107 protein-coding genes (2 of these 107 only partly in view) are annotated in these 110,893 nt (G+C 73.7%); 57 read left to right on the top strand and 50 right to left on the bottom strand.

The window, feature by feature from the left end:
* The 4 genes in view from AC0B9F_RS26250 to AC0B9F_RS26235 are tightly spaced (at most 56 nt apart) and all read left to right on the top strand, a layout consistent with a single transcriptional unit that may run on beyond the window.
* A protein-coding gene (locus AC0B9F_RS26250) for a SpoIIE family protein phosphatase (RefSeq protein ID WP_472006661.1) crosses the window boundary here: on the top strand, positions 1-829 show its 3' end. The gene continues 1,259 nt to the left of window position 1, outside the view; only the last 829 of its 2,088 coding nucleotides appear in the window; the start codon falls outside the window, past its left edge; the stop codon is at positions 827-829.
* Positions 830-860: 31 nt separating this feature from the next.
* Complete coding sequence (locus AC0B9F_RS26245) at positions 861-1,724, top strand: Fpg/Nei family DNA glycosylase (RefSeq protein WP_472006659.1); 864 nt, start codon at positions 861-863, stop codon at positions 1,722-1,724.
* Positions 1,725-1,780: 56 nt separating this feature from the next.
* On the top strand, positions 1,781-3,037 hold the full coding sequence (locus tag AC0B9F_RS26240) for an SLC13 family permease (protein WP_472006757.1): 1,257 nt from the start codon (positions 1,781-1,783) through the stop codon (positions 3,035-3,037).
* 16 nt (positions 3,038-3,053) lie between these two features.
* The gene (locus AC0B9F_RS26235) at positions 3,054-3,491 is read left to right on the top strand and encodes a universal stress protein (RefSeq protein ID WP_472006657.1); all 438 of its coding nucleotides are present in this window, start codon (positions 3,054-3,056) and stop codon (positions 3,489-3,491) included.
* On the opposite strand, the gene AC0B9F_RS26230 is transcribed toward AC0B9F_RS26235, so the two are convergent.
* From AC0B9F_RS26230 to AC0B9F_RS26220, 3 genes are all read right to left on the bottom strand, one after another.
* Entirely contained in the window at positions 3,488-4,144 is a 657-nt protein-coding gene (locus AC0B9F_RS26230) for an anti-sigma factor family protein (protein ID WP_472006655.1), read from the bottom strand. The two genes, AC0B9F_RS26235 and AC0B9F_RS26230, sit on opposite strands and share 4 nt — an antisense overlap.
* Positions 4,145-4,950: 806 nt before the next feature.
* On the bottom strand, positions 4,951-5,454 hold the full coding sequence (locus AC0B9F_RS26225; protein ID WP_472006653.1) for a hypothetical protein: 504 nt from the start codon (positions 5,452-5,454) through the stop codon (positions 4,951-4,953).
* 132 nt (positions 5,455-5,586) lie between these two features.
* A complete protein-coding gene (locus AC0B9F_RS26220) occupies positions 5,587-6,141 on the bottom strand; it encodes a sigma-70 family RNA polymerase sigma factor (protein ID WP_472006651.1) in 555 nt (184 codons plus the stop codon).
* 211 nt (positions 6,142-6,352) lie between these two features.
* Here AC0B9F_RS26220 and AC0B9F_RS26215 point away from each other — a divergent pair, with 211 nt between their 5' ends.
* A complete protein-coding gene (locus AC0B9F_RS26215; RefSeq protein ID WP_472006649.1) occupies positions 6,353-7,510 on the top strand; it encodes a CapA family protein in 1,158 nt (385 codons plus the stop codon).
* 322 nt (positions 7,511-7,832) lie between these two features.
* Positions 7,833-8,009, top strand: a complete 177-nt coding sequence (locus AC0B9F_RS26210; RefSeq protein WP_472006647.1) for a hypothetical protein — start codon at positions 7,833-7,835, stop codon at positions 8,007-8,009.
* Here the strand turns inward: AC0B9F_RS26210 and AC0B9F_RS26205 are convergent.
* Positions 7,984-9,426 (bottom strand): amino acid permease, encoded by a 1,443-nt coding sequence (locus AC0B9F_RS26205; RefSeq protein ID WP_472006645.1) that lies wholly within the window; start codon positions 9,424-9,426, stop codon positions 7,984-7,986. The genes AC0B9F_RS26210 and AC0B9F_RS26205 overlap by 26 nt on opposite strands.
* Before the next feature lie 309 nt (positions 9,427-9,735).
* Here AC0B9F_RS26205 and AC0B9F_RS26200 point away from each other — a divergent pair, with 309 nt between their 5' ends.
* Both AC0B9F_RS26200 and AC0B9F_RS26195 read left to right on the top strand, forming a co-directional pair.
* Positions 9,736-10,308, top strand: coding sequence for a GlcG/HbpS family heme-binding protein (locus tag AC0B9F_RS26200; RefSeq protein WP_472006755.1), 573 nt, complete (start codon positions 9,736-9,738; stop codon positions 10,306-10,308).
* A gap of 149 nt (positions 10,309-10,457) precedes the next feature.
* On the top strand, positions 10,458-11,093 hold the full coding sequence (locus AC0B9F_RS26195) for an ankyrin repeat domain-containing protein (protein WP_472006752.1): 636 nt from the start codon (positions 10,458-10,460) through the stop codon (positions 11,091-11,093).
* 284 nt (positions 11,094-11,377) lie between these two features.
* On the opposite strand, the gene AC0B9F_RS26190 is transcribed toward AC0B9F_RS26195, so the two are convergent.
* Positions 11,378-11,854: a universal stress protein gene (locus tag AC0B9F_RS26190; protein ID WP_472006643.1), complete on the bottom strand. Its 477-nt coding sequence runs from the start codon at positions 11,852-11,854 to the stop codon at positions 11,378-11,380.
* Positions 11,855-12,031: 177 nt separating this feature from the next.
* Here AC0B9F_RS26190 and lysX point away from each other — a divergent pair, with 177 nt between their 5' ends.
* Positions 12,032-15,313 carry a bifunctional lysylphosphatidylglycerol synthetase/lysine--tRNA ligase LysX gene (gene lysX / locus AC0B9F_RS26185; protein ID WP_472006641.1) on the top strand — a complete coding sequence of 1,094 codons (3,282 nt, stop codon included), beginning with the start codon at positions 12,032-12,034 and terminating at the stop codon, positions 15,311-15,313.
* A 402-nt stretch (positions 15,314-15,715) separates the two neighbouring features.
* Positions 15,716-16,555 (top strand): polysaccharide deacetylase family protein, encoded by an 840-nt coding sequence (locus AC0B9F_RS26180; RefSeq protein WP_472006639.1) that lies wholly within the window; start codon positions 15,716-15,718, stop codon positions 16,553-16,555.
* Positions 16,556-16,592: 37 nt separating this feature from the next.
* On the opposite strand, the gene AC0B9F_RS26175 is transcribed toward AC0B9F_RS26180, so the two are convergent.
* Complete coding sequence (locus AC0B9F_RS26175) at positions 16,593-17,264, bottom strand: class F sortase (RefSeq protein ID WP_472006637.1); 672 nt, start codon at positions 17,262-17,264, stop codon at positions 16,593-16,595.
* A 333-nt stretch (positions 17,265-17,597) separates the two neighbouring features.
* Between AC0B9F_RS26175 and AC0B9F_RS26170 the strand changes: the two genes are divergently transcribed.
* Complete coding sequence (locus tag AC0B9F_RS26170) at positions 17,598-18,095, top strand: hypothetical protein (RefSeq protein ID WP_472006635.1); 498 nt, start codon at positions 17,598-17,600, stop codon at positions 18,093-18,095.
* A 103-nt stretch (positions 18,096-18,198) separates the two neighbouring features.
* On the opposite strand, the gene AC0B9F_RS26165 is transcribed toward AC0B9F_RS26170, so the two are convergent.
* The 3 genes from AC0B9F_RS26165 to AC0B9F_RS26155 form a co-directional block, all read right to left on the bottom strand.
* Complete coding sequence (locus AC0B9F_RS26165) at positions 18,199-18,729, bottom strand: hypothetical protein (protein WP_472006633.1); 531 nt, start codon at positions 18,727-18,729, stop codon at positions 18,199-18,201.
* 301 nt (positions 18,730-19,030) lie between these two features.
* Positions 19,031-19,795 carry a bestrophin-like domain gene (locus AC0B9F_RS26160; protein WP_472006631.1) on the bottom strand — a complete coding sequence of 255 codons (765 nt, stop codon included), beginning with the start codon at positions 19,793-19,795 and terminating at the stop codon, positions 19,031-19,033.
* A gap of 18 nt (positions 19,796-19,813) precedes the next feature.
* The gene (locus tag AC0B9F_RS26155) at positions 19,814-19,942 is read right to left on the bottom strand and encodes a hypothetical protein (protein ID WP_472006629.1); all 129 of its coding nucleotides are present in this window, start codon (positions 19,940-19,942) and stop codon (positions 19,814-19,816) included.
* A 748-nt stretch (positions 19,943-20,690) separates the two neighbouring features.
* Here AC0B9F_RS26155 and AC0B9F_RS26150 point away from each other — a divergent pair.
* The 4 genes from AC0B9F_RS26150 (at position 20,691) to AC0B9F_RS26135 (ending at position 25,574) form a co-directional block, all read left to right on the top strand.
* Positions 20,691-21,638 carry an SCO0930 family lipoprotein gene (locus AC0B9F_RS26150; protein ID WP_472006627.1) on the top strand — a complete coding sequence of 316 codons (948 nt, stop codon included), beginning with the start codon at positions 20,691-20,693 and terminating at the stop codon, positions 21,636-21,638.
* 290 nt (positions 21,639-21,928) lie between these two features.
* Positions 21,929-22,741 (top strand): SAM-dependent methyltransferase, encoded by an 813-nt coding sequence (locus AC0B9F_RS26145; RefSeq protein WP_472006626.1) that lies wholly within the window; start codon positions 21,929-21,931, stop codon positions 22,739-22,741.
* Positions 22,738-24,873: a putative bifunctional diguanylate cyclase/phosphodiesterase gene (locus AC0B9F_RS26140; RefSeq protein ID WP_472006624.1), complete on the top strand. Its 2,136-nt coding sequence runs from the start codon at positions 22,738-22,740 to the stop codon at positions 24,871-24,873. The genes AC0B9F_RS26145 and AC0B9F_RS26140 overlap by 4 nt, the downstream gene beginning before the upstream one ends.
* A gap of 5 nt (positions 24,874-24,878) precedes the next feature.
* Positions 24,879-25,574: an N-acyl homoserine lactonase family protein gene (locus AC0B9F_RS26135; RefSeq protein WP_472006622.1), complete on the top strand. Its 696-nt coding sequence runs from the start codon at positions 24,879-24,881 to the stop codon at positions 25,572-25,574.
* A gap of 184 nt (positions 25,575-25,758) precedes the next feature.
* On the opposite strand, the gene AC0B9F_RS26130 is transcribed toward AC0B9F_RS26135, so the two are convergent.
* Positions 25,759-26,643 carry a LysR family transcriptional regulator gene (locus AC0B9F_RS26130; RefSeq protein WP_472006620.1) on the bottom strand — a complete coding sequence of 295 codons (885 nt, stop codon included), beginning with the start codon at positions 26,641-26,643 and terminating at the stop codon, positions 25,759-25,761.
* 119 nt (positions 26,644-26,762) lie between these two features.
* On the opposite strand from AC0B9F_RS26130, the gene AC0B9F_RS26125 reads away from it, so the two are divergent.
* From AC0B9F_RS26125 to AC0B9F_RS26100, 6 genes are all read left to right on the top strand, one after another.
* Complete coding sequence (locus AC0B9F_RS26125) at positions 26,763-27,434, top strand: succinate dehydrogenase (protein WP_472006750.1); 672 nt, start codon at positions 26,763-26,765, stop codon at positions 27,432-27,434.
* Between the two features lies 1 nt (position 27,435).
* The gene (locus AC0B9F_RS26120) at positions 27,436-29,385 is read left to right on the top strand and encodes a fumarate reductase/succinate dehydrogenase flavoprotein subunit (protein WP_472006618.1); all 1,950 of its coding nucleotides are present in this window, start codon (positions 27,436-27,438) and stop codon (positions 29,383-29,385) included.
* The gene (locus tag AC0B9F_RS26115; RefSeq protein WP_472006616.1) at positions 29,382-30,131 is read left to right on the top strand and encodes a succinate dehydrogenase/fumarate reductase iron-sulfur subunit; all 750 of its coding nucleotides are present in this window, start codon (positions 29,382-29,384) and stop codon (positions 30,129-30,131) included. The genes AC0B9F_RS26120 and AC0B9F_RS26115 overlap by 4 nt, the downstream gene beginning before the upstream one ends.
* A 194-nt stretch (positions 30,132-30,325) precedes the next feature.
* Entirely contained in the window at positions 30,326-31,099 is a 774-nt protein-coding gene (locus AC0B9F_RS26110) for a GNAT family N-acetyltransferase (RefSeq protein WP_472006615.1), read from the top strand.
* Positions 31,099-31,980, top strand: coding sequence for a lysophospholipid acyltransferase family protein (locus AC0B9F_RS26105; protein WP_472006613.1), 882 nt, complete (start codon positions 31,099-31,101; stop codon positions 31,978-31,980). The genes AC0B9F_RS26110 and AC0B9F_RS26105 overlap by 1 nt, the downstream gene beginning before the upstream one ends.
* Positions 31,981-31,998: 18 nt before the next feature.
* Positions 31,999-32,541 carry a DUF1707 SHOCT-like domain-containing protein gene (locus AC0B9F_RS26100; protein ID WP_472006612.1) on the top strand — a complete coding sequence of 181 codons (543 nt, stop codon included), beginning with the start codon at positions 31,999-32,001 and terminating at the stop codon, positions 32,539-32,541.
* Between the two features lie 84 nt (positions 32,542-32,625).
* On the opposite strand, the gene AC0B9F_RS26095 is transcribed toward AC0B9F_RS26100, so the two are convergent.
* A complete protein-coding gene (locus tag AC0B9F_RS26095) occupies positions 32,626-34,962 on the bottom strand; it encodes an ATP-binding cassette domain-containing protein (RefSeq protein WP_472006610.1) in 2,337 nt (778 codons plus the stop codon).
* Between the two features lie 43 nt (positions 34,963-35,005).
* Positions 35,006-36,001: an LLM class flavin-dependent oxidoreductase gene (locus AC0B9F_RS26090; protein ID WP_472006608.1), complete on the bottom strand. Its 996-nt coding sequence runs from the start codon at positions 35,999-36,001 to the stop codon at positions 35,006-35,008.
* Between the two features lie 169 nt (positions 36,002-36,170).
* Between AC0B9F_RS26090 and AC0B9F_RS26085 the strand changes: the two genes are divergently transcribed.
* Positions 36,171-36,911, top strand: a complete 741-nt coding sequence (locus AC0B9F_RS26085; protein ID WP_472006607.1) for a chaplin — start codon at positions 36,171-36,173, stop codon at positions 36,909-36,911.
* Positions 36,912-36,917: 6 nt separating this feature from the next.
* Here AC0B9F_RS26085 and AC0B9F_RS26080 read toward each other — a convergent pair whose 3' ends face one another.
* Positions 36,918-37,337, bottom strand: a complete 420-nt coding sequence (locus AC0B9F_RS26080) for a (2Fe-2S) ferredoxin domain-containing protein (RefSeq protein ID WP_472006605.1) — start codon at positions 37,335-37,337, stop codon at positions 36,918-36,920.
* A gap of 41 nt (positions 37,338-37,378) precedes the next feature.
* Here AC0B9F_RS26080 and AC0B9F_RS26075 point away from each other — a divergent pair, with 41 nt between their 5' ends.
* Positions 37,379-37,894, top strand: coding sequence for a phosphatase domain-containing protein (locus tag AC0B9F_RS26075; protein ID WP_472006603.1), 516 nt, complete (start codon positions 37,379-37,381; stop codon positions 37,892-37,894).
* A 19-nt stretch (positions 37,895-37,913) separates the two neighbouring features.
* Here AC0B9F_RS26075 and AC0B9F_RS26070 read toward each other — a convergent pair whose 3' ends face one another.
* The gene (locus AC0B9F_RS26070; protein WP_472006601.1) at positions 37,914-38,129 is read right to left on the bottom strand and encodes a dodecin; all 216 of its coding nucleotides are present in this window, start codon (positions 38,127-38,129) and stop codon (positions 37,914-37,916) included.
* A gap of 240 nt (positions 38,130-38,369) precedes the next feature.
* Here AC0B9F_RS26070 and AC0B9F_RS26065 point away from each other — a divergent pair, with 240 nt between their 5' ends.
* Positions 38,370-39,629, top strand: coding sequence for an extracellular solute-binding protein (locus AC0B9F_RS26065; RefSeq protein WP_472006599.1), 1,260 nt, complete (start codon positions 38,370-38,372; stop codon positions 39,627-39,629).
* Between the two features lie 7 nt (positions 39,630-39,636).
* Here AC0B9F_RS26065 and egtD read toward each other — a convergent pair whose 3' ends face one another.
* Genes egtD through egtA form a run of 4 tightly spaced genes read right to left on the bottom strand, consistent with a single transcriptional unit; the run spans position 39,637 to position 44,016 of the window.
* Positions 39,637-40,599: an L-histidine N(alpha)-methyltransferase gene (gene egtD, locus AC0B9F_RS26060; protein ID WP_472006598.1), complete on the bottom strand. Its 963-nt coding sequence runs from the start codon at positions 40,597-40,599 to the stop codon at positions 39,637-39,639.
* Positions 40,596-41,378, bottom strand: coding sequence for an ergothioneine biosynthesis protein EgtC (egtC, locus tag AC0B9F_RS26055; RefSeq protein ID WP_472006596.1), 783 nt, complete (start codon positions 41,376-41,378; stop codon positions 40,596-40,598). The genes egtD and egtC overlap by 4 nt, the downstream gene beginning before the upstream one ends.
* Positions 41,378-42,697: an ergothioneine biosynthesis protein EgtB gene (gene egtB / locus AC0B9F_RS26050; protein WP_472006594.1), complete on the bottom strand. Its 1,320-nt coding sequence runs from the start codon at positions 42,695-42,697 to the stop codon at positions 41,378-41,380. Before egtB ends, egtC begins: the two co-directional genes overlap by 1 nt.
* Entirely contained in the window at positions 42,694-44,016 is a 1,323-nt protein-coding gene (egtA, locus tag AC0B9F_RS26045) for an ergothioneine biosynthesis glutamate--cysteine ligase EgtA (protein ID WP_472006592.1), read from the bottom strand. The genes egtB and egtA overlap by 4 nt, the downstream gene beginning before the upstream one ends.
* Positions 44,017-44,286: 270 nt before the next feature.
* On the opposite strand from egtA, the gene AC0B9F_RS26040 reads away from it, so the two are divergent.
* Positions 44,287-45,114 carry a TIGR02452 family protein gene (locus tag AC0B9F_RS26040; protein ID WP_472006591.1) on the top strand — a complete coding sequence of 276 codons (828 nt, stop codon included), beginning with the start codon at positions 44,287-44,289 and terminating at the stop codon, positions 45,112-45,114.
* Here the strand turns inward: AC0B9F_RS26040 and AC0B9F_RS26035 are convergent.
* The 4 genes from AC0B9F_RS26035 to AC0B9F_RS26020 form a co-directional block, all read right to left on the bottom strand.
* Entirely contained in the window at positions 45,099-45,545 is a 447-nt protein-coding gene (locus AC0B9F_RS26035; protein ID WP_472006589.1) for a type II toxin-antitoxin system PemK/MazF family toxin, read from the bottom strand. The two genes, AC0B9F_RS26040 and AC0B9F_RS26035, sit on opposite strands and share 16 nt — an antisense overlap.
* A 44-nt stretch (positions 45,546-45,589) precedes the next feature.
* Positions 45,590-47,068, bottom strand: a complete 1,479-nt coding sequence (locus AC0B9F_RS26030) for an SPFH domain-containing protein (protein ID WP_472006587.1) — start codon at positions 47,066-47,068, stop codon at positions 45,590-45,592.
* A gap of 132 nt (positions 47,069-47,200) precedes the next feature.
* Positions 47,201-47,419, bottom strand: coding sequence for a hypothetical protein (locus AC0B9F_RS26025; protein ID WP_472006585.1), 219 nt, complete (start codon positions 47,417-47,419; stop codon positions 47,201-47,203).
* 33 nt (positions 47,420-47,452) lie between these two features.
* Positions 47,453-48,853: an amidase gene (locus tag AC0B9F_RS26020; RefSeq protein ID WP_472006584.1), complete on the bottom strand. Its 1,401-nt coding sequence runs from the start codon at positions 48,851-48,853 to the stop codon at positions 47,453-47,455.
* Between the two features lie 305 nt (positions 48,854-49,158).
* Here AC0B9F_RS26020 and AC0B9F_RS26015 point away from each other — a divergent pair, with 305 nt between their 5' ends.
* The gene (locus AC0B9F_RS26015) at positions 49,159-49,869 is read left to right on the top strand and encodes a hypothetical protein (RefSeq protein ID WP_472006748.1); all 711 of its coding nucleotides are present in this window, start codon (positions 49,159-49,161) and stop codon (positions 49,867-49,869) included.
* Here the strand turns inward: AC0B9F_RS26015 and AC0B9F_RS26010 are convergent.
* Positions 49,793-50,620, bottom strand: a complete 828-nt coding sequence (locus AC0B9F_RS26010) for an MIP/aquaporin family protein (protein WP_472006582.1) — start codon at positions 50,618-50,620, stop codon at positions 49,793-49,795. The two genes, AC0B9F_RS26015 and AC0B9F_RS26010, sit on opposite strands and share 77 nt — an antisense overlap.
* A 173-nt stretch (positions 50,621-50,793) precedes the next feature.
* On the opposite strand from AC0B9F_RS26010, the gene AC0B9F_RS26005 reads away from it, so the two are divergent.
* Positions 50,794-51,666: a fructosamine kinase family protein gene (locus AC0B9F_RS26005; RefSeq protein WP_472006580.1), complete on the top strand. Its 873-nt coding sequence runs from the start codon at positions 50,794-50,796 to the stop codon at positions 51,664-51,666.
* A 331-nt stretch (positions 51,667-51,997) separates the two neighbouring features.
* On the opposite strand, the gene AC0B9F_RS26000 is transcribed toward AC0B9F_RS26005, so the two are convergent.
* Together AC0B9F_RS26000 and AC0B9F_RS25995 are read right to left on the bottom strand one after the other, a co-directional pair.
* Complete coding sequence (locus AC0B9F_RS26000; RefSeq protein ID WP_472006578.1) at positions 51,998-52,354, bottom strand: DUF6479 family protein; 357 nt, start codon at positions 52,352-52,354, stop codon at positions 51,998-52,000.
* A 38-nt stretch (positions 52,355-52,392) separates the two neighbouring features.
* Positions 52,393-52,797 carry a ChaB family protein gene (locus AC0B9F_RS25995; RefSeq protein WP_472006577.1) on the bottom strand — a complete coding sequence of 135 codons (405 nt, stop codon included), beginning with the start codon at positions 52,795-52,797 and terminating at the stop codon, positions 52,393-52,395.
* A gap of 148 nt (positions 52,798-52,945) precedes the next feature.
* Between AC0B9F_RS25995 and AC0B9F_RS25990 the strand changes: the two genes are divergently transcribed.
* Complete coding sequence (locus AC0B9F_RS25990) at positions 52,946-53,320, top strand: four-helix bundle copper-binding protein (protein WP_472006576.1); 375 nt, start codon at positions 52,946-52,948, stop codon at positions 53,318-53,320.
* Between the two features lie 56 nt (positions 53,321-53,376).
* Here the strand turns inward: AC0B9F_RS25990 and AC0B9F_RS25985 are convergent, their stop codons facing one another.
* Positions 53,377-53,952 (bottom strand): DinB family protein, encoded by a 576-nt coding sequence (locus tag AC0B9F_RS25985; RefSeq protein WP_472006575.1) that lies wholly within the window; start codon positions 53,950-53,952, stop codon positions 53,377-53,379.
* A gap of 37 nt (positions 53,953-53,989) precedes the next feature.
* Between AC0B9F_RS25985 and AC0B9F_RS25980 the strand changes: the two genes are divergently transcribed.
* The 3 genes from AC0B9F_RS25980 to AC0B9F_RS25970 all read left to right on the top strand — a co-directional run bounded on the left by AC0B9F_RS25980 (position 53,990) and on the right by AC0B9F_RS25970 (position 56,742).
* Positions 53,990-55,003, top strand: a complete 1,014-nt coding sequence (locus AC0B9F_RS25980) for a methyltransferase (RefSeq protein ID WP_472006573.1) — start codon at positions 53,990-53,992, stop codon at positions 55,001-55,003.
* Positions 55,004-55,056: 53 nt separating this feature from the next.
* Positions 55,057-55,905, top strand: coding sequence for an oxygenase MpaB family protein (locus AC0B9F_RS25975; RefSeq protein ID WP_472006572.1), 849 nt, complete (start codon positions 55,057-55,059; stop codon positions 55,903-55,905).
* A gap of 267 nt (positions 55,906-56,172) precedes the next feature.
* Positions 56,173-56,742, top strand: a complete 570-nt coding sequence (locus AC0B9F_RS25970) for a GNAT family N-acetyltransferase (protein WP_472006571.1) — start codon at positions 56,173-56,175, stop codon at positions 56,740-56,742.
* Here AC0B9F_RS25970 and AC0B9F_RS25965 read toward each other — a convergent pair.
* Together AC0B9F_RS25965 and AC0B9F_RS25960 are read right to left on the bottom strand one after the other, a co-directional pair.
* A complete protein-coding gene (locus AC0B9F_RS25965; protein ID WP_472006569.1) occupies positions 56,739-58,502 on the bottom strand; it encodes a serine hydrolase domain-containing protein in 1,764 nt (587 codons plus the stop codon). The two genes, AC0B9F_RS25970 and AC0B9F_RS25965, sit on opposite strands and share 4 nt — an antisense overlap.
* Before the next feature lie 149 nt (positions 58,503-58,651).
* Positions 58,652-59,404 (bottom strand): helix-turn-helix transcriptional regulator, encoded by a 753-nt coding sequence (locus AC0B9F_RS25960; RefSeq protein ID WP_472006567.1) that lies wholly within the window; start codon positions 59,402-59,404, stop codon positions 58,652-58,654.
* Between the two features lie 105 nt (positions 59,405-59,509).
* Here AC0B9F_RS25960 and AC0B9F_RS25955 point away from each other — a divergent pair, with 105 nt between their 5' ends.
* Entirely contained in the window at positions 59,510-60,043 is a 534-nt protein-coding gene (locus AC0B9F_RS25955; RefSeq protein ID WP_472006565.1) for a DUF2231 domain-containing protein, read from the top strand.
* An 18-nt stretch (positions 60,044-60,061) separates the two neighbouring features.
* Positions 60,062-60,481, top strand: coding sequence for a hypothetical protein (locus AC0B9F_RS25950; protein WP_472006563.1), 420 nt, complete (start codon positions 60,062-60,064; stop codon positions 60,479-60,481).
* A 48-nt stretch (positions 60,482-60,529) separates the two neighbouring features.
* Here the strand turns inward: AC0B9F_RS25950 and AC0B9F_RS25945 are convergent, their stop codons facing one another.
* Entirely contained in the window at positions 60,530-62,932 is a 2,403-nt protein-coding gene (locus tag AC0B9F_RS25945; RefSeq protein ID WP_472006562.1) for a penicillin acylase family protein, read from the bottom strand.
* Between the two features lie 201 nt (positions 62,933-63,133).
* On the opposite strand from AC0B9F_RS25945, the gene AC0B9F_RS25940 reads away from it, so the two are divergent.
* Complete coding sequence (locus AC0B9F_RS25940) at positions 63,134-64,633, top strand: acyl-CoA synthetase (protein WP_472006560.1); 1,500 nt, start codon at positions 63,134-63,136, stop codon at positions 64,631-64,633.
* Between the two features lie 27 nt (positions 64,634-64,660).
* On the opposite strand, the gene AC0B9F_RS25935 is transcribed toward AC0B9F_RS25940, so the two are convergent.
* Together AC0B9F_RS25935 and paaK are read right to left on the bottom strand one after the other, a co-directional pair.
* On the bottom strand, positions 64,661-65,197 hold the full coding sequence (locus AC0B9F_RS25935) for a TetR/AcrR family transcriptional regulator (protein WP_472006558.1): 537 nt from the start codon (positions 65,195-65,197) through the stop codon (positions 64,661-64,663).
* Positions 65,198-65,543: 346 nt separating this feature from the next.
* Positions 65,544-66,842, bottom strand: a complete 1,299-nt coding sequence (gene paaK, locus AC0B9F_RS25930; protein ID WP_472006557.1) for a phenylacetate--CoA ligase PaaK — start codon at positions 66,840-66,842, stop codon at positions 65,544-65,546.
* Positions 66,843-67,017: 175 nt separating this feature from the next.
* Between paaK and AC0B9F_RS25925 the strand changes: the two genes are divergently transcribed.
* On the top strand, positions 67,018-67,860 hold the full coding sequence (locus AC0B9F_RS25925) for an alpha/beta fold hydrolase (RefSeq protein WP_472006555.1): 843 nt from the start codon (positions 67,018-67,020) through the stop codon (positions 67,858-67,860).
* Positions 67,861-67,881: 21 nt separating this feature from the next.
* Here the strand turns inward: AC0B9F_RS25925 and AC0B9F_RS25920 are convergent, their stop codons facing one another.
* Positions 67,882-68,466 carry a DUF6069 family protein gene (locus tag AC0B9F_RS25920; protein WP_472006553.1) on the bottom strand — a complete coding sequence of 195 codons (585 nt, stop codon included), beginning with the start codon at positions 68,464-68,466 and terminating at the stop codon, positions 67,882-67,884.
* Positions 68,467-68,746: 280 nt separating this feature from the next.
* Here AC0B9F_RS25920 and AC0B9F_RS25915 point away from each other — a divergent pair, with 280 nt between their 5' ends.
* Entirely contained in the window at positions 68,747-69,415 is a 669-nt protein-coding gene (locus AC0B9F_RS25915) for a dienelactone hydrolase family protein (RefSeq protein WP_472006551.1), read from the top strand.
* A gap of 12 nt (positions 69,416-69,427) precedes the next feature.
* Here AC0B9F_RS25915 and AC0B9F_RS25910 read toward each other — a convergent pair whose 3' ends face one another.
* Together AC0B9F_RS25910 and AC0B9F_RS25905 are read right to left on the bottom strand one after the other, a co-directional pair.
* The gene (locus AC0B9F_RS25910; protein ID WP_472006549.1) at positions 69,428-70,306 is read right to left on the bottom strand and encodes an SDR family oxidoreductase; all 879 of its coding nucleotides are present in this window, start codon (positions 70,304-70,306) and stop codon (positions 69,428-69,430) included.
* 32 nt (positions 70,307-70,338) lie between these two features.
* Positions 70,339-70,791: a YbhB/YbcL family Raf kinase inhibitor-like protein gene (locus AC0B9F_RS25905; RefSeq protein WP_472006548.1), complete on the bottom strand. Its 453-nt coding sequence runs from the start codon at positions 70,789-70,791 to the stop codon at positions 70,339-70,341.
* Between the two features lie 92 nt (positions 70,792-70,883).
* Here AC0B9F_RS25905 and AC0B9F_RS25900 point away from each other — a divergent pair, with 92 nt between their 5' ends.
* On the top strand, positions 70,884-71,336 hold the full coding sequence (locus AC0B9F_RS25900; protein WP_472006546.1) for a flavodoxin family protein: 453 nt from the start codon (positions 70,884-70,886) through the stop codon (positions 71,334-71,336).
* A gap of 24 nt (positions 71,337-71,360) precedes the next feature.
* Here AC0B9F_RS25900 and AC0B9F_RS25895 read toward each other — a convergent pair whose 3' ends face one another.
* Positions 71,361-71,624 (bottom strand): GlsB/YeaQ/YmgE family stress response membrane protein, encoded by a 264-nt coding sequence (locus tag AC0B9F_RS25895; protein ID WP_472006544.1) that lies wholly within the window; start codon positions 71,622-71,624, stop codon positions 71,361-71,363.
* 180 nt (positions 71,625-71,804) lie between these two features.
* On the opposite strand from AC0B9F_RS25895, the gene AC0B9F_RS25890 reads away from it, so the two are divergent.
* From AC0B9F_RS25890 to AC0B9F_RS25875, 4 genes are all read left to right on the top strand, one after another.
* A complete protein-coding gene (locus AC0B9F_RS25890; protein ID WP_472006542.1) occupies positions 71,805-72,230 on the top strand; it encodes a CBS domain-containing protein in 426 nt (141 codons plus the stop codon).
* Between the two features lie 118 nt (positions 72,231-72,348).
* Positions 72,349-73,032 (top strand): helix-turn-helix transcriptional regulator, encoded by a 684-nt coding sequence (locus AC0B9F_RS25885; RefSeq protein ID WP_472006540.1) that lies wholly within the window; start codon positions 72,349-72,351, stop codon positions 73,030-73,032.
* 81 nt (positions 73,033-73,113) lie between these two features.
* Positions 73,114-74,085 carry a threo-3-hydroxy-L-aspartate ammonia-lyase gene (locus AC0B9F_RS25880; protein ID WP_472006538.1) on the top strand — a complete coding sequence of 324 codons (972 nt, stop codon included), beginning with the start codon at positions 73,114-73,116 and terminating at the stop codon, positions 74,083-74,085.
* Between the two features lie 193 nt (positions 74,086-74,278).
* A complete protein-coding gene (locus AC0B9F_RS25875) occupies positions 74,279-74,635 on the top strand; it encodes a cupin domain-containing protein (RefSeq protein ID WP_472006536.1) in 357 nt (118 codons plus the stop codon).
* A 22-nt stretch (positions 74,636-74,657) separates the two neighbouring features.
* On the opposite strand, the gene AC0B9F_RS25870 is transcribed toward AC0B9F_RS25875, so the two are convergent.
* The 8 genes from AC0B9F_RS25870 to rhaI form a co-directional block, all read right to left on the bottom strand.
* Positions 74,658-76,025, bottom strand: coding sequence for a vWA domain-containing protein (locus AC0B9F_RS25870; protein WP_472006534.1), 1,368 nt, complete (start codon positions 76,023-76,025; stop codon positions 74,658-74,660).
* Positions 76,022-76,879: an AAA family ATPase gene (locus AC0B9F_RS25865; protein ID WP_472006532.1), complete on the bottom strand. Its 858-nt coding sequence runs from the start codon at positions 76,877-76,879 to the stop codon at positions 76,022-76,024. Before AC0B9F_RS25865 ends, AC0B9F_RS25870 begins: the two co-directional genes overlap by 4 nt.
* A 127-nt stretch (positions 76,880-77,006) precedes the next feature.
* Positions 77,007-77,657: a LutC/YkgG family protein gene (locus AC0B9F_RS25860; protein WP_472006530.1), complete on the bottom strand. Its 651-nt coding sequence runs from the start codon at positions 77,655-77,657 to the stop codon at positions 77,007-77,009.
* A complete protein-coding gene (locus AC0B9F_RS25855) occupies positions 77,654-79,156 on the bottom strand; it encodes a lactate utilization protein B (RefSeq protein WP_472006528.1) in 1,503 nt (500 codons plus the stop codon). Before AC0B9F_RS25855 ends, AC0B9F_RS25860 begins: the two co-directional genes overlap by 4 nt.
* Positions 79,153-79,908 carry a (Fe-S)-binding protein gene (locus tag AC0B9F_RS25850; RefSeq protein WP_472006526.1) on the bottom strand — a complete coding sequence of 252 codons (756 nt, stop codon included), beginning with the start codon at positions 79,906-79,908 and terminating at the stop codon, positions 79,153-79,155. Before AC0B9F_RS25850 ends, AC0B9F_RS25855 begins: the two co-directional genes overlap by 4 nt.
* A gap of 161 nt (positions 79,909-80,069) precedes the next feature.
* The gene (locus AC0B9F_RS25845) at positions 80,070-81,458 is read right to left on the bottom strand and encodes a rhamnulokinase (RefSeq protein WP_472006746.1); all 1,389 of its coding nucleotides are present in this window, start codon (positions 81,456-81,458) and stop codon (positions 80,070-80,072) included.
* A 56-nt stretch (positions 81,459-81,514) separates the two neighbouring features.
* Positions 81,515-83,554, bottom strand: coding sequence for a bifunctional aldolase/short-chain dehydrogenase (locus tag AC0B9F_RS25840; RefSeq protein ID WP_472006524.1), 2,040 nt, complete (start codon positions 83,552-83,554; stop codon positions 81,515-81,517).
* A 113-nt stretch (positions 83,555-83,667) separates the two neighbouring features.
* On the bottom strand, positions 83,668-84,828 hold the full coding sequence (gene rhaI, locus AC0B9F_RS25835) for an L-rhamnose isomerase (RefSeq protein WP_472006523.1): 1,161 nt from the start codon (positions 84,826-84,828) through the stop codon (positions 83,668-83,670).
* Positions 84,829-85,074: 246 nt separating this feature from the next.
* Here rhaI and AC0B9F_RS25830 point away from each other — a divergent pair, with 246 nt between their 5' ends.
* The 9 genes from AC0B9F_RS25830 (at position 85,075) to AC0B9F_RS25790 (ending at position 94,581) form a co-directional block, all read left to right on the top strand.
* On the top strand, positions 85,075-86,592 hold the full coding sequence (locus AC0B9F_RS25830) for a sugar ABC transporter ATP-binding protein (RefSeq protein WP_472006521.1): 1,518 nt from the start codon (positions 85,075-85,077) through the stop codon (positions 86,590-86,592).
* A 63-nt stretch (positions 86,593-86,655) separates the two neighbouring features.
* Positions 86,656-87,729: an ABC transporter permease gene (locus tag AC0B9F_RS25825; RefSeq protein WP_472006519.1), complete on the top strand. Its 1,074-nt coding sequence runs from the start codon at positions 86,656-86,658 to the stop codon at positions 87,727-87,729.
* A complete protein-coding gene (locus AC0B9F_RS25820; RefSeq protein ID WP_472006517.1) occupies positions 87,722-88,708 on the top strand; it encodes an ABC transporter permease in 987 nt (328 codons plus the stop codon). Before AC0B9F_RS25825 ends, AC0B9F_RS25820 begins: the two co-directional genes overlap by 8 nt.
* A gap of 120 nt (positions 88,709-88,828) precedes the next feature.
* Positions 88,829-89,911, top strand: coding sequence for a rhamnose ABC transporter substrate-binding protein (gene rhaS / locus AC0B9F_RS25815; protein WP_472006515.1), 1,083 nt, complete (start codon positions 88,829-88,831; stop codon positions 89,909-89,911).
* Between the two features lie 21 nt (positions 89,912-89,932).
* On the top strand, positions 89,933-90,253 hold the full coding sequence (locus AC0B9F_RS25810; RefSeq protein ID WP_472006513.1) for an L-rhamnose mutarotase: 321 nt from the start codon (positions 89,933-89,935) through the stop codon (positions 90,251-90,253).
* Positions 90,254-90,305: 52 nt separating this feature from the next.
* Entirely contained in the window at positions 90,306-91,328 is a 1,023-nt protein-coding gene (locus AC0B9F_RS25805) for a LacI family DNA-binding transcriptional regulator (RefSeq protein WP_472006511.1), read from the top strand.
* Between the two features lie 181 nt (positions 91,329-91,509).
* Entirely contained in the window at positions 91,510-92,811 is a 1,302-nt protein-coding gene (locus tag AC0B9F_RS25800; protein ID WP_472006510.1) for an alpha/beta fold hydrolase, read from the top strand.
* An 88-nt stretch (positions 92,812-92,899) separates the two neighbouring features.
* On the top strand, positions 92,900-93,643 hold the full coding sequence (locus tag AC0B9F_RS25795) for a PIG-L deacetylase family protein (RefSeq protein ID WP_472006508.1): 744 nt from the start codon (positions 92,900-92,902) through the stop codon (positions 93,641-93,643).
* Positions 93,644-93,678: 35 nt separating this feature from the next.
* On the top strand, positions 93,679-94,581 hold the full coding sequence (locus AC0B9F_RS25790; RefSeq protein WP_472006507.1) for a sigma-70 family RNA polymerase sigma factor: 903 nt from the start codon (positions 93,679-93,681) through the stop codon (positions 94,579-94,581).
* A 6-nt stretch (positions 94,582-94,587) separates the two neighbouring features.
* Here the strand turns inward: AC0B9F_RS25790 and AC0B9F_RS25785 are convergent, their stop codons facing one another.
* On the bottom strand, positions 94,588-96,123 hold the full coding sequence (locus tag AC0B9F_RS25785; RefSeq protein WP_472006505.1) for a cytochrome P450: 1,536 nt from the start codon (positions 96,121-96,123) through the stop codon (positions 94,588-94,590).
* A gap of 143 nt (positions 96,124-96,266) precedes the next feature.
* On the opposite strand from AC0B9F_RS25785, the gene AC0B9F_RS25780 reads away from it, so the two are divergent.
* Together AC0B9F_RS25780 and AC0B9F_RS25775 are read left to right on the top strand one after the other, a co-directional pair.
* Positions 96,267-96,875 (top strand): TetR/AcrR family transcriptional regulator, encoded by a 609-nt coding sequence (locus AC0B9F_RS25780; protein ID WP_472006503.1) that lies wholly within the window; start codon positions 96,267-96,269, stop codon positions 96,873-96,875.
* 81 nt (positions 96,876-96,956) lie between these two features.
* On the top strand, positions 96,957-97,685 hold the full coding sequence (locus AC0B9F_RS25775) for a DUF2470 domain-containing protein (RefSeq protein WP_472006501.1): 729 nt from the start codon (positions 96,957-96,959) through the stop codon (positions 97,683-97,685).
* Here AC0B9F_RS25775 and AC0B9F_RS25770 read toward each other — a convergent pair.
* The 4 genes from AC0B9F_RS25770 to AC0B9F_RS25755 form a co-directional block, all read right to left on the bottom strand.
* A complete protein-coding gene (locus AC0B9F_RS25770) occupies positions 97,653-98,849 on the bottom strand; it encodes a lactonase family protein (protein ID WP_472006744.1) in 1,197 nt (398 codons plus the stop codon). The two genes, AC0B9F_RS25775 and AC0B9F_RS25770, sit on opposite strands and share 33 nt — an antisense overlap.
* 160 nt (positions 98,850-99,009) lie before the next feature.
* Positions 99,010-100,059, bottom strand: a complete 1,050-nt coding sequence (locus AC0B9F_RS25765; protein WP_472006499.1) for a hypothetical protein — start codon at positions 100,057-100,059, stop codon at positions 99,010-99,012.
* 52 nt (positions 100,060-100,111) lie between these two features.
* Entirely contained in the window at positions 100,112-101,428 is a 1,317-nt protein-coding gene (locus AC0B9F_RS25760; protein WP_472006497.1) for an FUSC family protein, read from the bottom strand.
* Positions 101,429-101,619: 191 nt separating this feature from the next.
* Complete coding sequence (locus AC0B9F_RS25755) at positions 101,620-102,114, bottom strand: FBP domain-containing protein (RefSeq protein ID WP_472006496.1); 495 nt, start codon at positions 102,112-102,114, stop codon at positions 101,620-101,622.
* A gap of 74 nt (positions 102,115-102,188) precedes the next feature.
* On the opposite strand from AC0B9F_RS25755, the gene AC0B9F_RS25750 reads away from it, so the two are divergent.
* A complete protein-coding gene (locus AC0B9F_RS25750; RefSeq protein ID WP_472006495.1) occupies positions 102,189-103,082 on the top strand; it encodes a DUF3626 domain-containing protein in 894 nt (297 codons plus the stop codon).
* Between the two features lie 176 nt (positions 103,083-103,258).
* Here AC0B9F_RS25750 and AC0B9F_RS25745 read toward each other — a convergent pair whose 3' ends face one another.
* On the bottom strand, positions 103,259-103,900 hold the full coding sequence (locus AC0B9F_RS25745; RefSeq protein ID WP_472006742.1) for a PAS domain S-box protein: 642 nt from the start codon (positions 103,898-103,900) through the stop codon (positions 103,259-103,261).
* Between the two features lie 141 nt (positions 103,901-104,041).
* Here AC0B9F_RS25745 and AC0B9F_RS25740 point away from each other — a divergent pair, with 141 nt between their 5' ends.
* From AC0B9F_RS25740 to AC0B9F_RS25730, 3 genes are all read left to right on the top strand, one after another.
* Positions 104,042-107,233: a cytochrome P450 gene (locus tag AC0B9F_RS25740; RefSeq protein ID WP_472006494.1), complete on the top strand. Its 3,192-nt coding sequence runs from the start codon at positions 104,042-104,044 to the stop codon at positions 107,231-107,233.
* 117 nt (positions 107,234-107,350) lie between these two features.
* A complete protein-coding gene (locus AC0B9F_RS25735) occupies positions 107,351-108,640 on the top strand; it encodes an ROK family protein (RefSeq protein ID WP_472006492.1) in 1,290 nt (429 codons plus the stop codon).
* A 103-nt stretch (positions 108,641-108,743) separates the two neighbouring features.
* Positions 108,744-109,019 (top strand): hypothetical protein, encoded by a 276-nt coding sequence (locus tag AC0B9F_RS25730; protein WP_472006490.1) that lies wholly within the window; start codon positions 108,744-108,746, stop codon positions 109,017-109,019.
* A gap of 135 nt (positions 109,020-109,154) precedes the next feature.
* On the opposite strand, the gene AC0B9F_RS25725 is transcribed toward AC0B9F_RS25730, so the two are convergent.
* A complete protein-coding gene (locus AC0B9F_RS25725; RefSeq protein ID WP_472006488.1) occupies positions 109,155-110,183 on the bottom strand; it encodes an SDR family oxidoreductase in 1,029 nt (342 codons plus the stop codon).
* Between AC0B9F_RS25725 and AC0B9F_RS25720 the strand changes: the two genes are divergently transcribed.
* Positions 110,149-110,893, top strand: partial view of an alpha/beta fold hydrolase gene (locus AC0B9F_RS25720; RefSeq protein ID WP_472006486.1) — the 5' portion only. It continues 287 nt past the right edge of the window; the window shows 745 of its 1,032 coding nt (coding positions 1-745); it begins with the start codon at positions 110,149-110,151; the stop codon falls past the right edge of the window. The genes AC0B9F_RS25725 and AC0B9F_RS25720 overlap by 35 nt on opposite strands.

Genomic DNA, 110,893 nt, shown 5'->3' with positions numbered 1-110,893 from the left:
GCACGAACTCGACACCGACCGCTTCGCCACCTGCCTGTACGCCGAGGCCGACCTCTCCACCGGCGTCGTCCAGGTGGTGCGGGCCGGCCACATCGACCTGCTGGTGCGCGCCGGCGACGGCGCCTGCCGCCGGATCGCCGTCCCCGGCGGGCTGCCGCTCGGGCTGTCCGCGGAGTTCGGCAGCCTGGAGTACCCGGTCTCCACCATCGAACTCGACGCCGGCCACACCCTGCTGCTCACCACCGACGGCCTGGTCGAACAACCCGGCGCCGACCTCGACGACGGCATGCGCGCCCTCGCCGCGTTCGTCGCCGCCGGCCCCGACGACGTCCGCGCCCTCGCCGACCGGCTCATCGAGATCGCCGAGGAACGCGGCGGCGACGACGACGTCGCCCTGCTCCTGCTGCGCCGCCGCCCCCTGGACACCCCGCGCACCGGCGGCCGGCTCCAGCAGCACGTCGCGCCCGGCGACGCCGAGGCGCTCACCCAGGCCCGGCACATGATCCGCGCCGCCGTGCGCAGCTGGGGCGCCCGCGACCGCGCCGACGAGATCGAGCTCGTCGCCGACGAACTGATCACCAACGCCCTCATGCACACCGAAGGAGCCGCGATCGTCACCCTGCGGGTCCTCAGCGGCGCCGACCGGCGGCTGCGCGTCGACGTCGAGGACTCCTCCAGCGCCCTGCCGCGCCGCCGCGAGGCCGGGGTGCAGGGGGTCTCCGGGCGCGGGCTGCTCCTGGTCGACCTGCTGACCGACGTGTGGGGCGTGGAGGCGCGCGGCGGCGGCAAGTGCGTGTGGTGCGAGTTCGTCGTGCCCGAGACGGCGTGAGGGCCTGAGTGACGGGTGGCACTCTGGACGTATGCCGGAACTGCCCGAGGTGGAAGCGCTCAAGGACTTTCTGTCCGAGCACCTGGTCGGCCACGAGATCGTCCGTGTGCTGCCCGTCGCGATCAGCGTCCTGAAGACCTACGACCCGCCCCTGAGCGCCCTCGAGGGGCGCGAGGTCACCGCCGTGCGGCGCTACGGCAAGTTCCTCGACCTCGCCACCGACGGCGGCCCGCACCTGGTCACCCATCTGGCCCGGGCGGGCTGGCTGCACTGGAAGGACCGCCTGCCCGACGGCGCGCCCCGCCCCGGCAAGGGCCCCCTCGCCCTGCGCGTCGCACTGGAGACCGGCGCCGGCTTCGACCTCACCGAGGCCGGCACGCAAAAACGCCTCGCGGTGTACGTCGTCGGCGAGCCGCAGCAGGTCGAGGGCGTCGCCCGCCTCGGCCCCGACCCGCTCGCCGACGACTTCGACGAGGCCCGCTTCACCGCCCTCCTCGCCGGTGAGCGCCGCCAGATCAAGGGCGCGCTGCGCGACCAGAGCCTGATCGCCGGGATCGGCAACGCCTACAGCGACGAGATCCTGCACGCGGCGAAGATGTCCCCGTTCAAACTCGCCGCCTCCCTCACCCCCGAGGAGACCACCCGCCTACACCAGGCCCTGCGGGACACGCTCACCGAGGCCGTCGAGCGCTCCCGGGGCGTGGCCGCGGGCCGGCTGAAGGCGGAGAAGAAGAGCGGACTGCGCGTCCACGGCCGTACCGGCGAGCCGTGCCCGGTGTGCGGCGACACCATCCGCGAGGTGTCCTTCAGCGACTCCGCCCTGCAGTACTGCCCGACCTGCCAGACCGGCGGCAAGCCGCTCGCCGACCGCCGGCTGTCCCGGCTGCTGAAGTGAGCGCCACGGCCCTGTGATGAACTCTCTGTGTCCCAGTCGCCGGAGAGGACCCAGCCCTGAACACCATGCTCGCCGAGTCGCTGTCCGCCCTCCTGCTCGCCCTGGTACTGGCCTGCGCGGTGATCCGCCCGTGGGGGTGGCCGGAGGCCGTCGTCGCCGTGCCGGCCGCCGCGATCGTCGTCGGCACCGGCGCGATCTCCCTGGACCACGCCCGCGAGGAGGCGGCCCGCCTCGGCCCGGTGATCGGGTTCCTCGCGGCGGTCCTCGTCCTGGCCAAACTCTGCGACGACGAGGGGCTCTTCCACGCGTGCGGGGCGTGGATGGCGCGTGCGGCGAAGGGCAGCCCCACCCGGCTGCTGCTGTACGTCTTCGTCACCGCGTCGGCGATCACGGCCGTCCTCAGCCTCGACGCCACGGTGGTGCTGCTGACGCCGGTCGTCTTCGCCACCGCGGCCCGCCTCGGCGCGCGGCCCAAGCCGCACGTCTACGCCTGCACGCATCTGTCGAACACCGCCTCGCTGCTGCTGCCGGTGTCCAACCTGACGAACCTGCTGGCCTTCTCGGTCAGCGGGCTGAGCTTCGCGCGGTTCGCGGGGCTGATGGCGCTGCCGTGGCTCGCCGCGATCGCCGTCGAGTTCGCGGTGTTCCGGCGGTTCTTCGCCACCGACCTGGGCGCGGGCGCCGAGACGCCCGACGCCGGGGAGCCGCCGGCGGTGCCGGTGTTCGCGCTGGTGACGGTCGCGGGCACGCTGGCCGGATTCCTGCTCGCGTCCGCGGTCGGTCTCGACCCCGCGTGGGCGGCGTTCGCGGGGGCGCTGGTCCTCGCCGTACGGGCGCTGGTACGGCGCCGCACCCGGCCGTCGGCGATCGTGCGCGCCGCCTCGGTGCCGTTCCTGGCCTTCGTGCTGGCGCTGGGCATCGTGGTCCGGGCGGTCGTCGACAACGGCCTCGCGGACGGGCTCGGCCACCTGGTCCCGGGCGGTACGGGGCTGGTGGCGCTGCTCGCGGTGGCGGCGCTGGCCGCCGTCCTCGCCAATCTGATCAACAACCTGCCCGCGGTGCTCGTGCTGCTCCCGCTGGCCGCGCCGTCCGGCGCCGGGGCGGTCCTCGCCGTGCTGCTCGGCGTCAACCTCGGGCCCAACCTCACCTACGCCGGATCGCTGGCCACGCTGCTGTGGCGGCGGATCGTGCACCAGCACGACCACGAGGTCGAGCTGAAGGAGTTCACCACGCTCGGTCTGCTCGCCGTGCCCCTGTCCCTGGGAGTGGCCGTGGTGGCACTGTGGGGTTCCCTGCATGTGATCGGAGCCTGATCGGAGGCCGACCGCCATGGCCGTCGTCGTCTGGGTCGCGGAGGGCACCTGGCGTGCCTGCGTGGACGCCGCGCATACGCACGCCGGGGCCGCCGACGTGGTGCTGCTGCACGTCAGCGGCCATGATGTGGCCGACGCGGCGCACGGTGCGTTCGCCGGTCTGCTGGGCCGCGCCGACCCGGGGCACGACCCCGGGGCCCGGCTGGAGCGGCTGGCCGCGGAGTCGGGGGAGCGCCTTCTCGCCGCCGCCGCGGACCGGCTGGGCCGCCCCTGCACCCGGACGCGACGCACCGGCCGGCCCGAGCAGGAGGTGGTCGCCGCGGCGCGCGACGCCGACCTGCTGATCCTCGGCCGCGACGGCGACCGCGGCCGTCCCGGCCCGAAGACGCTGTCCCCGCCGACCCGCTTCGTCGTGGACCATGCGACGTGCCCCGTGCTGCTGGTGTGGCCTTAGGGACCCGTGGGGCGCAGGGTGACGAGCGGCCGTCCGTCCGTGGTGCGGACCTCGTAGCGGGCGATCTGGCCGGGGTGGAACGCGGCGCTGCCCTCCATCGTGGCCGTGCGGCCGCCGGCGCCGGGTGCGCTCCAGGTACTGACCGTCTGCTCCGAGCCGTCGCGGCCGATCACGACCAGACGGCAGGAGCGGGTGCCGGCGGCGTCCTTCACCTTCAGCCGCACCTGGCTGCCCCAGTTCGCGTCGTACGTGGTGACCTGCGCCCACACCCCGGAGCGCGGGTCGGTCGCGGCGAGCGGCGCCACCGTGTCGCCGCCGGTCGCGAGGACGGCCACCACCGGTCCGGTCAGCGCGGCGACGACCGCGGCGGCGACGGCGTACAGCAGGCGCCGGCGTGCGGCGCGCCGACGGTGGCCGACCTCGGCGAGCAGCCGGTCCAGCAGCCGGGGGCCGGGTGTCGGCGCCGGGTGGACGAAGCGCGGTGTGGCCCGCCGGTACAGCATCAACTGGCGGGTCGCGGGGCCGAATTCGGTCACCTGGGCCGAGCAGCCGGCGCATTCCATGAGGTGGTCCTCGAAGCGGAAGGCGTCCGCCTCGTCCAGCACGCCGAGCGCGTACGCGGCGACGTCGCGATGCCGTTCCAGGGACCTCATGCGAATCCTCGTGCCGTTGGGTGGGGGTGGGGTCACTCCTTGCACCCATCGGTACGGACCACACCACCGATTGACTCAAGCCACGCACGGAAAGAGCCAGGGGGGATTCGGAGCGGGCCGGTCCCCGGATTGGTCCGGAACCGCGAAAATTTCCGCCGCCGTGAGGACCTCGCCCCGGCCCCCAGGGCGGCGGGGCGATCGACTCCGGGCACGCCCCGCGGAGGGGGGGCTCGCGGTGGGGCCGTCGGTGACAGCGCGCGGTGCGGTCGTCGGGGAGGGTGCGCGGTGCGGTCGTCCGGGACAGCGCGCTTTGCGGTCGTCCGGGGAGGATGCGCGGCGCGGTCGGGGAGGGCGCGTGGTGCGGTGGTCCGGCAGGGCCCGCGGCCACGGGATGCCTTGAGTTGTGCGACGCGGGCCGGGCGGCGGGGGGCATCCTCGGAAGTCCGGTCGCCCCGGTCGGCGCGCCGGGGGTCTGTGCGCTCGGGCCGTCCACGGGGAGCCCGGCGGTTCTGACTCCGGCGGTCATGGCCCTTCCCCGCGGCGGTGCGCTCGGCTCGCGTGAGATCGGGGCGCCCGCTGTGCGGACGTGTCGGCGCGCTCACGGCGTGGCGGCCGCTCGGCCAACCCTCGGCGTCGGCGCGCTCGGCCACCTCGTGACCCGGTGCGCCGGGCAGCGACAGGGCACCGTGCGGCCCTGCGGGGCCCTCGCTGCGAGTGTCCTTTCCCCGAGCGTTGGGCGCGCGCACCGCCGGGATGCGGCTCCCCGGCGATGGGCTCGGCCAAGTCCGCCTGCGCGGGCGGGTGGGTCAGAAGAGGTGGATCGCCAGGTGGCCCAGCGGCAGCCCCAGCTGCCACGCAGGGGTCCACACCTTCGGGCCGTCGTCCTCGCCGAGCACGCCCGGACCGCCGGGTACCGCGTTCAGGTCGGGGGCGAGGAGCTCGGTCTCCTCCAGCCAGCGCCACGCCGCTCGCGCCAGCGCGAGGTCCGGCGTGGCGGAGCCCTCCGCCATCAGCGCCGCCATGCGCTCGCGCACCCAGTCCTGCCACGGCTGGTCGTACGCCGTCAGCGACAGCCAGGTCTCCAGCTGGGTCACGACCCGGATGCCGGACAGCTCGCCCTCGGTGTCGGACAGGAAGATGGTCAGCGCCAGCGCATCGCGCCCGGCGCGGAACTCGAACGACGTCGGCGGCATCAGATCGCCGGTGCGCAGCAGCTCGTCCGCGATGTACTCGGCGTACAACCAGGCCATCGGCACGACGAGTTCCCCGCCGTCGGCGCCGTCCGTGCCCTGGTGACCTCTGTGCAGCATCCCTTCCTGCCTTCCTCCGGTGTCGCGCGTCGCCCGGTGCGGGCCCTCGTCCGGAACACGGATGAAGACAGCCGATTACTCAACCATGGTCGGCAGCAGCCGTTTTGCGAAGCCTTGACCCTGTGGTCGGTTTCATCGCAGGTCCGCCGCGTATCCCGGTAGCTCCCGACGCAGGGCGCGCAGCGCGTAGAACGCCCGCGACTTCACGGTACCGGGCGGAATACCCAGTTCCGTCGCTGCTTCCGCCACACTGGCCCCCTGGAGGTACACGAGCACCAATACGTCACGGTGGCGTGGAGTGAGTGTCTTCACAGCCTCCCGCACGTCGAGCGTCGCCGCGGCCCGCTCCGCGTGATCGGCGCACACCGCCCCGTGCCCCTGCTCCAGCACCTCGTCGCCCACCTCCGCCGGGCGTGCCCGCCGGGCCCGGCGCGCGTCGATGGCCAGCCGCCGCGCCACCGTCATCAGCCAGGGCCGTACCGAGTCGAACGCGTCGGTGCGCAGCGCCTCGGGATGCTGCCAGGCCCGCAGCAGGGTCTCCTGCGCGAGGTCCTCGGCCCGCTGCCGGTCGCCGTCGCACAGCCGCAGCAGCAGCGCGAACAGTGGCCGGCCGTGCTCGCGCTGGAGGGCGGCGAGTTCGTGCTCGGCGGTCGTCGCCCGGGCGGTGAGGGTGTTTCGGGCCGTCATGGCCATATGCCACCGCAGGGCACCGGCCGGGGACAGCGGGCGGCGCGCGCCTGTGCGACGGGCGGTCGATCGCGTCGGTGAACGGTGCGGCGAACGGTCCTGCCCACCCGTCGGCGGACACCGGACGGGTCAAAGGGGCGCCGGAACCGTTTGCGGCACCCGCCCCCCTCATACCTATTCGTAGGGAAATGTGACCAGGCTGGGGTGAGTGATGATCGTACGAGCACACACACGCAGACGACTGCTGGCACTGGCCCTGACGGCCGTGCTCGCCGCCGGGGCCGCCTGTCAGGCCGATCGCCGCGAGCAGGCGGGGCGCCCGGCGCCGCCGCCCGGCGCGCGCGGCTTCACCCTGGTCGCCACCGGGGACGTCCTGCCGCACAGCACGGTCATCGAACGGGCGCACTTCGACTCCGGCGGCACCGGCTACGACTTCCGGCCCATGCTGGCCGGCGCCAAGCCCCTGGTCGCGCCGGCCGCGCTCGCGCTGTGCCACATGGAGACCCCCTACGGCACGAACGGCGACTACACCGGCCGACCCGTCTTCAAGTCCCCGCCCGAGATCGCCGACGGCCTCGCCGCGACCGGCTACGACAGCTGCTCCACCGCCTCCGACCACAGCCTCGACGACGGCGCGGACGGCGTGCGGCGCACGCTGGCGGCCCTCGACGGGGCCGGCGTCAAGCACGCGGGCTCGGCGCGCACCGTGGCGGAGGCCAACTCCGTGACCCTCCTGCGCGCCGGCCCGGCGAAGGTCGCCCACCTCGCCTACACCTACGGCACCGGCGACTTCGCGATGCCGTCCGGGCAGCCGTGGGCCGTCAGCCTCATGGACGAGGGCAAGATCATCGCGGACGCCCGGGCCGCCCGCAAGGCCGGTGCCGACGTCGTCGTGGTCTCCCTGAACTGGGGCACCCCCTGGCAGGACGCCCCCGACGCCAGGCAGCTCGACCTGGCGCGTCGGCTGACCGCCTCCCGCGACGGCGGCCGCCCCGACATCGACCTGATCCTCGGCACCCACGCCCACGTCCCGCAGGCCTACGAGAAGGTCAACGGCACCTGGGTGGTCTACGGCATGGGCGACGAGGTCGCCGGCGAGATGTTCGACGACAACGGCGTCGAGGACCAGCGCGGCAACCAGTCCACCCTCGGCCGCTTCACCTTCGTGCCGCCGAAGCGGCCGGGCGGCCGCTGGGAAGTGGCCAGGGCCGAGTTCGTGCCGCTGCTGTTCGACGTGGACGCGGGCCGGCTGGTGGACCTCAACCGCGCCCTCGCCGACGGCGCCGAGCTGCGCGCGGTCCGCGACCGCATCCGCCAGGTGGTGCTCAGCCGCGGCGCGGCGAAGGACGGGCTGGTGATGGGGCAGTAGGCACCCGGCGCCCCCAGGGAGCTGACGGCCGCCCCGCGACGGTCGGTTGACGTCCACGTCGTCGGACACCGCCGGCATCTCGCCGAGCACCCGCGGGCAGGCCGTGACGTCCGCCTCGGTGAGATCACCGCCGACCCGGCGCGGCAGCGCGCGCTCCTCCGCCGACCCGGCCCGGCAGCGCGCTCTCCCGGGTCAGGACGGCGCTGATCGCGGCTGACCCGTCGGCGGTCGGGCGGATCAGACCACGCACACCGCCCGTGAAACCGACTGGCGGGCCGGTGACGGACACACCCGGAAGCGGGCCGCAGGCATCGACGTGCCGGTGCCGGCGTTCCACGGCGGCATCGACGCGGACGGCCACCTGCGCATGGCCGGCCGGCTGGCCGCAACCGTGCGCGACGGGCGGGCCGCCACGGTCGACGGCACCGCCCACTCCCCGGACAGGGAACGGCCCGAGGCCCACCTCGCGCTGCTCACCGGCTTTCTGCGCTCCCTGTAGCGCCGCCCTGGCGCGCCAGCGCCGAGCGCTTGTAGGAGTAGCCGAAATAGACCGCGCAGCCGATCACGAACCACACGGCGAACCGCACCCACGTCTCCCACATCAGGAACGTGATCAGCCAGATCGAGAAGACGACGCCGAGGGCCGGCACGACCGGCATCCACGGCGTGCGGAACGTGCGCGGCAGCTCGGGATGCCGGTAGCGCAGCACGATGACCGCCGTGCACACCACCACGAACGCCAGCAGGATACCGATGTTGGTCAGCTCGGCCGCCGACCCGATCGGCACGAACCCGGCGATGGCGGCCGACGCCACCCCGACGATCCAGGTCACACGGGTCGGCACATGGCGGGTCGGGTGCGTCTTCGCGAACCAGCTCGGCAGCAGGCCGTCGCGGGACATCGAGAACCAGACACGGGTCACGCCCAGCATGAACGTGAACATCACCGTGAGGATGCCGATGATCGCACCCACCGCGATCACGTCCGCGAGCCGGTCCAGGCCCACCGACTTGAACGCGGTGGAGAAGCCGCTCTTGGGATCGATGTGCTTGTAGTTCTGCATGCCCGTCAGCACCAGACAGGCCGCCACGTACAGCACCATCGAGATGACCAGCGAGTAGATGATCGCCTTCGGCATGTGCCGCTGGGCGTCCTTGGACTCCTCGGCCGCCGTCGACATGGCGTCGTAGCCGAACACCGCGAAGAACACCGTCGCGGCGCCCGTGAAAGCACCGCTGACGCCGAACGGGAAGAACGGGTGGTAGTTCGACGAGGTGATGTGGAAGAACCCGACCCCGATCACCAGCAGCACCACCAGCACCTTCAGCCCCACCACGACGGTCTCGAAGCGGGCCGCGCTGCGGATGCCCAGGTTCAGCAGCCAGGCGATCAGCAGACACAGCACGGCCGCGAACAGATCGACCTTGTGACCTGAGCCGGTGCCCGGGGCGCCCAGCATCCAGTGCGGCAGCTTCGCGCCCATCTCCTCCACGAGGAAGCTGAAGTAGCCCGAGATGCCGATCGCCACCACCGCCACGATCGCGGTGTACTCCAGCAGCAGGTCCCAGCCGATGAACCAGCCCGCGAACTCCCCGAGTACGGCGTAACCGTACGTGTACGCCGACCCGGCCTTGGGGATCAGCCCGGCGAACTCGGCGTACGACAGCGCCGCGCAGGCGCTGGCCACACCGGCGATCAGGAACGACACGAGCACCGCCGGGCCCGCCGTGCCGTTGGCCACCGTGCCGGCCAGGGTGAAGATGCCGGCGCCGATGATGCCGCCCACGCCGATCGCGGTCAGCTGCCCCAGGCCCAGCGACCGCTCCAGCCGCGTCCCCTCCTCGCCCTCCGTCTCATCGATGTACTCGATCGGTTTGCGACGGAGAATGCCCTCGCCCATCCGGAGCCCGGCCATGCGCCTCACCTCTTCACGATCGGCAAACGGCTGACGGCGGATCATGATGGCCCAGCCCGCCCGTCGTGTGAAGACGCCACGCACGAGTGCCGACCACCGGGGCCCGGGGTGGGGGTCGTCCGATCGGATGACCCGGGGATCACCCGATGCGTGCGCCGGGACGAGCCGGGACGCCGACCGCGGCGGACCTGTTCCGGGCGGAGGGTGGAGGCACAGCGCACGAAGCGCTGAGCCGGACCCGGCACCAGGCCGCGGTCCGCGCTGACGCGATACGACAGGGAGTCGTCCGGCATGCAGCACAAGGCCAACATGCAGCACGAGGCCAAGAAGTTCTCGACCCGCGCCAAGGCCGTCACCGCGGCCGCCCTCCTCGCCGCCGTCGCCGCCGGTGTGGCCGGCGCGGTCTCCGCCTCCGCCGATATCCAGGCCGCCGCGCCCGCCGCCGCCCCGGCCGCCCTCAAGGGCCGGACCACCACGACCAGCACCCACCTCACGATCGACGCCGCCACCGACGCCGCCCGGGCCGCCCTGGCCGCCGCCGAGAAGGACGGTCGGCGCGTCACCGTCGCCGTCGTCGACCGGAACGGCAACACGGTGGTGACCCTGCGCGGCGACGGCGCCGGCCCGCAGTCCTACGACTCCGCCATCGAGAAGGCGTTCACCGCCGTCTCCTGGAACGCGCCCACCTCCGAGCTCGCCCAGCGCCTGGAGAAGGCTCCCCAGCTGAAGGACATCCCCGGGACCCTGTTCCTGGCGGGCGGCGCCCCGGTCGCGTACAACGGCGCGCCGATCGCGGCCATCGGCGTCGCCGGCGCCCCGTCCGGCGACCTGGACGAGAAGTTCGCGCAGGCCGGCGTCGACGCGATCAGCAACGGCCGCTGACCGACCGGACCACCCGCGTGAGCGCCACCCCGCCCGGGCGCGGCACGCGCGAACCGGCGGCGCGCGGTCTTCCCCCGGCCGCGCGCCGCCGGCGCGCCCGCCTGAGCGCCGTCCTGACGCCCGTCACCGCCCTGTGGAGGAGTCACGTCGTGCCCCGCCTCACGGTCCGTGAGAAACCGTCCGCTGCCGACCTCGCCCTGCTGAAGGCCGCCGGCCGCGGCGACGCCGACGCCGTCCGGGCCGCCCTGACCGACGGCGCCCGCCTGGAGACCCGCGACGGAAGCGGCCGCACCCCGCTGCTGCGCGCCGCGCTCGCCGACCGTGTCGAGGCGGCCCGCGTCCTGGTCGCCGCCGGCGCCGACGCCGACGCACCGGACGGCCGGCAGGACACCCCGTGGCTCGTCACCGGCGTCACCGGCAGCGTCGCCATGATGCGCGCGCTGCCGCCCGGCGACCCGGACCTGACGCGCACCAACCGCTTCGGCGGCGTGTCCGTCATCCCGGCGAGCGAACGCGGCCACGTCGACTACGTCCGCGCCGTGCTGAACGAGACCGGCATCGACGCCGACCACGTCAACCGGCTGGGCTGGACGGCCCTGCTGGAAGCCGTCATCCTCGGCGACGGCGGCCGCACCCACCGGGAGGTCGTCGAGATCCTGCTCGCCGCGGGCGCCGACCCGGCGCTGCCCGACGGCGACGGCGTCACGGCCCTCGCCCATGCCGAGCGCCGCGGCTTCACGGGCATCGCGGCGGTGCTGCGCCGGGCCGAAGACGGCGGACGGTGAACCACCGCGGGCATCTCGGTCGACGCCCGCGGCACCGCCTGGTGGCGACAGCCGGCCCGCGTCGCTGACCGTCCGCGACCGGAGGGTCAGCGCACGCGTCATCGCGCTGGACGGCCCGCACGAGACCGTCCCCCCGTCCGCCGACGGCCGCACCGCCCGCGTCTCCGGCGGCTCCACCCGCGACGGCTACGGGAACAGCGTCAGCGTCGTCGACACCGTCACCGGTACGGTGACCCGGCTGCCCGCAGGCCGTCGCCCGCTCGGCATCGCCGTACGGCCGGCGGTTACGGCACCACCGTCACCGGCCAGCGTCCCGCCTTCACCAGCCGGACGGCCACCGAGCCGACGATCCGGTGGCCGGCCTGCTCGGAGGCGCCCACCACCACCGCGTCCGCCTTCAGTTCGTCCGCCGCCTTCACCAGGCCGTTGTAGGGGTCGCCGCGGAACGTGTGGAACTCCCAGCGCACGTCGAATATCCCCTTGACCCGCTCCGCCGCCTCCCGGATCTGCGCGACCAGGTCCTCGGCGATCTCGTCCGTGGCCTCCGCGACCGGCGCGCCGAGCGCCGCGCCCGCCGCCAGCACCGGCTGCACGTACACCACGGCCAGCAGCGCGTGCTGCCGCCTGGCCAGGCCGCCGGCGTAGGCCGCGGCGCGCAGTGAGGAGTCGGAGCCGTCCACCCCGGCCACGATGACCTTCGGCCCGTCGGTACCCCGTTCGAACTGGTGGGAGTCGAACTGGTGAGAGTGCTGTTCCGTCACGCGCCGAGGCTATCGGAGGCCGCCGCTCCGCCGACCGGCCGGGACGGCTCGACGGAAGGAATGGGACGGTTCCACGGCCGGAACGGGACGGTTCCACGGGCGGAACGGGACGGTTCCACTGGCGGAACGCGCCGGCTCGACGGGCGGACGGGCCGCGGCCTTCCTACAGTCGGATGCATGAGTGCCACCGTCGAGGCCGCCGGGGACCGGGACGCGACCGGGTCCGTACGACCCGCCGGAAGCGGCTTCCTCGGCCGGGTGCCCGAGGGCTTCGCGACCTTCTTCGGCGCCCTCGGCCTGCTGTGCGCGCTGCTGGCCCTCATCGCGCCGCTGCGCCGCCTGCTGCGGCCCGTCGTGCGCTTCCTGGACCTCCTGCTGGTCCCCATCAGCGCCAACCTCGCCTACGCCGTCTTCCTGTTCCTGCTGGCCGCCGCCACCGCCGCCCGCAAGAAGGTCGCCTGGTGGCTGGTGGTCGTCTACCTCGGCCTGGTCGTCCTCACCGACGTCCTCGGCGTCGCCGTCGGCCTGTACGCCGAGTCGCTGCCCTCCCTGGTGCTGTGCGCCCTCGCGCTGGTGCTGCTCGTCGTCGCCCGCCGCGAGTTCTGGGCCGCCTCCCGGCGCGGGGCGCTGCGCCGCGCCCTCGCCGTCCTGCTGGCCGGGCTCGCCGTGGCGATCCTCGTCGGATGGGGCCTGGTCGAGCTGTTCCCCGGCACCCTGCAGCACGGCCAGCGGCTGTCGTGGGCCGCCAACCGGGTCCTCGGCGGCCTGGTCTCCGCCGGCTCCTTCAACGGCCGCCCGCCTGCCGCCCTGCACTTCCTGCTCGGCTTGTTCGGCGCGCTCGCCCTGCTGAACGCCGCCACCACCCTCTTCCGCTCCCAGCGCCTGGAAGCCGCCCTCCACGACGACGAGGAGGAACGCATCCGCGCCCTGCTCGGCCGCTACGGCGAGCAGGACTCCCTCGGCTACTTCGCCACCCGGCGCGACAAGGCCGTCGTCTTCTCGCCCAGCGGCAAGGCCGCCGTCACCTACCGCGTCGAGGCCGGGGTGTGCCTGGCCAGCGGCGACCCCGTCGGCGACCGCGAGGCCTGGCCGCACGCCATCGCCGCGTGGCTGGACGTGGCCCGCCGGCACGCCTGGGCGCCCGCGGTGATGGGCGCCTCCGAGGACGGCGCCACCGCCTACGCCCGCGCCGGCCTCGGCGCGCTGCAACTCGGCGACGAGGCCATCGTGCACGTGTCCTCCTTCGACCTGGACGGCCGCGACATGCGGGTCACCCGGCAGGCCGTGCACCGGGTCCGCCGCACCGGCGCCACCTGCCGTATCCGCCGCCACGGAGCGCTCACCGACGCCGAGATGGAGGAGATCGTCGGCAAGGCGGACGCCTGGCGCGACACCGAGACCGAACGCGGGTTCTCCATGGCCCTGGACCGGCTCGGCGACCCCGCCGACGGCGGCTGCCTGCTGGTGGAGGCGTTCGGGGCGGACGGCCGGCTGCTCGCCCTGCTCTCCTTCGTGCCGTGGGGCCGCGACGGCGTCTCGCTGGACCTGATGCGCCGCGACCGCGCCGCCGCGCCCAACGGCGTCATGGAGTTCATGGTCGCCGAGCTGTGCGCGGCCGCGCCGAAGCTGGGCGTGCGGCGCATCTCCCTGAACTTCGCCGTCTTCCGCTCGGTCTTCGAGGAGGGCGCCCGCATCGGCGCCGGGCCGGTCCTGCGGCTGTGGCGCCGGCTGCTGCTGTTCTTCTCCCGCTGGTGGCAGCTGGAGGCCCTGTACCGCTCCAACGCCAAGTACCACCCCGAGTGGTACCCGCGCTTCCTGTGTTACGGCGACGCCGCCGCCCTCGCCCGGATCGGGATGGCCTCCGGCATCGCCGAGGGTTTCGTCGCCGTACCGTCGCTGCGCAAGCTGTGGGGCAAGGCGCACCCGAGAGGGGTGCGGCGGCCCGCCACCACCGAGGGCCTGCCGCCGCTCGCGGCGCTCGGTCTCGACGCGGGGGGCGGGAGCGGGGCCGGTGGTGCGGACGCGGGCCTGCCCGAGCAGGTCCGCATCCGCCACCGCACCCTGGACCGGCTGCGCGCCGACGGCGTCGACCCCTACCCGGTGGGCGTGCCGGCCCGCACCCACGCCCTCGCCGAGGTCCGCGAGGGCGACGAGGCGACCGTCGCCGGGCGGATCATGCTGGTGCGCGACTTCGGCGGGATCGTCTTCGTCGTGCTGCGCGACTGGTCCGGCGACCACCAGCTCGCGCTGACCCGCGACGGCACCGGGGCCGCCCTCGCCCGCTTCCGCGCCGACACCGACATCGGCGACCACATCACCGCCACCGGCCGGGCCGGCGTCAGCGACAAGGGCGAGCCGACCGTCTTCGTCACCTCCTGGCAGCTCACCGGCAAGTGCCTGCGCCCGCTGCCCGACAAACGCCGGGGCCTGGCCGACCCCGAGGCCAAGGTGCGCATGCGCTACCTCGACCTGGTCACCAGTCCCGCCGCCCGCGACGTCGTGCGCGCCCGCTCCACCGCCGTGCAGGCCCTGCGCCAGGGCCTGCTGGAGCGCGGCTTCCTCGAGGTCGAGACGCCGATGCTGCAGCAGATCCACGGCGGCGCCAACGCCCGTCCCTTCACCACCCACATCAACGCCTACGACCTCGACCTGTACCTGCGCATCGCCCCCGAGCTGTATCTGAAACGGCTGTGCGTGGGCGGTATGGAGAAGGTCTTCGAACTCGGCCGCACCTTCCGCAACGAGGGCGTCTCCTACAAACACAACCCCGAGTTCACGATGCTGGAGGCCTACCAGGCGTTCGCCGACTACGAGGTCATGCTCGACCTCACGCGGGAACTGATCCAGGGCGCGGCCACGGCGGCGTTCGGCTCGCCCGTCGCCCGCAAGGACGGCCGCGAGTACGACATCTCGGGGCGCTGGCCGGTGATGACGGTGTACGGCGCGATCTCCCAGGTGCTCGGCGAGGAGATCGACGCGGGCACCGAACTGGCCCGGCTGCACCTGCTGTGCGACCGGGCCGGCGTGCCGTACACCCAGGACGACGGGCGCGGCGACGTCGTGCTGGAGATGTACGAGCGGCTGGTGGAGGAGCGCACCGAGCTGCCCACCTTCTACAAGGACTTCCCGACCGACGTCTCCCCGCTCACCCGGCAGCACCGCACCGACCCGCGCCTGGCCGAACGCTGGGACCTGGTCGCCTTCGGCACCGAACTGGGCACTGCCTACTCCGAACTCACCGACCCGGTCGAACAGCGCCGCCGCCTCACCGAGCAGTCCCTGCTGGCCGCGGGCGGCGACCCGGAGGCGATGGAACTCGACGAGGACTTCCTGGACGCCCTGGAGTACGCGATGCCCCCGACGGGCGGCCTCGGCATCGGAGTCGACCGTCTGGTGATGTTCCTGACCGGCCTGACCATCCGGGAAACGCTCCCGTTCCCCCTGGTCCGCCACCGCTGACGGCTCCGCCACCGTCCACCGCCGACGGGTCGGCCGCCTGGGCGCAGCAGGCGGAGGTCCTCGCCCCAGGAGCCGGCATGCGATCGTGTCCGGCGGCCCGGACAGCCGCCTCGATCCGGCCGAACAGGGCCCGCGCGGTGTCCGGGGCGCCGTCGGCCAGGATGCGGCGCACCACCGGCAGCAACCGGTCCGCAGCCCACTCGGGCGGGCCGAGCGGGTGCCGCTCCAGTTCCCGGCACAGAGCCGGGCACGCCGGGACGGTGACCGGCTCCTGGCGCCCGGCGCAGGCGATGTCCGCTCGCGCAACCGCAGACCCGGCTGCTTGCGCTGGGCGGGTGTTTTGCTGCGGCCGGTTCGGTGGTGGCGTGGTGCGGCGTGCGGGTGCCGGGCGACTGATGGGACATGAAGAAGGATCAGTTCCTCACCAGGCGCCGGGCGTTGCTCGCCGGTGCCGCCGCACTGGGCGCGGCCGGGACCGCCGGGCTGTTCGCCCTGGAGGGCGCCGACGAGCCGGCCCGGCCCGCCGCGCCCGCCGCAGGCGCCCCAGCGGCGCGGCTGCCGGAGAAGCCGTCCGCCTACCGTCTGCAGCCCCTGACCGGATACGGCCCGCCGCAAGCGGCGCCGCCCCGCACCCCCGTGCGGCGAGAACCGCTGCTCAGGCTGTCCGGGCGCGGCCGCACCATGTACCTGACGTTCGACGACGGGCCCGACCCCCACTACACCCCGGGGATCCTCGACACCCTGCGCGAGCACGACGTGCGGGCCACGTTCTTCGTGTGCGGGGAACAGGCCGACTGGAACCGGGACCTGCTGGCGCGCATGGCCGACGAGGGCCACGTCGTCGGCAACCACACCTGGACCCACCCGCTGCTCACCCAGCTCACCCGGGCCCAGATCCGCAGCGAGATGGAACGCACCAGCGACGTCATCGAGGAGGCCTACGGCGAGCGCCCGCGCTGGTTCCGCGCCCCCTACGGCGCCTGGAACCGCACCGCCTTCCAGCTCGGCGCCGACCTCGGCATGGAACCACTGGCCTGGACCGTCGACACCGAGGACTGGACCGTCCCCGGCACCGGGGCCATCGTCCGCGCGGTGGAGCAGGGCGCCGGCCCCGGCGTCGTGGTGCTCTCGCACGACGCCGGCGGCGACCGCTCCCAGAGCGTGAGCGCGCTGCGCCGCTACCTGCCGTACCTGCTGGCCTCCGGCTACCACCTCACCGTGCCGAGCCGGCCGTACGCGTGACACTGAACGGGCCTTCGCCCGCCGGCCGGGGATCCGCTCAGCGGACCTCGGTCAGGCGGGCGAAGACGACGACGTTCCCGTCGTAACCGTTCTTCTTGGAAAAGCCGCCCCCGCAGGTGATGACCCGCAATTCCGGCGCGCCTTTGGAGGCGTAGACGCGGTCGCCGGGGAAGTCGGCTTTGGCGAACACCTCGATGCCGTAGATCTCGAACACCGCGGTCTTTCCGTCCTGTCGGTGCACCTCGACGCGGTTTCCCTTTTTCAGCGCGCCGAGCCCGTAGAACACCGCGGGCCCCTGTTTGTTGTCGACATGGCCGACGACGACCGCGGTGCCCTTTTCCCCGGGTGAGACCCCGCCGGTGAACCAGCCCGCCAGATTCGGGTCCTCCGGCGGCGGCGCGTCCACCCAGCCGTCCGCGTCCAGGCCGACCGGCATGACGGGCGCGTCGACCCGGATCGCCGGAATGCGCACCCGGTCGGCCACCGAGAACGACAGCGGCTCGAGCGCCCGGCCGAGCACGCCCGGGGCGCTGCGGCTGTCCGCGGCCGCCGCCGACGCCGGCTGCGGCGGGCCCACGTCGAACTCCCCGGACCCATTGCGAATGAGCGCGAGGCCGGTGAGCAGCACCAGCGCTATCACCCCCCAGGGGGCGCGCTTTTTCCGCCGCTCCTCCTCCTCGGCCAGTTCGGACAGCTCGGACGCAGACATTCGCCATCCCCTTTCGACACGGCCGTCGCCGCGCCATGGTGCGCATGAAAGAACGCTAAGTCCGCCGCGCGCGGGCGGCGAGGAGGCGACAGCGAACGGGTGGTGCACGTTCCCGGTGTGCGCCATCCGTGGCGCGGCCCTGAGGATCGTTTCTGACGGTCCGTGACCTGCGGTGATATCCGGCCGCGGCCCTCACTCACCAGGAGTTGTCTCACCAGGACGGACCATCCCCGAAATGCGGGAGTGGACAGGGCATCTGAGGGTTTTTATGGGAGACGCTTTCTCGCCGATCGACCGGGGACGGGTCCCGGGGTGTCTTCCGCGGAGGATCACATGCGCAACTCTCGTGCCCTGGCGGCCACGGCCGTCGCGGTCGCCGCTCTCGGCCTCGCCGCCCCCTCGGCCGCCGCGCGGGACGGCATGAACTTCAGACTGAGCAACATCGTCGCGCTGCCCAGCGTCATCGCCCGCGGCGGGCAGCTCACCATCACCGTCGACGGCTGCCCGTCCGGCGGTACCGCCACCTCGGACGCCTTCCAGCCCACGCCGCTCACCCCGATCCACGGCGCCGGCCAGACCGCCAAGGGCACCGCGACGATCAACCACAACGCACGCCCCGGCGCGCACAGCATCACGGTCAACTGCAACGGCCAAACCCTGACCAACCCGGCCGCCTTCACCGTCATCGGCGGTGTCCGCGGCGGCCTGGGCGGCAGCAGCTCCAGCGGCGCCACCCCCACCGACATGGCGATCGGCGGCGGGCTCGTGGCCGCGGCCGTGATCGGCGGCGGCGTGTTCTGGATGCGCCGCCGCACCGAGAAGCACATCTGATCCCCGCGTCGCGCCTTCCCCTTTCGCACCGCGCACGCGACCAGGGGCGTCGCCCCGGACCCCGCCCGGGGACCGGGGCGACGCCCTGTGGGAACCAACCGGGTCAGCTCCCGCTCTCGCCACCGCGCCGCCGCGTGAAGGCGTACGCCGCGCCGACCGAGCCGGCGACGAGCGCCGCGCCCAGCCCGATCGTCCGCACGTCGAACCCGCCGACGCTGCCGCCCTCACCGGCGTGCACCCCGCGCGGCACCGTCGGCTGCAGCGGCTGAGGTGCCGGGCGGGAACCGGCGATGGTGAGTCCCGTCGACCCGCTCACGCCGTCACACGTGAACGTCACCCGGTAGACGGCGCCCGGGCGTGCGTCCCAGTCGACGTCCGCCGTCGCCGACGTCTGGCCCGCCGCCATGATGACCGTGTCGAACACGCCCGAGGAGACCGTGACCGCTCCCCGGCAGCCCCCGTGGTCGCGGTCGACCTGGAGGACGACCCGCCCGCCGGCCGAGACCGTCGACGGGGCGACGCTGAAACCGAACGGGGTGATGTTGCCGTCGCCCTGCGCGACGGCGCCCGGCGCCGTCAGGACGAGGGCGCCCAGGCTCAGCAGTGCGGCCGAAGCGACGCGTATCGCGCGCATGTGTTTCCTCCGGTCTCCGAGGAGCGGCTGCGGACCTGTTCCGCTGGGGCAGAAGTGCCCCTCGATGACCCACACGCTAGGAACGGGTGCGCGCCCCCGCGATCGCTGTAGCGCGAACGGGTCACGCGCGTACTCCACACGGGTGACGCGCGTCCCGCGTCCGGGCGACGCCGACGGCGTGGCGCCGACGGCGTGGCGCCGACCGGACCCGGCCGTGGCCGGTCCCGGAAGACACCTCACGCTCCCGTGCGCGCCGCCGTCCTGCCGCATGGTGGTGGGCCTGAATCGGCCTCGGCGTGTCTCACCCCGTGGCGTGGGGGAAGAGGCTGAGCAGCGGCTCCAGTGACGCGGCCGTGTCCCGGCTGTACGGCGCGTCGAAGTCCCAGATCAGGAAGAGGAGGAAGGCGATCAGTGCCGAGAAGAGCCCCGCGAGGACCAGTTCGCGTGGGGTGCGGCGGATCTGGAGGGCGAAGATCATGCCGATGGTGACCACCGCCCCGGTGATCAGCCCGAACCACACCACGCCCGGCATGGTCGGCGACGTGGCGTTGGCCCGGGCGGTGCGGGCCTCGTCGGCCGCGGTGATCTGGTCGAGCAGCGGCTGGTAGGCCTGGGCCTCGAAGTCGTTGCGCGGCTGGTAGTCGGTGACGTCCCGGCGCACCTGGTCGAGGAGTTGCGTGCCGCGCTCGGTCACCTCGCCGTGGTCGGCCATCGACTTCCGCTCCGTGGTGAGGACGTGTCCGACATAGGCGTTGACATCCGTCCGGATCCGGTCGCGGATGTCGGCGGGGTAGACCCGGACACGCTGGTCGATCTCGTGCAGCGCCTGCGCCTCCGCCTGGACATGGTCCTGCGCGGCGCTGCGGGCCTCCCACACGCCCGCGATCGCCAGGCCCAGGACGATGGCGTAGACCACGCCGATCCACATGGTCATGTACTCGATGACGTCCGGAGTCTCACTGGGGTCCTCGTCGTCGGACGCCGTGCGATGGCGGACGAGCGTGATGACGACCACCACGACACAGGCGGCCAGCATCGCGAGGGTGAGAACAAGCCATTCCGGCAACGGGGTTACCTCCAGGTCTCAGCGCGGGCGGAGCGCGGCGACGGCCACGATCGCGGGCATGGTGATGAGCAGGACATAGACGACGGGGGAGACGTGGCGGCTGCGCTGCCGCCGGGGCGGCGTGGCGTGATACCTCGGGTAGCTCACCGGGCTCGCGGACGGCCGCGGCGCCGGTGCCCGGGTGGGCGGGGGCGTGGGAGCCGGCTTCGGTGCCGGAGGCGGAGGGGCGGGGCGGACCGGCGCGGGCCGGGGCGCGGGTGCCGGCCGTTGCGGGGCCGGGGCCGGAGGCGTGGGCCGCGGCTTCGGCGGCTGGGGTTTCGGCGTCGGCTTCGGCGGCGGTTTCGGCGAAGGAGGCGGAGGCGGAGGCGGCGGTGGCGGAGGTGGAGGCGGTGGGGGAGGCGGCGGTGGGGGAGTCGGACTGGGCGTCGGGCTCGGGGAACACCCGGGCGGGATCGGCCAGTCGAGGCTGCCGGCCACCGCCACCGCGGTCACCCCGTCCGGTCCGGTCGAGGCGTAGGCGCAGGCGTCGGCCGCCGCCGTCCCGGCCGGCGCGCCCGCGAGGAACCAGCTCAGGGTCACCGCGGCCAGCACCCGTGCGCCCACGGCGGTTCGGGTCGGTTCGGGTCCATGCACGACGGAGATCATGAGGCGCGCCGGACCCTGTCATGCCGGGTCGGCGACGGAATGCTCCGAACGAGGGACAGCGGTCGGCGTGGCGCTGCGCGCGGCTGACGCTCGTACGTCCGGCGCTCCGCACGTCCGTCCGGCGGAATCACATCTTCCGCAAAGATTTCCGCACCGCCGTTGAACGCACCCACCGTCCCGCTGCGTACCCCATGCCGTGCAGCGACGCAGCAGGGAGCTGCAACAAACGTGTGAACGTGGGGAGTTGACGATGAAGACCTCTTGGCGGAGCGCCTCGCTCGCGGTGGGCGCCGTAGCCGTACTGGCGCTGACGACGGCGTGCGGTCAAGGCGACGGCGGTGCCAAGGCGGCCGCCCAGAACGTCGGCGCCACGGCCCCGGTCGGCGGCTACGGCACCACCGGCGGCGGTTACGGCGTCGGCAACGGCTCCACCGGCCAGAGTTCCGCGCCGCAGGCCCGGCCGGCCCCCGCGGGCAAGCTGTCCGTCACCGGCAACGCCGAACTCGGCAAGGTGCTCACCGACGCCGCCGGACGCACCCTGTACCGCTTCGACGAGGACACCGCCGAGCCGTCCAAGTCGGCCTGCGACGGCGACTGCGCCAAGGTGTGGCCGCCGGTGCCCGCGGACGATGTCGTCGCCGGCGCCGGCATCGAGCCGACCGAGCTGGGCGAGGTGACCCGCGCCGACGGCACCAAGCAGCTCACCATCGGCGGCTGGCCGGCGTACCGCTACGCCAAGGACACCAAGGCGGGCGAGATCAAGGGCCAGGGTCTCAAGGGCAAGTGGTTCGCGCTCGCCCCTGACGGCAAGAAGGCCAAGGCGTCCGATCTGCCCGGACTGTCCGTGCGCAAGGACCCCAACCTCGGTGACATCGTCGTCGACCGCAACGGCATGACCGTCTACCGCTTCCTGAAGGACCAGGCCTGGCCCGAGCCGGTCTCCGCCTGCACCGGCGCCTGCCTGCAGAAATGGCCGGTCGTCGAAACCGTCGCCGCCGGCGACACCAAGGGCGTGAAGAAGAAGGGCCTGATGGGCTTCACCCGCCCCGACGGCGTCAAGCAGCAGACGGTCAACTGCTGGCCGGTCTACACCTTCTCCGGTGACAAGGCTGCCGGGGACATCAACGGTCAGGGCGTCGGCGGCACCTGGTACGCCGTCGCACCCGACGGAAAGCCGGTCGGCGCGCCGAAGAAGTGACGGTGCACACCTCCCCAGGGTGACCGCCCCCCCTCGCCCGGGCGGCGCGCACGGCCGACGGACCGCCCCCTCCGCACCACGCGGAGGGGGCGGTCCGCTGCACACTGTCGCCCTGTACTCTGCGCAGCACCCCGAACACGCCTGGTAGTAGCGTGGTGCGGCGCCGCACGCGCGCGTGCCGCAGACAGTGACCGGGAACGGACGGTCAATTTCCGGTTCTGCTCGCTACTTGACCCGGCGATCAGTAGCCTCTGCTCGAACACCGGATCGCCTATGCCTTGGAGAGATGGATGGAGCGTCCTGCTTGGGCTCCCCGCAGCATCGACATCTCGGTGCCGAGCGTCTCGCGCATCTACGACTACTACCTGGGCGGTTCGCACAACTTCGAGGTGGACCGGGAAGCCGCCCGCAGGGCCATGGAGTTCCTGCCGGGACTGCCCAAGATCATGCAGGCGAACCGGGCGTTCATGCGCCGGGCCGTGCGCTTCGCGGCCGACGAGGGCATCACCCAGTTCCTCGACATCGGCTCCGGCATCCCCACGTTCGGCAACGTCCACGAGATCGCCCAGGCCGCACGCCCCGGCGCGCACGTCGTCTACGTCGACCACGACCCGGTGGCGGTCGCGCACAGCCAGGCCGTCCTGGAGGGCAACGAGGACGCCGACGTCCTCGCCGCGGATCTGCTCAAGCCCGCGGAGATCCTGGCCAGTGAACCCGTGGAGCGGCTGATCGACCTGAACCGGCCGGTGGCGCTCCTCCTCGTTGCCATACTGCACTTCGTGGAGGACGAGGACGACCCGTACGCGGCGGTGGCCGAACTGTGCGACGCGCTCGCGCCCGGCAGCCTGCTGGTGCTCACGCATGCCTCGTACGAGGGAATCCCGGTGCCTCCCGAGCGGGCGGGGGGTGCGGTGGACGTGTACGAGGACATTCGCAACCCGTTGGTCATGCGCTCGCCTGACGAGATCGCGCGGTTCTTCGAGGGGTACGAGATGGTGGAGCCGGGACTGGTGCCGATGCCGCTGTGGCGGCCCGAGACGGCGCCGGAGGACGAGGACCCGTTCGCCTTCTCCGGCTTCGCGGGCGTGGGGCGTACGGCGTGATCGCGGAGCCGGACGGGCCGGAGGACAGACTGCGCCGGTTCGCGACGATCTGGACCCGGGCGGTGTTCCCGCTGACCTCCACGTCGGCGACCCGGCCCGAGTTCGAGGCGCAGCTGCTTCCGCTGGCCCGGAGGCTGAGCGAGGCACTGCACGCCCCCGCCACGGTCACCGAGGAGGGCCGGGCGATCGGGGCCGCGCTGGTCGCCGCGCACTGCACCGACCCGGAGGCGCTCAGCCGCACCCTGGACTGCGTGGACGCCTACCTCGTGCTCTACTGCGGCGGCGACCGCGACCCGGAGGAGGTGCGCACCCGCTGCTCCCGGCTCCAGCACTCCATGGCCGCCGGCTACGCGCAGGCGCTGCGCGAGCGCACCCTGGGCGAGCAGGAGGCCATCGCGCAGGCGGCGTTGCAGGCGCAGGGCGTGGTGGCACAGGCGCTGCACGCCAGCGAGGCACGCTTCCGCGCGGTGTTCGAGGGCGCCGCCATAGGGATCGGCATCGCCGACCTCGAGGGCACCATACTGCAGGTCAACGGCGCGATGGTGCGCATGTTCGGCGGCATCGAGCACGCGGTGCGCGGCCGCAACGTCAAGGAGTGGACGCACGCCGAGGACGCCCCCCAGGTGTGGCGCCTGTACGACGAACTGGTGCGCGGCGAACGCGAGCACTACCACGTGGAGAAGGCGTTCTACCGCCCCGACGGAACGGTCCTGTGGACCAACCTCACGGTCTCCCTGCTGCGTGACGCCGACGGCGAACCGCAGTACCAGCTGGCCCTGATGGAGGACACCACCGAACGCCGCCTGCTCAACCTGCGGCTGCGCTACGAGGCCACGCACGACGCGCTGACCGGCCTGCCCAACCGCACGCTGTTCTTCGAACGGCTGGAGAAGGTCCTCGCACAGCGCGGGGGCCAGCGCTTCGGGCTGTGCTACCTCGACCTCGACGGCTTCAAGACCATCAACGACAGCCTCGGCCACGCGGCCGGCGACCGGCTGCTCGTCGAGGTCGCCGACCGGCTGCAGTCCTGCGCGACCGCGCCGGGTGAGATGGTGGCCCGGCTCGGCGGTGACGAGTTCGTGGCGCTGACCACCGGCCCCGACAGCCGCCGTGAGGTCGACGAGCTCGCCGCGCGCATCATGAACGCCCTCCTCGCGCCCGTGCGCATCGACGGCCGTGAGCTGACCGTGCGCGGCAGCATCGGCATCGTCGAGGGCGCCGCCGGAGAGCGCAGCGCGGCGGAGGTGCTGCGCAGCGCCGACATCACCATGTACCGGGCGAAGTCGGCCGGCGGCAACCGTTTCGAGCTCGCCGACCCGGAGGCCGACGCCCGCGCCATCACCCGGCACGGGCTGACCACGGCGCTGCCGGCGGCCCTGGAGCGCGGCGAGTTCTTCATCGAGTACCAGCCGCTGGTGCACCTCGGTGACGGCAGCGTGCGCGGCGCGGAGGCGCTGGTGCGCTGGCTGCACCCGCAGCACGGGGTGCTCGGCCCCGACCGGTTCATCCCGCTCGCCGAGCACACGGGGCTCATCGTGCCGCTCGGCCGCTGGGTGCTGGACCAGGCGGTGCGCCAGGCCCGCGCATGGCGTGAACGCGACGCCGGGGCGGGCCCGCTGCGCATCAACGTCAACCTCTCGCCCTGCCAGCTCACCCACCCCGGGCTGGTGCAGGACACCGTGGACATCCTGGAGCGCGCCGGCGTCGAACCGGACGCGCTGTGCCTGGAGGTGACCGAGTCGGCCCTCATCGGCGCCGACGACGATCTGCTCAAACCACTGCGCCGGCTGGCCGAGATGGGCGTCGACATCGCCCTGGACGACTTCGGCACGGGCTACTCGAACCTGGCGAACCTGCGCCGGCTGCCGGTCAGCGTGCTCAAGCTGGACCGGTCCTTCACCCAGGGCATGCAGCAGTTCCCGGCCGACCCCGTGGACCTGAAGATCGTCGAGGGGATCGTCTCGCTCGCCCACAGCCTCGATCTCGCGGTCACCGTCGAGGGCGTGGAGACCGGCGCCCAGGCCGAGCAGCTGCGGATACTGGGCTGCGACACGGCCCAGGGCTGGTACTACGCCCGCCCGGGCCCCCCGGAACGGCTGCACGAACTGGCCCTGGCGGACGCGACGGGGTGACGTCCGTGCGGATACGGCGACTGGACCTGGGCTACTTCGTGCGCCCCGCGTCGGAGACCGGCGGGGCGCACCCGCGCGTGGAACCCGTCCTGGCCTACCTGGTGCTCCACGAACAGGGCCCGGTCCTCTTCGACACCGGGATCGGAGCGGCGAGCCCGGAGACCGAGGCCCACTACCGCCCCCGCCGCCGAGGGCTGCCCGAGGCCCTGGCGGCGGCCGGGGTGGTCCCCGAGGACATCTCCCTCGTCGTCAACTGCCACCTCCACTTCGACCACTGCGGCGGCAATCCGCTCTTCCCCGGCACGCCCGTCGTGGTCCAGGACGTGGAGCTGGCCACGGCCCGCGCCGGCGGCCACACCTTCGACGAGCTGATCGACTTCCCGGGCGTGACCTACGAGGAGCTGAAGGGCGAGGCGGAGATCCGCCCCGGTGTGTGGGTGATTCCGACCCCCGGCCACACCGACGGCCACCAGTCGCTCGTCGTACGCGGCAGCGACGGCACGGTGGTCCTCGCCGGCCAGGCCCACGACTTCGCCTCCGAGTACGCCGCGGACCACCTGGCCCGCGAGGCGGCCCGGGACGGCGTCGACCCGCCCCTGCCCCCGTACCGCCCTTGGCTGGACCGTCTCGCTGCCTTCGACCCGCGGCGGGTCCTCTTCGCCCACGACGCCTCGGTCTGGGAACCGCCCCAGGGCCCCTGACGCTCCGGGCCACCCTGCACGGCACCAGCCGGTCCGGCCCGGCCCGCCGCGCCCCGTAGGGCCGCAAAGGGGCGCGGGGCTGTATGGATGTGCGGGTCCGCCGTGCGGGCGCGACCAGTCACCGACCACCCGCAGCCCCGAACGGCGCTCGCCCGCAAGGGCGCCGCCGGGACGCAGACACACCTCACCGCTCCAGAAGCATCCGCTGCAACTCCCGCGCAGCCCGAGGCGGAGCCACATCGCTGCGGTGGGCCAGCCCGATCGTCCGATGCAGCCCCGGCCGAGCCAGCGGAGTGACCCGCAGGCCCCGCCCCGAGCGCGCCGCCACCATGCGCGGGACGACGGCCACCCCGAGCCCCGCCCGCACGAACCCCAGCACCGCGTCCATCTCGCCCCCCTCCACCGCGAAGTCCGGTTCGAACCCGGCGGAGCGACACGCGGCCACGGTCAGCTCCCGCAGGTCGTAGCCGTGCCGGAACATGACCAGCCGCTCGCCCTCCAGATCGGCGATCGCGACCGTGCGCCGTCCGCCGCCCGGCGTCGGCGCCTCCGGTGAGGACACCACGACCAGGTCCTCGCGCAGCAGCTCCACCGTGGTCAGCGCCGGCGACGGCGTCGGCAGGGGCAGCACCACCAGCGCCAGGTCCAGCGCCCCGCGGGCCAGCTCCCGCACCAGGTCGTGCGAGCCGCTCTCCTCGATCAGCAGCTGGATGCCGGGGTAGCGGTCGTGGAAGGCGCGCAGCACGTCCGGCAGCAGGCCCGTGCACAGACTGGGCGTGGCGCCCAGCCGCACCCGGCCGCGCCGCAGCTGCGCCAGCTCCTGCACCTCGTGGCGCGCGGTGTCGGCGTCGGCCAGGATCCGCCGCGCGAGCGGCAGCAGGGCCTCCCCGGCGTCGGTCAGCGTGATGTTGCCGCGGGCCCGCTGGAACAGATCGGCGCCCAGCTCCCGCTCCAGCGCCTTGATCTGCTGGGACAGCGACGGCTGGGCGACATGCACCAGCTCGGCGGCGCGCGTGAAGTGGCGGGTCTCGGCGACCGCGACGAAGTACTGGAGCTGCTGGAACTGCATCCAGCCAGCATAGGCTGGGCCTATCGAATCAAGCTGCACCATGTCTTGGACCGATCGCACCCTCAGCGCCTAGCGTCCTGAGCATGGCTCTGGCAACGCGGACGGACCGACGGCCGTCCATGGCACGCACCGTGTGGGACTCCACCGTCGGCAAGAAGACGGTCATGGCCGTCAGCGGCCTGATCATGCTGCTGTACCTGGTCGCCCACGTGATCGGCAACCTGAAGATCTTCTTCGGCGCCGGGGAGTTCAACCACTACGCGCACTGGCTGCGCACCGTCGGCGAGCCCTTCATGCACTACGAGTGGACGCTGTGGCTGGTCCGCGTCGTCCTGGTCGTCGCGGTCGTCGCGCACGCCGTCTCCGCGTACCAGCTCAGCCGCCGCGACATCAGGGCGCGGCCCAGCAAGTACGTGCACTCCAAGCCGCGGGCGAGCTACGCGACGCGCACCATGCGCTGGGGCGGGATCATCCTCGGCCTGTTCATCGTCTGGCACATCCTGGACCTGACCACCGGCACCGTGCACTCCGGCGGCTTCCAGGCGGGCCACCCGTACCAGAACGTGGTGGACACCTTCTCCACCTGGTACGGCAACGTGATCTACATCGTCGCGATGCTCGCCCTCGGCCTGCACATCCGGCACGGCTTCTTCAGCGCCGCCCAGACCCTCGGCGCCGGCAGCCGCACCCGCAACCGGGCCCTCAAGACCGTCGCGAACGTCCTCGCGCTGCTGCTCACGGCCGGTTTCATCGCCGTCCCCGTGGGCGTCATGACCAAAGTGGTGAGCTGACATGACCTCCTACGTCGACTACACGCTCGGCGAGCCCATCGCCGACACCAAGGCCCCCGCCGGCCCGATCCACGAGCGCTGGGACACCCGCCGCTTCGAGGCCAAGCTGGTCAACCCCGCCAACCGGCGCAAGCACACGGTGATCGTCGTCGGCACCGGCCTCGCGGGCGGCTCGGCGGGCGCCACGCTCGCCGAACAGGGCTACCACGTCGTCCAGTTCTGCTACCAGGACTCCCCGCGCCGCGCCCACTCCATCGCCGCGCAAGGAGGCATCAACGCGGCGAAGAACTACCGCAACGACGGCGACTCCGTCCACCGCCTGTTCTACGACACCGTCAAGGGCGGCGACTTCCGGGCCCGCGAGTCCAACGTCCACCGCCTCGCGCAGATCTCCGTGGAGATCATCGACCAGTGCGTGGCGCAGGGCGTGCCGTTCGCCCGCGAGTACGGCGGCCTGCTCGACACCCGCTCCTTCGGCGGCGTCCAGGTCTCCCGCACCTTCTACGCCCGCGGCCAGACGGGCCAGCAGCTGCTGCTCGGCGCCTACCAGGCACTCAGCCGGCAGATCGCCGCGGGCAACGTGGAGATGCACGCGCGCACCGAGATGCTCGACCTGATCGTCGTCGACGGCCGGGCCCGCGGCATCGTGGCCCGCGACCTGATCACGGGGAAGATCTCGACGTACTTCGCCGACGCGGTCGTTCTCGCCTCCGGCGGCTACGGCAACGTCTTCTACCTGTCGACGAACGCGATGAACTCCAACGCGACCGCGATCTGGCGGGCGCACCGGCGCGGCGCGTACTTCGCCAACCCCTGCTTCACCCAGATCCATCCGACGTGCATCCCGCGCACCGGCGACCACCAGTCGAAGCTGACGCTGATGAGCGAGTCGCTGCGCAACGACGGCCGGATCTGGGTGCCCAAGGCCAAGGGCGACACGCGTGCGCCGAACGAGATCCCCGAGGAGGAGCGCGACTACTACCTGGAGCGCATCTACCCCTCCTTCGGCAACCTCGTCCCACGCGACATCGCCTCCCGCGCCGCGAAGAACGTCTGCGACGAGGGCAGGGGAGTGGGCCCCGGCGGCCAGGGCGTCTACCTGGACTTCGCCGACGCGATCAAGCGCATGGGCCGGGGGGCCGTCGAGGCGAAGTACGGCAACCTCTTCGACATGTACCAGCGGATCACCGACGAGGATCCGTACGAGGTGCCCATGCGGATCTACCCGGCGGTGCACTACACGATGGGCGGCCTGTGGGTCGACTACGACCTGCAGACCACCGTCCCCGGCCTGTTCGCGATCGGTGAGGCCAACTTCTCCGACCACGGCGCCAACCGGCTCGGCGCGTCCGCGCTGATGCAGGGCCTGGCCGACGGCTACTTCGTGCTGCCGGCGACGATCAACGACTACCTCGCGCGCCACCCGCGCGGGGACGACGTCACCGACGACCACCCGGTGGTCCAGGAGGTCCTGGCCGAGACCGAGGACCGGCTCAACCTGCTGCTGTCCGTCGACGGCGACCGCACCCCGGACTCCTTCCACCGCGAACTCGGCGAACTGATGTGGGAGTTCTGCGGCATGGCCCGCACCGACACGGGCCTGCGCAAGGCACTCGGGCGCATCCCGGAGATCCGCGAGGAGTTCTGGCGCCGCATCAAGGTGCCCGGCACCGGCGAAGAGCTCAACCAGTCCCTGGAGAAGGCGAACCGCATCGTCGACTACCTCGAACTGGCCGAGCTGATGTGCCTCGACGCGCTGCACCGCGCCGAGTCCTGCGGCGGCCACTTCCGCGAGGAGTCCCAGACCCCCGACGGCGAGGCGGCCCGCAGGGACGACGAGTTCGGCTACGCGGCGGCCTGGGAGTTCACCGGCACCGCAACGGCCCCGGCCCTGCACAAGGAAGACCTGGTCTTCGAGTACGTCCACCCCACCCAGCGGAGCTACGCATGAAGCTCACCCTGCGCGTCTGGCGGCAGAAGAACGCCGGCGCCGACGGCACCATGTCCACCTACGAGGTGGACGGCATCTCGCCCGACATGTCCTTCCTGGAAATGCTGGACGTCCTCAACGAACAGCTCATCCTCTCCGGCGAGGACCCCGTCGCCTTCGACCACGACTGCCGCGAGGGCATCTGCGGCGCGTGCTCGCTCGTCATCAACGGCGACGCGCACGGCCCGGAGCGCACCACCACCTGCCAGCTGCACATGCGGTCCTTCCGGGACGGCGACACGATCGACATCGAACCGTGGCGGGCGGCGGCCTTCCCGGTCGTGAAGGACCTGGTCGTGGACCGCTCGGCCTTCGACCGGATCATCCAGGCCGGCGGCTACATCACCGCCCCGACCGGCTCCGCGCCCGAGGCCCACGCCACCCCCGTCCCGAAGGCCGACGCCGACTACGCCTTCGAGCACGCCGAATGCATCGGCTGCGGCGCCTGCGTGGCCGCCTGCCCCAACGGCGCGGCCATGCTGTTCACTTCCGCGAAGGTCAACCACCTGGGTGTCCTGCCGCAGGGCTCGCCCGAGCGCGAGACCCGCGTCCTGGACATGGTGACCCAGATGGACGCCGAGGGCTTCGGCGGCTGCACCCTGGCCGGCGAATGCGCCACCGCCTGCCCGAAGGGCATCCCGCTCACCTCCATCACGCACATGAACAAGGAGTGGCTGCGCGCGACCCGCAAGGTCGCCAGGCGCTGACAGACGTTCGCCGGCAGGCGCGAACGGGCGGGACCGGGGGCAGGTGCTCTCCCCGGTCCCGTCTCGCTTGCGTGCCTGGCATTCAACAGCTCCACATCCTCGCTCCGGGCTCCGGTCACGTCCGCGCCAACCGGCGTCGGAAGAAACGAGGGGTACCGCCTCCCTCGCCCCTCCGGCCGTACCAGGAGTCAGCCATGACCGGCGTTTCCACGCTCGACCGTCCGCCGCGGCCCGCCGCGCCCACCCGTTACACCGTCTCCCTCGCCCGGGACGAGGCCGACGTGCGGGCCGCGCAGCGGCTGCGGCACGACGTCTTCGCCGGGGAGATGGGCGCCCTGCTCACCACCCCGCAGCCCGGTTACGACATGGACGCCTTCGACGCGTACTGCGACCACCTGCTGGTGCGTGAGGAGATCACCGGGCAGGTCGTCGGCACCTACCGGCTGCTGCCGCCCGAACGGGCCGCCGTCGCCGGACGGCTATACTCCGAAGGCGAGTTCGACCTCGGCGCGCTCGACGCGATCCGACCCGGCCTGGTCGAGGTCGGCCGCTCCTGCGTCCACCCCGACCACCGTGACGGCACCGTCATCGGCCTGATCTGGGCCGGCATCGCCCGCTACATGGTCGACCACGGCCACGAGTGGCTGGCCGGCTGCTGCTCCCTGCCGCTCGCCGACGGCGGCACCCTGGCCGCCGCCACCTGGGAACGGGTGCGCGCCCAGCACCTCGCCCCCGAGGAGTACCGGGTGCGCCCGCTGCTGCCGTGGACCCCGCGCACCGCGGCCGAGCCGGCCTCCCGCGCCGAACTGCCCGCCCTGCTGCGCGGCTATCTGCGGCTGGGCGCGTGGGTGTGCGGCGAGCCCGCCCACGACCCGGACTTCGGGGTCGCCGACCTGTACGTGCTGCTGCCGATGCGCCGGGTCGACCCGCGCTATCTGCGGCACTTCCTCTCCCTCGTCCCGGCCTGATGAGCGTCTGGCTGCCCAGCGCCCCCTGCACTCCCGGGGCGTGCGTCCAGGCGACCGCCCGCGTCACCGCCGTACCGCGCGCGGTGCTCAGGCTGACCGCGGTGGTCGCGCTGCTGCTCGTCGGGGTCGCGCTGTCCCCGCTCGGCGGGAGGATTCCGGTGCCGGCCGTGCGGCGCTGGTGCCGGTGGATCGTGCGGGCGGCGGGCGTCCGGGTCCGCATCACCGGCGCCGCCGCCGCGCCCACCGGCGGCCTGCTCCTGGTCGCCAACCACATCTCCTGGCTGGACATCCCGCTGCTGGCCGCCGTCCGCCCCGCACGGATGCTGGCCAAGGCCGAGATACGCCGTTGGCCCCTCGCGGGCGCGCTCGCCGCACGCGGCGGCGCGCTGTTCATCGACCGGGACCGGCTGCGCGCCCTGCCCGGCACGGTCGCCCGGATCGCCGACGCACTGCGCGCCGGGCAGGCCGTCGCCGTCTTCCCCGAGGGCAGCACCTGGTGCGGCCGCGCCCAGGGCCGCTTCCGCCGCGCCGCCTTCCAGGCCGCGCTCGACGCCGGCGTCCCCGTCCAGCCGGTCCGGCTGCGCTACCTCACGCGCACCGCAGGCGCGTCCTCCACCACTCCCGCCTTCGTCGGCGAGGACTCCCTGCTCAGCTCGGTGTGGCGGGTGGTGTCGTCGCACGGACTGGTCGCCGAGGCCTCCGTCCGCGCCCCGATACCGCCGGGCCGGCACGCGGACCGCCGCGCCCTCGCACAGGCCGCGCAACCGGCCCCGCCCGCGGGCGCGCACGTGCCCGACACGGTCCCGGCGCCGAGCAGAAGCCGGCCGGCCCCTCCGCCTGACGCGACCGGCAAGGAGCTCGCCCCGTCGGCAGTGCCATGACGGCGCTAGGGTGAAACGGTGACCTCACTGCCGGACGACCCGCCGTCACCGATCACCGAAGACGACCGCGAAACGGCCGTGCGGCGCGTGCAGGAGGCGTACGCCGAAGGGCGCCTCTCCCACGAGGAGATGGACGAACGCCTCCACCAGGTGCTCACCGCCACGACGCACCCGGAGCTCGCGCCGGTCCTGGCCTCGCTCCCGGCGGAGAAGCCGGGCACCACGGCCACGATCGGCGCCGCCGGCGGGCGGATCAGGCGGCGCGGTGCCTGGCGGGTACCGCGCAACCTCAGGATCGAGTCCGCGTACGCAAGGGTGTCCCTGGACCTGTCCCGGGCGGTCATCGAGCATCCGGTGACGGACATCGAGCTCCACCTCGGCACCGGCAGGGCCACGATCATCGTCCCTCGCGACGCGATCGTCGACTTCGACGGTCTGCACACCGGGTGGAAGGACACGCTCTACAAGACCCGGCGCCGCGCCCACCCCGGCGGGCCGACGATCCGGATCTCCGGGACCATGGGATTCGGCCGTCTGAAGATCCGCCACGCGCGGCGCTGAGCCCTGTCCGGGACCAGGAGCACCGACGCACCCCGTCGGGGAGCCAAGGATCTCCCGGCGAGCCCCGGCGGGCGCGGCGCCGCACTAGCGCCCCAGCGTCCTCGCCAGATACGGCGCCGTCGCGCTGCCCTCCGCGTGGGCCACCTGGCCCGGGGTCCCCGCCGCCACGATCCGGCCGCCCGCGTCGCCGCCGCCCGGGCCCAGGTCGATCACCCAGTCGGCGCCCGCGACCACCGTCATGTCGTGCTCGACGACGACCACCGTGTGCCCGGCGTCCACCAGACCGTGCAGCTGACGCATCAGCACCTCCACGTCGGCGGGGTGCAGTCCGGTCGTCGGCTCGTCCAGCAGATACAGGGTGTGGCCGCGGCGGCCGCGCTGCAGCTCGCTCGCCAGCTTGATGCGCTGCGCCTCACCGCCGGACAGCTCGGTCGCCGGCTGGCCGAGACGGAGATAGCCGAGGCCGACGTCCAGCAGCGTGCCCAGGCTGCGCGCCGCGCCCGGCGTGTCCGCGAAGAACTCGGCCGCCGCCTCCACCGTCAGATCCAGCACCTCGGCGATCGTCCGCCCCCGGTGGGTGACCTCCAGCGTCTCGGGGTTGTAGCGGGCCCCGCCGCAGTCCGGGCACGGCGCGTAGGTGCTGGGCAGGAACAGCAGCTCCACGCTGACGAAGCCCTCGCCCTGGCAGGTCTCGCACCGCCCGCCGGGCACGTTGAAGGAGAACCGGCCCACCCCATACCCCCGGGCCCGCGCCTCGTCCGTGGCCGCGAACACCTTCCGTACGACGTCGAACAGGCCCGTGTAGGTCGCCAGGTTCGAGCGCGGGGTACGCCCGATCGGCTTCTGGTCCACCGACACCAGCCGGCCCACGCCCGGCAGATCCTCGGTGATCTCGCCGACCAGCGTCGACTTGCCGGACCCCGACACGCCGGTGACGGCCGTGAACACCCCGAGCGGGAACGCCGCGGTCACCTGCCGCAGGTTGTGCCGGGTGACCGGGCCGACGGTCAGCTGCCCGCGCGGCGTGCGCACCTCCCGCGCGGCGGCGGGGGAGCGGTCGAAGAGATAGCGGGCCGTCGCCGACTCCGCCACCGCGGCCAGTTCGGCGACCGGCCCGCTGTGCAGCACCCGGCCGCCGTGCTCCCCGGCCCGCGGGCCGACGTCCACCAGCCAGTCGGCGCCGCGCACCACGTCCAGATGGTGCTCCACCACGAACACCGAGTTCCCGGCCCGCTTCAGCCGCGCCAGCACCGTCAGCAGCGCCTCGGTGTCCGCCGGGTGCAGCCCCGCCGACGGCTCGTCGAGGACGTACACCACCCCGAACAGCCCGGAGCGCAGCTGCGTCGCGAGCCGCAGCCGCTGCAACTCGCCCGCCGAGAGGGTGGGTGTGGCCCGGTCCAGGCTGAGATAGCCCAGACCCAGCTCGAGGACCGGCGCGATACGGGACTTCAGGTCCTCGGTGAGGACGCGGGCCGTCTCGCCGTCCGCGGTCAGGGTGTCCGCCAGCTCCGCCAGCGGCAGCGCCGCCAGTTCGGCGATCGTGCGGCCCGCGAAGGTCACCGCCAGCGCCTGTGGCCGCAGCCGGCTGCCCCCGCAGGCCGGACAGGGCGCGCTGGTCAAAAAGCGTTCCGCCTTCGCCCGCAGCGTCTGGCTGCGGGAGTCCGCGAACGTCTTGAGCACATACCGCCGCGCGCTCATGTACGTCCCCTGGTAGGGCCGTTGGATGCGGTCGGCGTCTCGCACCGGATGCACGGTCACCACGGGCTGCTCGTCCGTGAACAGGATCCACTCCCGCTGCCCGGCGGGCAGCTCACGCCAGGGCCGGTCCACGTCGTAGCCGAGCGCGTCGAGGACGTCCCGCAGGTTCTTGCCCTGCCAGGCGCCCGGCCAGGCGGCGATCGCGCCCTCCCGGATCGACAGCGAGGGGTCCGGCACCAGCAACTCCTCGCTGGTGTCGTGCACTCGGCCCAGGCCGTGGCAGGCGGGGCAGGCGCCGGCCGCCGTGTTCGGCGAGAACGCGTCGGAGTCGAGGCGTTCGGCGCCCGGCGGGTAGGCGCCGGCCCGCGAGAACAGCATGCGCAGCGAGTTGGACAGGTTCGTCACCGTGCCCACCGAGGACCGCGAGGTCGGCGCCGAGCGGCGCTGCTCCAGCGACACCGCGGGCGGCAGGCCGGTGATCTCGCCGACCTTCGGCGCGCCCACCTGGTGGATCAGCCGCCGCGCGTACGGCGCCACCGACTCGAAGTACCGGCGCTGCGCCTCGGCGTAGATCGTGCCGAACGCCAGCGACGACTTGCCCGACCCCGACACCCCGGTGAACACCGCCACCGCGTCGCGCGGGATGTCGACGTCCACGCCCTGGAGGTTGTGCTCACGGGCGCCGCGCACCCGGACGTACGGGTCGGGGGTGGGGCTGTGCATGGGGCGGGCTCCGTACGGCTGGTGGGGGACAAACCCCGCGATTCTATGCGAACAGCGTGGCCAGCCTGCGGAAGGAGTCCAGCAGCGCCGCACGGTCGTAGGTGCTGGTGGTGACGAGCACCTCCTGCGCGCCCGTCTCCTTCAGCAGCGTCTCCAGCTCGGCGGCCACCTGCTCCTCGGTGCCCGCGAGATGCCCGGTCAACCCCGTCTCGTACAAGCCGCGCTCCTTCGCGGTCATCGTGCGGTTGTCGACCGCGTCGGCGGGCGGCAGCGGCGGGAAGGTGCCGTGCGTGCGGGAGTACGCCATCGACCAGGCCTCCGGCAGGAGCAGCCGCCGGGCCTCCTGCTCGGTCGCGGCCACCGCGATCGTGCCGGAGATCACCACATACGGCTCGCCCGCCCACGCCGAGGGGCGAAAAGCCTCCCGGTAGGCGTCGATGCCGCGCCGCATCCGCTCCCGGTCGCGCAGATCACCGATCACCATGGGCAGGCCGAGCCGGGCGGCGATCCGCGCGCCCTCGCCCATCGCCAGCACGAACGGCGGCACGGTGAGCCCCTCCGAGGGCCGCGCGCGCACCCCGGTCGGGGAGGTGCCGCGGAACCAGCCGAGCAGTTCGCCGATCTGCGCCCCGAAGTCCTCGGCGTCGCCCTTGTCGCGGCCCAGCGCCCTGCGCACCCCGTCGGTGAAACCGACCGACCGGCCGAGCCCCATGTCGATCCGCCCGGGAAAGAGGGACTCCAGCACGCCGAACTGCTCGGCGACGACCAGCGGCCGGTGGTTGGGGAGCATCACCCCGCCCGTGCCGACCCGGATCCGCTCGGTTGCCCCGGCCACCGCGGCCGCCAGAACCGTCGGCGCCGAACCGGCCACGCCGGGCACGCCGTGGTGCTCCGACACCCAGAAACGGTGGTAGCCGAGCCGCTCCGCCTCCCGCGCGAGGCGCACGGTGTCGCGCAGCGCCTCGCCCGCGGGATGCCCTTCCCGCGTGCGGGAGCGGTCGAGGACGGAGAAACGGGTCCGGGTGATCAGCGCACTCACCTCCCGTACAACGCCTGCCGGCGCGGGGGATTCCCGCCGTCACGGGGCGTCAGTGAACGGACACGGCCGCGCGAACGGTGGATTCTTCATAACTCCTCCCGTCTGCGGGCGTTGCATCTGATGCGGGCGAAAGACCGCATCTCTCTCATCTGTGGAAGGCAGGGAACCTATGAAGCGGGTTACCCGGAACACCCTGATCGCGGTGGCCGCCGCGTCCGGTGCGATGGCCATGGTCCCGGCGGCGCACGCCGACTCGACGGCGGAGGGCAACCTGGCCGGTTCGCCCGGCGTCGGCTCGGGCAACGGCATCCAGCTCCCGGTGGCCGTACCGGTCAACGTGTGCGGGAACAGCGTCGATGTCGTGGGCCTGCTCAACCCGGCGTTCGGTAACACCTGCGCGAACAAGGGCGGCTCGGGCGAACACGGCCCGGGCAAGGGCGGTTCGGGCGGGAACGGCCCGGGCAAGGGCGGCTCGGCGAACGCGGGCGGTGGCGCGTCGGCCGGGCAGACCAACGAGGGCTCGCCCGGCGTGATCTCCGGCAACGGGGTCCAGCTGCCGGTCCACCTCCCGGTCAACATCAGCGGCAACACGGCGAACGTCGTCGGCATCGGCAACCCGGTGTTCGGCAACGAGTCGTCCAACACCTCCGGTGAGAAGCCGCAGCAGCCCACGACGCCGCAGACGCCGGACGAACCGGTCGGCCGGTCGGTGCCCCCGGCGCACGCGCAGCCGCCGGCTCCGCACCACGACACGGCGCTGGTGCGCACGCCGGTGGAGGAGGCGGCCGCCGCGGGCGCCCTCGCCGAGACCGGCACGGACGGCATGCTCCCGGCCGCCCTGGCGAGCGGGGCGCTGCTGCTGGGCGGCGCGGCGCTGTACCGGCGCTACCGCCCGGGCCAGCAGCACTGAGGCGCCCTACGCGCGTGCCCCCGGCCGCCGGATGACCTGCAACTCCAGCGTCACCGGCGGCGCGGCCACGCCGGGGCCGCCCGCGGCCGCCCAGTCGATGACCTCCTGCGTGCAGTCGTCGTCCGTCGCGAACCCCACCCACACGGCCCGCCCGCCGGCCCGGCGTCCCGCGGCCGACGGCTGGACGACGATCACGTTCGCCTGGTCGCAGGGGCCGAGACAGTCGGTGGTGCGGACCTGGAAGCCGTGCTCGACGGCCGCGGCACGCAACCGCTCCAGCTGCCAGACGTGATCGGTGCCGGGGTGTTTGCGCGCGTTGCCGCAACAGCACCCCCGGCACACCACGAGGGTGCAGGGCCGCTGCCGGGCGGCGCCGACGAAGGACCTGCGGGGAGCGGGGACGGGGGAACGAACGGGGGATCGCATGGGAGAAGCATGATCCATACGGCGGGGCTAGGGTGGGCCGCGTGACTGTTACGTCCCGCACGTCCACGTCCCGTACGCCCCGCCGTCCGCTCGCCGTGTTCGATCTCGACAACACGCTCGCCGACACCGCTCACCGCCAGCGGTTCCTCGAGCGGCGGCCGAAGGACTGGGACGGCTTCTTCGCGGCCGCGCCGCAGGACCCGCCGCTCGCGCAGGGCGTCGCGCTGGCCGTGGAGAGCGCGGGGGAGTGCGAGGTCGTCTACCTCACCGGGCGGCCCGAGCGGTGCCGGGCCGACACGCTGGACTGGCTGGCCGCGCAGGGGCTGCCCGAGGGGCGCGTGTACATGCGCGGTGACGACGACCGGCGGCCCGCGCGGCGCACCAAGCTGGAGACCCTGCGCCGGCTCGCCCGCAACCGCGAGATCCGGATGCTGGTGGACGACGACGAGCTGGTGTGCGACGACGCCGAACGGGAGGGGTTCGCCGTGCTGCGGGCCCGCTGGGCCACCCCGTCGACCGAGCTGAAGGTGGCGCAGGAGCGCGAGGGCCGTACCTGAGCCCTCCTCCGGCTCCCTGTCAGTCGGTCTCGTCGAGCCGGAAGCCGACCTTCAGGCCCACCTGCCAGTGGGCGATGTCGCCGTTCTCGATCTGCCCGCGCACCTGGGTCACCTCGAACCAGTCCAGGTTGCGCAGGGTCTGCGAGGCGCGCGTGATGCCGTTGCGGATCGCTGAGTCGACCCCCTCGGGGGAGGTGCCGACGATCTCCGTGACCCGGTAGGTGTGGTTCGACATGCGGGTGCTCCTCTCGCGGGCGGGGACACGCGTGTGTCACGCGTCACTCCACGGTGCCCCAGAGTGCGGCGCGGCGCGAGGCGGTCGGACCGGCCTTCCTCGGGGAAACCCTTGACCCCCGCATTGGTCCATACCAAAATCCGGCACACCCGTTCGAGTCAGTTGCTCGTCCCCCACGTCGGGTCCCATTCCTCTGTCCGCAGCCTGATCCCCTCCAGCCAGGACCCCGGGAGCCCCCTCGTGCCACGTCGCCTCCTCGCCCTCGCCTGTGTGTCCGCCTGCCTGCTCACCGCCTGCGGTGTCCTGCCGCACGACGGCGCGGCGCGGCGCACGGTCACCGTCTGGCTGATGAAGGACAGCGCCTCGCCGCAGTTCCTGCGCCGGTTCACCGACGACTTCGAGCACACCCACTCCGACCTCGCGCTCGACATCCGCGTCCAGCAGTGGACCGGCATCGGCGCCAAGGTGCAGGCCGCGCTGAAGGCGGACGGCACGGACGGCCCCGACGTCATCGAGGTCGGCAACACCCAGGTCCCGCAGTACATCGACAAGGGCGGACTGCTGGACCTCACCCTGGAGTCGATGCGCGACTGGGGCCTGGACGACTGGCTGCCGGGACTCGCCGAGCCGGGCGGGCGCGACGGACAGCAGTTCGGCATCCCCTGGTACGCCGCCAACCGCGTCGTCATCTACCGCAAGGACCTCTTCGCCCAGGCCGGGGTCAGCGCACCGCCGAAGACGCGCCAGGAGTGGCTGGACATCACGCGCAGGCTGAACTCCGGCGGCCACCAGGGCATCTACCTCGCCGGACAGGACTGGTACAGCCTCGCCGGGTTCGTCTGGGACGAGGACGGCGAGCTCGCCGTGGAGGGCGACGGCGGCTGGCGCGGCACCCTCGACACCCCGGCCGCGCTGCGCGGGATGGACTTCTACCGGCGGCTGCACGCCCTCGGCGACGGCCCGGCCGGCGCCGACGAGGAACACCCGCCGCAGGCCGGCGTGTTCGCCTCCGGCACGGTGGCGCAGATCGTGGCCGTCCCCGGTCTCGCCCAGTCCATCGTGCAGCAGAACCCGGGCCTGAAGGGCAAGCTCGGCTTCTTCCCCGTCCCCGGCAAAAGCGCGGGCCGTACCGGCGCCGTGTTCACCGGCGGCTCCGACCTCGTCGTGCCGCAGAACACCGGCGAACGCAAGGGCGCCCTCGCCGTCGTAAGCGCCCTCACCGGCGCCCGGTGGGACAGCGACCTCGCCCGCACCATGAACTACGTGCCCAACAAGGCCAGGCTCGCCCCGGCCGTCGCCGGTGAGGAGGGGGTCGCGGCCATGGCGGCCGGAGCCGCACACGGCCGGGCGACCCCGAGCACCCCCGAGTGGGCGGTGGTCGAGGCCGACAACCCGATCAAGCGGTACATGACCGCCGTCCTGACCGGGGCCGACCCCGCCACCGAGGCCCGGCGCGCCTCACGCCGGATCACCGAGGAGCTGAAGGTGTCGCTGGGCTGAGCCGCCCTCAGCGCACCGTGGCCAGCGACAGCGCGAACCGGCCCTCGCGGTCCGTCCACCAGTGGGACAACTCCATACCGCAGGCGGCGAGTTCCTCCGCGACGCGTTCCCTGCGGAACTTCGCCGACACCTCCGTGCGCAGCTCCTCGCCCGCCGCGAAGTCGACGGCCAGGCCGAGCGCGGGCACCTTCACCGTCTGTGCCGTACGGGACGCGAGGCGCATCTCGATCCACTCGCGTTCCGCGTCCCAGCGGGCGACGTGGTCGAAGGCGTCCGGGTCGAAGTCGGCGCCCAGCTCGCGGTTGATCACGGTCAGGACGTTCTTGTTGAACGCCGCCGTCACCCCGGCCGCGTCGTCGTAGGCGCGGACCAGGACCCGCTCGTCCTTGACCAGGTCCGTGCCGAGCAGCAGCGCGTCACCGGGGGAGAGCAGGCCCCGCACCGAGGCGAGGAACGCGGAGCGCTCGGCCGGCAGCAGATTGCCGATCGTGCCGCCGAGGAACGCGACCAGCCGCGGCCCCGGTGTGTCCGGCAGCGTGAGCGCGCCGGTGAAGTCGGCGATCAGGGCGTGCACCTGAAGGTCCGGCCGGCCGGCGGCGAGCGCCTGCCCGGCCTGGGTGAGCGCGCTCTCGCTGACGTCGACCGGCACATAGGTGTGCAGCGAGGTCAGCGCGTCGATCAGGTACCGGGTCTTCTCCGAGGAGCCGGAGCCCAGCTCGATCAGGGTACGGGCCCCGGTGGCGGCGGCGATGTCCCCGGACCGGTCGATGAGGATCTCGCGTTCGGCGCGCGTCGGGTAGTACTCCTCCAGCGCGGTGATCCGCTCGAACAGGTCGCTGCCGTGGGCGTCGTAGAACCACTTCGGCGGCAGCGTCTTCGGGGTGGCCGCGAGGCCGGCGAGGACGTCCGCGCGCAGGGCGGCGTCCGTGGCGTCCTCCGGCAGCGTGCGGGTGATGCGGAACGGGCTCACGGTCGGGGCTCCTTGGGGGGTGCGTCCTGATCGAGGTCCTTCAACGGGGTGAGCAGCACCTCGGTGCGGTCCGCCGTCAGCAGGGTGTGGTCCGGGACCTCGCGCCACAGCGGGTCGTCGTCGTACGGCTCGGAGGCGACGGCCGTGTGGCGGCCCGGCTCGGCCAGGTACCACAGGGTGTCGCCCCAGGCGGTGGCGGCGATCGTGTCGCCGTCGGTGAGCAGCAGGTTGAGCCGGGAACCCGGCGCGGCCGCGCCGGCTTCGGCGACCGTGTCGGCCAGCGCCTGGCCCATCTCGTCGCCGGCCCGCAGCCGGGCCAGCACCAGCGCCCACACCAGCGCGGAGTCGGTGCGCGCCTCCAGCGCCAGCAGGTCGCCGGCGGGCAGGGTACGCGAGAGGGCGGCCAGGGAGCCCGGCCAGCCGGCGATCGCGCCGTTGTGGCTGAACAGCCAGCGGCCCGAGGCGAACGGCGCGGCGGCGGCCTCCGCGTCGGCCCCGGCCAGCGTCGCGTCCCGGACGGCGGCCAGCAGCGCGCGGGTGCGCACCACGCGGGCCAGGTCGGCGAAGGACTGGTCGGCCCAGATCGGCCCGGCCCGGCGGTAGCGGGCCGGCACCGGATCGCCCCCGGCGTACCAGCCGACCCCGAAGCCGTCGGCGTTGACCGTGCCGTACCGCTGCCGGCGGGGCGCCCAGGACTGCCGGTACAGGCCGTGCGCCGGCTCCACCAGGAACCGGCCGAGCGGCTCCTCGTCGCCCAGCCAGGCGATGTGACGGCACATCAGACGCCCTCCACGGAACGGGCGGTGCGGAAGCCGGAGAAGATCTGCCGCCGGATCGGGTAGTCCCAGTTGCGGAAGGTGCCCCGGCAGGCCACCGGGTCCACCGCGAAGGAACCGCCGCGCAGCACCTTGTGCTCGGACCCGAAGAACACCTCCGAGTACTCCTTGTACGGGAACGCCGTGAAGCCCGGGTAGGGCAGGAAGTCGCTCGCCGTCCACTCCCACACGTCACCGATCAACTGCCGTACGCCGAGCGGTGACTCGCCCTTCGGGTAGCTGCCGGCCGGAGCCGGGCGCAGATGACGCTGGCCGAGGTTGGCGTGCTCGGGCTCGGGGTCGGCGTCGCCCCACGGGTAGCGCATCGAGCCGCCGGTCGCCGGGTCGAAGCGGGCCGCCTTCTCCCACTCCGCCTCCGTCGGCAGCCGCCGCCCGGCCCAGCGGGCGTAGGCGTCTGCCTCGTACCAGCACACGTGCAGCACCGGCTCCTCGGGCGGGACGGCCTCCGTGGCGCCGAAGCGGCGGCGCAGCCACTGCCCGCCGTCGCGGCGCCAGAACAGCGGCGCGTGGATCGCGTGGCGCCGGATGTGGTCCCAGCCCTCGCGCGTCCACCAGCGGGGCTCGTCGTAGCCGCCGTCGTCGATGAACGCCTGGTAGGCGCGGTTGGTCACCGGGGTGGTGTCGATCGCGAACGGCGCCACCTCCTTCACGTGCGCGGGCCGTTCGTTGTCCAGCGCCCACGGCTCCCCGGAGGTGCCCATGGTGAACGGCCCGCCGGGCACGACGACTTCGGCCGGGCCGGTGAACAGGGGAGCCGGCTCGGGGTCCGGCGCGGTCAGCACCTGCGGGCCCGTGCGCAGCTGATGGGTGATCAGCATCGTCTCGTCATGCTGCTGTTCGTGCTGGGCGACCATCCCGAACGCGAAGCCCGCCTCGGTCAGCCGGGTGCCGTCCAGCCGGGCGGACCCCAGCACGTCCAGGGCGCGGGTGCGCACCTGCGCGGCGTACGTCCGGGCCTCGCCGGGCGGCAGCAGCGGCAGGGAGGGCCGCTCGGCCCGGGGATGCTCGAACGCGTCGTAGAGAGGGTCGATGTCGGGGCGTATCGCCTCCTGTCCGCCGACCGTGCGCAGCAGCCACAGCTCCTCCTGGTTGCCGATGTGCGCGAGGTCCCAGACCAGCGGGGACATCAGCGGCGAGTGCTGCGCGGTGAGGTCGGGGCCGTCGACGCAGGTGGTGAGCAGGGTGGTGCGCTCGCGGGCGGTGGTGAGCGAGGTGAGGGCGCGCTCGCGGAGCGTCTCGGCGTCGGGCGCGGGCTCGGTCATCGCAGGTCGTCCTTCCCGTGGGCGCGCGGGGTGGTGCCGCGCAGGCGGTCCAGCAGATCGTCGGCGGGGCAGCGGCCCCTGAGCACATAGCGGTCCCGGTACGCGGCGACGGCGTCCACGACCTGGGTGGTGGCGCCGAGGCGGGGCAGCGCCGCGAGCGCCGCCGTGAAGCAGTCGGCGGCCGCCTCCGCGAGTTCCGGGTCGGCCAGGCCGTCGCGGGCCGCGTCGGCCCACAGCGGATTGTGCGGGGCGGGCAGCGCCAGCGTCCGCTCCGCCAGCGGCTTCACCGTGCGGTAGGCGGTCTCGGCGGCCTCCGGGTCGTCGAACAGGGCGGCCGTCACCGCCAGTGGGACGATCCAGCCGTCGTCGCCGGGCTGGGCGTCGATCATCCGCAGCTCCAGATGACCGCGTGGCCGCACCGGCGGGAACAGCGTCGTGAGGTGGTAGTCGAGGTCGGCGCGGGTCGGCGGCCGGGGCACGCCGGAGCGGGTCCACTCGCGGAAGGTGAGCCCGTCGGGTACCTCCCACGGGCCGTCCTCGCGCCGGACGCACATCACGGGCGCGTCCAGCACGTGCCGGGCCCACGCGGCGCGGGGCTCGCCGTCCGCGACGGGCGCGCCCGCGCGGCCGGGACCGATCTCCATCCAGCGCAGCTGCCGGGTGGAGCGCCAGCCGGTGGGACGGTGCCCGGCCATCGGGGAGTGCGCGAAGGCCGCCACCAGGACGGCGCCCAGGGTGTGCGCCAGCCACCAGCGGCGCCCGTGGCCCAGCGGACCGGGCTCCTCGTGCCCGGCGTCCACGCAGACCTGCACGGAGGCGGAGGCGCGCATCATGGCGCGGCCGGCCGGCCCGGTGCGGTCCAGCGAGGTCTCCATGGCGTCGTAGCGCGGTTCGCGCAGGTACCGGCGCGGCGAGTGCCAGGGTTCGTGGCCGATGCCGGCCAGGACCAGGCCGTCACGGCGCAGTACGGCGCGGACGGCGGCGAGGTCGGCGGAGACGGTGCCGACGCACTCCATCAGGGAGGCGGCGGGCGGCGAGCTCAGCTCCAGCTGGCCGCCGGGTTCCACGGTGAGGGCCGAGCCCAGGGGCACGCCCCGCAGTGCGGCGTAGGCCGCGTCGAGCCGGTCGGGTGTCACGGGCAGCTGCGGCTCGCGCTCCTCGTGGACCAGCCATTCCACTTCCACCCCGAGCCGACGGGGTGGTCCGGTCTTGAAGCAGATGCCCCTGACCAGGGCTTCCACCTCGGCCTCGGTGACACGGGTACGGGGCTCGCGGTGCTCCGTACAGTCACCCGCCGAGGTGGTCGACGAATCGGACATGTCGGGATCCTCCTGAGAGTCCACCATGCTGCCGGTCCGGCTCCGGGTGCTCCGGGCGCGGCGCGCTCGTCCCACCCAAGACGCTCCTGCCGATTCGCACAAGAGTGCCAGGCGACACGTTCCGGGCTTCGTAAGGTTCCTTTCAAGCAGGTTTTCCGCCGCGTTCCACGCCCGGGAAAACGCGTTGCAACCCACGACCAGCATCGCTCAGGATGCGTGCATGAGCACGACGGGGGAGGGCGCGCTCGTGGCGTCCACGGGGGTGACGCCGTGAGCGCGCGGCTGCGCGGCATCGCGCGGGAGACGGAGAAGATCGTCGAGGCGGGCCGCTACGTCCGGGCGGACGGGCACACGGTGTCCCTCGCGCAGGCGATCGAGGCGGCGCGGCAGGACACGCGGATGCTCGGCCCGGAGCCGGTGCCCGTGCCCGGGGCGCCGCCCGCCGACGTGACGATCGAGGTCACCGGCGAGAGCAGCCTGGAGGCCGCCCGCCGCCTCGCCGACCACCCGGTGGCCGTCCTGGACTTCGCCTCCGCCCGCAATCCCGGCGGCGGCTACCTGAACGGGGCGCAGGCCCAGGAGGAGGCCCTGTGCCGGGCCTCCGCGCTGTACACCTGCCTGCTGCGGGCGCCGGAGTTCTACGACCACCACCGCACCCACCGCGACCCGTTCTACACGGACCGCGTCATCCACGCCCCGGCCGTGCCGGTCTTCCGCGACGACCGGGGCCGCCTGCTGGACGAGCCGTACCGGGTCGGCTTCCTGTCCTCCGCGGCGCCCAACGCCGGCGTGATCCTGCGCACCGTCCCCGAGCGCGCTGCCGAGCTGCCCCGCGCCCTCGCGGTGCGGGCCGAGCGGGTGCTGGAGACGGCCGCCGCGCACGGCTACCGGCGCCTGGTGCTGGGCGCCTGGGGTTGCGGGGTGTTCCGCAACGACCCGGCTCAGGTGGCCGGGGCGTTCCGGTCGCTGCTGGTCCCCGGCGGGCGGTTCGCCCACCGGTTCGAGCACGTGGTCTTCGGCGTCCTGGACCGCAAGGGCGACACCCGCGCGGCGTTCGAGCGCTGCTTCGAGGGCGTGGCGGCTCAGGTCCAGCCGTAGCGCTCCGCCAGCCGCCTGCGGACCAGGTCGAAACGCATACGGTCCAGGGCGCACGCCTCGCGGCGCATGCCCTCCTCGTGCAGCCGCAGCACGCGGTCCACGTCCACCCACGACTCGCGCCCGGCGCGGTCCCACGGCCCGCTGCCGATCGCCACCCACTCCCGGTTGCCGTCATGCCGCTTGCTCGACAGCCGCACGGCCAGCAAGGTGCCGGCCGCCTCGCGCGCGACGACCAGCACCGGCCGGTCCTTGCCCCGGCCGTCGTTCTCCTCGAAGGGCACCCACGTCCACACGATCTCGCCGGGGTCGGGATCGCCGTCGTGGGCGGGGGAGTACTCGGTGCGCACCCGGCCCACCTCGCGCGGGTCGGCCTCGGTGGTGGCGGTGGGGCCGTAACGGCCGGGGACGTTCTCTTCGGTGAAAGCAGTCACGGGGGGCACCCTAGAGCGTCCCCCGTGACCGCGCGATCAGCGCCTCACGCGTCCTGGACCGGCACCCTCTGCGGCGGTCGGGGCGCCGCACCGTTCACGGACGGACCGGCCGGATTCGGGCCGTCGGCGTTCATCGACGCCAGCAACTGGCGGGCCAGTCCCAGACCCGTGCCGCCCATGGTGAGCGCCTTGGCGAACACGTCCGCCATGCCGTCGGCGCCGTTGAGCAGCACCATGTTGTCCACGTTGCCGAAAGCGGACGCCCCGGCCTGGACGATCTCCGGCCACTTCTCGGCGAGTTGCTGGGCGACGACCGCCTCCTGGTTCTCGGCGAGCGCGGCGGCCCGCGCCTTGATGGCCTCGGCCTCGGCGAGCCCCTTGGCCTTGGCCGCCTCCGCCTGTGCGAGCCCCTTGGCCTGGGCGGCGGCCGCCTCGGCCTCACCGGTGGCCCGGGTGGCGGCGGCACTGGCCTGACCGCGCGCCTGGGTCGCCTCGGCCTCCGCGCCCGCGGCCGTCTTGACCCGGGTCGCCTCGGCCGCCGCGGCCAACTCCGTCTCCTGCGCCTTGGCCTGCGCCGCCGAGATCCGCGCGTCACGCTCGGCCTCGGCCAGCGTGCGGGTCTCGTAGGCGCGTGCGTCGGCCGGCTTGCGCACGTCGGCCTGGAGCTGCTGCTCGCGGCGGTGCGCCTCCAGCTCGGCGACCCGGGTCTCCTGCACGACGACCTCCTGCCGGGCCCCGGCCTCGGCGAGCGGCCCGGCCTGCCGGGCCTTCGCGGCCGCCTTGTCCCGCTCGGCCTGGTAGCCGGCCTGCAGGATCTCGCTGTCCCGGGTCGCCTCCGCCATCCGCGCGAACGACTGCTGCTCGGCCTCCGTCGCCAGCCGGTTGGCCTCGGCCTGCGCGATCCGCGCGTCCCGCTGCACGGCCGCCGCGTGCGGCATCGCCAGGTTCTGGATGTATCCGGTCGGGTCCTCGATCTCGTGGATCTGCAGCGAGTCCACGATCAAGCCCAGCTTCTCCATCTCCGTGCCGCACGCGGCACGCGTCTGGCCCGTCAGCTTCTCCCGGTCGCGGATCATGTCCTCGACCGTCAACCCGCCCACGATGGACCGCAGATGACCGGCGAAGACGTTGTGCACCCGGTCCGACATCAGCTTCTGCTGGTCCAGGAACCGGCGGGCCGCGTTCGCGATCGACACGAAGTCGTCGCCCACCTTGAAGATGACCACGCCGCGCACCTTCAGCGGAATGCCCTGATGGGTCACGCAGTCCACGTGCAGCTCGGTCTCGTTCAGGTCCAGGGAGAGCCTGCGCACCGCCTGCACCCCGGGCAGCACCAGCGTGCCGCGCCCGGTGACGATGCGGAAGCCCATGCCCTCCTCCAGGCCCTCCGTGCGGTGCTTGGAGCCGGAGATGACGAGCGCCTCGTTCGGTTCCGCGACGCGCCACATGAGCTTGAACAGACCGACAAGAAGCAGGACGGCAACGACGACCGTCCCCGCAACGACGCCGACGACCATCGGCATTCGCCCCCTTTGCATGGTGCCCTTTCGGCACCGAACGAAGGGAGTGTGCGCCCGGCGGAGCCGCGCGGGAAGACGTCCGCGCATCCTTGTCGCAATCTTGACGCAGGCGCTCTCACCTGCGCCGCAGCGGGCTCAACTGTCGTACGCCGCCGTCACGTAGACGGTCCGCGGGGGCAGGTACTCGACCACCATCACGACCGTGCCGCGCTCCAGGCGGCCGGCTCCGGCGGCGGGGTGGGCGAGGAAGTGCTCGGCGCCGCCGCGCACCCGGACGATCACCTCGCCGACCAGTCCGGGCCCGACCGTACCGGTGACCCGCCCCATGAGCCCGACCATCGACGCATCGTCCATGGTCACAGCGTACGGGCAGGGTCCCGGCGCGGCCTATGCCCGGGGCGGCCACCGTTCGTGCCAGCGCGCCTGCGCCTCCAACTGGGCCGCCAGCGACACCAGCAGCGGTTCGCTGTGGGCGGGCCCGAGCAACTGGGCGCCCACCGGCAGCCCGCCGCCGGTGAACCCGGCGGGCACGTTGACGCCGGGCCAGCCGAGCACGTTCCACGGCCAGGCGTAGGGGCAGGCCGCGATCATCGCCCGGTCGGTGGCGAATCCGCCCAGCGCGTGCAGGGCGCCGATGCGGGGCGGGGGAGCGGCCGTGGTGGGCGCGAGGATCACGTCGTACGACGTGAAGAAGGCGCCGATACGGCGGTGCAGCAGCGCCTCCGCCCGGCGGGCCGCCCGCAGCGGCACCCCGCCCAGCAGCCGGCCCAGCCGGGCGGCGCCCCGGGTGCGGGCGTCGAGCAGGCCGGGGAAGGGCGCCTCGGCGACGCGTTCGGCGATGCCGGCGGTGGCGCGCGGCACGAAGGTCAGCCCGATCTGCCCGTACGGCGGATCGGCCTCCTCCACCACGTGCCCCAACGCCGCGAGCTGCTCTGCGAGTTCGACGACCCGGGCGCGCACCTCGGGCCGCAGCCGGGCCGGTACCGCGGTGAACGGCGGCTTCAGCGACAGCGCGACGCGCAACCGCCCCGGGTCGCGGCCGACCGCGTCGGACACCGTGAGCGCGGGCGGCCGGTGCGGGTCGCGCGCGTGGTTGCCGCTCGCCGCGTCCAGCAGCAGCGCGGCGTCGGCGACCGTGCGGGCCAGGGTGCCGTTGACGGTGATGCCCTGGAAGGACTCACCGCGCGGCCAGGTGGAGATACGGCCGCGCTGCGGCTTGATGCCGACGAGATGGGTCCAGGCGGCCGGGATGCGCACCGAGCCGGCGCCGTCCGAGCCGAGCGCGGCCGGCACCAGCCCGGCGGCTACGGCGGCCGCGGACCCGCCGGAGGACCCGCCCGGCGTGTGCTCGGGGCTCCACGGGTTGCGGGTGGCGCCGAACGCGGGCCCCTCGGTGTGCGGCCACTGCCCGAACTCGCAGGTGTTGGTCTTGCCGACGATCACCGCGCCGGCCGCGCGCAGCCGCCGTACCGCCTCCCCGTCCTCGGCGACCGGCGGGAAGTCGCCGCAGCAGCCGAACGCGGTCGGCTCGCCCGCCACATCCATGTCGTCCTTGACCGCGACCGGCACCCCCAGCAGCGGTCTGCGCACCCCCGCGGCCAGCTCCCGGTCCGCCGCGTCGGCCTCGGCGAGCGCGGCCTTGGCCCGCACGATCCGGAACGCGTTCACCGTCGCCTGTGACGCCTCGATCCGTTCCAGCGTGCGCTCGGCCAGCTCCCGCGCGCTCACCTCGCCCGCGGCCAGTGCGCGGGCGGTCTCGGCCAGCCCCGCGGAACGGTCGAGCGTCATACGGCGCACCTCCGGGAGTCCGTCGTCTACCGAACGGTAACCTGCGGGGCGCGAACGGGAAACGCCCCGGCGTCCGGCCGGCGGTGATCAGGCCGGCGGGGGAGCCTTCCCTACGATGGCGGTGGTCGTGCTGGAGGGGGCGGCGGGGTCGTACCCCGCGTCAGGGGGCGGGTGTGTACCGGGGCGAAGGACGTCCACAGGGGGAAGGGACGGGCGGCGGCGGATCGTTGCCGGCCGCGGCACGGGAGAACGAGCGCGAGGGGCGGCGGGGACTGCCGCGCCGCGCGGCCGCCTTCGTCGGGCGGATGCTGTGGCACGAGTTCCGCGGCATCGTGGCCGACCCGGTCGTCCGGCTCTTTTGCCGGGGGCCGGGGGCGCTGCTGCTGGGGTGCGTGGCGTGCGTCGGGGTGATCTTCTTCCACGCGATCGCGCAGCACCCGATGGGCGCGACGGCCGTGCGCGTCCTCGGCGGCGTCCGGGGCGACCTGCCGCTGTGGCTGGCCCTGCTGCGCACGCCCGTGTCGCTGTACGTGCCGGCGCTGGACCTGCCGGTGTGGGCGGGCCTCACGTCGCTGTTCCTGGCGTTCGCGCTGGCCGAGCTGGCGCTCGGCCGGGCCCGGACGCTGGCCGTGGCCTACGCAACCACGCTCGCCGGGACGCTCGCGGCCCGGGTGATGCTCGCGCTCGGTCCCGGCTGGTGGGGACTGGGCCTGCCGCCGCAGGCCGGCCAGGTGCTCGACACCGGCCCCTCGGCGGCGGTCGTGGGGCTGTTCACGTACATGGCGGTGACCCGCCGGGCCCCCGTGCTGTTCACGCTCACCGGCGGATCGATGGTGTGGGAGTCGATCGCCGTTCCCAACCTGGCCGGACGCGAACATCTGGTCGCGGTGGGCGCGGCGATCGTCCTCGGAGTGCTGCACGGACGCCTGCGGCGGCCGTCTATTCGGGACCTGCGTCGGGCGAGGGAATGCGGCCCGGTTCCTGTTCCTCCACCCCGCGCGCCAGATACGGAGTGATCATGAACCGGTACAGCGCGGCGCCGACCACACCGCCGACGAGCGGTCCGACGATGGGCACCCACCAGTAGAAATTGCCGTACTGGTCTCTCCAGGCGGTGCCGTACCCCGTGATGTAACTCGCCAGCCGGGGACCGAGGTCACGGGCCGGGTTGATGGCGTACCCGGCGTCCGTGCCCCAGGCCATGCCGATCGCCACGACGATGAGGCCGATGATGAACGGCGCGAGGTTGGCGCCGGGCGGGGTGTTGAGCAGGTCGGTGACCGCGAAGATCAGCAGCACCAGGAGGGCGGTGCCGATCACCTGGTCACGCAGCGCACCCCACTCGCTCACCGGGGCGGCGCCGTTGCCGGGCAGGGTCGAGAAGACGAACTGCGACTTGATGGTGTGGCCGGGGTCGAACTTGGCCAGGACCTCCGTGTAGTTCCAGCGCACGATCAGCGCGGCGACGAACGCGCCGGCCGTCTGGGCCACCGCGTACGGCAGGACCTTGCGCCAGGAGAAGCCCTTGAAACAGGCCAGGGCCACGGTCACGGCGGGATTGAGATGCGCACCGCTGATCCGGGCGGCGACGTACACACCGAAAGTGACGCCGAGACCCCAGGCCCAGGTGATGCTGTCGTGATTTCCGAGTCCGCCGGCCACGACCTGGGCGACCACGCCGACGCCGAAGAGGATGAGGATCATGGTGCCGAGGAATTCCGCGACCAGCTCGCCGGTCATTCCTCTGGCGGTCGTCCTGTCTGCCATGGAGCACCGCCTCCACCTTCTGAGGGGGGATGGGTGTGGTGACGATGGGGCGTTTTGCATGCGACCGTAGTGATTTGATGCTGGACGTCCAGAGCCGGAACGTCAACCGGAGCGCCATCTTCCGTGTGGATCCACGGCCCGGTGGCCCGGTGTACGGCCGTACCCTGGGCGCCGTGGGGAACAGCTCCGACGGCCTGGATGCCGGGTCCGTGGCAGCCCGGTTCACCGGCGCGCGGGTGACCGGGCAGCGGCGGCTGTCCGGGGCGCTCGCCGAGATCGCGCTGGACGACGGGCGCGTGGTGATGGTCAAACACGGTGACGAGCCCGGTGCGGTGCGCGCCGAGGCGGCCGGACTGCGCTGGCTGGCCGACGCCGGCGCCGTACCGGTGCCCGTGGTGCACGGGCAGGACGAGCGCTGGCTGGTGAGCGACCGCGTGCCCGAGGGGCCGCCCACCGCCGAGGCGGCGGTCCGCTTCGGGCGCGAGCTGGCCGCTCTGCACGCCGCCGGCGCCCCCGCCTTCGGCGCCGCGCCGCCCGGCGGGCCACGGGACGCCTGGATCGGCCGGGCCCCGATGCGCAACGCCACCGGCGCGCACTGGCCGCGTTGGTACGCCGAACACCGGGTCCTGCCCTATCTGCGGCGCGCCGTCGACCAGGGGACCGTCCGCTCGACGGAGGCGCCGGTGGTCGAGCGGGTCTGCGAGCGGCTGCCCGAGCTGGCCGGGCCCGCCGAGCCGCCCGCGCGGTTGCACGGCGATCTGTGGAACGGCAACGTGGTGTGGGGAGCCGACGGGCACGCCTGGGTGATCGATCCGGCCGCGCACGGCGGACACCGCGAGACCGATCTCGCGATGCTGCACCTGTTCGGCTGTCCCCACCTTCAGCGGGTGCTGGAGGGCTACCAGGACGCGGCACCGCTCGCCGCGGGCCGGCGCGAGCGTATCGCCCTCCATCAGCTCTTCCCGCTGCTGGTGCACGCCGTCCTGTTCGGCCGCGCCTACGCCGAACAGGCGCTGACGGCTGCCCGGACGGCCGCGGCGGGCTGAGCGGGGACCGGCGCCCCGGTCCGCCGCCCCTCAGCACTCCAGCTCGTCCCGGGGGCGGGGTGTTCCGGCACAGTCCCTGAGCCGGTCCCAGCCGCACACGCCGTGGACCCCGGGTGCTCACGGCCGTCCGCAGACGCCTGCACCGCCTGCACACGCCCCCCGTCACACGAGCGCCCCCGCCACCCGGAAGAGATTCCGGGACGGCAGGGGCGCAGGGGGAGCCGTTCAGGTCGGCCAGGTCCGGTCGCTTCGGGCGCGGGTCCGGGCGGGTGGCTCCCGGCGGCCGCGCGCCCCGCCGGTGCGGGGCGTACGGCCGTGGGGTGCCGGGGCCTCAGTGGGCGCCCAGGCCGCCTCCGCCGAACGAGCCGCTGGAGCCCTTGCCCCACTTCGGCCGTTCCTGCGACTCGCTCGTCCGGGTGCCGAGGTTGCCGAACTCGTGCGGGAGCCGGCGGCGGCCGTCGTGGGGCACCTCCTCCGGTTCCCGGTTCTCCTGTATGCCGTGGACCGCGCCGCCCGGGGGCAGATGCGGCTGCTCCTCGGGACGCGGCGGGGGCGGCTCGTGGCTCTTGAAGACATCACCGAACCAGAAGGCGCCGATCAGTCCTCCCACGAGGAAGACCCCGATGATGACGGGACCCAGGACGAGAGCGCCGCTCACGGCGGCCATCTGCATCATTGCGCTGCTCATATCCCACGAATACCCCTGAAACCGGTTCGCTACCAGGGTCAGGCCGAACGGGATTGCCGGGTCCGGGAGCGGTTGGCCTTGCGGACGGCGTCCAGCAGCTCAGACTTCGACATCCGCGAGCGGCCCTCGACGTCCAGTCGCCGCGCGAGGTCGTAGAGGTGTTCCTTCGTGGCCTGCTCGTCGACGCCCTCGCCGCTGCGGCCGCCCTGCTGCCGGGGCCGGGCCGAGCGCGGGTCCGAGGGGCCCTTGCGGCCGCCCTCCTTGCGCTCCCAGTGGTCGCCGACCTTCTCGTGGGTGTGCTTGAGCGCCCCGTAGGCGACCCGGTGGGCCCGCTCGCCCTCGCCGTAACTCTCGACGGCGGAGTCGTGCGCCTTGATCCAGGTCTCCTGCGCGTCCTTCGAGGAGCGCTCCAGGGTGGACGGCAGTTCCTGTCGTCCGGGCACGTCACTCACCTCCTCGGGTGCGGCTTCCGGGACCGTCCGGGTGCCCGCGCCGACGACGCGCTAACGGGCGCGCCGCGACGGCTTGACAGCGAGTGAGGGCCCGGCCCCGGCCGGGTTTGGTGCCGGGGGCACCGGCTACCCGCAGGGCGTGACTTCGACGACGACCCAGCAGGAGCTCATACGGTTCCTCGAGGACCGCTTCGCCTGTGCCCAGGCGTGCACCGAGTGCGCCAGGGCCTGCGCGCTGCGGGCGAGCCTGGTGGACCCGGGAGGGACCGAGGAGCAGGAACTGACACGACGCAAGGGCATCATGTGCGCCGAGGTGTGCGATGCCACCTGCCGCGTGCTGTCCGAGCAGAACAGTGTGGACGAGGCCGGCATCCGCGTGCAGGTGGAGTGGTGCCGGACCGTCTGCCTGGAAGCGGCCCACGTCTTCGACCGCCATGCGGGGGCCGAGGACACGGCACGGCACTGCCGGGACTGCGCACGGGCGTGCTCGGACTTCCTCCGCACGCTCGCCTGACCCCGTTCACGGCGCCGTTCAGGTGCCCCTCGGACAACGGAGGTGGCCCGGGACTCCTACGAGTGGGACGCGTTCTGAGCTTCGACGGCGCCGCGCACGTCCTGTGCTTCCACCGCGCGGCGCACGCCCTGTGCCTCGTCGACGGCGCGGCGCACGTCGAGCAGGTGGTGGCGCAGTTCGTGCAGGGTGTGCACGGCCAGCCAGCGCAGCGAGCGCTCCGCGCGCTCGGGGAAGGTGTACACGAGGGTGCGCTCCCAGCCGGCGGGCTCCAGCCGGCCGAGGACGTGCCCGAACATCAGGGCGCCGTCGCGCAGTTGACGCGCGACGTCGGCCGGGTCCTGCTCGGCGTACCCGTCGTGTGCGACCCGCTCGTCCCGCCCCATCGGCTCGGCGACCGGCGTGTCCGCACGCAGCGCGGCCAGCGCCCGCTCCCGCTGCACGAGCAGCACGTCCCGGACATGGCAGGCGTACTCCAGGGGCGACCAGACGCCGGGCGCCGGACGCCGCCGCAGCACCGCCGCGTCCGCCCGCAGCAGCCGTCCGTACGCGTCCGCGTCGTCCAGGGCGAGCTTCGGCGCCGAGGAGGCCAGGGAGAGGTCGTACTCGAAACCGCATTCGGCGCACGTCGTCATGCGGGCACGCTATCAACGCCGTCGCTAGCATGGGCGGATGCCGTCGCACCGCAGCGAACCCTCGGACTGGCAGCTGCTGGCTCCGCTCGTGGACCTGGTGACCCCCATGGCGGTCCGGGTGGCCGCCACCCTGCGCCTGGCCGATCTGATCGCCGCGGGCACCGAGCAGGTGGACGAGCTGGCGGAGCGCACCGGCGCCGACGCCGACGCTCTCGGCCGGCTGCTGCGCCACCTCGCCCGGCACGGGATGTTCGAGGAGGCGTCCCCGGGGCGGTTCGTCCTCGACGAGCGGGCCGAGCTGCTGCGCTCGGACCATCCGGCGGGCATGCGGGCCTGGTTCGACCTGGACGGTTTCGGCGGCCGGATGGACCTGGTGTTCACCGGGCTGCTGCACACCGTCCGCACCGGGCGGCCCGCCTGGGAGGAGGTCTTCGGCGCCCCCTTCTGGGACCACCTCGCCACCGACCCCGACCTCGCGGCCTCCTTCGACGCGACGATGGCGCACTCGCTGCGCCGAACGGCCGCCACCGCCTACGACTGGTCCGGGGTGCGGCACGTGATCGACGTCGGAGGGGGTACCGGCGCGCTGCTGGCCGAGGTCCTCGGCGCGCATCCCGGACTGCGCGGCACCCTGGTCGACCTGCCGGAGACCGTCGACCGCGGACGCCGGTTCCTGGCCGAGCGCGGCCTGGAGGAGCGGTGCGCGTTCGCCGGGCAGAGCTTCTTCGACCCGCTGCCCGCCGGGGGTGACGTGTACGTGCTCAGCGCCGTCATCCACGACTGGGCCGACGAGCCGGCCGTCGCCGTGCTGCGCCGGTGCGCCGAGGCCGCCGGCCCGGACGGCCGGGTCCTCCTGGTCGAGACGCACGGCAGGGCGGGCGACGACGCGGCCATGTTCGCCGAGATGGACCTGCGCATGCTGGTGATCTCCGGCGGGCGCGAACGCGCCGTCGAGGAGTACACGGCGCTCGCCGCGGCGGCCGGGCTGGCCCCGGCCGAGGTCCGCACGACACCGTCGGGTCATCTGCTGATGGACTTCCGGGCCGCCTGACTCCTCAAGGCGCCACCACCGCCCGACTCCCGGAGACCGCCGAGGAGGATCACATGAGCGACGCCGACCCGGGTCTGTTCGGACCCGACTCGGTGACCTGGCAGATGCACGGCGACCCGATGATGTGGGTCGCCGGCATCCGCGCCCTCTACCTCCAGGCCCTGCACCCGCGCGCGGTGCGCGGCGTGACGCAGAACAGCGACTTCCGGCGCGACGCGTGGGGGCGGCTGCGGCGCACGGCGCACTTCGTCGGTACGACGACCTACGGCACCCGCGAGGCCGCCGAACGGGCCGGTGAGCGCGTCCGGGGCATCCACCGCCGGCTCACGGCCACCGACCCGGCGACGGGGGAGCGGTACCGCATCGACGACCCCGAGCTGCTGCTGTGGGTGCACTGCGCCGAGATCGACTCCTACCTGCACGTGCTGCGCCGCTCGGGCTTCCCGCTCACCGACGCCGCCGCCGACCGCTACCTCGCGGAACACCGCGCCGGCGCCCGCCTGGTCGGCCTCGACCCGGGCGCCGTACCCGCCGACCGGGCCCAGCTCGCCGCCTACTTCGAGCAGGTCCGGCCGCAGCTCGCCGCCACGCCCGAGGCGCGCGCCGTGGACGGCTTCCTCCTCCGCCCGCCGACGCACCCCCTGCTCGTCCCGGCGCGCGAGGTGCTGTGGCGGCGCGTGGCGCTGCTGGCGTACGCCGCCCTGCCGCCGTACGCCCACGCGCTGTACGGCAGACCGGTCCCCGCACCCGCCGCCGTGACCCGGCGACTGCGCGTGACCGGCGCCCTGCTGCGCGGCATACCCGCGGATCTGCGCTGGCAACTGCCGCCGAAACACATCCTGCGCGCGGTCGACCGACTCGGCCCGGCCGCCCGCCCCGCACCGCACAAAGCGGGGCGATAGCCCGCCGCACCCGCCGCACCCGCCGCACCCGCCGCACCGGGCGGGCCGGGCGGGCCGCGGCGCCCGCGGCGTCGGCCTGGGCCGGCCGGGCCGCTGGGAAGGGCGGCGCACGGACGGCGACAGCCGAGGTGAATGGGCCGCAGCCCTATGGGTACCCGACCGCCTCAACAAGGATCACTTCGACGGCCCGAACGAGGTGCAGAAGGCTGTCTTCCACTCCTGGCCGTCCGTGTCCCCGGCGCGTCCCCGACCGCGTAGGCTCGGCAGGTGGACAAGACCACCGTCGTGCTTCGGACAGAAGCGGCCGAGGGCGCGTCGGCCCTGGTGCTGAGGCCCTGGGTTCCGCGTGACGTGCCGCAGCTGGTCGAGGCCCACCGGGACGCGGTACTGCGCCAGTGGATCACCGCGCTCGTGCACGACGAGGAGAGCGGGGCCCGCTGGGTGGCGGACCAGCGCAGCGGCTGGGACAGCGGCGAGCGCCTGGCCTTCGCCGTCGTGGAGCCGGCCGGAGCCGACGAGACGCTGGCGGGTCATGTCGTCCTCAAGCGGACCGCCGCCGGCGCCGAGGTCGGCTACTGGACCGTCGCCCACGCCCGCGGCCGTGCCGTGGCGCCCCGGGCCCTGCGCGCCCTCACCGGCTGGGCCTTCACGTCCCTGGGCCTGACGCGCCTGGACCTGCTGCACCGGACGGACAACCTCGCCTCCTGCCGGGTGGCGGAGAAGGCCGGCTACGGGCTGGAGACCGTTCTGCCCGCGAGCCCGCCCGCGTTCCCGGAAACGGGCCATCTGCACACCCGCGTGCCCCCGTCACACGGGCCCAAGTCGCGCGAGCCCTAGTCCGCCGACGCCGCCCAGCCCCTCGTCTCGATCCGTGCCGCGTCCGCGGGGCGGCGGTCGTCGAAGGCCGGGCCGGCCGGCGTCTCGACGCGCAGCGCGTCGACGTACGCTCCCCGGCCCACGTAGAGCCGGTCGGTGCCGTAGCGCCAGCGCACGGTGAGGGACCGGGCGGGCGGCAGGACCGCCGTCAGCCGGTGCCAGGTGCGCCCCGACCAGCCGGTGACCGTGCCGGCCGGGTGGTCCTGGGGGTGGCCGTCGCCCTCGCCGGCCGTGGTGAACGGCACCGGCTGCCAGGTGCCGCCGCCGTCCGTGGACGCCTCCAGCGCCAGGACGTCCGACTGCGGCTCGGTGTCCCACCACAGCGCGCACGTCAGCCGCGAACCGTCCGCCGACGTGTCCAGCGGCGGCAGCGTGAGCGTGGCGGAGGCCGCGCTCGCCATCCCGGAGAACCAGGCGGTACGGCCCTGCCGCGGCCGGACCGGCACGGCGCGCGCCAGGTTGTTCCCGGCGGCCACCCGCGGCGCGGAACCCGAGCGCCACGTGCGCACGGGATGAACGGAGTTGCCGAGCACCACGAGGAACGAGTCGGTCGTCGGGTCCAGTACCAGCGACGTACCGGTGAAGCCGGTGTGGCCGGCGGTGCGCGGGGTGGCCATCGCGCCCATGTACCAGTGCTGGTAGAGCTCGAAGCCCAGCCCGTGCTCGTCCCCGGGGAAGGCGGTGTTGAAGTCCGTGAACATCAGCTCCACGGACTGCGGACGCAGGATGCGGACCCGGCCGTAGCCGCCGCCGTTGAGCAGCGTGCGCGCGAGCACGGCCAGGTCCCAGGCGCAGGAGAACACGCCCGCGTGACCCGCGACCCCGCCCAGGCTGTAGGCGTTCTCGTCGTGCACCTCGCCCCACACCAGCCCCCGGTCGAGCCCGGACCACGGTCTGCGGGCGTCCTCGGTGGCGGCGATCACCGGTTTCCAGGAGGCCGGCGGGTTGTAGCGGGTGCGCGTCAGGCCGAGGGGGCCGGTGATCTCCTCGTGCAGCAGCGTGTCCAGCGGACGCCCGGTGATCCGCTCCAGGACGAGCTGGAGGGAGATCATGTTCAGGTCGGAGTAGAGGTAGGCGGTGCCCGGCGCGTTGAGCGGCGCCTCGTTGTAGATCAGCCGCAGCTTCTCCTCCCGCGTCGGCGCGTTGTACAGCGGTATCCACGCGCGGAAGCCCGACGTGTGGGTGAGGAGCTGACGGATCGTCACTTCCTGCTTGCCCGCGGCTGCGAACTCCGGCACGTACGAGGCGACCGGGGCCTCCAGCCGCAGCGCGCCGCGCTCGATCTGCTGCACGGCCAGCAGCGAGGTGAAGAGTTTGGACACCGACGCCAGGTCGACGATGGTGTCGCGGGCCATGGGGATCTGCTGCTCGGGCGGGAACTCGACGCCGGTGTCGGTCTTCTCGTCGTACGCCCGGTAGCGCACCGCCATGCCGATCGGCTCGTGCAGCGCGACGGTGCCGCCGCGCCCGGCGAGCAGTACCGCGCCCGCGTACCAGGGGTGCTTGGGGGAGGGGTCGAGGAAGGTCCTCGCGTCGGTCACGAGCCGGCGCAGATGCCCGTCGAGCAGTCCGGCGCGCTCGGCCGGCCCGTGCCGCAGCGTCGGCCCGCCGCCGCGCGGCTCGGCGGCCGCGGCCGGCCCCGCCGGGAACGGCACGAAAGCCAGAGCGCCACCCCATGCCGCTGCCGCCGTCCCGAGTTGACGTCGCGTCAGTCCGCCCACCGCTGCCTCCCACCCAACCCCTGAAAGTATCTTTCCGTGATCGTGGAGCCGGATGAAACTTTCCCGTCAGTCCTGTGGACATGTCAACGGGTGTGCAGCGCACGGAAAAACCGGCGGGGTGGGGGAGGGTGTCGAGAGCCGCCGCCCTGTTACGCGTGGTCGGCGGTGTCGCGCTCGCAGGAGGGGGTCGCGGTGCTCTCGCCGGGACCGGCGTCGCCGTCGACCAGTTCGACGCAGCACACGCCGGCGTGCGGTTCCAGCACCGCCGTGGTGCGCGGGTGTCCGGAGGCGGCGAGGTAGCCGCACAGGAAGGCGTGGTTCATCCCGCACACCAGCTCCGGCGCCTGCGCGGCCACGGGGTGGAACGGGCAGTTGTACAGCACCGTACGGCCGCTGCCGTCGTCGGCGGGCTCGAACCCGAGGGACTCCAGGAACGCGTTCACATCTCCTCCGCGCGCCCCGGCGCCCAGCGACGCGCCGCGCTCCCGGGCGATGCGCAGCGCGGCCTCGTGGGCGCTCTCGCCCGGCTGCACCGCGGTCACCGCCTCGGTCAGCAGGGAGGCCAGCAGTTCGTGCCGGCGCGGCGGCAGGGTGATCTCCAGCGTCTGCGCGCTGGGCTCGTACACCTTCGGGGCGCGCCCCACGCGGCGCGGTCCGTGCCCTCCGTGCCGGGCCTGCAGCAGCCCGGAGTCGACGAGCTTGTCCAGGTGGAAGGCGGCCAGCTTGCGGGAGATCCCGACCGCCGCCGACGCCTCCTCCCGGGTCACCGGGCGCCGGGCCCGCCGCACGAAGTCGAACAGCCGCCGCCGTGACTCGTCGGCCAGGACGGCGAGCGCGGCCACGGAATCGGTCGTGGTCGGGGCCGGCCCGCCGCCGGCGGCGGCGGAGGAATCGAACGTCACGCGCCCACGGTAACTCCGTGACGTCCGGGTTGACGCCGGGCTTGACCCGCCACGGTAATAAGGCCAACAATCATTGGTGAAATACCTCGCAGGTGAGGTGCCGGTATGTCCGTGAACACTGATCTTCGTCAGGCCAAGCAGCCGGTCAGCGGTGCGCTGGCGGGGCCGTACGGTCACCCCTTCCACCCGATCCTGGTCACGGTGCCGATCGGTGCCTGGGTGAGCAGCCTGGTCTTCGACATCGCCTCCCACGTCGTCCACCGGCCCGCTTTCCTGGTCCAGGGCTCCCTGTGGCTGATCGCCATCGGGGTGCTCGGCGCGCTGGCGGCGGCCTGCGTCGGCTTCCTCGACCTGTTCGCGATCCCCGCCGGCACCCCGGCCTTCCGCACGGCGCTGGTGCACATGACGCTGAACCTCGCCGTCACCGCCGCCTACGCGGGCGGCTGGGCCTGGCGGCACAGCGGCGGCACCGCAGGACAGGAGGGCGTCGGCCCCGGGCAGCTGACGCTCTCCGCCGTCGCCCTCGCCGCCCTCGGCCTGTCCGGGTATCTCGGCGGAAAACTCGCCTACCGCTACGGCGTGCGGGTCGCCGACGAGGCCACGCAGGCCGACGGCTACCGCAGCCGGCCCTCGTCCTGACGCCCCTGGAGATCGCCCATGGACATCGCCGCTCTCGTCGCCTGGATCGTCACCGCTCTCGGCGGTCTCGTCCTCCTCGCCCGCTGGATCGCCCGCGGCGGCCTGCGCCCGGCGCGGCAGACGGCGCCGACCCGCCTGCCCGCGCCCGTCGTCTTCGGTCACTTCCTGCTCGCCGCCGCCGGACTGGTGGTGTGGATCGTCTACCTCGTCGCCGACAAGGGCGCCCTGGCCTGGACGTCCTTCGGCCTGCTCGTCGCGGTGGCCCTGCTCGGCTTCACCCTGTTCGGCCGCTGGCTGCCGGTGTACCGGGGAACGTCGGGCGAGACGGCGCCCCCCGAGCGTCACCTGCCCGTCCCCGTGGTCGCCGCCCACGGCGTCCTCGGCGCGACGACCCTGGCGCTGGTGCTGCTGGCGGCTTTGGGCGTCGGCGGCAGCTGAGCGACGGAACGCGCGGCGCCCGGGAGACGGACCCCGGGCGCCGGCCCGTCACCCCTTCTCGTCGACCCGGACCACCCGCAGCCCCGGCGAGGTGAGGATGTCCTTCTCGCAGAAGCGGGAGGTCACCCACCGCCCTTCCGAGAACAGCCGCGTCTGGTCGCTGAAGTGCGGCGAGTCCGGGTTCGAGGACTGGGAGTACGTCAGCAGGGTGCGGGCCACCGGGCAGCGCGAGCCGTCCCAGCCCACCGCCTGGATGAAACTGGAGCCGTGCGCCACCTCGGTGTAGCCGCCGCCGGCCGCGTTCCACACCGGTTCGACCTTGTTCCACACGCCGAGGGACTCCGTGCCTCCGGGCACCGGGATGCGCTGCCCGCCGCGCACCACGAACTGGTGATCGCCCAGCGGGGAGTTCAGCGGGATGCCGGCCGCCCGCAGCTCGGCCACGGTGTCCGCGAGGGCCGTGGCGAACGCCGGGGTGTCCGTGTTCAGCGTGTTCGGCGTGCCCACCGGATCGGCCGGCGAGAACGGCACCTTCCACAGCTGCGCCGCCGGCAGCCGGCGCCACAGCCGGTCGAAGAGCAGCGCACCCCGGCTGGAGGTGTTCACCGTGTGGTCCCAGGCCGCGAGCACCCCGCACGCCTCCCGCACGTCGACGGCCCGGCCGTCGCTGCCGGTCGCCGTGGAACCCGGCAGCGCGGCGCACGCCCTGGCCGCGTCCCCCGCGGCGAGGTCGCCCGCGGGCACCCGGTCGGCGAACTGCTGCGCCTGCAGGTCCCGCACCGTCAGCTGCCCGCGCGCCGCCATCGCCGCCACGTCCTCCAGCGCCCCCCGGGTGCGCAGCGTGCGCGCGGTGCCGACGGTGCCGAAGATCCGCTCGTAACCGGTCAGCGGCCGGTCCGCGTTGGCCAGCCAGGCGCTGTCGTTGGAGTTCTCCGCGTACGGCGCGTCCTTGAGGACCGGCATCCGCGCGGGCCCGAACACGCCGGGCTGCACGGCGTCCGGGTCGCTGCCCAGCGCGCAGTCGCCGCGCGAACCGTCCAGTACCGCGAGACCGGACGCCGGGTAGGTGGCCCGGCCCAGGGGAGTCAGACAGCGCTGCGCCAGGTCGTCGGTGACGCGCGGAAGGACCTGCGACTGGGTGTACAGGCTGTGGCCGCGGGAGTCGGCGGCGATCGTGTTCACCCACGGCAGGCCCTGGGTGCGGCGCAGCGACGCCAGCACGTCGCCCGTGGAGCGGGCCTTGCCGAAGCCGAGGGCGGTGTCGGCGCCGCGCAGGTTGACCGCGTTCGGGTCGTTCACGGCGTACGCCGTCGTGGCCGTCCAGGGCAGCGGCAGCGTGGCTCCGAGGGAGGTGGTGACCGGGCCGTACCGGGTCCACCACTGCGTGCGGGTCACGGGCGCGCCGTTGTTCACGGCGACGGTGACGGTCCGCCGCGTCATGCGCTCCCGCCGGCCGTCGACGAGGTAGACCATCGGGTCGGCCGGATCCAGCCTCAGCTGGTGCAGGTTCAGGGTGACGCCGGTGGCGACCGTGTGGCTCCAGGCGACGTACGCGTTGTGGCCGATGGAGATCGTCGGCGAGCCGAGCAGTGAGCCGCCGGACACGTTCAGCACGCCGGGGATGGTCTGCTGGGACTGCCAGAAGCGGCGGCCGCCCTGCCAGGGGTAGTGCGGGTTGCCCAGCAGCAGGCCGCGGCCGTTCGCGGTGGCCGCGCCGCTGAACGCGACCGCGTTGGATCCCATCTCGGCGGAGTCGGTGGCGAGCAGCGCCCGTGCGGCCCGTGCGGCGTCCCCGGCGTCCGGCCCTTGCGCGCCGGAGGGGCCCGCCGCCGGCGGCTGCGCGGCCGTGATCCCGTCGATCGCCCGGCCCTCACCGCCGAGCACGGCGAGCGCGTAACTGCGCGCGGCCACGTCCAGTGCGGTCACCGGGCGCACCCAGGCGGCGCCCCGGCAGGCCGGGTCGGTGATCCGGTGCCGCGCCAGCCAGGTGTTGTACCCGGCGGCGAAGCCCCGCATCATCTCCTTCACGTCACGGCTCGGGCCCGCCGGCGCCGGCTGCCGCAGCAGCTTCTCCACCGTGCCCGCCTCCCGTACGCCGCGGAAGTACAGGTCGCTGGAGAGGTTGGTGGCGGCCGAGGACAGCGAGCCGTCGGTCGCGGCGCCGGCGCCGAAGTACCGCGAGCGCTCGCCCCGCACGGTCACGAAACCGTCGGCCAGCGTGCAGACCTGGTCGGTGGCCTGCGCCCAGCCGGTGCCGAAGCCGAGGCCGGCGTAGGAGCGGGCGAGGATGTGCGGGATGCCGTACTCGGTGTACCGGATGACGGCGGACAGACCGCCGTGCGCGGGACGGTCCTGGCTCACGGGCCGCTCGGCGGCGGCCGCCGGCAGCGCGGACGCGGCGGTGAGCAGGGCCGCGGCCGCGACGACGGCTCGTCTCAGGCGGGTGCGCATCGTGCCTCCCAACATCGTCGGGGGAAGGAGCGGCCGAGCGTACCAGCCGGTATGTCACCGTGACAGCAGGCGCGTTGAAGAGTCCGGCCGCATCGCCGGGGGTCACCGTCGCACCGCAGGGGCCCGCGCGCTCCGGGCCGCCGTCCCCCGACCGCGCAGATCTCTTGACCGCCCCGGCGGGTACGCCGAGGATCATGAGGCATGACGTCCGGACACGGCAGTACCGTCGACGGCGTGCTGCGCCGCAGCGCCCGCCGCACCCCCGCGCGCGTCGCCGTCACCTACGGCGAGCGCTCCTGGACCTACGAGGAACTCGACGACGCCGTCTCCCGCGCGGCGGGCCTGCTGCGGGCCGAGGGTCTCGCCCCGGGTGACCGCGTCGCCGCCTACGGCCACAACTCCGACGCCTATCTCATCGCCTTCCTCGGCTGCGCCCGCGCCGGACTGGTGCACGTGCCCGTCAACCAGCACCTCACCGGCGACGACCTCGCCTACCTCGTCCGCCAGTCGGGCAGCTCCCTCGTCCTGACCGACCCCGCCCTCGCGGGCCACCTGCCGGACGGCGTCACGACGCTGCCCCTGCGCGACGCGGACGACGCGCTGCTCGACCGGCTGCCCGCGACCGCGCCGTACGACGGGCCGGAGCCGCGCGCCGAGGACCTGGTCCAGCTGCTGTACACCTCCGGCACCACCGCCCTGCCCAAGGGCGCGATGATGACCCACCGCGCACTGGTCCACGAGTACCTCAGCGCCATCACCGCCCTGGACCTGAGCGCCGGGGACCGCCCGGTGCACTCGCTGCCGCTGTACCACTCGGCGCAGATGCACGTCTTCCTGCTGCCCTACCTCGCCGTCGGCGCCACCAACGTGATCCTCGACGCCCCCGACGCGGAGCGGCTGTTCGACCTCGTCGAGACGGGCCGCTGCGACAGCCTCTTCGCACCGCCCACGGTGTGGATCGCCCTGGCCAACCACCCCGACTTCACCACCCGGGACCTCGACGGGCTGCGCAAGGCCTACTACGGGGCGTCGATCATGCCGGTGCCCGTGCTGGAGCGGCTGCGCGGCCGGCTGCCGCACCTCGCCTTCTACAACTGCTTCGGACAGAGCGAGATCGGCCCGCTGGCGACCGTGCTGGGACCCGACGAGCACGAGGGGCGCATGGACTCCTGCGGGCGGCCCGTGCTGTTCGTCGACGCGCGCGTGGTCGACGAGGACGGCAAGGACGTACCGGCCGGCACACCCGGCGAAATCGTCTACCGCTCCCCGCAGTTGTGCGAGGGCTACTGGGACAAGCCCGAGGAGAGCGCCGCGGCCTTCCGGGACGGCTGGTTCCACTCCGGCGACCTCGCGGTGCGCGACGCCGACGGCTACTTCACGATCGTCGACCGGGTCAAGGACGTGATCAACTCCGGTGGCGTCCTGGTCGCCTCCCGCCAGGTCGAGGACGCCCTGTACACCCACGAGGCCGTCGCCGAGGCGGCGGTGGTGGGGCTGCCCGACGAGCGCTGGATCGAGGCCGTCACCGCGGTCGTCGTCGCGCGCGGCGAGGTCACCGAGGCCGAACTCATCGCCCACGCGCGGGAGAAGCTCGCCGCGTTCAAGGCGCCCAAGCGGGTCGTCTTCGTCGACGCGCTGCCGCGCAACGCCAGCGGGAAGATCCTCAAGCGGGAGCTGCGGGACCGGCTCACCGGAGGCTGAGGGCACGCCCGGCGCGGGGCCGTGCCCTCAGCGCAGCGCCGTCTCCACCAGCCGCCGGATCTCCTCGGCGCACACCGACCCGCCGCCCACCAGCCGGTCGAAGACCAGCCCGTCCACGCAGGTCAGCCGCGTCAGCGTGCGTTCCTCGACGTCCGCGTGCCCGTGCGCCGCGACGAAGGCCCGCACGAGGTCGCGGCCCGCGTTCTCACGCGGCCGCGGGATCTCCCTCAGCTCCGGGTGCCGCACGCTCTCCGGCGCGCACGCGTAACGGGCGAGGGAGCGGCGCCGCCCCTCTCCGGTGAGCCGGCGCTCGGGGAGCGCGGCGATCCCGGCGACCAGGTCGTCCGCCGTGCGCGGTGCCGGTGTCGCCGCCCCGGTCGCCTCCAGCTCCGCCTGGTCGAGCGCGACCGGCCTCCGGACCAGCGCGGTCAGCAACGCCAGCCGGGTGCGGAAGTACGCCGACGTCGTCCCGCACGGGCCTGCGGCACCGGCTGCCCGGCTTCCCGGCCGCCCGTACGGCTGAGTGGCCCGCGCGACGGCCCGCCCGTAGGTGCCCGGGCGCACGACTGCGGGCCCCGCCGCGCGGCCGCCGCGTCCGCGCCTGTCGCCGCCTCTCGCCCCGTCGCCGCCGCGCGGCCGCCCGAGACCCGTCTCCGCGCCCGCCCGCCGCCCGCCCGCCCGTCGCGCGCCCGCCCGTCGCGCGCCCGCCGCTCGCCCGCCGCCCGCCCGTCGCGCGCCCGCCGCCCGCCCGTCGCGCGCCCGCCGCCCGCCCGTCGCGCGCCCGCCGCCCGCCCGCCGCCCGCCCGCCGCCCGCCCGTCGCGCGCCCGCGCCCGTCGCCGTCGCGCGCCGCCCGAGACCCGCCTGTGCTCGCTCGCACGGACTGCCCGCGCGGACCGCCGCGCGCCCGCCTCAGTGCGGGCGCAGGTCGACGATACGGCGGATTTTGCCGACCGAGCGTTCCAGGGACTCCGGGTCGACGATCTCCACCCCGACCGAGACCCCGACGCCGTCCTTGACGGCCGCAGCGATGGACCGGGCGGCGGCCTCACGGGTGTCCGGACCGGCGTCGGGGCGGGCCTCGGCGCGCACGGTCAGGGCGTCCATGCGGCCCTCCCGGGTCAGCCGCAGCTGGAAGTGCGGCGCGACACCCGGGGTGCGCAGCACGATCTCCTCGATCTGTGTGGGGAAGAGGTTCACGCCGCGCAGGATCACCATGTCGTCGCTGCGCCCGGTGATCTTCTGCATCCGCCGGAACACGCGGGCCGTGCCCGGCAGCAGCCGGGACAGATCCCGGGTGCGGTAGCGGACGATCGGCATGGCCTCCTTGGTGAGCGAGGTGAACACCAGCTCGCCCTCCTCCCCGTCCGGAAGCACCTCGCCGGTGATCGGGTCGACGACCTCGGGGTAGAAGTGATCCTCCCAGATGTGCAGGCCGTCCTTGGTCTCCACGCACTCCTGTGCCACGCCGGGGCCGATCACCTCCGACAGCCCGTAGATGTCGACGGCGTCGATGCCGAACCGCTCCTCGATCTCGCGGCGCATCTCCTGCGTCCACGGCTCGGCGCCGAAGACGCCCACCTCCAGTGACGTGGAGCGCGGGTCGACGCCCTGTCGCTCGAACTCGTCGAGCAGGGTGAGCATGTACGACGGCGTCACCATGATGATCCGCGGCCCGAGGTCCTGGATGAGCTGCACCTGACGGGCGGTCATGCCGCCGGACGCGGGCACGACCGTACAGCCGAGGCGCTCGGCGCCGTAGTGGGCGCCCAGGCCGCCGGTGAACAGGCCGTAGCCGTAGGCGATGTGGACGGTGTCGCCCGGGCGGCCGCCCGCCGCGCGGATCGAGCGGGCCACCATGTCCGCCCACAGCGACAGGTCGCCGTCGGTGTAGCCGACGACGGTGGGGCGGCCGGTGGTGCCGCTGGAGGCGTGCAGCCGGCGGATCCGGTCGCGGGGTACTGCGAACAGGCCGAAGGGGTAGTTCTCGCGCAGGTCGGCCTTGACGGTGAACGGGAACCTGGCGAGGTCCTGAAGCGAGCGGCAGTCGTCCGGGTGCACGCCCGCCTTGTCGAAGGCCTCCCGGTAGAACGGCACGTTCGTGTACGCGTGCCGTAGCGACGACCGCAGCCGCTCCAGCTGCAGCGCGCGCAGGGCGTCCGGGTCGAGCCGTTCCCCCTGGTCCAGCAGGTCCGCCGTCGCATCCGCCATCGGGACTTCTCCCTCACCAACCATGCCAATCCGGACGACCGATCATTCGGTCGAGGTGCTGGGGATCAGTAATTCAGGGCGACCGCGGAGCAGGCAAGGGGGAGAGGCGCACTTTTTCGCGGCGGCCCGGGAAATCCCTTGCGGCTCACGGGCGCGGCGCCCGATGCTCTCGAGCATGCCGATCCTCACCGCCGCAGAAGGAACCGAGCTGGCCTACCACGAGCGCGGTACGGGCGACCCCCTCGTCGTCCTGCCCGGCGGCCCCATGCGGGCCTCCGCCTACCTGGGGGACCTGGGCGGGCTCGGCCGGCACCGGCGCCTGGTCCTGCTGGACCTGCGCGGCACCGGTAACTCCGCGGCACCGGCCGACCCGGCGACGTACCGCTGCGACCGGCTGGTGGACGACGTCGAGGCGCTGCGGGCCCACCTCGGTCTGGACCGGATGGACCTGCTCGCGCACTCGGCGGGCGGCAGCCTCGCCGCCCTGTACGCGGCCCGGCATCCGCACCGGCTGGCGCGGCTCGCGCTGGTCACCACCGCCCTGCGGCCGCTGGGGCTGCGGGCGAGCGCCCAGGACCGGCTGACCGCGGCCCGGCTGCGGCAGGGGCGGCCGGGCTTCGAGGAGGCGTTCGCCGCACTGCGGGCCTGGCTGGCGGGGGAGCGGGACTACGACACCGACCTCGCGCCGTTCTTCTACGGCCGCTGGGACGACGCCGCACGGGCCCACGCCCGGTCCGAGGGGGCGCAGACCAACGACGAGGCCGCCGACCGTTACTTCGACCCGGACGCCTTCGACCCGCCGGCGACCCGGGCCGCGCTGTCGGCGCTGAGCGCCCCGGTGCTGTTCCTCGCCGGAGAACTGGACGGCGGCCCCAGCCCGGCTTTGGCCCGGCGTGCCGCCGAAGCGTTTCCGCGCGCCGAGGTCACCGTCCAGCCCGGCGCCGGGCACTACCCGTGGCTCGACGACCCGGAGTGGTTCGTCCGGCGTGTGACGGCGTTCCTCGACACGGCGGCGTAGGCCCGGATGCCGCGGTGGGAGTCACCACCCGCGGCGTACCGCTCCGCGCCCCACCGCCGACAGCAGGGAGCCGATCGAGGCGCCGACGGCCAGGTTCACCGCGGCCGTGCCCACGTGGGAGCCCGTGCTCGCGGCCGTCGTGAAGGGCAGCAGGACGGCCGCCGCCGTGCCCGCGGCGATCAGCCAGGTGAACAGGCGGCCGGGGCGCGGGACGGTCAGGGCGAGGACATGGACCAGGCCGGTCGCGACGAGGGCGGCGACCCCCGCACCGGCCGCGAGCATCCCGGTGGACGCGCTCTCCATCACGTCGTCGCCCCGGGGCACGAACAGCGCCACTCCCAGCACCCCGCGCACCACCAGCAGCGCCGCCACCGCGGCGAGCCCGGCGACGCCGGCCGCCATCACCCCGCCGGCCCACAACCGCCCGGCGTTGAGCCCGGGCGCGCGCCGCGCCGACGGGGCAGAGGCGGGCGGCTGCGAGGGTGACGGGGTGACGGCGGGGGCCGTCTGCGGGGGTCGGGCGGGGGCGGCCCGGGCCGCCTGAGCCGTCTGCGGGGAGCCCTGGGCCGCCCGGGGGGTGTTCTCGGGCGGGTCGGATGTCTCCATGCGTGACCTCCTGCCGTGCTGCTGCCGGGCCTTCGCTGCCCTCAGTCAAGAGCCCCGGCGTCCCGGCCGCATGTCGGGACGGTCCGGCAGGCCACGGTTCACCCGGACGGGCTCAGGCCGCCTCGGCGCGGCAACCGCGACGGGCTGAGGCCGGCGGCGGCGGTGACGGGTTCAGCGGGCCGCGCGCGGCTGGTAGGCGCCGGCGGCACTGTGTCTTACCGCCCCTGACGGGGGTACTGGGGCATGCGCAGGCGTCCCCCGTCCGAGGGGAGGAGCGGCCATGACCTCCCGTACCGTCCGGGTTCCCGTCGAGGGCGCCCGGCTGACCGGTGACCTCGTGGTGCCGGACGGCGCCCGGGCCGTGGTGCTGTTCGCCCACGGCAGCGGCAGCTCCCGGCACAGCCCGCGCAACCGCATGGTCGCCGAGCGGCTGCGCGAGGCCGCCCTCGCCACCCTGCTCGTCGACCTGCTGACCGAGGAGGAGGACGAGCGCGACCGGATCACCGCCGAGCACCGCTTCGACATCGGTCTGCTCGGCGCGCGGCTCGCGGCCGCCCTCGACTGGCTCGGCCGGGAACCGGCCACCCGTGAACTGCCCGTCGCGCTGTTCGGCGCCAGCACGGGCGCCGCGGCGGCGCTGGTCGCGGCGGCGCGGCGCCCCGAGCGGGTCCTGACGGTCGTCTCCCGCGGCGGCCGCCCCGACCTGGCGGGCAACGCGCTGAACACCGTACGCGCGCCGGTCCTGCTGCTCGTCGGCGACCGGGACACGGAGGTGCTGCGGCTCAACGAGGCCGCCGGGCGCGAGCTGGGCGGCCCGCACACGCTGCACGTCGTGCCCGGCGCCACGCATCTCTTCGAGGAACCCGGCACCCTCGAGGAGGTCGCCGACACGGCCCGGCGGTGGTGCGTCGACGTCCTGGACGCCGCCGGGGACGCCGAGGACGGCTGACGACCGCGGGCCTCAGGGCAGCGGCGTCCCGCCCGTCGCGTTGACGATCTCCGCCGTGATGTACGACGCCTCCTGCGAGGCGAGGAACACGTACGCGGGCGCCATCTCGGCGGGCTGCGCGGGCCGCCCGATCGGCGCCTGCTTGCCGAACTCGGCCGTGTCCGGCAGCGTCGCCGGGATCAGCGGCGTCCACACCGGCCCGGGCGCCACGGCGTTGACCCGGATGCCCCGGTCGATCAGCATCTGCGCCAGCCCCTGCGTGAAGGTGACGATCGCGCCCTTGGTCATCGCGTAGTCCAGCAGATGCGGGCTGGGCTTGTACGCCTGCACCGAGGCGCTGTTGATGACGCTGCCGCCCTCGGGGATGTGCGGCACGGCGAACTTCGTCAGCCAGAACATGCCGTACAGGTTGGTGCGCATGACCCGGTCGAACTGCTCGGTGGAGATCGCCTCGATGCCGTACGGCTGGGACATCTGGTAGGCGGCGTTGTTCACCAGCACGTCGATCCGGCCGAACTCCTCCACCGCCCGGTCGACCAGCGCCCGGCAGGTGGCCTCCTCGCGGATGTCCGCCGGCACCGCGACGGCCCGGCGGCCCGCCTCCTCCACCAGGCGGGCGGTCTCGGCCGCCTCGTCCTTCTCGCTGTCGAGGTGGGTGAACAGCACGTCGGCTCCCTCGCGGGCGAAGGCCAGGGCGACGGCCCGGCCGATCCCGGAGTCGCCGCCGGTGACCACGGCCTTGCGGTCCGTCAGCCGTCCGCTGCCCCGGTAGGACTCCTCACCGTGGTCGGGCGGCGGGTCCATCGGTCCGGTCCAGCCGGGGTGCGGCTGGACCTGGGCGGGGAAGTCGGGCTGCGGGTGCTGCTCGGCGGGGTGCCGGGGTTCGTTCACGGTTCGCCTTTCTCACTGTTCTTCAGAGCGGATCACCGCTGGTAGAGGCCCACCAGGGTGCCGCTCGCGAGCTGTTGCTTCTCGACCGCCTCGTGCACCTGGTCGGCCGAGGGCGCGTCGGGCAGGACGCACGGCTCGGCGAGGGCGTACAGCCGGAAGAAGTACCGGTGCGCCTCGTCGCCGGGCGGCGGATGCGGACCGCCCCAGCCGTGCCTGCCGTAGCCGTTGACGAGTTCGGTGCCGCCGGGCGGGGCGCTGCCCGGGTCCGCGCCCGTGCCGGCCGGGTCGGCGCCGACGACGACCCAGTGCACGAAGGTGCCCGACGGGGCGTCCGGGTCCTCGCACAGCAGCACCAGTTCCGCCGTGCCGTCCGGCACACCGGACCAGGCCAGCGGAGGGGAGACGTTCTCGCCTTCCAGCGCGTAGCGGCGCGGGATGACGGCATGGTCGCTGAACGCGCTGCTTCTCAGTTCGATACCGGCCATGCGGCCGGAGTACCCGGGGTGCGGGGGTGCATGCCGGGGCAAAGGGGGCGCCGGTTGCGTCCGCCGGGGCCGTCCCGGCAGGGTGGGGGACCGTGGCCACCTTGCTGATCGTGCATCACACGCCGTCCCCGAACTGCCAGGCGCTCTTCGAGGCCGTCGTCTCCGGCGCGAGCGCCCCGGAGATCGAAGGGGTACGGGTCGTGCGGCGTCCGGCGCTCACGGCGACCGCCTCCGACGTACTGGAGGCCGACGCCTACCTGCTCGGTACCCCGGCGAACCTCGGCTACGTCTCCGGGGCCCTGAAGCACTTCTTCGACCAGGTCTACTACCCGTGCCTGGACGCCACGCGCGGCCGGCCCTTCGGTGCGTGGGTGCACGGCGGCAACGACGTGACGGGTGCGCTGCGCGCCCTCGACGCGATCACGACCGGGCTCGGCTGGCGCCGCGCCGCCGAGCCGGTGACCGTGACCGGCACGCCCGCCACGTCCGACATCGAGGCGTGCTGGAACCTGGGGGCCACCCTGGCGGCCGGCCTGATGGAGTGACCCCCGGTCCATGGCGCCGCCGTCTCAGCGGCGCAGCTTCACCTTGCTGAGCGCGGAGACGCCGAGCGCCGCGAGAGCGATCTGGATGAGCCACTCGATCCAGTCGACGCCCTTGGTGTGCGCCACGCCCAGCCCGGAGGCGATGCCGGTGCCGATGAACGCGGCGACGATGCCGATCACGATGGTCCACAGGATGCCGATGCGCTGGCGGCCCGGGACGACGAGCCGCCCCAGCACACCGATCACAATGCCGATAACAAGGGCGCTGATGACGCCGGAGATCTCCATGAGCGCTCTCTCACCCCTTTCTCGTCGGTGACGCCGTCGTTGGTGGCGTCCGAGTGCCCGTCCGAGTGCCCGTTCGAACGGTGCGCAGTCCTCGGCCCCCCGTCCGGACGCCCCGTTTGCCGCCGCCGGTTCGGGCTACGCTGCAAGCAGTCAGCGTTCCGCGGACATGGGAGGTAACCCATGAGCCGGCTCATTCGTGACGTGATGCACCCCGGCGCGGTCGCGGTCGAACCGATGACCACCCTGGAGCGGGCCGCCCGGGTGATGCGCGAACAGGACGTGGGGGACGTCCTCGTCGCCTACGACTGCGACCTGTTCGGCGTCCTCACCGACCGCGACATCGTGATCCGCGCCGTCGCCGACGGCTGCGACCCGCACACCACGGCCGTCGGCACGGTGTGCAGCCGGCCGCCCGTGGTCACCGTGGCGCCCACCGACACCACCGACCACGCGATCAAGCTCATGCGCGAGCACGCCGTACGGCGCCTGCCGGTCGTCGAACACGGCGGCTGCCCGGTCGGCATGGTCAGCCTCGGCGACCTCTCCACCCTGGAGGACTCCACGACGGCCCTGGCCGGGATCAGCGCGGCGGCGCCCAACCACTGAGCGCCGGGGCGCCACCCGGGTCCCGCACCGATGCCGCCGGGCCGGGGGCTTGCCGCGACGTGCGCCCTCTGCTTGGATTACGAGTCCAACCATTGGACTGGAATTCCAGGGAGCGCCGGTGATCCCACCCGCCCGGGAGGCCGAACGGGACGCGATCCTCGCCGCCCTGGTGCCGGTCGTGCACGGCATCGCGGCCACCTTCGGCCCGGTGTGCGAGGTCGTCCTGCACGACTACCGGCAGCCGGAGAAGTCGGTCGTCGCCGTGGCCGGATCGGTCACCGGACGGACGGCCGGCGGCGCGATGAGCGCGATCGGCATGCGGGTCCTGGCCCGCGGCGACGCGGCGGACGACGACCTGAACTACCTCACCCGCACCCCCGACGGCACCCGCGTGAAGTCCTCCACGATCGTGCTGCGCGACTCCGCCGGAGCGGTCTTCGGCGCCCTGTGCGTCAACCTCGACGTCACGGCCGTCGACCGGGCCCACGCCCTGCTCGGGGCGCTCGCCGGAGCCGCGGGCGGCGGCGCCGAACCACCGGTCACCACGTTCGGCGACGACATCGACTCCGTCGTCGACGCGATCGTCGACGCGCATCTGCGCCGGCAGGACCAGACCTGGGCCGGCCTGGACCGCACCCGCCGCCTCGCCCTGTTCCGCAGCCTGGACGACCAGGGCGTCTTCGCCGTACGCCGCGCGGTCGAGCTGGTCGCCGGCCGCCTCGGCGTCTCCCGCGCCTCGGCCTACAGCTACCTCGCCCAGTCCCGCGCGGCCGCCACGACCGCCGAGACGGACCACGCGTGACTCCGCCGAGACGGACCACGCGTGACCTCGCCAAGACGCATCAGCCGTGACCCCAGTGCCGACCCCCGAGGGAGACCGCCCATGACCAGCGCCCCGATCACCCTGGACGACGTCCGCGACGCGGCCGAGCGGATCAAGGGCGTCGCCCACCGCACGCCCGTCCTGCGCTCGCGCACCCTCGACGAGCGCGTCGGCGCCGAGGTCTTCCTCAAGTGCGAGAACTTCCAGCGCGTGGGCGCCTTCAAGTTCCGCGGCGCCTACAACGCCGCCTCCCGGCTCACCCCCGAGCAGCTGGAGCGGGGCATCGCCGCCTACTCCTCCGGCAACCACGCCCAGGCCGTCGCCCTCGCCGCCCGCGAACTCGGCACCACCGCGGTGATCGTCATGCCCGAGGACGCCCCGCCGTCCAAACGGGCGGCGACGGAAGGGTACGGCGCCGAGATCGTGACGTACGACCGCTACACCGGCGACCGGGTCGCCCTCGCCGAGGCGCTGGCCGCCGAGCGGGGTCTGACGCTGATCCCGCCGTACGAGCATCCGCACGTCATGGCCGGACAGGGCACCGCCGCGCTGGAACTCCTCGAGGAGGCCGCGGAACTGGACGCGCTGGTGGTGCCGGTCGGCGGCGGCGGACTGATGGCCGGCAGCGCCACCGCCGCGACGAGCCTGCGCCCCGGCATCCGCATGATCGGCGTGGAGCCGGAGGCCGGCGACGACACCAAGCGCTCCCTCGCGGCCGGCCGGCGGGTCGAGATCCCGGTGCCGCGCACCCTCGCCGACGGGCAGGCCCTGCACACGCCCGGTGAGCTGACGTTCGCCGTGAACCGGAGGCTCGTGGACGACATCGCGCTGGTCACGGACGACGAGATCCGGCAGGCGATGGTGTTCGCCTTCGAACGGCTCAAGATCGTCCTGGAGCCCAGCGGCGCCACCCCGCTCGCCGCCCTGCTGGCCGGCCGTGCCGGGGCCCCGCGCGGGCGCGTCGGGCTGATCCTGTCCGGCGGCAACGTCGACGCCGAACGCTTCGCCCGCATCGTCCGGGGCGGCAACTGAGCGACCGCTTCGGGCCGTCCGTGGCCGGGAGGGCGGGCGACCGTCGCGCCCTGGCCCGTTCACCCGAATGGCGGTCGCGTGCGGGCGGGCGGACGATGGTTGCACGGGGTTCGGCCCCGCCGGTCACGCCTGCTCCGCAGGTGGACGAGACCGGCCCCCGGCTGCCGCGAGGCGGCGGGAAGGGAGGAGCGCCATGATGGAGGCCAAGACGCTCGACAAGCCGGACGAGCGGCGCGATTTCCCCAAGGGGCACTTGGAAGCGGTCCATCTGACCGGGTGCGACTTCGCCGTGGCGACGTTCGAGCCCGGCTGGCGCTGGACCGAGTCCGTCGGACCGATCGCCGGCACCGAGAGCTGCCAGGTGCATCACAACGGCTACGTCGTCCAGGGCCGCATGCAGATCCACATGGACGACGGCACGGAGGTCGAGGTCGGCCCGGGTGACGTGTTCGTGTGCTCGCCCGGACACGACGCCTGGGTGCTGGGCGACGAACAGTGCATCGTCTACGACTTCCAGGGCCAGATGGCCATGGAGTACGCCAAGAAGTGACACGGCGCCGGACGGTGGGGCGTCACACCGGAAGCAGACGTCCCACCAGCGCGCTCAGTTGACGCACGGTGCGGCACTCGTGCATCTCGACGACCTCCGCGTACTCGGGCGCGGCCGAGTCACCGGTGCCCCACTGGGCGAGCGGCTCGGGGTTCAGCCAGTACAGCCGGCGGGCCTGCCCCGCGAGCTGCCGCAGCGCCGGCAGGTTCGGGTCGCTCATGTTGGTGCGGGCGTCGCCCAGCACGAACACCGTGGTCCGCGGGCCCACCGCACCGCCGTACCGCTCCGCGAACTCGCCCAGCGCCACCCCGTAGTCGCTGCTGCCGTGCCAGCCGGTCAGCGTGGCCTCGGCGCGGATGCGCCCGCTGAGCCCCTCCGCGTCGGCGGCGCCGCGCACCAGCAGCCCGGTCACCTCGTCGACCCGGTTGACGAACGCGAACACCCGCACCTTGCTGAACTGGTCGTGCAGCGCCTGCACCAGCAGCATCGTGAAGTCCGAGAACCCGGACACCGAGCCCGACACATCGCACAGCAGCACCAGTTCCGGACGGGCCGGCCGGCGCCGCCGCAGCACCGGCCGCATCGGCACCCCGCCCGTCGACAGCGAACCGCGCAGAGTGCGCCGCAGATCGATCGTGCCGCGCGCCGCCCGCCGGCGCCGGGCGGCCAGCCGCGTCGCCAGCTTGCGCGCCAGCGGCCGCACCGTCCGCCGCAACTCGGCCAGCTGGTCCCGGCCGGCGTACAGGAAGTCGACCCGGTCCACCGTCGGGGCCACCGCCCGCCGGGCGATCTCGTCCCGTCCGCGCCGCTCCGCCACCCGCCGCCGCGCCTCCGCCGCCACCAGCGCGCGGAAGACGTGGATACGGCGGCGGACCTCGTCCTCCAGCAGCCGGTCGGCGAAGCCGCCGCCCCCGCCCCGCGCCCGCACCTGCTCCCGGACGGGCGCCAGCAGCGTCTGCGGCCGCAGCCGCTCCAGCGTCTGGTACGAGGAGAAACCGTCCCCTCCGGGTGAACTCCCGTAGCCGCCCAGCGCGTCGACGGCCTCCACCGCCAGCCGGCCCATGGCCTCGGCGTCGCCGGCCGCCAGGGCCGCCGCGAGGCGCTCGCGCAGGTCCTCCCGCCCGGCCGGCTCCTGTCCGGGCCCGCCGACGGCACGCGGGAAGTACAGGTCGAAGACCGGGTCGAACACCTGCCGCTGATCCGCGCCGTGCAGCAGTGTCGCCGCCAGCCCCTCCCGCAGCAGCTCCCGGTCGGCCAGCCCCAGCGCCTGAACGGCCTGCGCCGCGTCCACGCTCTCCCCGGTACCGATCCGCATCCCGTGCGCCCGCAGCGCGGCGACGAACCCGGTCAGCCGCGCGGCGACATCGAACTCCCCGGCCACGGCCGTCATACGGAGTCCAGGTCCAGCTTGGCCGCCGCCTTCAGCACGTCGTCCTGGTGCTTGAGCAGCACGCCGAGCGTGTCGCGGACCACCGCCTCGCCGAGGCTGTCCGCGCCGAGCGCCAGCAGGGTGCGCGCCCAGTCGATGGTCTCCGCCACCGAGGGCGCCTTGCGCAGGTCCATCGCCCGCAGCGCACCGACCACCCGCACCACCGACTCGGCCAGCGCCGTCTCCAGCCCCGGCACCTTCAGCCGGACGATGCGCCGCTCCAGCTCCTGCTCGGGGAAGCCGATGTGCAGGAACAGACAGCGGCGGCGCAGTGCCTCCGACAGCTCGCGGGAGGCGTTGGAGGTGACCACCACGAACGGGCGGCGGGTCGCCGTGATCGTGCCCAGCTCCGGCACGGTCACCTGGAAGTCGCTGAGCACCTCCAGCAGCAGGCCCTCCACCTCGACGTCCGCCTTGTCCATCTCGTCGATCAGCAGCACCTTGGGCTCCTCGCCGCGGATCGCGGTGAGCAGCGGCCGGGAGAGCAGGAACTCCTCGCTGAAGATGTCCGTGCGCGTCTCGTCCCACGTCTCGTCGCGGCCGGCGCTGATCCGCAGCAGCTGCTTGGCGTGGTTCCACTCGTACAGCGCCCGGGACTCGTCCACGCCCTCGTAGCACTGCAACCGCACCAGCCGCGCCCCGGCGACCTCGGCGACGGCCTTGGCCAGTTCCGTCTTGCCGACCCCGGCGGGGCCCTCCACCAGCAGCGGCTTGCCCAGGCGGGCGGCGAGGAAGACGGTCGTGGCGACGGCCGGTGAAGCGAGGTAGCCGGTCTCGGCGAGACGGGCGGAGACATCGTCGACGGACGTGAACAACTGCGCCTCCGACTGGTGCGGTCGCGGACGGATCGGCGTACGCGCGACTGATCGGCGTACGCCGCCTATCTAAGCGCTTGTTCAGTCACCTGTCACGGCCCGTCCGGGAGCGCGGCCTTTGGGGGGCTCAGCCGACGAGGACCACCTCCAGGGTGCGCGGGCCGTGGACGCCCTCGACACGGTCGAGCTCGATGTCACTCGTCGCCGAAGGGCCGGAGATCCACGTCAACGGGCGTGCCGGATCGAGGCGTTCGAGCGCCTGCGGCACCGAGGAGACGACCTGTTCGGGCACGCGGACGACGCAGATGTGGTGGTCGGGGATCAGGGTGATCCGCCGCCGCCCCTGGTCGGGGGAGCCGTCGAGGACGATGGTGCCGGTCTCGGCGATCGCCACCGCGCAGCCGGTGACCACGCTGCCGATCCGGTCCAGCTCGTGCGGGGTGCTCACCGCGCGGTCGTGCACCCGCGTGGAGTCGGCGGCCGACATCCACTCCGGCGGCAGGCCCGGCGGCACCAGCACCAGATCGGATCCGCGCTCGGCCAGCAGCCGCGTGATCAGATACGGCAGCTCCTCGTCGGTCGTACGGTGCACGACGGCCCGGTAGTCCGCCAGGTTCTCCGCCAGCAGCTCCACCGTCTGCCCGGCGGTCCGCTCCCCGTGCTCGCGCAGATAGTCCCGGGCCACCGCCTGCTCGTAGGGACCGTCGTCCGCCGGCACGTCCGCCAGGGCGCGGCGCACCCGGCCCAGGATCCGTTCCCTGCTGCTCGCGTGGCTCACTTGGCTCCGTCCTTCCCTCCGTGCGTGCGCTGCCACCAGTCCCGGAACGGCTCCGCCGGCACCGCGGGCAGATCCCGGCTGCCGGTCCACGCCCGGCCGGGACCGGGCAGGGTACGGGGATGAAAACGGCGGGTGCGCGAGGCCAGCCGCTGCCCGGCGCCCAGCGCGCCGGGATGGGTGAACGCCCAGCGCGCCGCCCGCATCGCCGCGCGCTCGGCGGCGTGCCCCTTGGCGGGCTTGAGCACCACCTTGTTGCCGTCCCGCACCGCCGGGCCGCCCTCGACGACCCTCTCCCGCAGGTGCACCAGCACCTCGGGGATGTCGATCGCGACCGGGCACACCTCGTAGCACGCCCCGCACAGCGACGACGCGTACGGCAGCGAGGCGTCGATCTCGCTTCCCGTGCCCCGCAGCTGCGGGCTGAGGATCGCGCCGATCGGGCCGGGATAGACCGACCCGTAGGCGTGCCCGCCCGCACGCTCGTACACCGGGCACACGTTGAGGCACGCCGAGCAGCGGATGCACCGCAGGGCCTGGCGGCCGACCTGGTCGGCGAGGGTGTCGGTGCGGCCGTTGTCGAGCAGCACCAGATGGAAGGCGCTCGGACCGTCCTGGTCCGTCGTCCCTGTCCAGGTCGACGTGTACGGGTTCATGCGCTCGGCCGTGGAGGAGCGGGGGAGTGTCTGCAGGAACACCTCCAGGTCCCGCCAGGTGGGCACGACCTTCTCGATGCCGACGACCGAGATCAGCGTCTCGGGCAGGGTCAGGCACATGCGGCCGTTGCCCTCGGACTCCACGACGACCAGCGTGCCCGTCTCGGCGACCATGAAGTTGGCGCCGGAGACGCCGACCCTGGCCCGCAGGAACTTCTCCCGCAGATGCAGCCGGGCCGCCTCGGCGAGTTCGGCGGGCGTGTCGGTCAGGCCCTCGGGGGCGGGGCGGCCCCAGCCGGCCATCTCGGAGCGGAAGATGTCGCGGATCTCGCCGCGGTTGCGGTGGATCGCCGGGACCAGGATGTGCGACGGCCGGTCCTTGCCCAGCTGCACGATCAGCTCGGCGAGATCGGTCTCGTAGGCGCGGATGCCCTCCGCTTCGAGCGCCTCGTTCAGCCCGATCTCCTGTGTGGCCATCGACTTGACCTTGACGACCTCCGACTCGCCGGTCGCCTTGACCAGTTCGGTGACGATCCGGTTGGCCTCCTCGGCGTCGGCCGCCCAGTGCACGACCCCGCCCGCCGCGGTCACCGACTCCTCCAACTGCACGAGGTAGCGGTCGAGATGGCGCAGCGTGTGGTCCTTGATCCGCTTGCCGGCCTCCCGCAGCGCCGCCCAGTCGGAGACCTCGGCGACCGCCCTGGCCCGCTTGGCGCGGATGGTGTGGGTGGCGTGCCGCAGATTGCCGCGCAGGGTCGGATTGTTCACGGCCTCGCGCGCGGCCACAGGGAAGGCCGGGTGGGTGGGTGGGGGAAACGCGGGCATCCCCACGAACGTTCCGCTCATACCGCCGGCTCCTCCTCCGTGCTCGCCAGGATCTCCGCGATGTGCACCGGCCGCATGCCGACCTTGAGCCGGGCCATGGTCCCGCCGATGTGCATCAGACAGGAGTTGTCGGCCGCGCACAGCACCTGCGCGCCGGTCGACTCGGCGTTGCGCACCTTGTCCACCCCCATCGCCGCCGAGACGTCGGCGTTCTTCACCGCGAAGGTGCCGCCGAACCCGCAGCACTCCTCGGCGCCGGGCAGCTCCAGCAGCTCCAGGCCCTTCACGGCCTCCAGCAGCCGCCGCGGCCGGTCGCCCAGCCCCAGCGAGCGCAGCCCGTGACAGGTCGGGTGATAGGTGACGGTGTGCGGATACCAGGCGCCGACGTCTGTCACGCCGAGCACGTCCACCAGGAACTCCGTCAGCTCGTACGTCTTCGGCACGACCGGCGCCACCGCCTCGGCCAGCGCGCCCCCGCGCCCCTCGGCCCGGGCCCGCTCACCCATGCGCGGATACAGCTCCCGCACCATCGCCCCGCACGACCCCGACGGCGTCACGATCGCGTCGTAGCCGCGGAAGACCTCGGCGTAGCGGCGGGCCAGCGGCTCCGCCTCGTGCCGGTAGCCGGTGTTGTAGTGGGCCTGCCCGCAGCAGGTCTGCGCGGCGGGGAAGTCCACGTCGACGCCCAGTCGGTTCAGCAGCCGCACCACGGCCCGGCCGGTGTCCGGATAGAGCGTGTCGTTGACGCAGGTCAGGAACAGGGCGACACGCATCGCGGCTCCTTGTGGTCGATCATCGGACGAGTGCAGGGTAATCGGCGCCCCGAGGACCGGGGGAGACCCGGTTCACGGCGCGGCGGCCAGGGCCTCCGGGGCCGCGGGAGACCGGGTTCACCGCGCGGCGGCCAGGACCTCCGGGGCCGGGGGGACCCGGTTCACCGCGCGGCGAGCCGGGCCTCGGCCGCCCGCCAGCGCCCCGTGCCGCCGCGCGGCTCGTACCGCGTCAGCGGCTGGGTGCGCACCAGCAGGCGCCGCATGTCGGTCAGATCGCCGACCAGCCCGTGCGCCCGGGCCTGGACGAGCACATTGCCGAGCGCGGCCGCCTCCGTGGGGCCCGCCACCACCGGCAGGCCGCAGGCGTCGGCGGTGAGCTGGCACAGCAGCGCGTTGCGGGTGCCGCCGCCGACCACGTACACCACGTCCACCGGATGCCCGGCGAGCCGCTGCGCGTCGTCCACCGCCCTCCGGTGCGCGAGCGCCAGGGAGTCCAGGATGCAGCGCGTGATCTCACCCGGGGTGCCGGGCACCGGCTGACCGGAAGCGCGGCACGCCTCGGCGATCCGCTCCGGCATCCGGCCCGGCGCCAGGAACGCCGTGTCCCCGGCGTCGACCACCGACCGCAGCGCCGGCGCCCCGGCCGCCTCCCGCAGCAGCGCGCCCAGATCGTGCTCGCCCCAGGCCCGCTGGCACTCCTGGAGGAGCCACAGCCCCATGATGTTGCGCAGATAGCGGACCGTGCCGTCCAGGCCCAGCTCGTTGGTGAAGTTCGCGGCCCGGCTCTGCTCGGTCAGCACCGGCGCGGTCAGTTCCAGACCGGCCAGCGACCAGGTGCCGGTGCAGATGTAGGCGAACCGCTCAGCGGCGGCCGGGACCGCGGCCACCGCCGACGCCGTGTCGTGCGAGCCGACCGCCGTCACCGGCACCGGCCCGCCGAGCCCGGTCTCCCGCAGCACCTGGTCCCGCAGGACGCCCGCCGGATCACCGGGCTCCCGCAGCGGCGCGAACAGCCCGAGGTCGATCCCGAGCCGGTCGGCGATCCCGTACGCCCACGACCGCGTCCGGGGATCGATCAGCTGGGTGGTGGAGGCGTTGGTCAGCTCGGTGCCCTGCTCCCCGGTCAGCCAGTACGTCAGCAGATCGGGAAGGAGCAACAGCCGCCGGGCGAGCGCGAACTGGGCGGTACCCGCGGCCGCCGTGAGCTGGTAGAGCGTGTTGAACGGCGCGTACTGGATGCCGGTCGCCGCATACAGCTCGGCCGCCGGCACGGTCGCCCACACCTTCTCCGCGACGCTCTCGGTGCGCGCGTCGCGGTAGTGCACCGGGTTGCCCAGCAGCGCCCCGTCGGCGTCCAGCAGACCGTGGTCGACGGCCCAGCTGTCGATGCCGACGGAGTCCACCCGGCCGGCCGCACGCAGCCCGTCCAGCACACCGGCGTACAGCGCCAGGATGTCCCAGCGCAGCCCCTCGGGCGTGCGCACCGGCCGGTTGGGGAAGCGGTGTGCCTCGGTCAGCTCCAGCGAGTCCGGGCCGACCCGTCCGGTCATCACGCGCCCGCTGGAGGCGCCGAGGTCGACCGCGGCGTACGCCTTCACGCGCCCGCTCACCGCAGGAAGGCGGCCGCGACGCCCGCGTCGACCGGGATGTGCAGGCCGGTGGTGTGGGTCAGGTCACCGCCGGTGAGCGCGAAGACGGCGTTCGCGACGTGCTCGGGCAGCACCTCCCGCTGCAGGATGGTCCGCTGCGCGTAGAACTCGCCCAGCTTCTCCTCCTCCACTCCGTACACCGCCGCCCGCTGGGCGCCCCAGCCGCCCGCGAAGATGCCCGAGCCGCGCACCACACCGTCCGGGTTGACGCCGTTGACGCGGATCCCGTGCTCACCCAACTCGGCTGCGAGCAGGCGTACTTGGTGGGCCTGGTCGGCCTTGGTGGCCGAGTAGGCGATGTTGTTCGGCCCGGCGAAGACGGCGTTCTTGGACGCGATGTAGACGATGTCGCCGCCGAGTTCCTGCGCGATCATCACGCGGGCGGCCTCCCGGGACACGAGGAAGGAACCGCGGGCCATGATGTCGTGCTGCAGATCCCAGTCCTTCGCGGACGTCTCCAGCAGCGGCTTGGAGATGGAGATCCCGGCGTTGTTCACCACCAGGTCCACCCCGCCGAAGGCGAGGACGGCCTCGCGGAACGAGGCGGCGATCTGCTCCTCGTCCGTGACGTCCACGGTCACCGCGACGGCCCTGTCCGGCCCGCCCAGCTCCTCGGCGACCTTGGCGGCGCTCTCCGCGTCGAGATCGGCGACGACGACACAGGCGCCCTCGGCGGCCAGCCGGTGCGCGATCGCCTTCCCGATGCCGCTGCCGGCGCCGGTCACCAGCGCGACCCGGGTGGCCAGCGGCCTGGGCTTCGGCATCCGCCGCAGCTTGGCCTCCTCCAGCGCCCAGTACTCGATACGGAACTTCTCGGCCTCCTCGATCGGCGCGTACGCCGAGACGGCCTCGGCTCCGCGCATCACGTTGACGGCGTTGACGTAGAACTCGCCGGCCACCCGAGCGGTCTGCTTGTCCTTGCCGAAGGAGAACATGCCCACGCCCGGGACGAGCACGATCGCCGGGTCGGCGCCGCGCATCGCGGGAGAGTCCACGGTGGCGTGCCGCTCGTAGTAGGCGGCGTACTCCTCGCGGTAGGCGGCGTGCAGCTCCTTCAGCCGGGCGACCGCCTCCTGGAGCGGCGCGGCGGGCGGAAGGTCCAGCACCAGCGGCCGTACCTTGGTCCGCAGGAAGTGGTCAGGACACGACGTCCCGAGCGCGGCGAGCCGCGGGTGCTCGGCCCGGGCCAGGAAGTCGAGGACCACGCCGGAGTCGTCGAAGTGCCCGACCTGCGCCCGGTCCTGCGAGGCGACGGCCCGCACATACGGCGCCAGCGCGGCGGCCCGCTCCCGCCGCTCGGCCTCGGGCAGCGCCTCGTATCCCTCGATCACGGGCCCGAAGGGTTCCTCCCTGCCCCGCTCGGCGAGGAACTTCTCGGCGGTGCGGATGATGTGCAGCGAGTTGCGCTCGCACTCCTCGGAGGTGTCACCCCACGCGGTGATCCCGTGGCCGCCGAGGACGCAGCCGATGGCCTGCGGGTGGGCCTCCTTGATCGCGGCGATGTCCAGTCCCAGCTGGAAACCGGGCCGCCGCCAGGGCACCCACACCACGGTGTCGCCGAAACACTCGGCGGTCAGCTTCTCCCCGTCGGCGGCACAGGCCAGCGCGATGCCGGAGTCCGGGTGCAGATGGTCGACGTGCGGGGCGTCGACGAGCCCGTGCATGGCGGTGTCGATGGACGGCGCGGCCCCGCCCTTGCCGTGCAGGCAGTAGTCGAACGCGGCGACCATCTCGTCCTCGCGCTCCACACCGGGATACACCCCGACGAGCGCCCGCAACCGGTCGAGCCGCAGCACGGCGAGCCCGCTCTCGGTGAGCGTGCCGAGGTCGCCTCCCGACCCCTTCACCCACATCAGCTCGACGTCCCCACCCGTGACCGGGTCGGTGGCGGTGCCTTTGGCGGACGCGTTACCGCCGGCGTAGTTCGTATTACGCGGATCGGAGCCGAGCCGATGCGACCGGGCGAGGAGAGCGTCGGCTTCGGGGTGGATGGTCATGAACTTCCAGTCCTTTTCGACGAGGGGAACTCAGCCAACTCAGGGGCGCGGGGAACTGCGCGATCAGCCACGACGAACCCGCAGCCCGAAGACAACAGATCCCGGCAGACGCGTCACGCCCCCCACCCGGCCTGCTCCCCACCCACCCGCTCCGCCACGATCTTCTCGGCCCACCCGGACCGGGCATACGCGGCAAGGGGCTCGGGGTCCAAGCCCATCTCCTCCCGAACCTCTCGCAGCAACGGCCGCACATCGGTGTTGAACGCGTCCATCAGCACGGCGTTGGCACCGAGCACGTCACCCGAGGCCTGAGCCTCGGCCAGAGCGACGCGGTCGACCAGCAGAGCCTTCGCCGTCGCCTCCTGCACGTTCATCACGGAACGCACGATCGCCGGGATCTTCGCCTCGATGTTGTGGCACTGGTCGAGCATGAACGCGACCTCGGAGCCGAGCCCGCCCCCGCGCACGACCTCGGACATGATCCGGAACAGCTGGAAGGGATCGGCCGCCCCCACCATCAGATCGTCGTCCGCGTAGAACCGCGAGTTGAAGTCGAACCCGCCGAGCTTGCCCTCCCGCAGCAGCGTGGCGACGATGAACTCGATGTTCGTGCCCGGCGCGTGATGCCCGGTGTCGACGACGACCTGCGCCTTCTCGCCCAGCCGCAGACAGTGCGCGTACGCCGTCCCCCAGTCCGGCACGTCGGTCGTGTAGAAGGCCGGCTCGAACAGCTTGTACTCCAGCAGCATCCGCTGCCCCTCGCCCAGCCGCTCGTACACCTCGGCCAGCCCCTCGGCGAGCCGGTCCTGCCGGGCGCGGATGTCGTCCTGCCCCGGATAGTTCGTGCCGTCCGCGAACCACAGCTTGAGATCGGCGGACCCCGTCGCGTCCATGATGTCGACGCACTCCAGCAGATGGTCGACGGCCTTCCTGCGCACCCCCGCGTCCGGATGGCAGATGCTGCCGAGCCTGTAGTCGTCGTCCTGGAAGGTGTTGGAGTTGATCGCGCCGAGCTTCAGCCCGCGCTCCTCGGCGTGCTTGGCCAGCGCCGCGTAGTCGTCGACCTTGTCCCAGGGGATGTGCAGCGCCACCGTCGGCGCGACGCCCGTCACGGCGTGCACCTGCGCCGCGTCGTCCAGCTTCTCGTACGGGTCACGGGGTACGCCCGCCTGGGCGAACACCTTGAAGCGGGTGCCGGAGTTCCCGTACGCCCATGACGGCGTCTCGACGGCCTGGGTCTTGAGCGCGGCCTTCACCGCGGCGAGGTCGGTCACTTCCGGACTCCTGGTGGCAGTGGTGAAACGATTCAGAAAGCGAAGCTATGAGCCCCCCGGAGGCGTGTCAAGACCCCGGTCGAGCCCTCTTCGTCGTAACCTGGGCGTGACCTTCTGGCGTCGAAAGTTTTTCGATACGAACCCATTGACGCAGGCGAGTGACGCTGCCTACGGTCCCGGCAATCCAGTTGAAACCTTTCACGGCGCCGCGAAGGTCCGACCCGCCGGCGTCGTCGAGGAGCCCTCATGACCCACCCGTCCGACTCGGGGCCGGTCCCGGTGCTGGCACTCAAGGACGTCTCGAAGTCCTTCGGTGCCGTACGGGCCCTGCGGGACGTCCGCCTGGAGCTGTTCCCCGGCGAGGTGCACGCGCTCGCCGGGGAGAACGGCGCCGGCAAGTCGACCCTGATCAAGATCCTCGCCGGGGTGCACCGGCCGGACGCCGGCCAGGTGCTGCTCGACGGTCACCCCGTCGCCTTCCACGGCCCCGGCGACGCCCGCGACGCGGGGATCGCCGTGATCTACCAGGAGCCGACGCTCTTCCCGGACCTGTCGATCGCCGAGAACATCTTCATGGGCCGCAGGCCGAAGAAGGCCCTCGGCCGCATCGACCACAAGGCCACCCATGCCGCCACCCTCGCGCTGATGCAGCGCCTCGGTGTCGACCTCGACCCCGACCGCCCGGCGCGCGGCCTGTCCATCGCCGACCAGCAGATCGTCGAGATCGCCAAGGCGCTGTCCTTCGACGCCCGCGTGCTGATCATGGACGAGCCGACCGCCGCCCTCACCGGCAGCGAGGTGGCGCGCCTGTTCGGTGTCGTGCGCACCCTGCGCGAGCAGGGCGCCGCGGTGCTGTTCATCTCCCACCGGCTGGAGGAGATCTTCGAGATCTGCCGGCGGGTCACCACCCTGCGCGACGGCGCCTGGATCGCCAGCGAGCCGCTGGCCGGCATGACCGAGGACGATCTGGTGCGCCGCATGGTCGGCCGCGACCTCGACGAGCTGTACCCCAAGCAGGACGTCCGGCCCGGCGAAGTCGCCCTGAGCGTCAAGCGGCTGACCCGGGAAGGCGTCTTCACCGACGTCTCCTTCGAGGTGCGCAGCGGCGAGATCGTCGGCCTCGCCGGACTGGTCGGCGCGGGACGCACCGAGGTCGCCCGGGCCGTCTTCGGCATCGACCGCCGGGACACCGGCGAGGTCGAGGTCGACGGCCGCAGGCTGACCAACGGCGCGCCCTCCACCGCGATGGCCGCCGGGCTCGCGCTCGTGCCCGAGGACCGGCGGGCCCAGGGCCTGGTGATGGACATGTCCATCGAGCGCAACATCGGCCTGACCGGTCTGCGCACGACCGTGAAGGCCGGCCTCATGGACCGCGGCGCCGAACGCAGCCGCTCCCTGGACTGGGCGGTCAGGCTCCGGGTGAAGTACGCCCGGATCGCGGACGCCGTCTCCACGCTCTCCGGCGGCAACCAGCAGAAGGTCGTCCTCGCCAAGTGGCTGGCCACCAGCCCCCGGGTGCTCATCGTCGACGAGCCGACCCGCGGCATCGACGTCGGCACCAAGGCCGAGGTGCACCGGCTGCTGTCCCAGCTCGCCGCCGACGGGGTCGCCGTGCTGATGATCTCCTCCGACCTGCCCGAGATCCTCGGCATGGCCGACCGCGTGCTCGTGATGCACGAGGGCCGGCTCACCGCCGAGATCCCCCGCTCCGAAGCCACCGAGGAAACCGTGATGGCCGCCGCCACCGGGAGGGCCGCCGCATGACGCCCACCGCTTGTGTCAGGAGGGCCGCCGCATGACGCCCACCGGTTCTTTCAGGAGGGCCGCATGACCGTGACCGCTCCCGACCACGCCCCCGTCGCCGACGTCCCCAAGTCCGGCGGTACCCGCCTCGTCGACCGCGTCTTCAAGATGCGCGAACTGGCCATCCTGGTCGTCTTCCTGGTGATGATCGCCGTCACCCAGGCCGGCAACAGCCAGTTCCTGTCCGAACAGGGCATCAAGGACCTGCTGCTGAACGCGACGATCCTGGTGCTGGTCGCCACCGGCCAGTCCCTGGTCGTCATCACCCGCAACGTCGACCTGTCCGTCGGCTCCACCCTCGGCATCAGCGCCTTCGCCGCCGGCACCTACCTCCAGGGCGGCGGCAACCCCGTCGTGGCGATCGTGCTCGCCGTCCTGCTCGGCGTCGCCTTCGGGCTGCTCAACGGCCTGCTCGTCAGCCTCGGCCAGGTGCCCGCCCTCGTCGTCACCCTCGGCACCCTCTACATCATCCGCGGCGTCGACTCCATCTGGGTCGGCTCCCGCCAGATCACCGCGGCCGACCTGCCCGGCTCCTTCGTCGACTTCGGCTCCGGCGGCTTCTCCGCCGTCCCGTATCTGGCCCTGATCGCCCTGGTGGTGCTCGTCGCCACGGCGTACTACCTCAAGCACTACGGCAGCGGACGCGAGCTGTACGCGCTCGGCTCCAACCCCGAGGCCGCCCGGCTCGCCGGCATCCCCGTGCCCAAGCGCATCCTCGCCGCGTACACCTTCTGCGGGGCGCTCGCCGGACTCGCCGGAGCCATGTACCTGGCCCGGTTCGGCAACGTCGACTCCGGCACCGGCAGCGGCTTCGAACTCACCGTCGTCAGCGCGGTCGTGGTCGGCGGCGTCGTCTTCACCGGCGGCTCCGGCAGCGTCTACGGCGCCGCCCTCGGCGCGCTGCTGCTGACCTCCGTCAACAGCGTGCTCCCCGCGCTCGGCGTCAGCAGCGTGTGGGTGCTCGCCATCAACGGCGCCCTGCTGCTGCTCGCCATCGCGGTCGACCGGATCGTTGCCCTGCGGGTGGCCGCCGCCCTGAAGAAGAAGCCGGCCCATGTGAAGCCGCTCCCGCAGAAGGGGGACACCCGTCATGCCTGAGTCCCTGACCCGTGCCGTCCGCTGGGACACGGTGGTCGGTGCCCTGCTGATCGTCCTGCTCCTGCTGTCGTTCTCCCTCGTGGACGGCTTCGGCAACGCGCTGAACCTGTCCTTCCTGATCGGCAACACCCTGCCGATCGCCCTCATCGCCCTGCCGATGACCCTGCTCGTCGTCTCCGGCGAGATCGACCTGTCGGTCGCCTCCACCGCCGGGCTGTCCGGTGCGGTGATGGGCCGGCTGTGGAACGAGGGCATGCCCATCGAGACGATCATCCCGCTGTGCCTGCTGCTCGGCGTGGTCTGCGGGCTGGTCAACGGCCTGCTCGTGACCCGGCTCGGGCTGCCCTCGCTCGCCGTCACCATCGGCACGCTGGCCCTGTACCGGGGCATCGCGCAGATCGTGCTCGGCTCCGACGCGGTGACCGACTTCCCCGCCCCGTACCTGAACTTCGCCGCCGGGCGCGTCGGCGACAGCTTCCTGCCGCAGGCGTTCCTGCCCTTCCTCGCGCTGCTCGTCGTCGCCGTCGTCGTGCTGCACGCCACCCCGTTCGGGCGGTCGCTGTTCGCGATCGGCGCGAGCGAGGAGGCGGCGCGGTTCGCGGGCATCCGCGTCAAGCGGTCCAAGCTGCTGCTGTTCGTCGCCACGGGTCTGATGGCCTCGTTGACCGGCGTCTTCTGGGCCCTGCACTACGCCAGCGCGCGCTACGACAACGCGACGGGGCTCGAACTGTCCGTCGTCGCCGCCGTGCTGCTCGGCGGCATCGACTTCGACGGCGGCAAGGGGACGCTGGGCGGCGCGATCGCCGGGGTGTTCCTGCTGGGTGCGCTGCAGAACGTGATGAGTCTGCTGAACGTTTCCGCGCAGTCGCAGATCGTCGTCACCGGGGTGTTGCTCGTGGTGTCCGTGCTCGGGCCCCGAGTCGCCCGTCAGATCGTCGTGGCGCGAGCGGCTCGCTCCGCGGCTCGCTCCGCTGGGTAGGTCGTCTTTCGGCTGCGGGCCGGTTGTGGCTGGTCGCGCCCGCGCGGCGGAGCCGCATATCAACTACAGCCCCGCGCCCCTTCGAGGCGCGCATCCTCCCCTTTCCCGTAAGGACCCGTCATGCGCAAATCATCCTTCCGCCGTACTTCCATCGCCCTCGCCGCCGTCACCACCTTGGCCCTCGCCGCCACCGCCTGCGGCGGCACCACCAAGAACGATGTGCAGGACCAGGGTTCGGGCTCCGGTGCCGCCGCCGGCAAGGCCGACCCGAACGCCGCCACCAAGAAGGGCCTGACCGTCGGCTTCCTGCCCAAGCAGGTCAACAACCCCTACTTCACCGCCGCCGACAAGGGCGGCCAGAAGGCGCTCACCGAGCTGGGCAGCAAGTACAAGGAGGTCGGCCCGTCCAGCGCCACCGACACCTCGGGCCAGGTCTCCTACGTCAACACCCTGACCCAGCAGCAGGTGAACGCGATGGCGGTGTCCGCGCAGGACCCCGGCGCCCTGTGCACCGCGCTGAAGCAGGCCATGAGCAACGGCATCAAGGTCGTCACCTACGACTCCGACACCAAGACCGACTGCCGCAACGCCTTCGTCTCGCAGGCCTCCGCCGAGGACCTCGGCCGCACCGAGGTGCAGCTCCTCGCCCAGCAGATCGGTTACAAGGGCGAGATCGCGATCCTGTCCGCCGCGCAGACCGCGACGAACCAGAACACCTGGATCGGCTACATGAAGGACGAGCTGAAGGACCCCAAGTACAAGGACGTCAAGCTCGTCAAGATCGCCTACGGCAACGACGACCCGCAGCAGTCCTTCCAGCAGACCCAGGGCCTGCTCCAGGAGCACCCGAACCTGAAGGGGATCATCTCCCCGACCACCGTCGGCATCAAGGCGGCCGCCCAGTACCTGTCCGGCTCCAAGTACAAGGGCAAGGTCAGGCTGACCGGCCTCGGCACGCCCAACGACATGCGCAAGTACGTCAAGAACGGCACCGTCGAGGCGTTCGAGCTGTGGGACCCGGCCAAGCTCGGCGACCTCGCCGCCCGCACCGCCGTCGCGCTGGCCTCCGGCCAGATCACCGGCAAGGAGGGCGAGACGTTCAAGGCCGGCTCCACGACGTACACCATCGGCAAGGACGGCGTGATCAGCCTCGGCAAGCCGACCGTGTTCGACGCCAAGAACATCGACCAGTTCAACTTCTGACCCACCAGGGGGGACCCACCGATGCAGCGCGTCTGCTTCCTGCTGAAGGTCCGCGCGGACCGGACGGCCGAGTACCGCGAACGGCATGCCGCCGTGTGGCCGGAGCTGCGCGCCGCGCTCACGGCCACCGGCTGGCACAACTACTCGCTCTTCCTGCGCGACGACGGCCTCCTGGTCGGCTACCTGGAGACCGAGGACTTCGAGGCCGCTCGGGCCGGGATGGAGGCGACCGAGGTCAACGCCCGATGGCAGGCGGAGATGGGGCCCTTCTTCGAGTCGCTCGACGGAGCCCGTCCCGACGAGGCGATGAGACCGCTCACGGAGGTCTTCCACCTGGCGTGACGTAGTGTGAAGCTCTCCCCGCCGCTTCCGAAGCCCAGGAGGTCCCTGCCCGATGGCCCAGTCGGTGGGTATCAAGGACGTGGCCCGCGCCGCCGGAGTGTCCGTCGGCACGGTGTCGAACGTGATCAACCGGCCGGACACGGTCGCCAGTGAGACCAGGGCACGGGTGCTGTCCGCGATCGACCGGCTCGGCTATGTCCGCAGCGAGTCCGCACGTCAGCTGCGCGCGGGCCGCAGCCGGATCATGGGGCTGCTCGTGCTCGACATGGGCAACCCGTTCTTCGTGGACGTCGCGCGCGGCGCCGAGCGGGCCGCGCGGGAGGCGGGGCTCGGCGTGATGGTCTGCAACAGCGCGCAGAGCGCCGGCGAGGAGGCCGAGTACCTGTCGCTGTTCGCCGAGCAGCGGGTGCGGGGCGTGCTGCTCACGCCCACCGACGCCTCCGGCCGCAACCTCGGCTCCTTCCGCCGGCACGGCATCCCGTTCGTGCTGGTCGACCGGGTCGCCGAGGGCGCCGCCGAGTGCTCGGTGTCCGTCGACGACGTCGCCGGCGGTGCTCTGGCGGTGCGGCACCTGGTGGACGCGGGGCACCGCTCGATCGCGTACGTCAGCGGCCCGTCCGGACTCAACCAGGTCCGCGACCGCCGTACCGGTGCCCTCAACGCCCTCGCCGAGGCCGGACTCGGCCCCGGCGCGCTGCGCGAGATCCCCACCGAGCGCCTCGACGTCGCCGCCGGCCGGGACGCCGGCGCCCGCCTGCTCGGCCTCGCCGACCGGCCCACGGCCGTGTTCTGCGCCAACGACCTGCTCGCGCTCGGTGTTCTCCAGGCCATGTACGCGGCCGGGGTCGGTGTCCCCGACGACCTCGCGATCGTCGGCTATGACGACATCGAGTTCGCCGCCGCCGCGGCCGTCCCGCTGACCTCGGTGCGCCAGCCCGCCGTCACCATCGGCGCACTCGCCGCGGAACTGCTGCTGGAGGAGACCGAGGAGGGCGGCACACAGCCGCACGAACACCGCCGCGTGGTGCTCCAGCCGGAGCTCGTCGTGCGCCGCTCCACCCTGCCGGGACGCTGACCCGCCGACCCGCCGGTCAGCGCCGGCGGGCAACCGCCGTCCCGTCGCCCCGGCGACGCGCGGCGGCCCCGCGTGTGCTGCACTGAGACCGCCCGCACCCACCGCCCCGCACCCACCGGCCGGCACCATCCGCACCCGCCGCCCACCCGCCACCCACCCACCGCTCGCACCGGGAGACGCGTTGACCGACCGCTACCGCCAGCCCGGCGTCCACCTCACCGACCGCCGCTTCACCGTGCCGCTCGACCACGCCGACCCCACGGGGGAGAGCATCGAGCTGTACGCCCGCGAAGTGGTCGCGAGCGACAAGGCCGGCCGGGACCTGCCGTGGCTGGTCTACCTCCAGGGCGGCCCCGGCTTCGGCGCGCAGCGCTTCACCGGGCGCACGGGCTGGCTGGACCGGGCGCTGCGCGAGTTCCGCGTCCTGCTGCTGGACCAGCGCGGCACCGGCGCCTCCACGCCCGCCAACCGCCAGACCCTGCCGCTGCGCGGCGGCCCGGCCGCGCAGGCCGACTACCTCACGCACTTCCGCGCCGACTCCATCGTCCGCGACTGCGAGGCGATCCGCCCGCAGGTCACCGGCGGCGCCCCCTGGACGGTGCTCGGGCAGAGCTTCGGCGGCTTCTGCACCGTCCACTACCTCTGCACCGCCCCCGAGGGCCTGGCCGCCGCGCTGATCACCGGCGGGCTGCCCTCGCTCGACGCCCACGCCGACGACGTCTACCGGGCCGCCTACCCGCGCATCGAGCGCAAGGTCGCCGCGCACTACGCCCGCTACCCGCAGGACGTCGAGCGGGCCCGCCGTATCGCCGACCACCTGCTCGGGCACGACGTGGTCCTGCCCGGCGGATACCGGCTCACCGCCGAGGCGTTCCAGTCCCTCGGCATCCTGCTCGGCACCGGCGACGGCAGCCACCGCCTGCACTACCTGCTGGAGGACGCGTTCGTGCCCACGCCGGGCGGCCGGGAACTGTCGGACGCCTTCCAGGAGGAGGTGCGGGGCCTGCTGTCGTACGCCGCGCACCCGCTGTACGCCCTCGTGCACGAGTCGATCTACGGTCAGGACGCCCGCCCCACCGCCTGGTCCGCCGAGCGGGTCCGCGCGGAATTCCCGCAGTTCGACGCGGTCAAGACGCTCGCCGGCGACGGGCCGCTGCTGTTCACCGGCGAGACGGTCCACCCCTGGATGTTCGACTGCGACCCGGCGCTGCGCCCGCTGAAGGAGAGCGCCGAACTGCTCGCCGCCCACACCGGCTGGACGCCCCTGTACGACCGCGAGCGCCTCGCGGCCAACGAGGTGCCGGTCGCCGCGGCCGTCTACCACGACGACATGTACGTCGACCCGGGCCACTCCCTCGCCACCGCGCGGGCGATCCGCTCCCTGCGCACCTGGGTGACCGACGAGTTCGAGCACGACGGGGTGCGCGTGGGCGGCCCGCGGGTCCTGGACCGGCTCCTCGCCCTCGCCCGCGACGAGGTGTGACGCCCGGCCGCACCGGCACGAGCCCGGGGCGGCCCGCAAGATCCACAAACCGGGGGCCGCTGTCACCGGCACGGGTTAGTGTGCGCCCATGACCGAACCGACGACGACCCAGTTGCGGCCCCTGCCCGAGGACTGGCAACGGGCTCTTGCCGTGGTGGCCCACCCGGACGACCTGGAATACGGCTGTTCGGCGGCCGTCGCCGCCTGGACCGACGCCGGCCGCGAGGTCTCCTACGTCCTGGCGACCCGGGGCGAGGCCGGCATCGACACGCTGGAGCCCGCCGTCTGCGGCCCGCTGCGCGAGCGGGAACAGCGGGCGAGCGCGGCGGTCGTCGGCGTGTCGAGCGTGGAGTTCCTCGACCACCGCGACGGAGTGATCGAGTACGGCCTGGGGCTGCGCCGGGACATCGCCGCCGCGATCCGCCGCCACCGGCCCGAGCTGGTCATCACCCTCAACCACCGGGACACCTGGGGCGGCGTCGCCTGGAACACCCCCGACCACGTGGCGGTCGGCCGGGCCACCCTCGACGCCGCCGCCGACGCGGGCAACCGCTGGATCTTCCCCGAACTGGTCGAGCAGGGTCTCGAACCCTGGAACGGCGTGCGCTGGGTCGCGGTGGCGGGCTCGGCCTCGCCCACCCACGCCGTGGACGCCACGCCGGGCATGGAGCGCGCGGTGCTCTCGTTGCTGGAACACCGCACCTACATCGAGGCGTTGACCGAGGAGGATCCGGAGATCTACGCCCGCGGCTTCCTCACGGCGAACGCCCGGGCCGCGGCGGAACGCTTCGGGGGCCGCCCGGCCGTGGCCTTCGAACTGTTCGGCAGATGACCCGGCAGCCGACGACACACGGGGGAGAGGCGCGCATGGACACCACCCAGGCACTGGCCGACCGCTTCGAGGAGCACCGCGGGCATCTGCGGGCCGTGGCCTACCGCATGCTCGGCTCGCTGGCCGAGGCGGAGGACGCCGTGCAGGAGACCTGGCTCAAACTCAGCCGCGCCGACGCCGACGCGATCGAGAACCTCGGCGGCTGGCTGACCACGGTGACCGGCCGCGTCTGCCTCGACCTGCTGCGCTCGCGCGCAGCGCGCCGCGAGGAGTCGATCGACGACCGGTTCGACACCCATGTCCCCGACCCCGAGCTGCGGCCGCTCGCCGGGCTCGATCCCGAGCGGGAAGTCCTGCACGCCGACTCCGTCGGCCTCGCCCTCCTGGTCGTCCTGGAGAACCTCGAGCCGGACGAGCGGCTCGCGTTCGTGCTGCACGACATGTTCGCCGTGCCGTTCGACGGCATCGCGCCGATCGTGGACCGCACCCCGGCCGCCACCCGCCAGCTCGCCAGCCGCGCCCGGCGCCGGGTGCGCGGCGCCGAGCCGGCCGCCGAGCCGGACCTCGGCCGGCAGAAGCAGGTCCTGGAGGCCTTCCTCGCCGCTTCGCGCGCCGGCGACTTCGAGGCGCTGGTCGGCGTGCTCCACCCGGAGGTCGTGCTGCGCGTCGACGCCGGGGCGCTGGTGCGGGGCGCCGGCTCCTCCAAGGTGCTCCAGGGCGCGAAGACGGTAGCCGAGCAGGCGCTGCTGTTCTCCCGGTTCGCCCCGTCCGCGCGGATGGTCCTGGTCAACGGCGCGCTCGGGTTCGTCAACGTGCCGGAGCAGGGTCCCGCGTCGGTCATGGGCCTCACCGTCGCCGACGGCCGCATCACCGGCATGTACATCCTGTCCGACCCCGAGCGGCTGGAGCGGCTGGACCTCGACGCCCTCGCCCGCTGACCCGGCTCAGCTGCCGGCCCCGCGCACGGGACAGCGCGGCGGGTGCGGCTCGTCCGCCCGCTCGTCGCCGTCCGGTCGCGGGGCCGGTACGGCGGCGGGTGCCCGGCGCTCCAGCCGCAGCCGCAGCCCCTCCGGCATCAGGGTGAGCCGTTCCGCCACCCGCAGCCGGTAGCCGGGGTCGGGCAGGAAGGAGTAGCGGCGCAGCAGCAGGCCGAGGACCAGCGTCGCCTCGTGCAGCGCGAACTGGCGGCCGATGCAGGCGCGCGCCCCGGTGCCGAACGGCTTGAAGACGTGCCCGGGCCGGGCCCGTACCGCGGCGGCGTCGAAGCGGTCCGGGTCGAACCCCTCGGCGTCCGCGCCCCACACCTCCGGATCGCGGTGCAGCATCGGTGTCAGCACCAGCGCCCAGGCGCCGCGCCGCATGGGGTGGTCCCCGGCCAGCACGGTGTCCTGACGGGCTTCCCGGGCGAAGGCGGGCGCGGTCGGCCACAGCCGCAGCGACTCGTCGAGCACCCGGCGCACGTACCGCAACTTGGCCACCTGCTCGTAGGCGGGCACCTCCGCCGCGCCCCACACCCGCTCGACCTCGGCGCGGGCGCGGGCGGCGATCTCGGGGTGCCGGGCGAGGTAGTGCAGCGCGAAGGAGAGCGCCCCGGAGGTGGTCTCGTGCCCGGCGACCAGGAAGGTGATGACCTGGCGGCGCACGTTGAGCGCGGACAGCCGTTCCCCGGTCTCGGGGTGAGCGGTCTCCAGCATTCGGTCGAGCAGATCTCCGTCCCCGCCGCCCGCCGCCCGGCGGGCCCTCACCACCTCGTCGACGGTCCGGTTCAGGTACGCCATGTCGGCCGCGTTGCGCCGGGTCGCCTCCCGCAGCAGGAGCGAGGCCGCCGGCGCGGGCACGGTGTTGAGCCGCTGCGCGTAGCTGAGGGTGCCGACCATGGCGGTCACGAAGGGGTGCAGCCGGGGCCGTTCGAAGGAGCCGAAGTCATGGCCGAAGCCGGTGCGGGCGATCGTCTCCAGGGTCAGCTTGGTCATGTCGCCGGGGACGTCGACGTCGTGGCCCTTGGCGGCGGACCGGTCCCAGTGCTCGGTCAGCCGCGCGGCGACGTCCAGCATCATCGGGTGGTAGGCCGCCATCGCCTCGCGGCTGAAGCCCGGTGCCAGGACGTCGTGCGCGAGCTGCCAGTTGGGCTCGTCGTTGTACGCGGTGAACAGCGCGTCCCCGACGACCGGGCGCAGATTGGCTATGCCGAGCCCCACGTGCTTGGCGAAGCGCGACTCGTCGGAGAGGTCGGCGACGAGTGAGCCGCCCCACACGAGCACGAACTCCTTGCCGAAGGCCCGCCGCCGGAAGATCGGGCCGAGCCGGCGGCCGAGCCGCACCGAGTCCTGCACCGGGGTGGTCCGGTTCGCGCCGAGGACGTCGCCGAGCAGGGGCAGCCGGTGCGGCGGGTGCGGGATGCGGTGCAGCTCGGGCCAGCCCAGCTCTGCGCTGCGGAACCCCCTGGTGGGGCGGTCCTCGTCTGCCCTGGCGACGGCCATGCGTGATCTCCCTTGATCCTGCGGCACGTTGAGCGGTGTCGTTCGCGGTGTTGTAGGCGGTGTCGTACCCATGTTGTACGTGGGTTCAATAACGTGATGCAGTCTCGTCCGGTCGTTGAATCCGCGTCAAGTACAGTGCGGGCATGGCCGCGAACCAGGGGCAGCGCACCCGCCGCCGGCTCAGCACCGCGGAGCGCCGGGAGCAGCTGCTGACCGTCGGCGCCCGGCTGTTCTCGGAGAGCCCTTACGACGACGTGTGGATCGAGCAGGTCGCCGAGATCGCCGGCGTCTCGCGCGGCCTGCTGTACCACTACTTCCCGACGAAGCGGGACTTCTTCGCCGCGGTCGTGGAGCGGGAGAGCGAGCGCATGCTGCGCATGACGGCGGCCGTGCCCGGTGTCCCGGTGCGCGAGCAGCTCTCCGCCGGCCTCGACGCGTATCTGGAGCATGTGCAGGCCCACGCCCACGGTTACCGCGCCTTCCACCGCGCCGACGCGGCCGGCGACCAGGCGGTGCGACGCGTCTACCGGCGGGCGCTGGCCGCGCAGGAGCGCCAGATCCTCGCCGCCCTCGCCGCCGACCCCGAGTTCGGCCCGCTCTTCGAGCAGCGCCCCGACGCCCGCCTCGCCGTGCGCGGCTGGCTGGCGTTCACGACGGCGGTCTGTCTGGAGTGGCTGCGCGGGCCGGACCTCGGCCGGGAACAGGTGCGGGACCTGTGCGCGCGGGCGCTGTTCGGAGTCCTCGCCGGCTGAACGTCCCGCGTGTCCGGGCGTGGTTGGCGTGCACCCTGATCTCCGATAAGTTAGGTGAGGCTTACCTAAGAGGAGGTTCGGATGGGTGACAGCCAGACCTGGGCCGACGCGCCCACAGCGGCCGAACGGGCGCGGTCCGTGCTCGCCGCGGCCTGGTCCTGCGCGGTGAGCGCCGAGGGCGGGCGCGAGGAGTTCGTGGGCGCGCACCGCGTCCGGGACGACGGACGGCTGCTGCTGCGCCTGCCCGACGACAGCGCGCTGCTCGCCGCCGCGATCCGCGTACCCCGCGGAGAGCCGGCCGCCGTGCTGGAGTTCGCCGACGTCGCCCCCGTACCCGTCCGGCACCGCATCCGTGCCCGGCTGTGGCTCGCCGGCTGGTTCACCCCGGACGACGACGACCAGGTCGCCTTCCACCCCACCCGCGTGGTCCTGCGCCGGTCCCGCGGCCCCGCCCTCGTCGCCGTCGACGACTTCGCCGCCGCCGCGCCCGACCCGCTGACCGGCGCCGAGGCACGGCTGCTCACCCACCTCGCCGACGCCCACCCGGACGCCGTCGAACGCCTGACGCGTCTGGTCGACCCCGGCAGCCTGCACGGCGCCGTGCGCGTCCGCCCGCTCGCCGTCGACCGGCACGGACTGACGCTGCGCATCGAACGCGCCCGCACCCACGGCGACGTACGCCTGCCCTTCCACGCCCCCGCCGGCGACGTCGCGCAGCTCACCGAGCGCCTGCACCACCTGCTCGCCCGGGCGAGCGGCTCACGCTGCCCGCGTGCCCTACAGCGGCAGCGCGCAGACGGCGACCGGTGAGGGGAACGGCTTTCCGGCCGGGCGCAGATCACCGGTGCGGCCGTCCACGTGGAAGACGCTGACCGTGCCGGACTTCTGGTTCGCGGCGAACAGCAGCCGGCCGTCGGGGGACAGGGCGATCTGCCGCGGGAAGTCACCCTCGACATCGGTGGTGCCCAGCAGCCTCAGCCGGGCGCCGGCCGCCTCCACCGCGTACCTGGCCACGCTGTTGTGGCCCCGGTTGGCGAGAAAGGCGAACCGGCCGTCGGCGGTGACGGCGAACTGCGCCGGATGGTTGGCGCCGGACGGCGCCCCCGTGGACTGCGGCGCGCCGACGCTCAGCCGCCCGCTCCGCGGGTCGTAGCCGCACACCATCACCGTGTTGCCGACCTCGCCGGCCAGATAGGCGTGGCGCCCGCCGGGATGGAACGTGAGATGGCGCGGGCCGGTGCCGGGCCGGGTGGGGGCCTGCGCCACCTCGGTGAGCCGACCGGTGCGCGGATCGAGGCGGTAGCTGTACACGGTGTCCGTGCCCAGGTCGACGGCGAGGACGTGACCGCCGTCGGGGCTCGTGACGACCTGGTGCGCGTGCGGCCCCTGCTGTCCGGGGCCCGGCGCCGGACGGGTGTGCGTGACCAGGTCCGCCCGCTCGCCCAGCGCGCCCGAGGCGGCGATCGGATGCACGGCCACGCTGCCGGAGCCGTAGTTGGCGCTCAGCAGCCACCGCCCGCTCGGATGCACCGACAGATGGCAGGGCGCCGCGCCCCCGGTGCTCCGGCTGCCCAGCACCGTGTGGTCGGCACGCCGGATCGCGGTCACCGCGCCGTCCTCCCGCTCGTCGACCGCGTACAGCGTCCGGCCGTCCGGATGCACCGCCAGATACGACGGGTCCGGCACCCCGCTCAGCGTGCCCTGTCCGGTGATCCGGCCCGTGCCGGGGTCGTAGACGGCCAGCCCGATGCCCGTGCCGCCGCCCGGCGCGGAGGTGTAGGTGCCGAGGTAGAGCGGACGCGGCCCGGACGAAGACCGGTCGGCCCGCCGGTACGGCCCCGCCGCGGGCCCGGCGGACTCCCGCTGGGGCCCGCACGCGGCGAGCGCGGCAGAGGCAGCCGCGCCACCGAGGGCGCCCACGACACCGCGCCGGCTCCAGACGCCCCCGCGCACCTCTTGCCCGCCACTGCCCATGCCCGCACCCCAGGTGTCGTCCGCCGCGCCGCTCGTGACAGCCACCCTCGCAAGACGGGTCCGGACCGTGCAACACCAGGTGCGGGCGTGCGCCGCGGGCGTCGGGCGTCACCGGTGCGATCCGCCCGGCTGGGCACCCTGGGGGCGCCCGCCGCGTCCGCTACCAGTCGCCGTCCGTCACCGGCTTGCCCGGGGCGTCCTTCAGCGGGTGGATCTGGTGCGGGGCCGGGGCCTGCCACGGGTCGTGGTCGTCGCCCAGCCAGTCACCGACCGGCTTGACCGACCGCAGCGGGTCGGCGGGGGCCAGATCGTGGGCGTCGGCGTCGTAGTAGTCGTACCAGGGCAGGCCCGCGCGCGTGTACGCGGCCCGGTCCACCGGGGAGGCCGGCGGGGCCTCGCCCGTGATGCGGCGCCACTCCGGCGGGGTCACCAGATGCACGAAGACGCGCCCGGCGGGCTCGGCCGCCCAGTCGGACAGCGGGCGGTCGTCGCGGTAGATCTCCTGACGCATCGATCCGCCCACGCCCAGCCCCATCGCCGCCCCGCCGCGCGGCGCGGCCCCCGGGGCGGCGGGCGCGGCACCCGGCGCGGGCGCCATGGCGGGCGCGGCGCCCGGCGGCGGCCCGCCATAGCCCCCGGTCGCGGTCGCGCGCATCGCCTCCGCGAGGCGCCGCTGCTCATGGCGCCACCGCTGCAGCGCCGGCTCACCGAGCGGGAACGACTGCATCTGCACGCCGCCCCACACCTCCTCGCCGGTGACCTGCCCCTCCACGGTCGCACCGAGGCCGAGCGGCACCGCGACGAACTGCCGTACCGTGCCCCTGCCGGAGTTGATGCCGTCCAGCCACGGCTGGCGGGGCAGGACGACGTAGTTCTGCGGGTCGCGGGACAGCCGCCCGGTCCACGGCTTGCCGGAGACCGCGCACACCTTGCCCGCGCCGACCTGGAGGGCGGCCGGCTCGGTGCTCCCGGCGAACGACAGCCACATCGCCTCGCGCAGATACACCGGCAGCATCACGCCACCGCGCGCCCGCCACGCCTCGGGCACGGTGTGCGGGTAGTCGGCGACCCGGCGCACCGGGAACTCGCCGAGCCCCGGCGGCAGCGCGTGGGTGCCCGACTCGGGCAGCCGCAGCGTACGGATGAACCGCACCGCCACACCCCCCGGCAGTCGCAGGGTGTTCCCGTCGATCCGCACGTCACCGCTCATCCGCACGCTCTCCCTGTGTGGTGCCTTTTCGGACACCGCGCGCGCGGTGCCGTCACGAAGAACGCCGGATCCCCGCCTTGCGGTTCCACCGCAGCCGCTCCGGAATGCGGCCGCGCAGGCGCCGGACGCCCCGTCGCAGCCGGCGCGGGCCCAGCCGCTCCCGCAGCGACGTCACCCACGGCAGCCGTTCGCGCTGCTCACGGGTGTGCCGGTCCAGTTCCTCCAGCAGCCGGCGCGAGCGGTGCTCGGTGTCCAGCTCGTCGAGCATGCGGTTGACCTCGGTCAGCACCGCGCCGCTCAGCTGCCAGTTCCGCGGGTCGTGCTGGACCTCCTCCAGCAGCAGCTGCGCCACCTTGTCCCGGGTGGCCGCGGCCTGCCGCAGCTGGGCGGTCAGCCGTTCCTCGGCCGACTCGGCGCTGAGGCTGACGTGCGTGGTGACCAGCACCGCGAAGCTGACCACCGCGTCGGCGATCTCGGACAGCAGCTCCTCGATCGCCGCGCCCGCGGCCTGCGGGAACAGCGGCTCCGGATCGCGCTCCTTGGCCAGGTCGGTCAGCGTGCGTGCGAGCACCCGCAGCACGACCGTGCAGATCTCCAGCGTGTCCAGACCGGTGCGCAGCACCACCCGGTGCAGCAGTCCCTCACGCACCCGCGGGTTGAACCGCAGGCTGTCCTCGGCCTGCCGCAGCGCCGCGTCCACCTCGGCGATGGCGTGGTCGAGCCGGCGTGCCTCGTGCAGCCGGGCCGCCGCCAGCTCGTAGGAGGGGCGCCCGGCGGCCTGCTCGCCGACGCGCAGCATCATCTGCCGGATCCGGCGCGCCAGGTCGTCGATGGAGTCGCCCGCCTCGTCCAGCCACACCGGCGGGGCAAGCAGCAGGTTGAACCCCATGCCGACCACCGCGCCGATCAGCGTCTCCAGGACGCGCGCCCAGGCGGTCGCGCCGTGCGCGGTCACGCCGAGGATCAGCATGGCGCTGATCGCGACCTCCTGGACGTACTCCTCGACGCGCACCAGATGGCCGACCGCCAGCGCGGCCACGATCACCAGCGCCAGGCTCCACCAGGTCAGGCCCACCAGCAGGCTGAACGCGATGGCGACGAGCACGCCGGCCACCACGGCGTTCACCCGGCGGATGCCGTTGGTGAGCGTGGCGTACAGGGTGACCTGGACGACCAGCAGCGCGGTCAGCGGCGCGGTCAGCGGGGCGGGCTCGGGGCTCAGCCGGACCGCGACGACGTAGGCGACCGTCGCCGCGGCCGCCGACCGCAGTGCCTGGACGACCGAGGGGTCCCGGCGCCACTGCCACAGCCGTGCACCCCACTGCCGCAGTCGCGCGAAGGCCGGCGTCCACTCACGTGCATCTCGCATCCCTTGGCCTGTTCCCGTTCCTCCGGAGCCTCGAACGCCCCATGGCCGAAACCGAACGCCTACGGCCCACCGCGAAGCCCGGGCGGGCCTTCCCGGTGGGGGCTTCGAGCGTTGCGGGCGGCGGGATGCGAAACCGCCGTCCGGCGGGACCGGCGAAACCTACCGACCTGCGCGAACCGGCGACCGGCCGGTCACGCGTCGATCTTGTCCAGGAAGGTGAACAGGTTGGCCGTCATCCGGGCGATCTGCTCCTCCAGGGTCAGGCTCTCCTCGAACCGGGTGCCGTTCTCCGGCACTTTCTTGCCACGGACATACAGAGAGCAGGCGAGGTCGGTGCACATGTACAGGCCCACCGAATTCCCCTCCCGCCCCGCCGCGCCCGCCTTGCGCGCGGTCATCAGCGACACGCCACCGCGCGGATGCGCGGTCAGGCACAGTCCGCACAGGCTGCGCTGCATCAGGGCGCGCTGGGCGGGCGTGAACCGGAACGTGACGCCGACCGGCTCCCCGTCCCGCTCGGTGACCAGATAGGCGCGGTCGGGAGCGCCCGGATCGCGCCAGCCCAGGAAGTCCAGGTCGTCCCAGGGCCGTGCGTCGAGATCACGGGGCACCGCCAGCCGCTTCGCCTCGCCCTTGGAGCAGTTGATAAACGAGTTGCGGATGTCCCGCTCGGTGAGTGATCTCATGAGTGCTTCCTGGTATCGGACCTAGGAGCCCTAGGTTTTCGCCTAGGTTAGGCAGGGGTGAGGAGAAGACGCCAATGAGTTTCCCCGGGAACACCACACCGCGGGCGCGGGCGGCGCTGGGGCACGTCGCGGCGCGCTCGGCCGGCCCGGCCGTCGCCGCGGACCTCACCATCACGATGAACTTCCACCCCGACCGGCTGATCCGCGGCGAGCCGGTCCTGCGGGCGCTGGCCCGGGACGGCGCCTACCACTCGCAGTTCGTCACCGGCACCAGCAACGGCGGCCTCACCGCCCACCCCGGCGGGGACCGCTTCAGATGGGAGAGCCGCATCTTCGGCGGCGCCTACGACGACGCCGACCCGCACGAGCGGCCCGTGTACGGCGCGCTCGACTTCCGCCGTCAGGTCGTCGGCGCCGCACCCCGCTTCGGCTCCGCGCACTTCCGGCTCACCCCGGCCGTGCTCGCCCGTGCCACCTTCTGCTACCCCGACAGCGCCGCCGAGCCCACCGACTTCGGCGTCGCCGCCGGCATGCACCTGATCGCCCTCGCCGAGGCCGACGACCAGGACCCCCTGGACGACTACATCGAGGCCCAGGTCCACGGCGGCGTCGACCTGGCCCGGGACACCGAGGCGCTGGTCCTGGACGCCTGCTACCGCGGCACCCCGGTGGAGGCGGCCGCCCGGATGCTGCCCTGCCCCGTCGAGTGGCACCCCGGCTACCGGCTCACCGTGGACGCGCTGCGCCGCCACGCCGACTACCGGGGCGCCCAGTACGCCGAGCTGGGCGCCCGCATCGCGCGGGACGGCGTGATCGACCCGCGCGCCCTCGGTGACGCGGCCCGCAGCGGACGGTACGCCCCGCAGGACCTGAAGATGGTCTGGCACACCCTCGCCCGCTTCGGCGCCCCCGAGGGCGCGGGCACGGCGTGCTCTGCGGGCGCCACGGAGGGTGCGGGCACGGTCTAATCTGCGGGCGCCCCCGAAGGTGCGTGGGCGGCCTGCTCGGCGGCTGCCGCCGAGGGTGCGGGCACCGCGTGCTCGGCGGGCGCCGCAGAGAGTGCGGGCACCGGGTGCTCGGCGGGCGCCGCAGAGAGTGCGGGCAGCGCGTGCTCGCCCAGCGCCACCGACAGCGCGGGTGCCGCCTACTCGGTGGGCGGCACGGCCGGGGCCGGCGGCCACACCCCGGCCGTCAGGACGCCGGAGGCGTAGGCGCGGGCCACCAGCTCCGTGCGGTTCGCCGCGCCCCAGCGGGCCGACAGCCGCCGCAGGTGGTACGTCACGCCGTCCGCCGTCAGGCCCGTCTCCCGCGCGGCGCGGGCGGTGGTGGCGCCCTCCGCCAGCAGCGCGAGGATACGGGCCTCGACGGGGGTGACCCGCGCGGACGGCCGGTCCCGTGGCGCGCGTTCGTCCAGCGCGCGCAGCATCACCAGCAGCGCGGGCGTGTCGTCGGCGGTGTCGCTCACCGGGTCGGCCGTCAGCTCCCCGAACCGCTCGGCCCCGCCCGGCGCGCTCCAGCGCACGGACACCTGGTAGCGGGAGCGGTGACGCAGCCGCAGCGCCTGCGCGATCCGCTCCACCTGTGCCTCCTCCAGCGGCCGGAACAGCTCCAGCACCTGCCGGCCGCGCAGCCGCCCCGGCGTCGTACCGCACTCGGCGGCCATCGCCGGATTGGCCAGCAGCAGCGCGCCGTACACATCGCAGACCGCGACCGGCACCGCCACCCGGTCGAAGAGCGTCAGCGCGCGGTTGCGCCACACCACGGCCTCCTGCCGACCCCACTCCACCAGCACCTCCAGCCACTCGGCGCAAGGGCGACCCGTCACCGCCCACTACACAATCATGTAGTCGCCCGGCGCGGTCCGACGGGGCCCGTCGATCAGGGTGGAGCGCAGCACGTCCTTACCGCGAAAGGCAGTTGTCGCGCCATGCCGCCCACCGCAGCGCACCCCCGGACCGCCACCGGCCTTCCCGGCGTCCCCGTCGTCGACATCACCGCGACCGGCCCCGGCCTCACCCCGATCCAGCAGGTCATGGACCTGATGCGGGAGCACGGACCGGTGCTGGTGCGACGGCTGCACGGCCGGGACACCCTGTTCGTCGCCGACCTCGGCCTCGTGACCGACCTCGCCGACGAGCAGCGGTTCGCCAAGCACGTGGGCCCCGCACTGCAGAACGTCCGGGAGTTCGCCGCCGACGGCCTGTTCACCGCGTACAACGACGAGCCCAACTGGGCCAAGGCGCACGACATCCTGATGCCGGCCTTCGCGCTCGGCTCGATGCGCACCTACCACCCGGTCATGCTGAAGGTCGCGCGCCGGCTGGTCGCCGCCTGGGACCGGGCCGCCCGCGACGCACGGCCGGTCGACGTCGCCGACGACATGACCCGGATGACCCTGGACACCATCGGACTGGCCGGATTCGGCTACGACTTCGGCTCCTTCGAACGGGAACAGCCGCACCCCTTCGTCGAGTCGATGGTCCGCTGCCTGCACTGGAGCATGACCCGTCTGGCCCGCACCCCGGGCGAGGACCACTCCGCCGCCGACGCCGCCTTCCGGGACGACGCCGCCTACCTCGCGCAGGTCGTCGACGACGTCATCGCCGCCCGCACCGGCGCGCACGCCGGACCCGCCGGCCAGGACACCGCCGATCTGCTCGGTCTGATGCTCACCGCCTCACACCCCGCCGACGGAACCACCCTGGACCTCGCCAACATCCGCAACCAGGTCATCACCTTCCTGATCGCCGGCCACGAGACGACGTCCGGCGCGATGTCGTTCGCGCTGTACCACCTGGCCAAGGACCCCACCGCCCTGAACCTCGTGCGCCGGGAGGTCGACGCCCTGTGGGGCGACACCGCCGACCCGGAGCCGACGTACGAGGACGTGGGCCGGCTGCCGTGCACCCGGCAGGTGCTGAGCGAGGCGCTGAGGCTGTGGCCGACCGCCGCCGCCTTCAGCCGGCACGCCCGCGAGGACACCCTGCTCGGCGGGCGCCTCCCACTGCGCGCCGGTCAGGCCGTCACCGTGCTCACACCGATGCTGCACCGGCAGCCCGTGTGGGGTGACAACCCCGACCTCTTCGACCCCTCCCGCTTCACGCCCGAAGCCGAGGCGGCCCGCTCCGTGCACGCCTACAAGCCCTTCGGCACCGGCGAACGCGCCTGCATCGGGCGGCAGTTCGCCCTGCACGAGGCCACCATGCTGCTGGCGATGCTGGTCCACCGCTACCGGTTGCACGACCACGCCGGCTACCGGCTCGACGTCAAGGAGACCCTCACCCTCAAGCCCGAGGGCTTCACCCTGACCCTGACCCCGCGCACTCCCGCCGACCGCGTCCACCCCCCGCTGCCGGGCGCGGCCCCCGCCCGGGCCGTGCGGACGCCCGCCCCCGACACCCTGCCCGCCCGGGTCCGCCCCGGCACCGGCGCCCTCTTCCTGCACGGCAGCAACTACGGCACCTGCCGCGCCTTCGCCGCCCAACTCGCCGACGAGGCAGGGGAGATCGGCTGCGCGACGGAGGTCGCCGCCCTGGACGCGTACGCGGACGCGCTGCCCACCGACCGGCCGGTGATCATCACCGCCGCCTCCTACAACGGCCGCCCCACCGACGACGCCACCGCCTTCACCGCCTGGCTGGACGGCGAGCCCGACCTGAGCGGTGTCACCTACGCCGTCCTCGGCGTCGGAGACCGCAACTGGGCCGCCACCTACCAGCAGGTGCCCGCCCTCGTCGACGAACGCCTCGCCGCCCTCGGCGCCGTCCGGCTCACCGACCGCGCCGCCGCCGACGCCTCCGGCGACCTCACCGGCGCCGTCCGCGACTTCACCGCAGGGCTGCGTACCGCCCTGCTGGAACGGTACGGCGACCCCGACGCGGCCCCCGCGCAGGGTGAGGAACCGGCCGCGGCCTACGAGGTACGCGCCCTCACCGGCGGCCCCCTCGACGCGCTCGCCGAGCGGCACGAACTGGTGCCGATGACCGTGACCGAGGCGTACGACCTCACCGCGCCCGCCCACCCGCGCCGCAAGCGGTTCCTCCGCCTCGCGCTGCCCGACGGCGTCACCTACCGCACCGCCGACCACCTCACCGTGCTGCCCGCCAACGCCCCCCGTCTCGTCGAGCGGGCGGCCGCCGCCCTCGGCGCCGACCTCGCAACCGTCCTGGACATCCGGCCCACCCGCAGCCGGCGCGACGCTCTCGCCGTCGACCGGCCGGTGACGGTGCGCGAACTGCTCACCCACCACGTCGAGTTGCAGGAGCGGCCCGGCCCGGACCGGATCGCCGCCTTCGCCGCCGCCAACCCGTGCCCGCCTGAGCGCGCCGCCCTTCACGCGCTGCCCGGGGACGATCCGCGCACCCTGATCGAGCTGTTCGAGGACCACCCGGCCCTGCGCGGCGCCCTCGACTGGCCGGCGCTGCTGGACCTGTTCACCCCGCTGCGCCCGCGCCACTACTCGATCTCCTCGTCCCCCGCCGCCGACCCGCGCCACGCCGACCTGATGGTCTCGGTGCTGAACGCCCCGGCCCGCTCAGGGAAGGGCGACTACACCGGCACCGGCTCCGGCCACCTCGCCTCCCTGCGCCCCGGGGACACCGTGTACGCGCGCGTGCAGCCCTGCCGGGCGGCCTTCCGCGTGGACCACTCCGCCCCGGTCGTCCTGGTCGCCGCCGGCACCGGCCTCGCCCCGTTCCGCGGCGTGATCGCCGACCGCACCGCCGCCCTCGCGGCCGGCGCCGAACTGCCGCCCGCGCTGCTGTACTTCGGCTGCGACGCGCCGGACGCGGACTTCCTGCACGCCGAGGAGCTGCACGCCGCCGAGGCCGCCGGCGCGGTGTCCCTGCGCCCCGCCTTCAGCGCGGCCCCGGCCGACGGAGCGATGTTCGTCCAGCACCGCATCGCCGCCGAGGCCGAGGAGGTCGCCGGGCTGCTGGACGCGGGCGCCCGCGTGTACGTCTGCGGCGACGGCGCACGCATGGCGCCGGGCGTGCGCGAAGCGTTCCGCAGGATGCACCAGGACCGCACCCCCGGCGCCGACGAGACCGCGGCGCAGGAGTGGCTGGACCGGATGGCCGCCGCCGGGCGGTACGTGGAGGACGTGTACGCGGCCGGGTGACGTGACGCCCCGCCCCGGTGACCGCCTTACCTTCCTCCATGAACTAAGGGATGGGGAAAGTGTCATCCCGCGCCTTACGGCGATAGGGTGCAGATCGGCGAAGGCGGAGGGAGCCACATGGCGGGGCGGAACGGGCGCACGGTACGCGATCTGAGGCGGGCCAACCGTACGGCCGTACTCCAACGCCTGTACTTCGACGGGCCGCTCAGCCGCTTCGAGCTCGGCCCGGCCACCGGGCTCAGCTCCGGCTCGATCAGCAACGTCGTCGCCGACCTGATCGCCGACGGCCTGCTGGAGGAGGCCGGCAGTGTCGACTCCGACGGCGGCCGCCCCCGCACCCTGCTGCGCGTCGCCCCCGGCAGCGGCCGCATGATCGGCGTCGACGTCGGCGAGACCCGGGTCCGTGTCGAGCTGTTCGACCTCACCCTCACCGAGCTGGCCCGCGCCGAGCGGCCGCTGGAACAGCGGGGATACGCCGTCGAGACGATCGTCGGCCACATCCGCGACGGCATCGCCGAGGTGCTCACCGCCTCCGGCACCGGCGCGCAGGCGCTGCTCGGCGTCGGCATCGGCGTCCCCGGGATCGTGGAGCACACCCCCGAGCACGGAGCCGTCGTGCACGGGCAGACCATCGGCTGGGACGCCGCCCCGCTGGAGGCGCTGCTGCGCGCGGGCTCCCCGCTGCCGGAGTCCGTGCCGTACTTCATCGACAACGGCGCGAAGACCCTCGGCCAGGCCGAGATGTGGTTCGGCGGCGGACGCGGCGCCCGCAACGCCGTCGTCGTGCTGTTCGGCTCCGGCGTCGGCGCCTGTCTGGTCACCCCGGACGTGGAACACGGGCGGGCCGTGGAGTGGGGCCATCTGACCGTACGGGTGCGGGGGCGGCGCTGCCGCTGCGGCGCCCTCGGCTGCCTGGAGGCGTATGCCGGGGCCGAGTCGCTGCTCGCCCGCTGGGCGGAGGAGGGCGGCCGGCCCCCGCGGGGCAGCGACGAGGAGGCGGCCCTGACCGCCATGCTCGCCGCCGCCTACCCTCCCGAGGGCACCGCGCCCGACCCGGTCGCGCTCGCCGTCCTGGAGGAGACCGCCGAGTACCTGGGCGCGGGCCTGTCCGACCTGATCAACCTCTTCCAGCCCGAGCGGATCCTGATCGGCGGCTGGGCCGGCCTCCAGCTCGGCGCCCGCTTCCTGCCCGCGGTGCGCCGCCACGCCACCGCGTACGCGCTTCGGCACCCGGCCGAGAAGGTCGCCGTCGAACTGGGCCGGCTGGGCCCCGACGCGGTGACGGTGGGCGCGGCGATCCTCCCGCTGGCCGACTTCTTCGGCCGCGGCGGCCGCCGCCCCGAACCGGCCGCGCAGAGCCCGGAGCCGGCCTGGCGTACGGCCCTGGAGGACCGGGTGCCGCGCTGACCCGGCGCGTCCGCAGGGGTACGGCTTCCTTGATCACCGAGCGGGTTTCGCGGGACCGCCGCACGGTACTCGCGGGGGCCGGACGAGCGGAGAGGAGCATGTCGTGGACGAGCATCGCGCCGAGGCGCCCGGAGAGAACGGCGACCCCATCCCGCGTGACCTGCCCGACCAGCAGGCCGACGTCGGCGAGGACCCCTGGGAGGTTCCCACCCCGGCCGCCCGGCCCGCCAACCGGGGCGCCGGGGACGAGGGCGCCGCGGACGACGGCGGGGCCGACGACGTGCCCGACACCGACGAGGCGGGCACGGGCCGCGAGGGCGCGTCGCAGCCTCGGGGCGTCCACCAGGGCGAGCCGCTCCCGGACGAGCCGCCGGGCTGAGGGCGGGGTCAGGGGGGCCCGGCGGTCGGGGGGCGGCCCCGGCGGGAGACGGCTCGTAGAGGTGAGCCCGCCGAGCCCCGGCCCCCAGCCCCCCCGGCCTGTGCCCCCGCCGGGCCCGCGCCCCCGGCGGCCCTCTCAGCCCACCTTCCGGCCCGCCATCGGGGCCGTCTTCGCGCCCGCGCCCTGCTGGAGGCCCTCCAGGAACTCCTGGATCACGTCGGTCGCCGAGCGCTCCGGGAGCCACCCGAGTTCGACCCGGGCGCGGGTGCAGTCCATCAGGGGCAGCCTGAGCACCGCGTCGAAGAGGTGCGGCGACGCCGGCAGCAGATGCAGTCCCCACGCGGCGGCGATCGCCGAGCGGGCCGCCGTACGCGGCAGCCGCACCGGACGCGCGCCGAGCAGCTCGCCCAGCACCCGCGCGTCCAGCGGGGGCTCGGCGGCCAGGTTGAAGGGGCCGCGCGCGTCGGAGGCGACCGCGAGCTGGTAGGCCCGGGCCGCGTCGTCGGTGTGCAGGGCCTGCACCCGCAGCCCCGGGATGTCCGGCAGGAAGGGCAGCAGCTCCGGGCGGGCCAGCGGTCCGGGCAGGAGGCGCCCGCCGAAGATGCGGCGCTGCTCGCTGGCCGACTCCCGCTTGAACAGGAACGCCGGCCGCATCCGCACCACCCGCGTCCCGGGGTGCTCCCGCTCGAAGGTGTCCAGCGTCCGCTCCAGATACGCCTTCTCCCGGCAGTACGCGGCATCGGGCCAGCCGTGCGTGGGCCAGGACTCGTCGACCGCGTGGTCCTTCGGCCCCGGCGAGTACGCCCCGACGGAGGAGGCGTGCACCAGCGCGGGCACCCCTGCGGCCGCCGCCGCCTCGAACACCTGAATGCTGCCGAGGACGTTCGTCCGCCAGGTGGTCGCCGGGTCGTGCGTCGGCTGGAACGCCCACGCCAGATGGATCACCGCGTCCGCGCCCGCGAAGCGCTCCGCGAGGCCCGCCCGCTCGGAGGCCAGGTCGACGGCCGACCACTCCGTCTTCGGCGGTGACCAGTCGGGCACCCGGCGGGCCAGGCCCAGCACCGACCCGACCTGGGGGTCCTGCGACAACAGCCGCACCACGCTGGTGCCGACATTGCCGGTGGCGCCCGTGACGACGATCCTGCTGCCCGAGGTGCTGCTCACCTTCGGCTCCCTTCTGCGCGGCGGCTGGACGGCCCGGGTACCCGCCGCCCGGCCGGACACGCAGCACGGCGACGGCCATGACCTCCCGGGTAATCGACCGGCGCCCCGGGCCGCCGCGACGATGAGGGACGTACCCGCCCACCGGATCGCAGGAGGACGTCCCATGCCGTACTTCGCCAGCCCCGTCGACGGCGCCCGGCTGCACTTCGCCGACCACGGACCGGCCGACGGACCCGTGCTCGTCTTCGTCAACAGCGCCTATTTCGGTACGGACATGTGGCAGGCGCAGACGATCCCGCTCGCGGAGGAGGGCTTCCGGTGCGTCGGCCTGGACCGGCGCGGCCACGGCCGCTCGGACGACGTGTGGGGCGGCTTCGACCTGGACAGCCTCGCCGACGACGTTCAGGGCCTGCTCGACCACCTCGACCTGCGCGGGGTCACCCTCGTCGCCCACTCGGTCGGCACCGTGGAGGCCGTGCGCTGCCTGACCCGGCACGGCGTTGCGCGGGTCGCCCGGCTCGCCCTGGTGTCCGGCGTGGCTCCCGGCCTGGTCCGCTGCGCCGACCACCCCGACGGGCTGGAGCCCGAGGCGATGCGGGCGTTCAACGACACCGTGCGACGGGACCGCTCCGCGTTCTTCGCGGACGGCGCGGACTCCTTCTTCGCCCGTCACCTGCCGGGCAACGAGCTCTCCGACGCCTATGTGCAGT

The organism is Streptomyces sp. NPDC097129 (assembly GCF_055668065.1).
Note: the sequence above shows the minus strand (reverse complement) of the source record. Positions and strands in the feature narration are given on the sequence as shown.

What these genes read in the sequence shown, in the direction of transcription:
- AC0B9F_RS26245 (WP_472006659.1), top strand. Translation starts at nt 861, where the DNA reads ATGCCGGAACTGCCCGAGGTGGAAGCGCTCAAGGACTTTCTGTCCGAG.
- AC0B9F_RS26235 (WP_472006657.1), top strand. Translation starts at nt 3,054, where the DNA reads ATGGCCGTCGTCGTCTGGGTCGCGGAGGGCACCTGGCGTGCCTGCGTG.
- AC0B9F_RS26230 (WP_472006655.1), bottom strand. Translation starts at nt 4,144, where the DNA reads ATGAGGTCCCTGGAACGGCATCGCGACGTCGCCGCGTACGCGCTCGGC.
- AC0B9F_RS26225 (WP_472006653.1), bottom strand. Translation starts at nt 5,454, where the DNA reads ATGCTGCACAGAGGTCACCAGGGCACGGACGGCGCCGACGGCGGGGAA.
- AC0B9F_RS26220 (WP_472006651.1), bottom strand. Translation starts at nt 6,141, where the DNA reads ATGACGGCCCGAAACACCCTCACCGCCCGGGCGACGACCGCCGAGCAC.
- AC0B9F_RS26215 (WP_472006649.1), top strand. Translation starts at nt 6,353, where the DNA reads ATGATCGTACGAGCACACACACGCAGACGACTGCTGGCACTGGCCCTG.
- AC0B9F_RS26205 (WP_472006645.1), bottom strand. Translation starts at nt 9,426, where the DNA reads ATGGCCGGGCTCCGGATGGGCGAGGGCATTCTCCGTCGCAAACCGATC.
- AC0B9F_RS26200 (WP_472006755.1), top strand. Translation starts at nt 9,736, where the DNA reads ATGCAGCACGAGGCCAAGAAGTTCTCGACCCGCGCCAAGGCCGTCACC.
- lysX (WP_472006641.1), top strand. Translation starts at nt 12,032, where the DNA reads ATGAGTGCCACCGTCGAGGCCGCCGGGGACCGGGACGCGACCGGGTCC.
- AC0B9F_RS26180 (WP_472006639.1), top strand. Translation starts at nt 15,716, where the DNA reads ATGAAGAAGGATCAGTTCCTCACCAGGCGCCGGGCGTTGCTCGCCGGT.
- AC0B9F_RS26175 (WP_472006637.1), bottom strand. Translation starts at nt 17,264, where the DNA reads ATGTCTGCGTCCGAGCTGTCCGAACTGGCCGAGGAGGAGGAGCGGCGG.
- AC0B9F_RS26170 (WP_472006635.1), top strand. Translation starts at nt 17,598, where the DNA reads ATGCGCAACTCTCGTGCCCTGGCGGCCACGGCCGTCGCGGTCGCCGCT.
- AC0B9F_RS26165 (WP_472006633.1), bottom strand. Translation starts at nt 18,729, where the DNA reads ATGCGCGCGATACGCGTCGCTTCGGCCGCACTGCTGAGCCTGGGCGCC.
- AC0B9F_RS26150 (WP_472006627.1), top strand. Translation starts at nt 20,691, where the DNA reads ATGAAGACCTCTTGGCGGAGCGCCTCGCTCGCGGTGGGCGCCGTAGCC.
- AC0B9F_RS26145 (WP_472006626.1), top strand. Translation starts at nt 21,929, where the DNA reads ATGGAGCGTCCTGCTTGGGCTCCCCGCAGCATCGACATCTCGGTGCCG.
- AC0B9F_RS26130 (WP_472006620.1), bottom strand. Translation starts at nt 26,643, where the DNA reads ATGCAGTTCCAGCAGCTCCAGTACTTCGTCGCGGTCGCCGAGACCCGC.
- AC0B9F_RS26125 (WP_472006750.1), top strand. Translation starts at nt 26,763, where the DNA reads ATGGCACGCACCGTGTGGGACTCCACCGTCGGCAAGAAGACGGTCATG.
- AC0B9F_RS26120 (WP_472006618.1), top strand. Translation starts at nt 27,436, where the DNA reads ATGACCTCCTACGTCGACTACACGCTCGGCGAGCCCATCGCCGACACC.
- AC0B9F_RS26115 (WP_472006616.1), top strand. Translation starts at nt 29,382, where the DNA reads ATGAAGCTCACCCTGCGCGTCTGGCGGCAGAAGAACGCCGGCGCCGAC.
- AC0B9F_RS26110 (WP_472006615.1), top strand. Translation starts at nt 30,326, where the DNA reads ATGACCGGCGTTTCCACGCTCGACCGTCCGCCGCGGCCCGCCGCGCCC.
- AC0B9F_RS26105 (WP_472006613.1), top strand. Translation starts at nt 31,099, where the DNA reads ATGAGCGTCTGGCTGCCCAGCGCCCCCTGCACTCCCGGGGCGTGCGTC.
- AC0B9F_RS26095 (WP_472006610.1), bottom strand. Translation starts at nt 34,962, where the DNA reads ATGCACAGCCCCACCCCCGACCCGTACGTCCGGGTGCGCGGCGCCCGT.
- AC0B9F_RS26085 (WP_472006607.1), top strand. Translation starts at nt 36,171, where the DNA reads ATGAAGCGGGTTACCCGGAACACCCTGATCGCGGTGGCCGCCGCGTCC.
- AC0B9F_RS26080 (WP_472006605.1), bottom strand. Translation starts at nt 37,337, where the DNA reads ATGCGATCCCCCGTTCGTTCCCCCGTCCCCGCTCCCCGCAGGTCCTTC.
- AC0B9F_RS26070 (WP_472006601.1), bottom strand. Translation starts at nt 38,129, where the DNA reads ATGTCGAACCACACCTACCGGGTCACGGAGATCGTCGGCACCTCCCCC.
- egtC (WP_472006596.1), bottom strand. Translation starts at nt 41,378, where the DNA reads ATGTGCCGTCACATCGCCTGGCTGGGCGACGAGGAGCCGCTCGGCCGG.
- egtB (WP_472006594.1), bottom strand. Translation starts at nt 42,697, where the DNA reads ATGACCGAGCCCGCGCCCGACGCCGAGACGCTCCGCGAGCGCGCCCTC.
- egtA (WP_472006592.1), bottom strand. Translation starts at nt 44,016, where the DNA reads ATGTCCGATTCGTCGACCACCTCGGCGGGTGACTGTACGGAGCACCGC.
- AC0B9F_RS26030 (WP_472006587.1), bottom strand. Translation starts at nt 47,068, where the DNA reads ATGCCGATGGTCGTCGGCGTCGTTGCGGGGACGGTCGTCGTTGCCGTC.
- AC0B9F_RS26025 (WP_472006585.1), bottom strand. Translation starts at nt 47,419, where the DNA reads ATGGACGATGCGTCGATGGTCGGGCTCATGGGGCGGGTCACCGGTACG.
- AC0B9F_RS26020 (WP_472006584.1), bottom strand. Translation starts at nt 48,853, where the DNA reads ATGACGCTCGACCGTTCCGCGGGGCTGGCCGAGACCGCCCGCGCACTG.
- AC0B9F_RS26015 (WP_472006748.1), top strand. Translation starts at nt 49,159, where the DNA reads ATGCTGTGGCACGAGTTCCGCGGCATCGTGGCCGACCCGGTCGTCCGG.
- AC0B9F_RS26010 (WP_472006582.1), bottom strand. Translation starts at nt 50,620, where the DNA reads ATGGCAGACAGGACGACCGCCAGAGGAATGACCGGCGAGCTGGTCGCG.
- AC0B9F_RS26000 (WP_472006578.1), bottom strand. Translation starts at nt 52,354, where the DNA reads ATGAGCAGCGCAATGATGCAGATGGCCGCCGTGAGCGGCGCTCTCGTC.
- AC0B9F_RS25985 (WP_472006575.1), bottom strand. Translation starts at nt 53,952, where the DNA reads ATGACGACGTGCGCCGAATGCGGTTTCGAGTACGACCTCTCCCTGGCC.
- AC0B9F_RS25980 (WP_472006573.1), top strand. Translation starts at nt 53,990, where the DNA reads ATGCCGTCGCACCGCAGCGAACCCTCGGACTGGCAGCTGCTGGCTCCG.
- AC0B9F_RS25975 (WP_472006572.1), top strand. Translation starts at nt 55,057, where the DNA reads ATGAGCGACGCCGACCCGGGTCTGTTCGGACCCGACTCGGTGACCTGG.
- AC0B9F_RS25955 (WP_472006565.1), top strand. Translation starts at nt 59,510, where the DNA reads ATGTCCGTGAACACTGATCTTCGTCAGGCCAAGCAGCCGGTCAGCGGT.
- AC0B9F_RS25950 (WP_472006563.1), top strand. Translation starts at nt 60,062, where the DNA reads ATGGACATCGCCGCTCTCGTCGCCTGGATCGTCACCGCTCTCGGCGGT.
- AC0B9F_RS25945 (WP_472006562.1), bottom strand. Translation starts at nt 62,932, where the DNA reads ATGCGCACCCGCCTGAGACGAGCCGTCGTCGCGGCCGCGGCCCTGCTC.
- AC0B9F_RS25940 (WP_472006560.1), top strand. Translation starts at nt 63,134, where the DNA reads ATGACGTCCGGACACGGCAGTACCGTCGACGGCGTGCTGCGCCGCAGC.
- paaK (WP_472006557.1), bottom strand. Translation starts at nt 66,842, where the DNA reads ATGGCGGATGCGACGGCGGACCTGCTGGACCAGGGGGAACGGCTCGAC.
- AC0B9F_RS25925 (WP_472006555.1), top strand. Translation starts at nt 67,018, where the DNA reads ATGCCGATCCTCACCGCCGCAGAAGGAACCGAGCTGGCCTACCACGAG.
- AC0B9F_RS25920 (WP_472006553.1), bottom strand. Translation starts at nt 68,466, where the DNA reads ATGGAGACATCCGACCCGCCCGAGAACACCCCCCGGGCGGCCCAGGGC.
- AC0B9F_RS25915 (WP_472006551.1), top strand. Translation starts at nt 68,747, where the DNA reads ATGACCTCCCGTACCGTCCGGGTTCCCGTCGAGGGCGCCCGGCTGACC.
- AC0B9F_RS25905 (WP_472006548.1), bottom strand. Translation starts at nt 70,791, where the DNA reads ATGGCCGGTATCGAACTGAGAAGCAGCGCGTTCAGCGACCATGCCGTC.
- AC0B9F_RS25895 (WP_472006544.1), bottom strand. Translation starts at nt 71,624, where the DNA reads ATGGAGATCTCCGGCGTCATCAGCGCCCTTGTTATCGGCATTGTGATC.
- AC0B9F_RS25890 (WP_472006542.1), top strand. Translation starts at nt 71,805, where the DNA reads ATGAGCCGGCTCATTCGTGACGTGATGCACCCCGGCGCGGTCGCGGTC.
- AC0B9F_RS25880 (WP_472006538.1), top strand. Translation starts at nt 73,114, where the DNA reads ATGACCAGCGCCCCGATCACCCTGGACGACGTCCGCGACGCGGCCGAG.
- AC0B9F_RS25875 (WP_472006536.1), top strand. Translation starts at nt 74,279, where the DNA reads ATGATGGAGGCCAAGACGCTCGACAAGCCGGACGAGCGGCGCGATTTC.
- AC0B9F_RS25870 (WP_472006534.1), bottom strand. Translation starts at nt 76,025, where the DNA reads ATGACGGCCGTGGCCGGGGAGTTCGATGTCGCCGCGCGGCTGACCGGG.
- AC0B9F_RS25855 (WP_472006528.1), bottom strand. Translation starts at nt 79,156, where the DNA reads ATGAGCGGAACGTTCGTGGGGATGCCCGCGTTTCCCCCACCCACCCAC.
- AC0B9F_RS25850 (WP_472006526.1), bottom strand. Translation starts at nt 79,908, where the DNA reads ATGCGTGTCGCCCTGTTCCTGACCTGCGTCAACGACACGCTCTATCCG.
- AC0B9F_RS25845 (WP_472006746.1), bottom strand. Translation starts at nt 81,458, where the DNA reads ATGACCGGACGGGTCGGCCCGGACTCGCTGGAGCTGACCGAGGCACAC.
- AC0B9F_RS25840 (WP_472006524.1), bottom strand. Translation starts at nt 83,554, where the DNA reads ATGACCATCCACCCCGAAGCCGACGCTCTCCTCGCCCGGTCGCATCGG.
- AC0B9F_RS25830 (WP_472006521.1), top strand. Translation starts at nt 85,075, where the DNA reads ATGACCCACCCGTCCGACTCGGGGCCGGTCCCGGTGCTGGCACTCAAG.
- AC0B9F_RS25825 (WP_472006519.1), top strand. Translation starts at nt 86,656, where the DNA reads ATGACCGTGACCGCTCCCGACCACGCCCCCGTCGCCGACGTCCCCAAG.
- AC0B9F_RS25820 (WP_472006517.1), top strand. Translation starts at nt 87,722, where the DNA reads ATGCCTGAGTCCCTGACCCGTGCCGTCCGCTGGGACACGGTGGTCGGT.
- rhaS (WP_472006515.1), top strand. Translation starts at nt 88,829, where the DNA reads ATGCGCAAATCATCCTTCCGCCGTACTTCCATCGCCCTCGCCGCCGTC.
- AC0B9F_RS25810 (WP_472006513.1), top strand. Translation starts at nt 89,933, where the DNA reads ATGCAGCGCGTCTGCTTCCTGCTGAAGGTCCGCGCGGACCGGACGGCC.
- AC0B9F_RS25805 (WP_472006511.1), top strand. Translation starts at nt 90,306, where the DNA reads ATGGCCCAGTCGGTGGGTATCAAGGACGTGGCCCGCGCCGCCGGAGTG.
- AC0B9F_RS25795 (WP_472006508.1), top strand. Translation starts at nt 92,900, where the DNA reads ATGACCGAACCGACGACGACCCAGTTGCGGCCCCTGCCCGAGGACTGG.
- AC0B9F_RS25790 (WP_472006507.1), top strand. Translation starts at nt 93,679, where the DNA reads ATGGACACCACCCAGGCACTGGCCGACCGCTTCGAGGAGCACCGCGGG.
- AC0B9F_RS25785 (WP_472006505.1), bottom strand. Translation starts at nt 96,123, where the DNA reads ATGGCCGTCGCCAGGGCAGACGAGGACCGCCCCACCAGGGGGTTCCGC.
- AC0B9F_RS25780 (WP_472006503.1), top strand. Translation starts at nt 96,267, where the DNA reads ATGGCCGCGAACCAGGGGCAGCGCACCCGCCGCCGGCTCAGCACCGCG.
- AC0B9F_RS25775 (WP_472006501.1), top strand. Translation starts at nt 96,957, where the DNA reads ATGGGTGACAGCCAGACCTGGGCCGACGCGCCCACAGCGGCCGAACGG.
- AC0B9F_RS25770 (WP_472006744.1), bottom strand. Translation starts at nt 98,849, where the DNA reads ATGGGCAGTGGCGGGCAAGAGGTGCGCGGGGGCGTCTGGAGCCGGCGC.
- AC0B9F_RS25765 (WP_472006499.1), bottom strand. Translation starts at nt 100,059, where the DNA reads ATGAGCGGTGACGTGCGGATCGACGGGAACACCCTGCGACTGCCGGGG.
- AC0B9F_RS25760 (WP_472006497.1), bottom strand. Translation starts at nt 101,428, where the DNA reads ATGCGAGATGCACGTGAGTGGACGCCGGCCTTCGCGCGACTGCGGCAG.
- AC0B9F_RS25755 (WP_472006496.1), bottom strand. Translation starts at nt 102,114, where the DNA reads ATGAGATCACTCACCGAGCGGGACATCCGCAACTCGTTTATCAACTGC.
- AC0B9F_RS25750 (WP_472006495.1), top strand. Translation starts at nt 102,189, where the DNA reads ATGAGTTTCCCCGGGAACACCACACCGCGGGCGCGGGCGGCGCTGGGG.
- AC0B9F_RS25740 (WP_472006494.1), top strand. Translation starts at nt 104,042, where the DNA reads ATGCCGCCCACCGCAGCGCACCCCCGGACCGCCACCGGCCTTCCCGGC.
- AC0B9F_RS25735 (WP_472006492.1), top strand. Translation starts at nt 107,351, where the DNA reads ATGGCGGGGCGGAACGGGCGCACGGTACGCGATCTGAGGCGGGCCAAC.